A 113904-nucleotide genomic window follows, 5' to 3' on the forward strand; every position below is an offset into this window, starting at 1 on the left:
CCGCATTTCCTTGACCGATGAGACCGTATTCATGCCCCAACACTCGGGAGAGGCGATTCCGGTTAATCTTCGGTTAACTCGAGAACGCGATCACAGCCGAATTCGATGCCTTCGGACACGGCATTGAGGACGCCATTGTCCGGAAATGCATCCGGAGGTCCGGCTCGGCGGCGCACCCTGGCGGCGCGCGAAACGTCCGAGCAACTGGCCTGCAACAGAACGCCATTGGAGTCCGTCGACCCCCCACGACGTCAGGCGGTCGTCACCGCCCCCTACTGCTGCCCACCAGTCGAACAAGTGGAATGACCGACTTCGGTTCCGCAATTGTCAGCCGCTGCCACATTCAAGTTCTTCTTCCCCCGTACCGCTGCGTGCCGAAGCACGCCCTCATACTTGTTTCACCCTAGGAATGTGCCTGACGGCAAGTCAAGTACTTTCTTGGGCGACCGGTCGGTAACATTCCTGACCTGCACCGGAGCCCCGTGCCGACTTCGTCACAACCCCCATTTCGCCAGGCCATGTCAAGTTGTGCGCCACGAAAAAGCGCGAAACAGAAACGCTTCTGCCGCTACTTCCGGAAGCGGTTCCCGAAGTCCCCCGACAACCTCCCCGAACCCCCGCCCAATCGACGCACACCCCGCCCTCCCCCATGCGCCCCCACGCCGGTTCGTGCGCCCACCTCCCGCGCCCCCACCAACCCCGGCCCCGGCCCGAAGCCCCACGACCGCCCGATAATGACCTCGGTCGGGGCGACGGCCCGGCCGACCGCCCATGACGAGAGAGACGAGCGCCCCCGTGCCGACCGCCCCCGTGATCCGCAGCGACGCCCCCGGCTCCTTCGCCCGGGGCGTGTTCCACGAGCGCCACCCGAAGCTCGTCCAACAGGTCCTCGACGCGCTCCCTTACGGCCCCGCCCAGCGGGCGGCGGTCGAGCAGCTGCTCGCGGAGAGCACCACCGGCGTCCTGGAGCCGCTGGGCGAGGAGGCTCCGGACGCTGCACAGTGGCTGGAGTGGGGCGCGGACCTGTGGGGCAGGCCCTGGGGCGAGGCGCCGTTCCTGTGGGCGGAGAGCTACTTCTACCGCCGGCTGCTCGACGCCGTCGGCTACTTCCGGCCCGGCGCGTGGCGGGGCGTCGACCCGTTCGCGCCGTTCAAGCACGCCGAGCTGGCCGGGGCCGCGGTGGACGACGAACTCGCCGCGCTGAGCAAGCTCGACGGCCTACCCGAGGCGCGCCGGGCGCAGGCGCTGCTGTCGTCCGCCCTCTGGGGCAACCGCGCGGACCTGAGCTTCCGGATCACCGCGGAAGCCGACGGACAGACCGCGTCCGACCTGCTCGCCGACGACAGCACCACACTCTGGACGCAGCTGGAACGCGCGAGGGGCGGCCGGATCTGCGTCGTCGCGGACAACGCCGGCCGGGAACTACTGCCGGACCTCGTCCTGATCGACCACCTCCTGACCCGCGGCCTCGCGGCGCAGGTCGTCCTCCACGTGAAGCCGCAGCCGTACTACGTCTCGGACGCGACGACCGCCGACGTCCTCGCCTCGGTCGAGCGCCTGCGCACCGCGGAAGTCGGCGGCCGGCTATGGCGAGCGATGACCAACGACGCCCTCGTAGTCCGCACACACCCCTTCTTCTGCGCACCCCTGCCGTTCCACGACATGCCCGCCGACCTCCGAACCGAATTCACCGGCGCGGCCATGACGATCCTCAAGGGCGACCTCAACTACCGCCGCCTGGTCGGCGACCGCCTCCACCCGCCGACAACCCCCTTCGCCGACAAGACCGGCCACTTCCCGACCCCCGTCGCAGCCCTGCGCACCCTGAAGTCCGACGTGATCGTCGGCCTCGACGCCGACACCGTCACCCAGCTCGACAGCAGCGAACCCGCATGGCGCACCAACGGCCGCCACGCCGTCATCCAGGTCGCGACACACCAATAACGACGCCTGCCCACACGCCGAGAAAAGGCAAAAGCCCCAGGTCACGGCGAGTGAGTCCTGGGGCTTCTACAGAGCCGCCTGCGGGATTCGAACCCGCGACCTACGCATTACGAGACCATGAGGGTTCATGTTGCGTGGTGCCGCCCCGTGCCGTCTCGTGACGTTTTGCCTGATCAGAGCACGTGCGGCTGGTTGACCTGTGTTACCCCGTACTACACCGTCCAAAGGCGTCCGTCCACCGGCGGTCCACCGGGAGGGTCTCCTAGCGGCGATGAAGGTCGGCCCGCAGGGCTTGTCAGCTCCCTACAAGCACCCCCTGGATGATGCTGCCGCCGAACGGATCACTCCGGTCGCCGGCACGCCCAGCGTATCCGCATGCTTCGGCCGATCCCAGCGGCCGACGAAGCCGTGGCGCTGACAGCGAGCACCCTACGCGCACGTCAGTGGGCTGACCACGTTCGCCAGAAGGTCCCACCAACGGGATGGCGACTCTGCCGCGTACCAGTCCTCTGTGCGCCACCGGTTCTCGACCCGAGTGCAAACAAGTCGTGTCTTGGCCCGCGAGGCCATGACATGCAGGACCCGGAGTTCTTCGGCCAGCCGAGCGTCGTCGGAGGTCGAACGGAAGTCCGGGATATGCCCTTCTTCGAGGCCCACGATGTACACGACGTCGAACTCCTGGCCCTTGCCGGCGTGTCCCGTCAGGAGATGTAGCCCTGGGGTGACCGGGGCCTCCGAGTCCTGCACGGCCCTGCAGGTTGCGACAGCCTGCGCGACTGTCGCTCCCGCCTCGAGCTGTTCTCGCAGCGATGCGATTGCACCGCTCAGGTGGTCGCTTGCCTCGGCGGCGTCGATCGGCAGGTCTGCTTGGCAAAGCTCAGCCAACCGTTGAAGCTGGGCCTCGGGCTCGATCCGTCGCGCGGTGGCTTCGCCCACGTGGCGCTGGAGCAGGCCGACGATCTCCGGCTGGTGCGTGTCCAGCTGCCAGTTCTGGTAGCCGATCCCGTCGGCTTCGAGGGCGGTGATCAGCTCGTTCAACCGCGTGGTCCGGCGAGCGACGACCCCGATGGTCAGGTCCGGCTGAGCCTCAAGCTGCTGGCGGATCGCGGGGACCAGCGCGCTGGCCTCCTCGTCGGGATCCTCGCTGATCACCACCTCGACCTTGGCGTCGTCCCCCCACTTCTCGGGACTGGCGCATTGGAGGCGAGTGGTGCCGAGCTCCCCGGCGAGCGCGTTTACGGCGGCCAGGACGGCCGGGCTGGACCGGTAGGACACGTTGAGCTCCACAGCCTCCTGGACGACGGCGTGGATTGCCTCGAAGACGAGGTCCGGCTCGGCGCCAGCGAAGGCATAGATGCCCTGTGCCGGGTCGCCTGCGTAGGTCGTCCGCCCGGCGCCGATCGCTTGGACCATGCCGAACTGGAGGAGGCTCAGGTCTTGAACCTCGTCCACGAGCACCACGGCGAAGTGCTCGTGGTAGAGCTGGGCCACTCGGGGGTCGGCGAGGAGGCGGGCCCCGTAGCGAATGAGATCGTTGTAGTCGATAAGCCCTGCTTCGCGCAGCACCGATTCGTATCGGAGTGCCTCGGCGTTGCCAGCTGCTGCAAGGCGGCGGAGGACCTCGTCGTCGTCCCAGAGCCCCACCTTGGCCTGGGATAGCGCGAGGTCGGCGGCTTCGCTGTTCCTGTAGGTGATCCCTGCTGCCTCGCGATGGCGGTTGACTCGCACCTTCTCGGGGAACGCCTGCTGGGGATCAAGGCCGAGGACCTTGCCGTGCGCCCGGAGAATCCGGCCGGCCAGTCCGTGAAAGTTGCTCACGGTGACCGAGGCGCTCTCCCGCGCGGACATCACTTGCCGTAGGCGTGCGTTGAGATTGTCCCGGGCCTTGTTGGAGAAGGTAAGCGCGAGGATCTTGCGCGGGGAGGCGATGTGGCCAGCCCTGATGAGGCCGGCGGCACGGTCCGCGAGGGCATAGGTCTTCCCGCATCCTGCGGGAGCTACCACGAGAAGGTCGGCGGGCCCAAGCTCGCGCAGCTTCTGGCGCGGGTCAACGGACGGATTCAACCCGCCACCGCCCGAAGGTGGTCGCACAGCTCGGTCATGCGCTCTGCATCAGTAAGGGTGAGTCCTGCCGTAACCGCAGCAGCCGCCTGGACCTTCCTCCTCTTGTGGCCACAGAAGGCAATCAGGTCTGCCTCCGTGACGTCGTCCACGCTTTGGGCGTTGCTCGCCGCGACGATCGCGGCCTCGTAGAAGTCCGGGCTCTTGAGGAGCTGCTTGAGCAGCTTCTCCCGCCCGAGCGCCTTCGCGTACATGGCTTCGAGGTCGGGGCTGCAGACCAGGATGCCGCTGGCTTCCAACGCCGCCGGGTCAGCTCCGATGACCTTCGCCCATTCGTCCCGCTTGTCTTCGTCAGTGACCCCGTAGATAGGCAGGTCGAAGCCCGTGGGGCCGAGCACCTTGTACGCAGGACCGAAGGAGCTTCCGCCGCCAAGCTCGATGACGGCTACACCGACTCGGTCGAGCGATAGGCCGATAAGGTCCGCGACAGCCTCGCAGATGATCTTGTCGCTCGATCCTTCGACGAAGAGCAGCCGACGTGCTGTCAGGGCGTCGATGATGCTGGGGATCCAGTGCTTGGCAGACTGAGCGCCGCCCGTAGCAAACGCATCGACGGGAAGCTGCCGGGGACTCCGGTCGGCGCCGAACGCCACGATGTCCTTGGGGTCCATCTGGCCGACGAGGGCGGCTGAGTGGGAGACCACAAGCCGCTGCCCGGCGCCCTTGCGGAATGATCGCGCTACTGCCCTTTGGGCGCTGGTGTGCAGGTGTGTCTCGGGCTCATCGATCGCGACGATTCGGGCTGCCCGCTGGGACATGCCCAGAAGTGCGAGCACAGAGAGGGCTCGCACGCCGTCGGACTGCTCGGCCAGGGGAGCCAGGTGATCTCCGTCCTGGATCGCGACCGTCATCCCCGCGAGGGGGGAGCCGATCAGATCGCCGGCTGTCGAGATGTGGACCTGGTCGGCCTTCACGGGCTTCGGCAGCGCCTCGGAGAGCGTGGTTGCAAGCTCGGCGCCGAACGCACCTACTGCTGCTGCCCGTTGGACTGCCTCTCTCAGCTGCTTGGCGGCCTGCTCGATGGCTGCGGAGTCGCGGCCCAGATCGAGGCTGCCAAGCAGTTCCTGCATCGTTCCGCCGGCACCAGCCAGCTCTCGCGCCAGCGAGCGAGCGGCAGGAACGTAGGCCCACCCAATGGCGTCGAACTGTGCCCGCGAGGGCCCGCGCCCGTGTCCGGCGTCGACGAAGAATCGACGGACTTCCTTGGTCTCCTCGGCGTCATCGCCTTCGGAGTCAACGAGGTTGAGGTCCGCCTCGATCGCGATCTTGACCGTGTTCGAGGCGCCGACGATCACCTCGTCCGGAAACGCCGCGAGGTCGTCGGGTTCGAGGTTCGAGAGTTCGACCTCCAACCTCAGCTGCTTGGTTGCATCAGTGAAGTCGCGGACGTTGACCGCGGCCATCAGCTGGGCGCGGGTCATGCCGAGGCACATGTGTACGGCGCGGAGGACGCTCGACTTGCCGGAGTCGTTGGGGCCGACCAGCACCATGTGGTTGCGTACATGGATCTCACCGTCGGGCAGTCGACGGTAGTTCTCCCACGCGATCCTGACGATCCGCAACTTGTACCTCATTGTCCGAGAAAGCCGCCTAGGTAGCGATCTTCCCAGTTATCGCCACTTGATCACCACCTCATTCTGGAGACTTTCCGGGCTGCTCGTCCGCGGGCCGCCTGGTCTGCCAGCCGAGGGCGGAATATCCAGGTCAGCTCGTCGATTGGTCTCCTCGTACGGTCATGCGAAGGGGGCTGGGTGAGCGATCTGAAGGTGTTCCGGCTCGGGGCGGACGGCCGGGACGTGGAGCTGCGCAGCTCGACGGTTGCGCTGGAGGTGCAGTTGCAGCGCCGGGTGGAGGCGAGCATGGAGGCGATGCTTGGCATCCGCTTCCTGGCGTCGGAGTACTCGACCGGTCCGTGGCACCGGGGCCGGGTGGACTCGCTGGGCCTGGACGAGAACGGCGTGCCGGTCGTGATCGAGTTCAAGAAGGGCAACGACAGCGGGGTCGTCTCGCAGGCCGTCTCCTATCTCACCTGGTTGAAGAGCAGCCACCACGAGTTCGAGGCCCTCGTCAGGGAGAAGCTGAGTCCGGAGGCGGCCGACTCGATCGACTGGCGTGCTCCCCGGGCGCTGTGCATCGCGGCCGGCTTTTCGCACCACGACCGGGTGGCCGTCGGCGACCTGGGGCGGCAGTGGCCGATCGAGCTGGTCCGCTACCGGATCTTCGACGGCGGGCTGCTGAGCCTTCAGCTGGTCGAGCCGGTCTCCGCCACCGTCAACCCGGCGGCCGGGCGCAGATCGACCACGCCTTCGGTGCCGGCGGCTGCCGCCGAGGCGGCCGAGCTGCCGGTCGTCGGCGACGTACCGGAGTGTCTCCGGGATCTGTACGGCGAGCTGGACGAGGTGCTCACCGCGTCGGGCGAGGTGGAGACCGTCGTCCTCAAGCACTACATCGCTTACCGGCGGCTGCAGAACGTGGCCAGCGTGATCTTCCGGCCGTCCGCCTCGCACCGGGTGATCCTGGCATACCTGCGGTTGGACCCGGACACGGTGGAGCTGGAGGAGGGCTTCACGCGCGACATGCGCGGGATCGGGCACCTGGGCACCGGGGACCTGGAGGTGCGGATCGCCTCGGCGGCCGACCTCAAGAAGGCGGGACCGCTGATCGAGCGGGCGGTTCAGGCGGCCTGACCAAACGACGAGGGCGGCTGGAGGTTCATGCTCCAGCCGCCCTCGTGCGTCTGCGGGCCGGTCGGTGCCGGCTGTTCGGGGCTCTCACGGTCACGCCTCCGGTCCGGCAAGGACGAAGTCGTCCTGCGTCAGTTCGGCGCGCAGGCGCTGCTCGGCCACGTCCGCGTAGTGCGGGGAGAGTTCGGCGCCGACGAAGCGCCGGCCTTCGCGCAGGGCGGCGACGCCGGTGGAGCCGCTGCCGGTGAAGGGGTCGAGGACGACACCGTCCTCGGGGCAGATCTGGACGAGCTGCTGCATGATCTCCAGCGGCTTCTGGGTGATGTGGACCCGGTCCTTGCGGGGCTGGCTGGCGATGAAGTGGCCGGGCAGGTAGATCGCGCGGCTGTTGTCGAGGGTGCCCTTGACGCCCCAGGTGATGAACTCCGCGGACTGCTTGAAGCCGCCCTTGCGCGGTCGGCTGGCGGGCTTGATCCACGGGATGGTGCCCTGCCACGTCCACCCGGCCATCTGCAGTGCGTCGCTGGTCGTCGGCTCCTGCCTCCAGTCCGAGAAGACCATCGCGACCGAGTGCTCGGTACTCGCCCGGTACGCCTCGGTCAGCAGCTCGGTCAGCCACGAGCGGTAGGAGCGCTGATCGCGGTTCTCGCCGGGGAAGGTCTTCAGGTCGTGCGCGGAGTTGGACGTCACGTACTTGGCGCGGGCGTCGCGGCTGGTGCGCTCGGAGGAGGTCCGCCCGCCCGAGTTGTACGGCGGGTCGGTGATGACGGCGTTCACCGACTCGTCGGGAAGGGACTTGAGGACGGTCAGGGCGTCGCCTCGGTGGAGGATGTAGTTGCTCATGGGGGCCTCTCTCAGGGCAGGGGTGGACCCGCTCCCGGCGGTGCCCGGCGGCTGCCGCCGGGAGCGGGGATGAGCGGGACGGTAGCCGCGATTCCCGGCCGGACCTAACGGCGGCGCGAGGGGAGTCGTGGCTGGTGAAAGCCCTGTTTGGTCCGGCCGGACTTCGGGTCTACTGTCTCGCCATGCCAACCGGGCAGGAGGCCAACTCGGCCCGGGACGGCTCGTGTTGATCCGTGTTGTCCCGTCCAGCGGGGCACCCTGCGGGTCTGCGATCCCCTTCGCACTCTTCGAGGAGACCTCGTGTTCCGGCTGAGATTACGAGCGCGGCTGGCTGCCGCGCATGACCCGACACCGGCGTCCCGGAGCTACCAACTCCCCTGACCCGGGCCCGCCCTGAGCGGCGGATTCACTACCGGCGCGGTGCCGGCGACTTCTTTGCACGAGAGGCCGGCACCGCGTCTCCTACGAACCTCCGAGGAGCCGCTGCGATGCAGCATGCCCTGGCACAGCCCTGCCTTGATCCACCACTTCCTGCCGTCGTCCGCTTCGCAGAGCGGCGGCGACGATGAGGAAGACTGCGGGTAGCTTCCTCAGCCTCGTCGCGGTCGGCCCGCTGGTTCTGGCCCTGCCGATCGTGGTCGCCGCCGCCGGGAGCGCTTCCGCCACCTGTGTCCCTGGCGGTGATTCACAGCCTGTGGATACAGCCGCCGTCGCTCAGCAGGTGAAGGCGATCCTGAACGGATCGAGCCCGCTCAGCGCTCCGGGCGTCGCGGGGCTGGACAAGCCGGCCGAGCAGATCCCCAACGCCCAGGCCATCCAGGCCACCGGTATCGCGATGCACATCCCCGTCCGCGGGCAGGTCGTCGCGCTGGCGACCGCGCTCCAGGAGAGCGGTCTGCGGAACATCAACTACGGCGACCGCGACAGCCTGGGCCTCTTCCAGCAGCGACCGTCGCAGGGCTGGGGCACACCGGAGCAGATCATGCAGCCGGTGTACGCCTCGACGAAGTTCTACGAGGGCCTCCAGCAGGTCTCCGGCTGGCAGTCGATGACGATCACCCAGGCCGCCCAGGCGGTACAGCGAAGCGGCTACCCGGACGCCTACGCCAAGTGGGAGCCGTTGGCGACGGCGTTGCAGCAGGCCATCGCACCGCTGCTGGCCAACCCCGGCAACGGCTCGAGCCCGTCACCGTCGCCGACCGCGAGCCCGTCCCCGGCCACCCCGTCTCCCACCGCCCCTTCGGCGGGCGGCGGTTGCTCGACCGCGGGCGGCGACGGCAGCGGCTTCGGGACGATCCCGCCCGGCACCCTCCCCGAGGGCTACGCGATCCCGGCCGACGCACCGCCCCAGGTGCAGACCGCGATCCGTTGGGCGCTCGGCCAGCTCGGCACGCCCTACCAGTGGGGCGGCTCGTGCACCGACTCCCACGGAGCCGACCCGATGGGCCGGTGCGACTGCTCCTCGCTCATGCAGATGGCCTACAAGGCCGCCGGGATCACCTTGACCCGGACGACCTACACGCAGGTCACCGAGGGCACCGCCGTCTCCGCCGGCGCCCTGAAGCCCGGCGACCTGCTGTTCACCCGGGGTACCGCCCTGCGGCCCGAGCACGTCGGGATGTTCATCGGCGGCGGGCTCGTCGTGCACGCCCCCAAGACCGGTGACGTGGTCAAGGTCTCGACCCTCGCCTCCTGGCAGCCGGACATCCTCGCTGCCCGCCGAGTCCTCTGACCGGCGCTTTCTCCCCTTCTTCCCCTTTCTCTTCGGTGCACCTTCGCGTGCCCGCATTCCCCTGGAGTTCTCATGTCCTACCTCGCCGATGCGGTCACCCAGCTCGCCTACGACCCGGGCATCCAGCCCAACGAGGGCGGCCTGCCCGGCCTCTCGGTACTCAAGCAGGTGATGGGCTCGCTGAACCTGTTCGGCATCATCGCGGTGGTCGGCGCGCTTGCGGTCAGCGCGGGTGTGTGGGCCTGGGGCCACCACTCGGGCGGCCACCAGGCCGAGGCCAACGGCAAGAAGGGCGTACTCGTCAGTGCAGGTGCCGCGCTGCTGCTGGGCGCGGCAAACGGTGTGGTGGCCTTCTTCTCCGCACTGGGCAGCCAGGTCAAGTGATCATGCAGAAACGTTCTCTCTCGTCTGCTTCCCGCAGCGGGAAGTCCGGCGGCGCCCTCGTGCGCCGCCGGGCGCTGCTGGGCACCGTGGTCCTGGTGGCGCTCGTCGCCCTGGCCGGCCTGTTCTCCTACCTCACCCGCGACAACCGGGAACCGTCCAACCACTCTTCCGCACAGCCGACTTCGCCCGCTACCACCTTCGCACCGGCTTCGCCGTCGGCCCTGCCGAGCGGCCCGTCGGCAGCTCTGCCCTCGCCGCCGGACACCCGTGACCCGATCGCATTCGGGAAGGCAGCGGCGGTGGCCCTGTGGTCGTACGACACCCGCGCGTACTCCCAGCCCGAGCTGGTGGCCGCGCTCCACCGGTGGCTGACGACCGAGGGACAGTACGTCGACGCCGACTCGGTCGAGCGCCAGGTGCCCTCGCCGATGCTGTGGGGGCGGATGGCCGACTCCGGCCAGTTCGCCACCGCGACCGCGGCCGAGGCGCACTTCCCCGACAGCTTCACCCGCGCGCTGCAGGCCGATCCGGGGGCGATCACCCAGGCGTACGTCTACGCCGTCACCGTCTCCGGCAAGCAGTCGATCGCGTGGAGCGGCTCGCCCCAGGGCGGCGCCGAGGACCGCTCGGCCACCCTCGCGGTGCAGTGCCGCCCCGACCGTCCCTGCGCTCTGGTCGGCGTAATGCCGTCCGTCGCGCCCTGACACCACGAAGGAGGTGCCCTTCGTGGGCGTCTGCGACATACCCCTGATGAGCCAAGTCTGCACCGTGGTCGACGCGGTCAGCTTCGCCTCCAACCCCGGCAAGTCCATCACCGACGGCATCGGCGCGTGGATCGCCAAGAGCATGGGCGAACTGGCTGCCAGCGCCACCGACCTCGCCGCTCGCGCGGTCGACCAGACCACCGCCATCGACCTGAGCGCCCCGTGGTTCAGGGACAACTACCAGCTCATCCTGCCGATCGGGCTGATCCTCACGGTGGGCACGTTCTGCGCCCAGCTGATCCTGGCCGCCTGGCGGCGGGACGAACGCGCCCTCGCCCAGGCCGCCTGGGGCACCATGACCGGCGTCCTCTTCTCCTTCTGCGCGATCAGCTTCACCGCCGTGGCCGTCACCACGGTGGACGCCCTGTCCGCCGGCCTGTTCAAAGCCGCGAACACATCGGTGGACGACGCAGTCAGGCGCCTGGTCAAGGTGTCCGAGCTGGGAGCGATGTTCCCCCTCGGCTGGGCGATCCCAGCACTGGTCGCGGTCGGCTGCGCCATCGGGGCGTTCCTGTACTGGGGCGTCATGGTCGCCCGCAAGGTCGGCGTCCTGGTCCTGGTCGCGCTCGCCGCGTTCGCAGGGGCCGGCGGCGGCTGGGAGGTGGCCAAGCGCTGGCGGCGCGGCTGGATCGAGGCGACCGCCACCCTGGTGGTCAGCAAACTGCTGATGACCGTGGTCTTCCTGGTGGGCGTCTCGGCAATCGGCAAGACGGACGCCAAGGACGGCCTCGGCGCGTTGTCCGACGCCATGGCCGGAATCGTGATCATGGTGCTGGTGCTGCTCTGCCCCTACGCCGTCTACAAGTTCGTCCACTGGGCAACCGACGGCGGCGGCCACGACGACCTCCACCGCACCGGCGTCGCCGGGATGGCCGTCGCGGCAGGAGCTGCGAAGACCGCAGGCAGCCTCGCGATGCAGATGGGCACCGGCACCCCCATGCCGCAGGGGCCGAGCCAGGTCCCCGGCATGGACGGGGGCGGTGCCGGCGGCATCGACCCGACCGGGCGCATCAGCAAGGAAGGCATCGACGCCGGCCCCGCCCAACAGCCGACAACCTTCCGCTTCGGCGAGGACCCGAGCGCGCCCGGCGACCGCGGACGGGCCCTGGTCACCCGGCCCGGCATCCCTGCCCTGGTCACCCGCCCGTCCTCCGAGGGCGGCGGCGGACAGCCGCAGGCCGAAGGCGGCGGAGAGCAGGCAGCCTCGGCCACTCCGGGCACCGGGGGCTTCTTCACCGCCGGCACCGTCGCCCCGCCGGGCACGGGTTCGCCCGCACCCTCGGCCCCAGCCACGCCTTCGCCGTCAGCCCCGGCTCCGGCTCCGGCTCCGGAAGGCCCGGCGGCGGCCGTACCGCCTTCCACCGGGACCTCCGCGCCGGACCCGGTCAGGTTCATCTACCCGAACCAGCCGCCCGCGTCCGGCTCCTGACCGGACCACCACCCGGGGTGGGCCGCGTCCTGCGGCCCACCCCGGCCCCACCGCCCTTTCCCTCTGCTGAAGGAGTCCGGCCATGAAGTCCAGAAGAGCGCCGCGCCCCCGCCCGCCGCCCGCACGCTCACCCCCCTCTGGAACCTCGATGTCCTCAATCCCGAAGCCCGACGCTCCCGCGTCGGTCAAGTTCCCGCACCGCAGCCGCCGTGGAATCCTCCTCGGCCTCAGCGCCTCGCAGCTGATCACCGTCTCGGCCACCGGCCTGCTCCTGCTCGCCGTCCTCGTCACGCGCGGCGTCGTCGGCGCGCTCCAGCTCATACCCCTGTGGGCCGGTGTCGCCGCCTTCGTCCTCATCCGCTACCGGGGCCGCACCCTGGCCGACTGGGCACCGATCGCCGTCCGGTACGCGCTCCGCCGCTTCCGGGGCCAGCTGATCTGGCTCGCCCGCCCCTCCCGACGGCCGGTCCGCGAAGGACTGCTGCACCTGCCCGGCAGCGCGGCCAGCCTGCGCGTACTCACCGCCCCTGACCGCCGCTACGGAGCCGTCCACGACCCGCACGCCGGTACCCTCACCGCCGTCGTGAAGGTCAGCAGCCGCGCGTACGCCCTGCTCGACCCCGGCACCCAGAACGCCAACGTCAACGGCTGGGGCCGCTCTCTGGCCGCGTTGGCCCGCACCGGCCACGTCGCCCGAATCCAGGTGATCGAGCGGACCGTCCCCGACTCCGGCGACGCCCTGCGCCGGTACTGGGAGGAGCACGGCAAGCCCGACGCCCCGCTGGCCGGAGCCCTCTACGACGAACTGATCCGCGGCGCGGGCCCGGCCGCCGCCCCCCACGAGTCCTACGTCGCCATCGCGCTGGACTTCAAGGCCGCCCGGCGGCTGATCAACCAGGCCGGCGGCGGCCTGATGGGAGGCTTCAGCGTCCTCGCGCAGCTGACCTCGGCGTTCGAGCAGTCCGCCCGGACCGCCGGGCTCAACCCGAACGGCTGGCTGTCCGCCACCGAGATCGCCGCCGTCGCCCGCACCGCCTACGACCCCAAGGCCCTTGCGGCACTGGACCGCTGGTCCGAGGACGGGCGCCCGGCGGCCGACCCGGCAGCGGCCGGTCCGGTGGTCGTGGTGGAGAAGGCCGACCACATCTCGACCGACTCCGCCCACCACACCACCTACTGGGTGGAGAACTGGCCCCGTACCGAGACCAGCCCCGGGTTCCTGCACCAGGTGATGTTCGCCCCCGGCGTGCGCCGCACCGTCTCCCTCGCCTACGAGCCGAAGGACCTGGATGCCGCGATGCGCGACGTCCAGCGCAAGAAGGCCAGCGTGATCGCCGACTCGGCCGAGCGCGCCCGCAAGGGCCAGGTCGCCTCCGAGGCCGACTCGGTCGAGTACCAGGACATCCAGGCCCGCGAGCGGCAGCTGATCGCCGGCCACGCCGACGTCGCCCTGACCGGCCTGCTGACCGTCTCGGCCGACACCGAGGAGCAGTTGCGCTCCGCGTGCGCGGTGGTCGAGACGGCCGCCGTCGGTGCCCAGCTCGACCTGCGCCCGCTCACCTGGCAGCAGGCCGAGGCGTTCACCGCCTCCGCCCTGCCTTTCGCCCTCGCCGCCTGATGCCGGCCACCCCTTCGCCGAAAGAGCACCCCGATGCCGGCCACCACCGCCACCGCGCAGGACTTCGTCCCGTACGCGACCGCCGCGATCGACTTCCACCGCGCGCTGAACGTCCCCGCAGGTCCGCTCGTCGCCTCCCGCGCCGAGCTGGACTCCCTCCACGAGCACCTGGTCGCGCTGCACGGCCTCCTCGACGCGCATGCCCAGCGCGGCTCCCCGCTGGTGCCGGTCGAGGGCGACCACCTCAAGGCCACCCGCACCCGGCTGTGGCAGGCCGCCGAGCACCTCCACGCCGCCTACCACTCCTCCCCCCGGCCGGGCAGCGGCGAGGTCCCCGACGCCGAAGCCTGCCGGGCCCGCCGCCCCGAAGGTGCCCCGGAGCTGAGCATCTGCCGCCGCCACCAGGAGGCCGCCCAGCTGGTCCGCCGCCGCACCACCCCCGCCGATCTGCACTCGCCCTTCACCGGCCTCGTCCGCCACTGACCCCGGAATCCGTGATCATGCCCAGGAACCGCGCCACCGCCAGCCCCCTGTTCGTCCCCCGCAAGACCTCCCGCGCCCAACAGCGCGCAGCCCGTGCCGAGTTCGCCGAGGCCCGTACCAAGGCCCGCCGCGCCGAAGCCCCCTCCGAACGCCGGGAGTTCGAGGGCGTCGACCCCGAACTGCAGGCCACCTACCCCGTATCCGGCCGGCCCGGACGCGCCTCGGCACGCGGCGGAAAGCTCCGCCTGCCCAAGCACCGGATGACCACCGCCGTCGCGGGCGGCGCGTATCCGTTCCTCGCCGAGGCCGGACTCGGCTCCGAGGGGATCTTCATCGGCCGGGACCTCCACGCCGAGGGCAGCTTCTGCTACGACCCGTTCGCCCTGTACAACTCCGGCCGAATAGAGGGGTTCACGAACCCCAACGCGGTGCTGTGCGGCGTGATCGGCATGGGCAAGTCCGCCCTCGCCAAGTCGATCGCCACCCGGGCCATCGCCCACGGGTACAAGATCTACATCCCGTCCGACCCGAAGGGCGAGTGGTCGGCTCTCGCCGACGCTCTCGGCGGTCAGACCATCGCGCTCGGCCCCGGCCTGCCCGGGAAGTTGAACCCATTGGACGCGCCCGCCCGGCCTGCCGGAGTGAGCGAGGAGGACTGGACCAGTGAGGTCCGCAAGCGGCGCCTCCTGCTGCTGGCGAGCCTCGCGGCCACCGTGCTCAAGCGTGATCTGCTGCCGATGGAGCACACCGGGCTCGACGTCGCGCTCGACCTGGTCGTCGCCGAGGCCGAGGCGGCGGGCAGTGTGCCGCTGCTGGGCGATATCGCCCATGCCCTCGGCCGCCCCGAGCGTCTGGACGCCGCGCTCGGCGACGATGCCGGCGGCCTCGGCCGGTCTGTCGACGACCTGGCGCACGCATTGCGCCGCCTCGTCCATGGCGACCTCAGCGGCATGTTCGACGCGCCGTCGACCGTCAGCTTCGACCCGGACGCGCCGATGCTGTCGATCGACCTGTCGCGCCTGGGTTCCAGCGGCGACGACACGGCGCTGGTGCTGGCGATGACGTGCGCGAGCGCATGGATGGAGTCCGCGCTGGCCGATCCCGACGGTGGCCGCAGGTGGGTGATCTACGACGAGGCGTGGCGGATCATGCGGCACGTCGGCCTCTTGGAGCGCATGCAGCAGCAGTGGAAGCTCAGCCGCGGCTTGGGCATCGCCAACCTGCTGATCCTGCACCGGCTTTCCGATCTGCTGTCCGCGGGTGACGCGGGATCGCGCGGCCGGGTTCTGGCCGAGGGCCTGCTCGCGGACTGCAGCACCCGGATCATCTACCGGCAGGAGCCGGACCAGATCGCGGCGTCCATGGTCCTGCTCGGCCTGACCGGCGTCGAAGCCCAGGCCATCGCCGCTCTGCCCCGTGGGCGTGGCCTGTGGAAGGTGGCGGGCCTCAGCTTCATCGTGCAGCACCTCCTCCATCAGCGCGAGCGCCGTCTCTACGACACCGACTTCCGCATGACCGCCTAGGCCAACTACCTATCATATAAACCGAGTTGAGGACCAGTGTCGCACACCGGACGCCCGCGCATCGTCTATACCGACCACTCCGAGCTGACGGAGGAGGACTTCACCGCCTTCGAGTCCCTGATGGCCGCCCAGCGCATCGCCAGGGGCAGCGGCCACGACGCCAACTGGGATCTGATCCTCACCGAGGAGGGCTCGGACAGGAACGGGTGGTTGCACACCACCGGTGTCTTCCGCCCGGCTCCGGAGGGCCGGCTCACCCGTCCCGTGCCTCTGGGCTACGTCGAGATGGAGTTCAGCCGGGACGGGAAGGCCCTGCCTGACACCCCGGCCGGGGCCGACCGACAGCGGACCACCGTCGCCCTCGCCCGCAGCACCGGCGGACGCCATGGTGCCGGGGCCGAGGCGGCCCCCGCTGCCCCGGCCACCGCACCGGCAGTGCGCCGCACCCGCTGACCGTTCGCGCCCTCTGCGGCCACGGCGCCGCAGGTAACGATTCCAACCGCCAACCGACTTGGGCAGGGACTTCACCATCATGAGCAACCTGAGCTACTGGGTGTACGAGGGGAGCCGTCGCAGGCCCGGCGAGCTGGCGAGCGATCCGGCCCATCTTCCCGACAACGCTTCGCCGCTCTACCGCCCGTCCTCTTCCCGGGTGCAGGCGTCTTCGCCGGAGAGCCTCGACCGCGCCACCCGCCGTCTGGCTGACGCCGACGAGGCGGAGTTCCCGAGCCTGTTCGGCCAACTCGTCAGCAGCAGCTTCGGCGCGGTCGATCAGCTCCACGAGCTGCTCAGCACCGCCGCGGATTGGTGCCGGGACCACGACGCGCGTCAGTACGGGGCCGAGTTGGAAACTCTGGCGGACCGAGTCGCTGACCTCGGCGAGGAGCTGCACCTCGTCAACGACAGCCTCGGCCGTGAACTTGCCTCCCGGAGCAACCGGCTGGCCGCCGCTGTCAGCCGGTCCCCCTCGCGTCCGCCTCTGCCCGCTCCCACCTCAGTGGCTCAGGCCGCAGCACGGGAGGGCGCGCGAGGGCCGGCCCCGATGCCCCAGAGCCAGCCACCGATCGCTGCGGCCTCGCCCGGACGCCGCCGTTCGCCCTGACCGGCGCTACCACCGGATCACGGCCCCGCCAAACCGGCGGATCTCCGCATCCTCGTCCTCGTCCCCTCACCTCCCGCCGGCCCCGGCGCTCCGCCAGGCCGCCCTCTCGAAGGAGAGCCCGTGGATCCCGACTGCGTAACCGTGCTGTTCAGCGACACGGGCGGAGCCATCAACGCCCGCGTCTTCGGGCCCTTCACCCCGGACAGGCCCGGAGACACCGCTAACCGCCAGCGCTACGCCGACATCACCGTCCCGCTCGAACAGCGGGGACTCGACTGCACCGTGGACTTCGGCCTCGACGACTACATCGTCAACGCGGAACTTCCCGACGGCAGCCATCTGACGATCTCGCCGGAGCAGTCCGACTACCCGGACGACACTCCCCCGGGCTGGCTGGTGACGCGCTCGAACCCCGACGACCCCGACCTGTTCGAGATCGTCTACGACAGCCAGGTCGGCGGCCCGGCGCAGTTCAACGCGGGGAGCGTTCCGCACCTGCTGGCCGGGGTCGACGCCCGCCTCGACGAGTTGGGCGTCGCGACACGGGAGCAGGCGGCGGCGCTGCAGCAGCGCGCCGAGTCGCTACTGCACCGGGCCGGCTTCGTCCCCGTCGTCCGCTTCCGCGACAGCTACCACCGGCTGCCCGCTGCCATGGCTGATCCCGGCGAACGGCAGGCAGCGCTCGGCCGGGCTCTCGACCTCCTGCGCGACGAGGGGTACGGCTACGCCTTCCCCGCTGACCGGCGCCCTGTGGATCCGCGACCCACCGCAGCCCCGGGCAACCAGCCTGGGGTCTCGCTGCCCTCGGTCGGCCGGGCGATCGCCGAGGCAGGCCACACGCGGGAGGTCGTCGAGGCGCTCAGCGAGCTGACCGCCCCCGGCGACGGCGTCCTCGACCAGGTGATCGGTGTCCTCGACCAGACCGCCGATTGGTGGGAGGGCCTCGGCGGCGCCGCTGATCCGCACTACGCCGCGCGCCTGCGCTACATCTCCGAGCACGTCGGGGGCTACGTGCGGGAGGTCCGGGCGATGCGCGGCGACCTCGCCGACCGGCACGCCCCGTATCCCGGCCGCTCCCGGTCGGCACCCCCGCCCGTCTGCGCGACGGCCTCCGACGAGGCCAGGGTTGCCGCCGCCCTCGCCGCCTCCCCAATGGCAACCCGCACCCTCACGGGCCACCCCGCCGAGCCCGCCCTGGCTGCGGCTGCCGCCGCTGTGCGCCCGGCCGGGCCCCGCCGCTGACCCACCACCGCCCGGAAGGAGCACCACATGCCTCGTACCAGCAGACCGCGCCCCGTCAACCGACCACCGCCCGTGCCCCGAAGCGGAGTTCCCTCATGTCTGCCGATTCACCCGACCTCCTGCCCCACGTCGCCCTCGGCCGCCACCCCGATCACGGCATCGTCGCGGCCCTGCCCACGCAGTCGGCCGCCGCCCAGTGGTTCCTGGAGCGGCTCGAGTTCCAGCCCGTCCCCGGCCATCCGAGCCTGTACGCGCTGACCGACCAGCACCGCGAGCCGACCGAGCGGGCGGCCTGGGCCGCCAAGCTCCTCAACGGGGCCGGCTACCGCGTCGACACCGACCTGGCCCTCGCGCCCACGAACGCCACCGAAACAGCGCGGACGCGGATCGACGCGCCCCTCCAACCATCGGCCCACGAAGTGGACACGGGCCCTGACGTCGCCTTCGCAGAACACCCGCGGCTGGGCATCGTCGCCGCCGTCGGCGGCAACCAGCCGCTCAGTCCGGCCGTCTTCCTGGAGACCGACGGCTGGCGCCACCACCGCGAGCTGGACATCTACCTCGCCCCGCCGGCCGCCACCCGGGCGCAGTCCCTCGACGCGGTGGCCAGGACCACGGTGGCATTGCAGCGGGGCAACTACCAGGTGGCGATGCATCCGCAGCTCGCCGACTCCGTCGCCGCCCGCAGGGCCCCGGCCAGCGAGGCGTTCACCACACGCAGGTTCCGCGTCGACGAGGCCGCGCTCGCCAAGAGCCCGGCGGCCCGCTCGGTGACCACCGCGAAGGCCGCTGTTCCGTCGGGCCCGCCACCTACTGCAGCAGATCCGCGAGTTGCCTTCGCCCGTGCCCGCTGACCCCAGACCGCCCCCTAACCAGACGAAGGACCCGAGATGGCAGTGAAGAAGGTATGGAAGATCTCGCACTCGTGCGGGCACGAGCGCGAGCGTGACCTCGGTGACCGCCCGGCCGACCGCCGCGCCGGGTTCGCCGACTGGCTCGCCAAGCAGGACTGCACCGACTGCTGGCGGGCAGCGAAGGACGGAGACGAAACCGACAAGGCCGCCTGGCTGGAGGCGAAGCGCGCCGCCGAGCAGGCGGAGTCGGACGCCTGGTCCGAGCAGTACCGGATGCCGCCGCTGGAGGGCACCGACAAGGGCCGGGCCTGGGGCGTGCGCTGCCGCCACCAGCTCCTGGCCGCCGCCTACACGGTCCTCGTCCTGGAGGACGGCCTGTCCGAGACTGACTGGGAGCAGATCGAGGAGCGGGCCCGTACGGTCACACGCGCCGGCTGGTGGATCGACCAGCGCGCGTCCGAGCCCCGCGACCTGGAGGAATTGCTGGACGCAGCAGTGGACGCAGACCGACCGACCGAGAACCCCTTCGTGTGACGTGCCGGTGCCCTGCCCCGGCGCAGGGCACCGGCCACAGCACGGCATCGCAACGCCGACAGCAGGCTGCTCCGGCCGCCAGCTCCTACCACCGATCTCCGGCCGGGCCAAACCGCCGGATCTGCGGATCCTCTCCTTGCCAGCCCGCCCGCCGGGCCCCGCCGCCCGTCCGAGAGGGGACGCCGTGATCGCCCACCTGCAGCGCGCCACCACCACGGCCGCGCTGATTCCCGCCCTCTACGGGCACGATGACCCGCGCTACCGCTTGCGGCCCCGGCTGATCGATGCCGACTACCGCGGAGCAGGCAAACAGCTCCCCCTCTTCGGCGACCCGCAGGAAGTCCTCGGCGGCGGCGTCCTGGACGCCCCGGCCACCAGGATCGGCTCCCGGGCACCCGAGCGCCCGGTGTGGATGTGCTCCGTACGCTCCGACCCGCGCCACCCCGACCTGACCGACGCCCAATGGGCCGCCGTCGCCCGACGTCTGGTCACCGCGACCGGACTCGCCCCCGCAGACGACCCGAACGGCTGCCGGTGGGCCGCGATCCGAACCCTCGACCGCTCGGTGCACATCGTCGCCACCGTCGTCCGCGAGGACGGCAGCGTCCACAGCACCTACCGGGACGCCTTCCACGCGCAGGCCGAATGCCACCGCATCGCCGCCGACCTCGGCCACCTCAACCGGTCGGCGCCTTCCGTCACCACTGCCAAGGACTACCGCATGCCCACACCCGTGATCGCCATCAGCCTCGAACCGAGCGGCAGTGTCGTCGCCAAGGGCTCCAGCGACGACCTGTCCGCCGCCCTGCTCAAGCACGCAGGGTTCAAGCGGATCGAGGACTGGCACGGCCGCCGCCACCGGCTTCCCAGCTCCACCGCCCGTCCCGACAGCGCCGCCATCGCCACCCACGCGGCAGAGATGCTGCGCGCCGCCCGGTACGACGTCGACCTCGACCCCCAGCTCGACATCGAGCCGCTCAACACCGCGGGGCAGCAGCTCCTCCACCTCACCGACCAGCTCCGCGCCGCCACCGAGTTCGATGAACTCGCCGGCGTGCTCGACAACCTGCTCGACCCGGACGACGGAGCGCTCGTCCGCCTTCAGGAAGCCCTGGAGATCGCGTCCGAGCAGATCACTGACCTCGACCCCGAGCAGTACGCACTCTCGGACCGGTTCGGCGTCGCCTCCGACCAGCTCGTCGCTGCCCAGGCCGAACTGGCCGGGGCTGTCGACGAGGTGCAGCGCGCCAAGTCCCACACGGCAGGTGCCGCCGACCGTCGGGCGTCCGCCTCCTACTCAGCCGCAGTCCGCGCGGCCCGCGCCTCCTCGCCGGCCGTCGCCGCCCGCGGTGTGAACGCCACCGTGGCTACCGCAACCGCACCGCCGTCCGTTGCGGGGCCCCGGGCGCCGGTCCGCACGCGGTGACCATCCCCCTTACTTCACAGTGGAGTTGGCGCGATGCCTGAGCACTACCCGTCGATCGGTGAGGCGATCGGGGCCGCGATGCGGCACAACATCCGCCTCGCCCACGGACCGGATCCCGACCCGCCTCTCCGGGTCCGGTACTTCCCTCCGCCGACCGCCGACCCCTACTCGATGCCGGGCATGATCTCCCGGCTCGAAGTGACGGCCAGCCCGCAGGACGTCGCCGGGATCGTCGAGGAGGCGACCAGCGCCCTCGTCGGTCCGCTGCCGCAGCTCACCGAGCTGGTCGCCGCGTCCGCCGACTGGGCTAGGGCCCGGCTCGACTTCGACGCGCCGCACAGCAACCCCGCCTTCGAGGTGTGGACCCGACTGGCCTCCGCCCACCGGATGCTGTCCCAGGTCCAAGAGGATCTGGAGGCCGCTGTCGACGGCATCGCCTCGCTTCCCGAGGAAGTGAGCGCCTCCCGGAACCACGACTTCGTCCAGGTCCTGCGGACCCGGGAACTGCTGCACGACGTGATGGGGGCCGGCCGTCCCGCGAACGACCCCGAGGCGAAGCGGCAGCAGGCCGCCATCGCCGGATCGCCCAATTCCCCCGCCCCGTCCGGCGTCCGACCCACTGCACCGGCCGCAGCGCCTTCCCTCCACGTCGGCGGGCAGACTCCCGGCCGCACTCGCTGAGTCCTACCCGACTTCCGACCCCTTCCGAACAGGAAAGCTCCATGTACTCCGCGCTCACCCCCGCACCCGTGGTCACGTTCACGCGGGACTCCCAGGGCAACATCACTGCCGACGCCGACTTCAACCCCGGCCTGGTCGCCGAACTCCTCGCGCATGCCGGCTTCACCGGCGACGCCGACATCCCCTACGAATTCCCTTCCCTTCCCGCCGATCTGGGGCTCGAAGCGACACGCCAGGCGCTCGCCTACGCCAACCACATGCTCAGCGCAGCCCGGTACGTGACGACGATGCCGCCCGAGCTGAAGACGATCCACGGCCACGCCGAGCGGTTCACCTACCGGCTCAGCCCTACCGAGTCCCTCGAAGCCGATATCGAGGAGCTCTCCGACTCCCTGTACCGCTGCGAGGACGTTGCCGACATTGCGCGCATCGCCGACACGATCTTCAACGAGGGCGAGGGCGTCCTGGTCGCCGTCGAGAACTTCGCGCGGACCGCCGCGCACAAGCTGGCCGCCTTCGACACCGAGGAGGCCGGAGCCATCGCCGACCAGTTCCTCAGCATCTCCCGGCGGCTGGACACCATCACCTCGGTCTACGGCTTCATCGGCGAGAACCTCCTCGACCTCCACGACAATGTGTCCGCCGACCAGCCGTCCGCTGTCCCGCCTCCGGCCGCCACCAGCTGAAACGTTCCCTCTAGATCTGCAAGGAGCAGGCCCATGAACCGTACGAGAGCCGAGCGCGCACCGCCCCTGCCCGCTCGCACACACCAGGAACTCCCTTGCCTGCCCCGCGTACCAGCGCGCCGTCGACCACGTCCGGGTCCGACGCGCTCCTCTACCTCCTCTTCGGCGTCCTCGGCGCCGCCCTGGCTTTCGGCTCCCTCGCCTGGGTGACCGGCAACCTCGCCAACTACTTCGTTGGCAGCGGCCCGTGGGCCCCGTTCCGGGCCACCGACGCCCTGCTCCACCCCGACGTGCTGTGGCCGCACCTGAGCGCCACCGCACTGCTGGTCGGCGCCCGAGTCATCCCCGGCCTGCTCACCATCGTCCTGACGATCACGGGCCTGGTGCTGTGGATGCGCTGGCGCGGCGGCGCGAAGACCGGACTCGCCCGCAAGGCCGACCTCGCCCCGCTGCTGGACAAGGAAGTCACCGCGAAGGCCCGCAGCCTGCGCCCGAGCCTGAACGACCGGGAGTGTAAAAGAGGTCGAGCCGAACGACCGGGGCATCCTGGTCGGCACGCTCTCCCCCGGCAAGGCCGAGGTCCGTGCTTCCTGGGAGGACGTCCTCGTCGCGATCATGGCGCCGCGCTCCGGTAAGACCTCCGGACTGGCGATCCCGGCGATTCTCGCCGCACCCGGTCCTGTTCTGCTCACCTCGAACAAGGCGGCGAACGACGCCTACACCACCACGGTGGACGCCCGGTCGAAGGTGGGCACCGTCTGGACGCTCGATCCGCAGCAGATCGCCCATCACCCCCGCGAGATGTGGTGGGACATCTTGGCGGACGCCCGCGACCTCGCCGGCGCGAAGCGACTCGCTGGGCATTTCGTCACCGCGTCCGTGGACGAGTCCAGCGGCTCGGACTTCTGGTCGACCGCGGCGAGCAACACGCTCGGCGCCCTCTTCCTCGCCGCCTCCAGCCACCGCCGGCCGATCACCGATGTCCTTGCCTGGCTGGCCTCTCCGGCCGACCGCACCCCGGTCGACCTTCTCGCCGATGCCGGCCACCACGCCGTCTCCGCCCAGCTCCAGGGCACTGTCTCCGGCGCGACGGAGACCAGGGACGGCATCTACGAAACGGCCAGGCAGTACGCCAGCTGCCTGCTGGCCCCGGAGATCGCCGCGTGGGTCACCCCGACGCCTGGCCTGCCGGAGTTCAAGCCGTTCGACTTCGCCACCTCCCGCGACACCTTGTACTTGCTGAGCAAGGACGGCGGGGGCAGCGCCAGCGCGATCATCGCGGCGGCGGCCGACGCGGTGATGCGGGCGGCCGTGATCGTCGCAGAGCGCTCCGGCGGACGCCTCGACCCGCCCGCGCTGTGCGTCCTCGACGAGGCCGCCAACGTCTGCCGCATCAGCGACCTCCCGGACCTCTACTCCCACCTTGGCAGCCGGGGCGTCATCCCGATGACCATCCTGCAGAGCTACCGGCAGGGCCAGCGCTGCTGGGGAGAAGCCGGCATGGACGCCCTCTGGTCCGCCGCCACCGTCAAGGTGATCGGCAGCGGCATCGACGACGCCGACTTCGCGGACAAGCTGTCCCGACAGATCGGCGAGCACGACGTCCAGACCACCTCGGTGTCGACGAGCGACGGCGGCAAGTCCACCTCCGTGTCGATGCGCACCGAGCGCATCCTGCCGCCAGACGCCATCCGCGCCCTGCCCAAGGGCAAGATCCTGCTGTTCGCCACCGGCATGCGGGTGGCGATGCTCGACCTCAAGCCCTGGTACAAGGAACGCTCCGCCAAGGAGATCGGCCCGGCTTCCTCGCGCGCCACCAAGGCCATCACCGAGCGCGCCCTCGCCAAGGCCACCGCTGACCGCGACAACTTCGGGCTGGCGTCGTGAGCACCCGGCGCACCACCAGCCGGTGGCCCGACCTCCTGTCCAAGAACACGGAGCCCGATCCTGCGTTCGCCGGGCCGAGTTGGCACCACGTGCGACGCGGCACATGGGTCTACCAGAACGCCCCTGGGGCTGCCCGTGTGCAAGCGGGCCTGCTGGACGACGGGAGCTGGTCCCTGGACCTGTGGTCAGCACAGAACCGGCTGCTCGCCCACGGCTCGGCCACCGCCGGCGAGGTCGGCGCACTCGCACCAGCACTCGCCGCCACCGCCGCCCGCTGGGCACCGCCGTCGGGCCGTGAAGCCTCGCAGCGCCGCTTCGCCGAAACCGCCGAAGCACTGCGCAACGGCAGCCGGTCCGCACCGGACGAGGCCGGGGTCCACGCGGCCACGGCCGCCTCGCCCAGCGGCGCCCTCCCCGGACGATCCCCTGCCCTGGCCGTTCCACCGCCGCCCGCGCGCCCGGCGCCACCACCCGCCGCCCGCCGCTGACCGCCCCCTCCCTCACCGAGGGTCCTACCCCGATGCCCGCCGGCACCACGCCGAGCTGGAGAACGGCGAGGCCGACGGCTGCTCCCCGGGGTCCTGCCGGTCCGGTGCTCCCGCAGTAGGCGACCTCGCGCTCGCTGCTAAACCCCCCTGTCGAGTCCTGGAGTTGACCATGTTCGAAAGCACTTCTTCGTCTCGTGTCCCCCGCTCCGAGCGGCTGGCCGGCTCTCCGGTCGTCCGTCGGGGCGGCCAGTGGTGGCTCGTCACCAGTACCGGGTCGATCCTGGCGACCGACCCGAGTTTCACCGGTGAACTGGACCGCTTCGCCGCCGCCATGGCCGCCGCCGACCGTGAGGTCGCCCGGATCCGGGACGAGCGGGCAGCCGCCCGGAAGGAGGGACCGTGATGGACGCCCTGCTCAAGGGCGAGCAGGCCGTCCTCGGTGCGGTCCTGCTCGACCCGGCCCAGCTCGACAGGCTGTCCTGGCTGACGCCGGCCGACTTCTACCGACCGGCCCACCAGGCCCTCTTCGCCGCGATGCGGACGATCAACGTCACGGAGCGGCCTACCCGGGAGGCGGACGGCACGGTGCCGATGTCCTGGCTGACGGGCACCGTCACCGAGGCCGGCCACCACGTGCGCGGGCTGAGCGCCTCGTACGCGCACACCCTGATCGCCGCGTGCCCGCGTCCGAAGAACGCGCCGGTCTACGGCCGGATGGTGCTCGAAGGTGCCATCCACCGGACGGTGACGGAGCACGCTGTTCGCCTCGAACACGTCGCCCGGGTCGATGCCGAGCAGCAGCAGGTCGACGGCGTGTTGCACCATGCCGACGTCCTGGCGGGTGTGCTCGGCGATCTCGCCCGCCGCTGGGGCACCGAGCCCCGGCCACTCGCTCCGGCACCCACCGCTGCGGGACTCGCGCAGGCGACGCCGTCGCCCGTCGCACCCGCGCAGGCCGAGGACGAGCAGTTCCTGCTGGCCGTCCTCGTCAGCCAGCCCGCGGCGATGGCCGAGGTCTACGACTGGCTGCGGCCTGGCGACTTCGCCGAGCCCGGCAACGGCCAGGTCTACCGGTGTCTGGGGGCCCTCCACCACCGGGGCGAGCCGATCGACGAGGTCACCGCCCTGTGGGAGGTCCAGCGGCGCGGCCTGCTGACCGACGGGACCCTCTCGCACGAGCAGCTCGACAGCGTCTTCGGCGGGCCGGGAGCAGGCTCGGCCGAGTGGCTGGGCGACCGGGTCATCCGCTCCTCAGTCGTCCGCACCGCCGCCGGGGCCGCCACCACGATCAGGTCCTTGGCCGAGAACGAGGCCATGGCTCCCGGCCGTCTCATCGGCCAGGCCCTGCATGCCCTCGGCCCGCTCGACGAGGTGCGCGCCCGCTGGCGCACGGCCAACGGGTGCCCTTCCCCAGGCACCGATAAGGCCGGCCCGGCGGAACCTTCCGATCCTGCGGCCCGGGTGCACGCGGCGCTGGCCCGCAGCTCCCCACGGCCAGCGACCGCGAAGGCCGGCCCGGCGACAGCTCCCCTTGCCCGGTCGGGCACCGCACCACACCGCCGCACTTCTCCCTCCTTCCACCCGCGGAGCACCCCGTGAACAGCCCTATGTCGGAGACCCTGCTGCTACACGCCACAGCAACGGCACTCGACGCCCAGCGTGACAAGTTGCCCAAGGTGCACGCCCCGTTCCGCCTGCCCGACCCCATCGCTGTGGGCCGCCAGATCACGGAACTCGGCGGCTCCATCGTCGAGATGGGCGACGAGTACCTGTTCCGCGCAGAGGTGTCCGCACCACAGGAGCACACCGTGCTCGCGGCCGAGGCGTTCGCCAACGCGATCGGCAGCGTCGCCCAGGCGGCCTCCGCCCTCGGCACGGTCGCCCAGCAGCTCGCCTTCGTCGCCCACACGGCCGGCAAGCGCGGTGAGCCTGCGTACGAGGACGCCCACACGATCGCCGGCGAGACCGTCGAGTTCGCCGTCGAGACGGCACGCGACGACCTCGCCGAGGCGGCCAAGACTCTTCGAACGGCGGCCTCTGTCATCTCCCCGCCGTCGGTCCAGCTCAGGCAGGCCGCCCTCGCCCGCTCTCCGGCTCCCTCGACCTCCGGGGTGCCGCCGACCGCGACCACTGCAGCCCCGGCCTCCGCCCCGGCCGTCCACCAGGCAGCCCCCGTCGCGGCCTCGGCCACCATACGAGGCCGGCGATGACGGTCTCGATACCGCAGTTCCCGCCCGGGCCGCTGATCGGGAGTCTGTGCAGCGGGTACGGCGGGCTCGACCTCGGCGTCCAGAGCGTGCTCGGCGGCCAGCTCGCCTGGCACACCGAGATCGAGCCCGGCCCGTCCGCGATCCTGGCCAGGCACTGGCCCGGCGTGCCGAACCTCGGTGATGTCACGGCGGTGGACTGGGCGAACGTTCCGCGGGTCGGGGTCCTCACAGCCGGTTTCCCCTGTCAAAGACGTCTCGGTCGCGGGCCGTCGAGTCGGCCTCAACTCACAGACCCGATCAGGGCTTTGGCTGCACGTTGCCCGCGCGGTCGAAGTCCTCCGCCCCTGCCTCCTGGTGGCCGAGAATGTACGAGGACTCCTCACCTCCCCAGGTTCCGCTGGCGACCTGGAACCCTGCCCGTGGTGTTTGGGAGACGACGCAACTCTCCCTCCTCTGCGGGCACTTGGCGCCGTACTCGGCACCCTGGCCCAGCTCCGGTACGACGCGCGGTGGCTCGTTCTTCGCGCCTCCGACGTCGGAGCCCCCCACCACCGGGCCCGGGTCTTCCTCACTGCCTGGCCCGCCGACCACGGTGCTGAAGACGCCGACCAGCAACATCGCCAAGAACGGCGGCAGTCAGCACCCGGCCAAGCGCAAGAGCGGCGGCCACGGCCCGAACTTGGCCGACGAGGTGGAGTGGCTTCTGCCGACGCCGAAGGCCAGCGACGGGATCAAGGGGTCGCCGAACCAGCGGCACGGGAACGGGGACCTGACCCTTCCTTCGGCAGCGGCCTCCTTGCTGCCGACACCGAGGGCCTCCGACACGGGCACCCCGGGGCGGCGGCCTGGGAAGGGCTGGCGACCGCCGCTGTCGGCGGTGGTCCTGCCGCTCTGGGCGAACCCACCGTCGGAGCAGACCGTGGACGGTGGGGACAGTACGCCTCCGCCATCGCCCGATGGGAGACCCTCACCCGCCCCGCGCCGCCGGCCACCGACGAAGGCGGACGGTTGCGGGCCGAGTTCGTGGAGTGGATGCAAGGGCTTCCGGCTGGCTGGGTGACCGCCACCCCAGGGCTCGGCCGACCGGCACAGCTCACCGCTCTCGGCAATGGCGTTGTCCCGCAACAGGCTGCCAGGGCTTTGGAGTTGCTGGTGCCACCGATGTCCCACTGCCCGATGTGCCGGGTCCGGTAGGGGGCTTCTACCTGCTTTTCCCGGCCGTACCAAATCGCGGATTCTCCGGACTCTTCTCCCGGCAGCCGCACGAACCGAGAGGGCTGCCATGCCTGCGCATGCCCCGGCCCGCCGGGCACCCGCCCGCGCGCCGCCGACCGCACGACCGAAGGACTCCCCCTTGAGCACCACCCCCGTCGTCTCCGGCCGAGCCCAGGACAGCAGCTACCGGGCTGTCCTGGGCGCCCCGGACGTCGCCCGCCTCCTCGCAGGCACCCTGATCGGACGGCTGCCCACCGGCATGGCCCCGGTCGCGATCCTGCTGCTTGTGCGAGCCGAGCACGGCTCGCTCGCCCTGGCCGGACTGCTCGGTGCGCTGTACGGCCTGGCCGCCGCGATCGGCCAGCCGATGCTCGGCCGCCTGGTCGACCGCTACGGCCAGACCGTGGTCCTCTGCACCGCAGCCCCGGCCGCGAGCGCGGCCTTCCTGCTGCTTCCGTGCACCGGCCCGACCCGCCACCCGGCGCTCGGCGCGCTGACCGTCCTGGTGGCCGGCCTCGCGACTCCGCCACTGGAGGCCAGTCTTCGGGCGCTGTGGCCGCACGTCCTTCCCGATCCTGACCGCCAGCGCGCCGCGCTGGCGCTCGACAGCAGCACGCAGGGCCTGGTGTTCGTGGTTGGCCCACTGCTGGCAACCGCCTTCGCGGCCGGGGCCGGAGCCCCTACTGCACTGGCGGCGACCGCGGCGCTCGGCCTGCTCGGCACCGGCCTGGTGATCACGAGTAAGCCCTCCGCCAAGTGGAGGCCGGACACCACGGCCGAGCGGGCAGACCGTTTGGGGCCGCTTCGGGTGCCGGGTCTGCGGGTCCTGTTCGCCGCTCTCACCGGGACCGGCGTCGCCCTGGGAGCGGTGAACGTGCTCGCCCTCGCCTCCGCCGAGCGCCACCACGCCGGATGGCTGTCCGGAGTGATGCCCGCCGCGCTGTCCGTCGGCAGCATGCTCGGCGGCCTGGCCTACGGCCGCCGCGCCTGGCCCGGCGCCCCGGCCCGGCACCTGGTGGCCGCCTCGCTCGGCTTCGCCGCCGGGTGGATGGTGCTGCTGCCGGACCCGGCGCCCGCCATCGCCGCACTCGGCGCCGTCCTGCCCGGCACCTTTCTCGCCCCGCTGCTGACCGCAAGCTTTCTGACCGTCGACCGCCTCGCTCCCGACAACGAATCGACCGAGGCGTTCGCCTGGCTCATCGCCTGCATCGGCGTCGGCCAAGCCGCCGGCACCGCTCTCGCTTCCCTCGCCAGCACCGGCGGACCGCTGCTCGTCGCCCTCGTGCCGCTCGCCGGGGCCAGCGCCGCTCGGTGGCTACTCCGCCGCTTCAACCACCTGCTCTCAGCCTAACCGTCCCCCTCCAGCTGAAAGAATCACCGTGAACACCACCACCGCAGCCGCAACGTCCCTTCCCACCATGCACGTTGTGTGGGACTGGAACGGCACGGTCAAGGATGACCTCGACGACCACGTCGACGCGCTGAACGCGACGCTTCCCGCCCTCGGCGGTGATCTCGTCGACCGGGATACCTATCGGGCCAAGCACACCGTGCCGATCCCGAACTTCTACGCCCGGCTGCTCGGCCGCGAGATCACCGAACAGGAGTGGCTGGACAGCGACGGCGCGTTCCTGGAGCACCTTCGCGCGCAGCCCGTCCGGGTCCGCGACGGTGCCGTCGAGCTGATGACGGCGCTACACGAGGCCGGCCACACCCAGTCGCTGCTGTCGCTGTGCCCGCACGACACCTTGCTGAGCGAGGTGGACGAGGCCGGGATCGGGCACTTCTTCGACCGCGTCGACGGGCGCACCGGTGCGTCCGGAGGCACGAAGGCGGCCCCGCTGGCCGCCCACCTCGACGCTCTCGGCCTCGCCCGCCAGGGCCACCGGGTGCTGCTGGTCGGCGACGCCCTGGACGACGCGGACGCCGCCCACGCCAACGGCGCGCACGCGGTCCTCCACACCGGCGGCCTCCACCACCCCGCCAAGCTCGCCGCCGCTGGCCACCCCCTGGCGGACACCCTCGCTGACGCCGTCGCCCTCGGGTCGCAGCTCATCGCCCGGACCGCCCAACCGGTCTGCTTCTAGCACGAATTGGCGGCCGTACCAAACCGCCGAATCCGCGGATCCTCTTCCCACCCGCACCCCTGGAGCACGCCCTTGACCCGCCACAGAAGACCCTCTTCGGCTTCCCCCGCGTCCCCTGCCCGCCCGAACCACCTGGATGTGCCATGTCCGACGCCCCGACCACGGGCTCCCCCGAGCCCGAGCCGATCCGCATCCCCGACGAGGACCTCGACGACCTCGCCAGCACCCTCGCACGGACCATCGCCGAGGTCCGCCAGCACGGCGTCCTCCTCGACCGCCTCGGCGCCGAGCCCGACCTGAGCACCGCACTCGGCGACGATGAGCCGGAGGCGGGCTCTGCCGAGGCCGAAGCCGACGGACCGGCGTCAGTGTTCATCCTGGCCATGGGCGGCGCGGAGTACGCCGCCGAGCTGGCCGCCCTCGGCAACTGGGTCACCCACGTGCTCCTGCCGACCTACGGCCGGGAGATCGGCTCGACCCGACCGTGGTGTTCGCGCTGGTACGAGCACCAGGAGGCCGTCGCCCGACTCCACGGGCTCTGGCTCGCGTGGCAGCAGCTGACCGACACCGAGGCCGGCCTCACGGGCCCGTCGACCTGGCACCGTGACCATCTCGACCACACGCTTCTCCAGCTCCGGGCCCCGGACGGCCCGTTCGGAGCGTGCACCACCAGCCCGGCCCGGCCCAACCACCGTGTCCTGGCGTCGCCCGACCAGCTGGGGCTCGCCGCATGAAGACCACTGACTTCCGGCTCGACGGCCTGGAGCCCGCCGACGACTTCAGCGCCGACCTCTACGACTGCACCTGGGTGGGCGACTTCAAGACGATCTCCCAGCACGACGCGGGCGAGCGCAGCTTCATCATCGCCTTCGACGCCTCGGCGACGTGGGGCTACCCCAACATGCCCAACATCGTCTCCTTCGACATCATCCGTGACAGCAGCCAGGCCGCCTTCGGCATGCGCCGCGCCGAGCACGCCACCTTCGCGTTCGCGCAGAACTGGCTCGTCAACCGCGGCTGCCCGCCGGACGCACTCGCACCGACCATCGTTGCTCCCACCCCGGCCGACGATCTCTCGGTCCGGGTCGAGGACCGCATCCGGCGCTCGGGCGAGCGCCTTGAGGTCGTCGGCTACCAGGTCATCGACGGATCCGATGTCGAGGGCTGGAGCATCGCCGTCGACCGCCAGGACAAGGACCTGCCCGTCCGGCTGTTCCTGGAGACGCTCCAGCCTGACCAGTTCACCTACACGGTGCGCGAAGGGGCGTTCGCCGACCACGCCGCCGCCGACAACTGGCTGGAGAAGCGCTCCAGCCCACTGCCCGAGGCGCCCGAGTACCGCCTCGACGCGGAGGCCCTGCGGACCAACGCAGCGCTCTCCCGCTCCGCTCCACTCTGCCCGACCGGCCCCGCCCCGGCCGCGCCTGCTGCCCCCGTCAACCCCCCGCAGTCCCTCGGAAGGTCACTGTGAGCCGCGCCAAGTTCGCCTTCGCCGCGCACCCCGACGCCATCGCCGACCTGCGCCAACTTCTTGAACCCATACGGGACCAGGCCCTGCTGCACCTCCAGGACATGGTCCACGGCGAGCGCGTCGCCAGCCGCCTCGACGGACGCCTGGAGGGCTGCCACAAGGTCGTCCTCGGGGCTGGTGGCGACTGGGCCACCCACCGCTTGGTCGTGCAGTTCCGTGAGGCACCGCCCACCTCCAAGCACGCCCGCGAGGTCTACCTCGTCGCCGCCGGCCCGCGCCTCGACTACGCGGTCTACCGCTCAGCACAGAACCGGCTGGGTCGCACCGGTCTCACCGTCGCGCCCGGCATGAACCCGGCCCAGGAGGCCAGCGTCCGGGCGGCGCAGGAGGCGCGGGTCCAGGCGGCCCGTGCGCGCTCCGCACGCCCCCCGCAGAACCGCGGCCCCGCCGGCACCGCATACACGACCGCCTCGCCCGGCTTCGCCCCCACCACCTCTGCCCGGAAGGCCCGATGATGACCACCGACAGCACGCCCACCCGCTCCGACCTCGCCGGTTGGCTCACCGACGCCGCCCAGGACGTCGCCGGAATCCTCACCGCCGAGTACTCCACCCCGGCCACCCGCTCCTACCTCCACCCGGTCCTCGGGCCGCTCGCCGCCGGGCCCCGCGTAGTCGAAGAACTGAACTTCCGGTTGGAGGACCTGCTCGACGAACCGCTGCCGGCCACCCCCGTCGGCCTGTTCGCCCTCGCCTCCTACGCCTCCGCCCTAGGCTGGCTGACCGAGTCTCTCGCAGAGCTCACCACGGCCGTGGACGCGATCTGCACCCGCGCCGGCATCCCTGTGCTGGAGCCCGGAACGGAGGCCGTCCTCGATCTGAGCGAGGACGAGGAGGGCTTCGACTACTCCTTCAGCGCGCTGGAGCTGGCCGCGATCCGCACCGCTGCCGACGCCGCCGGGATGACGCCCAGCGCCTACGTCGAGGTTCTCGCCGACGCCCTGCGGGCCGCCGCCACGATCACCGACGCCTGCATGGAGATCAGCAGTGGCCTGATCGAGGACGCTCAGTACATCGTCGACGAGGCCACCAGCGACGTACGGATCAGCGACGGCCCCGGCAGCCTCCCCACCCTGGTCCGCTCCCTGCTCGCCCGCATGGAGGCGGCCGAGTGAACCCCCACGACCCGCTCAAGAAGCCCGGCGCCCACATCGTCTTCGACCGGCTCGGTGCCGAAGACCCCCAGGCTCTGGCCGCAGGGCACCCGCACGAGAGCCCGATCGCCCACCTCGCCCAGATGATCGCCACCACCTCCCGCGACGTCGACGACCTCCACCGCGACCTCACCACCCGTGCCCAGCTCGTGGTCGAGCGCCTGGAGCCGATCGCCCGCGGTGACCACGCCGCCATGCGCGGCACCAACGGCGTCATCCAATCCACCGGTTTCCAGGTCGAGTTGCTCGCCGCTCGACGAGGCGCGGCCTATCAGCAGCTCACCCGCGCGATTTACGCCTACGAGCGATGCGCCGAAGCCGGACCACCGTCGACGGCGCCAGAACGGAAGCGAGTGCGGGACAACGCACCCGTCACGCCCAGCCAGTCGCCGGCCAACGGATCGACCGATCTCTGTGCAGCAGCCCGCCCCGACCCGGAGGGCTTCGAGCGGGAGGCGCTGCGGGACGTCGAACGCGGCGACCTCTGTCTCAGCACCAGCCCCGTCCACGGCGACAAGTACATCAACTACACCAACGGCGGCGGTGCACCCGTCCACCTCGAAACGGTGGAGAACCTGATCGTTGCCGGCCTGATCGCCGCCGACACCAGTACTGCCTCGTATCGGCCGGGCCAACGGCTCTCTCTGACGCAGCGAGGCGAGACAGCACTCGAAGCACTCGATGCCGCGCGTACCTCCGACCGCCGACGGATGCACGCCGCGCTTCTGCGCAGCGCTGCCTCCGACCCGAGTAGCGGGCCCACGCCGGGCACGGCCCCAAACGTGCCGGCGGCCCCTCCTGCCCGCACCCGTTGACCTGGAGAAACGATCATGCCCATTCAGTCCGCCACTGCCACCATCCCGGGTGCCGATCCGCAGCGCGTCGAAGGCGCCCTGCGCCAGCTCGCCCCGAAGTGGACCACGGGAATCGTCCACACCATCGCCAAGTACGGCCCGGAGATGCGGGTTCGCGACCTCGCGCCGTACTTCCCGTCGGTCGGTGCCCCGTTCATGAGCAAGCGGCTGGCCACCATGCACGAGGCCGGCCTTCTCCGGCGGGACGCCGAGTTCGACCGGACCGCGCCCTACCGCCTCAGCCAGCGGGCACTCACCCTCGGCCCCGTGTACCGGTCCTTGGTGCAGTGGTCGTCGGAGCACGTCGACCGGAGCTCACAGGGGAGGTCCGAGCGGATCGAGGACGCGCTGAGTCGCCTGCAGCCGCGCCACACCACCACGGTCGTCCAACTGCTGGCCGAGCACGGCAGCCTGCGCTTCACCCATCTCGCCGAGGCCGCCGACGTCTACGAGGCGCTGCTCGTTCCCCGGCTCGCCCGGCTCCAGGAGGACGGCCTAGTCACGCGGACCGGCACCCGACACGGCGACCCGTACACCCTCACCGAGGCCGGACAGGCACTCGGGCCGGTCTACGCCTCCGTCCAGCGCTGGGAGGAGCGCCACACGGTGGCACCTACTGGTCCGGTGCCGACCGCTGTTCGCACCCTCGCCGGTCCGGCTCTCGGCAGCGACGGCTTCCGCACCGCAGCGGCGCTCCGCCGAAGCGCGGTGCCGGCCGCGCTGTTCAGCCACTCCGCCCAGCCCCAGCCCCGCACCGCCACCCCGTCCGCCGCCAGCCCGTCCCGCAGCCGGTGATCGCCGTGATCCACCGGCGCAGACATGCCCGCCACGTCTGCCATGGGCCCGGCCGCCGTAGGGCCGACTCGTTCGGCGGCCGGGCCCGCTCCCCGCCAGTGCAAGGAACCACCGGTGCGCTCCACAGTCCCTCTACTTGTCCAGCCGCTTCGACTTGCCGGTCCCGGCGACCCTCTGCTGGCCGTCACCCCGCTGGCAGATGTCCACGGTTGGTCCCGCGACCACGCGCCTGACGGGGCCGCCCGTCTCACCAGCCCGTGCCGAACCGCCGTCCTCACCGGCGAAGGGCCCACCGGCCAGCCCGGGGCCTGGACCGTACGCGGGTACGCCAGTCCCGGCTCCGAACCCCTGTGGCGGGCCAGCTTCGGCCCCGGCACCCCCGCCGAGATCACCGCCGCGTTCGTCACCGTCCTCGCCGACGGCCTGCGAACCCGGCACCGCGACTACCTGCGCGGAGGCCGGCAGTACCACCCCGACACCCCTGCCTCCGTCCTGGCCGACCGCGGCTGGCGGCCTGACCAAGCTCCCAAGGGGTTCCACGACCAGGTCGCGCCGGACCACACCGCCGTCTACCGGCACCGCGTCGGATACCAGTCCCACGACGTCGAGGTCGCCGGCCTTGCCCCGCCGTCGTGGAGCATGCTCGCCGGCGATCCGAAACACCCGTCGTGGCGCGCGGACTTCACGATCGGCGTGCCGTTCTACCCGCTCGTGCACGCGGCCCGCGCCTTCAGCGACACGGCGCCCGTGCAGCGGCTCGTCGGCGACATACCGACCCGCCACCTGGCCCTCGTGACCGTACGGCGCCCTTCCCGGAGCACCCCCACCCGCCCGATGCCGCCGGCCTGGCCCGGTCCTTCCACACCGCCCGCTTCCCGGCCCGCGCCCGCAGCGCGGCGCCGCTGACCCCAGGGGCCCCTTCCATGCCGAACATCACCGCCCCGGCGCGCGAGTACCAGATCGCGCCCCGCTTCCTCGCCGACTCCACCCACACCGGCGACCCCGGCCTGGTCCCCCTGCTCGACGCGGGCTGGACCCTGAGCCGCGACGACCTGGGCAACGTCTTCGTCGCCTCGCCCGACCACACCATCCGCACCGGGTTCCTCCCCGAAAGCGAGCGCGGCGACCTGTGGATGATCAACGCCCACCCCGACGCCTTTGCACCGCCCGACTGGCAGGTCACTCTCGACCTGTCCGCCCCACCCGAGATCGTCGGCGAATTCACCACTGCCCTGGCCTCTGCCTACTCTGCGGCGCCGAACTCCGTGCGGGAAGGTGCCGGCGGCGGCTTCGACGTGACGGACCGTCTCCTCGGCGAGAACGGCTGGCGTCTGGAGGCCGAGCGGGCGACGGCCGTCTTCCGCTCGCCCGACGGGCTCGTGGCACTCCACCGGCGGCTCGGCTACCTGGACCCCGAGGCCGAGATGGCCGGCGACACCGAGCGCTGGCTGTTCGAAGTCGGTCCGCCCAGCCACCGCTGGTACGCCACCGCCACCACCAACCTCCCCGACCACCTCCTGGACACCCTCACCACCGCTGTCACCAACCCGGCCCCGGTCCAGCGGTACCTGCGCAAGCAGGAACTGGCGAGCCTGCCCTCGCAGGCAACCGCTACGCCGACCGCGCCGAGCCCGCTGGAGGTCGCGCGCATCCGAGCGGCCACCGCCCGCTCCACCCCCGCACCGAGCGCGAACGCCTCGGTGCTCGCCTACTCCACCACGACCCGGCCCGCGGCACTCCCGGTGCCCGCGCTCGCCGGCCGTGCCCGCTGACCCGGCGCGAGGACCCGACATGCCCAACACGCCCGAGCAGCCGCGCCACTACCGGATTGCCCCGCGCTACCTCGCGAACTCGGACTCCGACGGCTCCGAAGCCGTCCAGCCGCTGCTCGACGCCGGGTGGGCTCGCAGCCGTGATCAGGAGGGGAACACCTTCGTCGCCTCACCGGACCTGCGTGCCCGCCTGGCACACCTTCCAGAGGCCGACGGCCCGCTGTTGTGGAAGATCAGTGCGGGCCCGGACGCCTTCGCGCCGCCGGAGTGGCTGGTCACCTTCGACCACCAGGCCCCGCCCGAGGTCGTCGCGGACTTCACCACCGCATTCGCCGACGCCTACGCCAGCGGCCCCAGCGCCTACCTCGACCACGGCGGACGAACCGTCGGCGTCGAGACGTGCCTGGGGCTCCTCGCCGACGAGTGGAGCTTGGACCCGACCACCCCGTTCCTCACCTACCGGTCGCCGGACCGCTTCGTCCGGCTCCACGTCCGGGACAAGCCCCTGGAGCACGAAGCCGAGATGACCAGCGCCACCGAACGGTGGCTGTTCGAGGCCGGGGCGCCCGGCCAGGTCTGGTACGCCACGGCCTCCTCCCGCCTGCCCGAGCACCTCCTCCAGGCGCTGACCACCGCCGTCAGCGACCCGGCGCCGGTCCACCGGTCCATGCGGCGCATCGACCTGGAGCGCCTCGCTGCCGGGGCCACCGCAACGCCGGCCACACCGACCCCGCTGGAGTTCGCGCGCATCAGCGCCGCCACCTCCCGCTCGACCTCCGCCTCCTCCACCAGCCGGACCCCACCGACCCCGCCTCCCGCTCCAGTCGGTGCGGGCACCGCCGCAACTCCCCGAAGGAGCCGACCTTGAGCAAGCCCCTGCACGGCCAACCCCTCAGCCCCGCCGAGGCCACCCTCCTGCGCTACCTCACGCAGGGCTACACCATCGCCGAAGTCGCTCGGCGCCAGGGAACCCACGCCGCGACCCTTCACAGCCGCGCCGCCAGAGCCCGCCGGAAGCTGGGCGCCCGTACCAACGACCACGCCGTCCAGCTCTACGCCGCACAGCAGGCCGCCCATGCCGCCACCTCACTCGCTCCCACCGAGCAGGCCCCACTGGAGAACACCGTGTCCGACCCGACCGCCCTCGACCATGCCGATGCCCTGATCGAGAAAGCCTGGGCCCGGCCGATCGCCGAACTGGAGAAGGCATCGGTCCGCCAGCCCGTCGAGGACCCCCTGCTCCGAGCCGTCATGCACACCAGGAGCCACCTTGCCGTGGTCTCCAACTCCGCCGCCGTGCACCAGGACCGCCTCCACGCGCTCACGCGGCCCGGCCACGTGCCGGCCTTCTACGACCTCGACCGGATCACCTCTGCGGCCAGCTCGCTGCGGACCGCGTACGCCGAGAGCAACACCGCCCTGAGTGCGATCATCCACCTCGTCGAAGCCCGCGAGTACGCGCTCAAGGCCGACGGTGGCCCGGACGCCGAGCGGGTCCGGGCCGCGACCGCCCGCACCGCGCCCTCCCGGCCGCTGGGACTGCCCGCCGACCGGCCCGGCCCGCAGGCACCCGCCGCTCGTGCGCCGGCTCCCGCGGCTCACCGTTAGGACCCGAGGTCAGTCCTCGGCCCGGTCGCGGTGGGTGCTGGGGTCGGCGGCACCCACCGCGCGAGCCAGCTCCTCCACAGTCAGCTCGACCCGCTGGCCGTCCCGCAGCCGGGCTCGGACCGTCTGGTCGTTCGACCGCCCGGCTCGGTCCGCCGTGGGCACAGCCCACTGGCCGTCAGCGATCATCACGAGGTCGCCCATCGTCCACGGCCGTCCCGCGCTGCGGATCTTGTTCTCCAGTGCCGCCATGTCGCGGCCTCTGCTCGGCTCCACTGCCGTTCTCCCCCTCTGGGCCCGTGTACGGCCGCGCGCCGTAACTCTCCTTCAGCACCCGGCACCCGCGATCCATTCCCGCCGCTTCGCCCACGGCAGACCGAACTGATCCCGGAAATGACTACGAACTTCGGCATGGTGAATGTCAAAGTTCTCATGTCGCCGAAACCGCAGGTCAACGAAGGGACCAGCCCCCGTGAACGCGCCCAGCAACCTCCTGCCCGCCACCGTCCGCCCCGCCGTCGAGGACCGTTCCTGGCTCGCCTCCGACCACTGCGCGGAGCCCGTGCTCGCGCTTCTCGTCGGGCTCGGCTGGCCGACCGTCGACACCCCGGAGGCGAACGTGCACTGCACCAGCCCGGACGGGCGCGTCTACGTCGGCTGGCTGCCCGAAGACCCGGGGGCCTGGCAGCGGGGCATCGTTTGGCGCGTCCAGGTCCGCCCGGCCGACGCCGAGCCGTGGACCCAGGAGTTCGGCATCCATACCCCGGCCGAGGCCGTCGCCGGGTTCCTCACCGCACTCATCGCCACCCACGCCCGCTGACCTCCCCCACTCGTATCGTCCAACCAGCCCCAGGAGAAGCCGCGTTGACTTTCGTTCGAAGCATCGAGTCCGCTCTCACCGACAAACTGCCCGCCAGCGAGAGCCCGGTCGCCGGACGCGCGATCTACCAGACTCTCCGGCAGCGCGGCCTCGCCTTCGAGCCTGTCCACACCGGTGGGGGCTACTTCGCCCTGTCCCTGCTCGTACCCGGCGGCGAACTCCTGATCACCGACGACGACGGCCAGATCGCGCGCCCCGCCGAGGACCACCACGCCTGGCTCGCCTGCTTCTACCCAGCGGCGACATCGCTCTTCGACCCCGACGAGGACGACGTCGTGGACGTCTACGTCGGCGATGGCAGCCTCTCCTTCGAGGACGACTGCAGTGCCTGCGCCGACTCGGTCGCCCGCTGGCTCGCCGACCACCAGGCCAGCGCCACGTCCGGGCCGCTCGCCGTCGGTCTCGACACCACGGCCGACGTCACCAGCGCCTCCCTCGTCCTGGCCAGCTGAGCCACACCACCAGCAAGACACTGCACCGCCCGGATGCCCGGCCCACGCCGGGCATCCGCCCAGCCGCCGGATCCTCCCTCGGCCGTCACCAGCAGCTCCCGTCTTCGGGCATACCGCAACCACCGAAAGGGCCTCCGCGTGAAGCTCAGCATCGACGTCACCCGAATCCCCGGACCAGCCATCGCCGCCCTCGGCACGCTCAATGCCTTCTCTGTCCAGCCGGACTCCACCGCGTTCATCCTCAGCCTTGCCCTGACCACGAGCGGTCTGCTGCTGACCTTCGACGACGTCCACGAGCTGGGCCTGCGGCGCGACCGGAAGGTCGTCGCGCACCTCGCCAAGGCGTCCGACGGTGCCCGCGTCCGCCAGATCGGCAACGCGCTGAACCTGCCTGACCGCACGGTCGCCAGATCGCTCGACCGCCTGACCGCCGACGGCCTCGTGGTCCAGGAGGCCGAGGGCGAGTCCCTGCCGATGCGCTCCTACCGGCTCGCCGACTGAATCGACCAGGACCTCCCCGGTCCCACACCAACTGCCAAGGAGCGAGCAACGCACACCCACCACGCCGACTTCCACCCGGTGGTGGTCACCACGACCACCGAGCACCGCGCGAGCCGCCTCATCATCCCCAGCGCCAGCCTGCGGATCGTCCGGGCCGACCAGGTCCGCGCCGGAGACCTGATCGTCTCCGCCTTCGACCCTGCCGAGCCCGCACGGCTTCCACGGAGCAGCTACTTCGCCTCCGGCCCCTACCGTGCCCGGCCAAGCCCGTACGACCCGACGTGCGGCTGCGGCGTCTGCGGTCTCCCCGAGGTCCACGGCCCGGACGGCACCGTCGTCCTCACCACCGGCCACCCGTGGGACACCTGCGACCCGTGGCCCGCCGACGACCTCGTCCTGATCCAGCCCCGCCGCCGTCTGGCTGCTGCCCACCGAACCGCACCACCGACCAAGAGGACCTGATGGCCGCCCACCGCGCACCGCTGACCAACCACCACCCCGACAACTCCGTCTGTCCGCCGGAGCACAGGCACACCAGCTCGGGCAAGCCGCTGCATCCCGACTGCCCCGGCCGCAGCTACTCCCAGGCCATCTGCACGTGCGGCGCCTGGGAGTTCAAGGGCTCCGCCAAGGGCTACGTCAACGAATCCCGCAAGCGGCACCTCGCCACCCACACCCCGCCCGCCCCGACCGGACCGGCCGTCCTGCGCGGCCTGCTCCGGCTCGTCCTCCCGTGACCGCCACCAGCTCACCCACGCCCACCGTCGCCCCTCGATCTGCCTGGAGACCCGCCATGCCCCAGTACTTCACCGTCCGCGACCTGCTCGCCCAGCTCCAGAACCTCGACCCGAACCTGCGGATCCGCCTCGCCGTGAACCCCGACTTCCCGTTCGCCCACTACGTCGGCACCGACGTCGTCGTCCACGACGGCATCGCCTACATCGGCGAGGACGGCCAGGACGGCTACCTCCCGCACGCCGTCAGCAACCACCTCGCCTGGGCCTGACCACCCCCGACCAGCACCGAGCCAGGAGGACCGCATCACCTCTCGCAACGTCCCCAGAACCGCCCACCCGCTCGACAGTCTCGCCCTCCGGCCGATGCCGGCCGGAGTCCGCGGCGCCCTCGTCCGCAGCGCACCCACCAACCCCAGCCACCCGATCGGCGTCCTGTGGCTGCCCGCCGATGCTCCCCGTCTTCCCCTCGGCCGGATCAGCCTGCGGTGGGAGGAGGCCAGCTGCGCGGGCTGGGACGTCACCGCCCGCCTCGGCCTGGCCACCACCGAGGTCCACCTCGGCTCCTGGCACGCCGCCCCCGACGACTGGCCGCACCTCGTTCGCCCCACCGTCCGCGAGGTCACCGGCCTGTGCTCGGCCCTCGCCGTCGCCACCGCCGCTCTCAACCTCTCCAACCGGCTCGCCGAACTCTGACCGGCCCCCGTAGCAGGCCGCCCCGCCACCGGCAGGGCGGCCTTGCCGTACGCCCGCCCATCCCGCGTACCCTCGTCACCGGAACACCGAGGAGGAACACCATGGCCGACGACCAGCAGCTCTGGGGCTACGCCGAGGTCGCCGCGCACCTCGGGATCAGTGTCGGAGCCGCCCGCAGCCGCAAGAGCCGAGGGGCCCTGCCCTCACCCGACGACGAGAGCGTCCCGGACCGCCCGCGCTGGAAGCCCGCGACCTTCGCCGCCTGGAAACCGCGGGGCCAGGGCTACCGCAGCGACCTGGCCGCCGAGACCGCCGACCCGGCTGCCAGCTAACCCGTCAAGCTCTACGCTCTCCACCCATGAGCGCCTCTTCGATGCCTTCCCCGCCGTTCCCGTCTCCGGACTCCGCCGTGCTGCAGCTGGTCGTCGCCAACGCGGTCGCCTCGGTGCAGACGGGCGAGGCCACCATCGAGGAGGCGATCCTGCACGCCGCCGTGCGCGGCTGGTACGAAGGCCACATCCAGGGGGAGGACGAGTGCCCTGGCTGTGACTTCCGGGGAGAACTGCCCAAGTCGACCCACCGCAGCTGACAACGGCTGCGGCCCGGTCTGGAAGGACCACTCAACCTCATGACCGACCGCCCGTCCCGACCTCGGCCGTACGCCCTTGTGGCGTACGGCCTCCTCGCCGTTCTGGGTTCTGCCACCGCGATCGTCGCGGCGTTCTCCGCCTCCTACGCGATGTGCGCCCTCGGCCTGGCCGTCCTGGGCGGAGCCGCCCTCGCCGCGTACTGGACTGCGCGAGCCGGTGACGCCAGGACCGACCAGCTCGTCCTCGAGCGGCTCCGACGGGAGCCCGTCCTCGATGCCGACGCTCTGGCCGTCGAGCTTGCCCTGCGCCCGGCCGCCGTCCGGCTCAGCTTCCACCGGCTGAGCCGAAACGGCAGCCTGCCCATGTCCGACAGCACGCCCGACATCGAGCGCTGATCGCCTCCGCTGCGAAAGGGGACCGCCACCGGCCTGGTGGCGGTCCCCTTCGCTCTGCCCTACTCGACGTAGAGCCCTGCAAACGTGCCGTCGAACCCGAGGGCGATCTGCCCCTGGGCGAGGGTGGGGTAGTACGTCCAGCTCGGGTCCGTGAGCATCGCGTCGAAGTCCTTGCGGGTGATCTCGGGTTCCAGCCACTGGTGGCCGCAGCGGCAGCGGACCCAGACGTTGCGGCGGTGGTTGATGAGCAGCCAGTCGCGCCGAGCCCGGCAGCCGGAGCAGACCACCGGCATGCCGCGCAGGGCCAGCTCGTGGGGGCACTGCGCTCCGCGGATCGCGTCTGGCCCGCTGGGCGGCGCTGTCTCGTACTCCAGTTGAAGCAGGGGGTCGCCGGCCGCCGGCTGAACGACGGTCGCGGCCGGGACGGTGCTGGCGGGCTGTTCGGCGGTTCTGGGCACGGGCTGGCTCTCCGTTCGCAGTACAGGTTCTTCCCTAACACCCGGTGGAAGTGGGTGTCGAGGGGTTTCTGGGTGCCGGCCCGGCGGACGAAGGGTGTCCGCCGGGCCAGCTGGTCAGCGCCGGGGGGCCGGACGTCGGGGGTCAGCGGCCGGGCGGGCGGGCGCAGGCTTAGCCGCGCAGGTGTTCGAGCGGCCGGCTACCGGCCGTTCCTGGCTGGCACCGGTCTTCGGCTTGTCGGAGGAGCTGGGGATCGAGGGCAGGTCGGCGATGCGTCGGATTCGCCAGACCAGCACGTCGTCGGTGTTGCGAGCGGTGTCGAGTTCCCGCCAGGAGCTGGCTTCCTCCAGCAGGGCCTTCGGATCGTGGCCGACCTTCTCGGCTTCGGCGAGGGTTGCGGCAAGAGCGTCGTACCGGCGGTCTGTGCCAGTGCGACTCTCCGGTTCGCCAAGGGCGGCTCGGATGGTGGCTTCGTGACGACGCCGTTCGGGCTCAGGCAATGCCTGGCCCTTCTCGCGCATCGCCCGCATGGGGGTGGTGGCGGTCTGCTGGTAGGCGGCGCGGAGGTGGTCGGCGGCCTGACGGGAGGCTGCTGCCTGCTGGGCGTGCCCTCGGGCGGAGTGCCAGCGGGCAGCGGCCAGCGTGAGCAGGACGAGGGTGGAGAGCACCATGGCGGTGGCACCGCCGTCCTCTCCACGACCCAGCGCCCCGCCGGCGTGGACTATTCCGCGGGCGGCCGAGCGCAGGGCCCTGATGTCGGCGTTCTCCGCTCGGACGTGGGAGCGGGTGGCTCGCTCGAACGTCCGAGCGGCGTCCCGCAGTGCGGCGCGGCTGGCGGCCGGGGAGGTCTGGGCGAGTGCGTCGAGGAGTTCTCCGGCGCCGACGAGCTGGGCGGCGGCCTCGTCGTCGTCTTCGTTGAGGACAGCCGTGGCGCGCTCGGCGATGCCGGCGGCGTCCCGCCTGCTCCGGGCGGGTGCTGACGGGCCGTTGCGGCTGGTGCGCGAACGCGGTGGCTCGCCGTGGGTGGGGCCGTCGGTCAGGCGGCGGCGGATCCGCGGCAGCGAGAGGTCGGGGCCGAGCTTGGATCCGGAGAACCAGATCGGCTCCGCGCTGGCGTTCCGGTCGCCAGGGAGGGCGACGTTGTAGCCGAGGACGTCGCCGGACGGCGCGTGGCGGAGCTTCACGCGAAGGCCCGCCTCGTGCAGGCGGGTGAAGAACTCGTCTTCGGTGGCGGCTCCGGCGACGGCCTGGCGTACGGCTTCGCGGAGGGTTTCGCGAGGGGTCTCGGTGCGGCCGGTGCGCTCGGCCTTCCACCGTTCCTGGCTGGTGGGGGTCTGGGCGGCGGTGCCGTCGCCGGGGGTGAGCTGACGCAGGCCGTAGTCCTTCTCTATAAGGCGGGCCTCGGCCTGAGCTTTGGGCCGGTCGAAGCTGAGGTTTGCGAGGCGGCCGTCCTGGCGCACCAGGGTGGCGGCGATGTGGATGTGGTCGGGTGCATGGCGGACAGCGACCCAGCGGCACGCGGCGGTGTCGCCTTCTGGGGCGATGCCGGTGGCGTGGACGATGCGGCGGGCGATGGCGGCCCACTCGGCGTCGTCGAGGTGGCGGTCCTCGGGGGCGGTGCGGAGGGAGCAGTGCCAGATCTTCTTGGCTGGTGCGCGGTCGCCGAGGGCCTTCACCGGCTGGTCGAGCTGATCGGCGAGTTTGGCGACCTGGTGTCGTTCGGGGTTGGGGCCCGGGTCGGGTGCGAAGTCGTTCCAGGAGGCGACGAGGTGCTGATCGGTGTGCTCGTTGGCCTTGCCGGGGCCGAAGAGGTAGTTGACGAGGGGGAAACTGCGGTCGGTGCCGATGCGGATCTTGGGGATCACCGGCGGACCATCCAGGCCACCGCCTCGTCGACTGCGTCGATGGAGGCTCCGACACGGGCCAGCAGCTGCCGAAGGCCGGCACCCGGCTGGCCGCCGGCGTTGACGTAGTGGGCGAGTTGGTTCAGGTTGTTGCCGACCGCGCCGAGCTGGCGGTTGGACTCCATGAGTTCCTGGATGCCGCGCCGGTAGTCGGCGACGGCGGCGGTCGGGTCGTTGCTGGTGGCGGCGGCGATGACGGCGGCGGCCGTGTAGCCGCCGGGGGCGAGTTCGGCTTGCTGGGCTGCTTGCTGAAGGAGCGCCCACTCGGCGTCGCTGAATCGGGGGCAGACACGGTTGGTGCGCGGCACGCTCTGGCGAGAGCGTCGGCGGGCGGTCTCGGAGCTCGCTACGTGCAGCGGTTCCTCCTCTTCTATGGTCGGCACCCCTGGGCCGACTCCCTGCTCGGTGGCAGGCCCCCCTGGGTCTGCCACCGAGCAGGGAGCCTCCGCCCCGTTCGGGGCGGAGGCGGGGTAAGGACTCCTTACCCCATAACTTGCTCCGCCAGGAGCCTGATCACGGTCACTGGCCGGTGCCGGGGTGGTGCCGTCCTGGTCGGGGGCGGTCACCGGCTCGCCTCCGTGTCTCGCTGCTGGACGTCGCGGACGAGGTCCTCGATCCAGTCGATGGCCAAGACGGGATGGTGGAGGGTCCAGGGGCGGGAGTGCCGGCGACGTTGGACAGTCCGGGTGCCGTCCGTGCCGGTTTCTACGCGGTGGAGGTGACCGCGCTGGTGCAGGACGGTCAGCCAGGAGTCCACCTCGGTCCAGGTGGTGGGGGTGGTGCGCATGGCTGGGGCTCCGGTTCGGTGGACGGTTCTGTGTCGGGGTGGGGGGTGACCGGCCGGGGTGATTCGTCGGTCACCCCGGCCGGTCAGTCGCGGTCAGTCCCGGTTGGCGGCGGCGAGCTGGTTCTGGCGCTGCTGCTCGCGGAGCTGGGCCATCAGCTGGGTCAGCGTGTCGCTGGACAGCGTGCGGTTGGAGCCGCGTATCGCCTGGGCGACTATCTGGCGGGTCAGCCGGTTGTTCGCCTCTTGCACAGCCTTGTTCGCGATCTCCAGCAGCTCCTCGGTGTCCCGGTCGTCCGAGCGGTCAGCGACCGTCCGGTCTGTGACCGGTGTCGTGGTGACCGGGCTGACCTCCGGGTTGGTGGCGTCGGTCACCGTGACCGGCCCGGCCACGGTCAGCTCCGACCGGACCGCCCGGTCAGTGACCGGCGAGCCGGTGACCGCGCTGACCGACCGGCCGCCGTCCCGCGCTGACCGACCGGCCGCCGTCCGGCTGACCGCCCAGGTCAACCGCCTCGGTCACCGTGACCGGCCCGGCCACGGTCAGCTCCGACTGGACCGCCAGGTCAGTGACCGGCGAGCCGGTGACCGCGCTGACCGACCGGCCGAGGTGGCCGGTGGCCGCCAGGGCGTTGTCCGCGATTCCGGTCAGTTCGGTCACCGGCTCGGTCGGTGCGGCGACGGCATCGGTCTGACCGAGGTCACCCTCGGCATTTCGGTGGGTTCGGCCCGGTCGGCCGGACGGGCTGACCGGTCCGCGGGCGAGGAGGATGTAGAGGTGGACGGCCCCGGCCAGGGCGAGCGGCGCGATGGTGGACAGCACGGCGACCACCGAGTCGCCCAGCCGCAGGCCGGTAGCGGTGCTCTGCTGGTTCAGCCTGACCGCGTGCAGCGCGTTCGCCCACAGGCTCGTCCCGGTGGCTGCTCCGAAGAGCAGCCACACGTAGGCGCGGGCACGCAGCGGAGCGTCGCGCATGACCAGCAGCGCCCGGATGCTGTAGGCGATGAAACCGTCGACGATGATCGGGAAGACGTAGGTCAGGAAGCCTCGGACGTGGACGGCCGACGCCATCTGTTGCAGCGCGTCGTAGGACAGCGCGCACCCGGCGGCGCCCAGGGCGATGACGACGGTCCGGTCCCAGCCCGTGACGTGCGCGGTGGTGGGGGTGGCGGCGGCGGTGCTCATGCCGCCGTCCCGAAGTCGTCGGCCCGCAGGCTGGTGCCGGCCGCTGCCGCGCTGCCGCCACGTGCCTCCTGCTGGAGTTCCCGGTTGCGGATCTTGCGGCTGGTCTCGCGGTACAACTTCAGAGCGTGGTCCTCGCTGATCTTCAGCAGCATCGCCAGGCGCTCGACGCTGACGCCCTGCCGGTATCCGGCTAGGACGACTGCCCGGCGCTCGGCCGAGGTGAGGTGGATGTCCCGACCGGCGATGGTGGCGTTGACCCTGCCGTAGTCGAGGCGCTTGGCGATCTTCTCGTGCAGGGTCTCGCGCTCTTCCTCGGTCAGTCCGCCCCGGATCCCGTGGGTTTCTCCGCCTTCGAGGGCGGCGTCGAGGCAGGCGAGGCGGACCGGGCACTGGCCGCACAGCGACAGCGCGGTGGCGATCTTGGCGGTCTCGTCCGGCCCGGGGAAGAACACGTCGGGGTCGACGGGGTTGTACTCGCTCGGGTGGCAGACGGCCTGGTCCTGCCAGGTGTGGTCGCCGAGCGAGCGGTAGCGCTCGGGAGTGGTCGTGGTGGTCATGCGGGGTTGCTCCGATCGCTCTCCGCGCGCAGGTCGGCGTCGGCGGAGAGGTGCACTGGGTCGGTGAAGGGCGAGGCGGCGCGCTCGGGGGCGCGGCCGGGGTGGCGGGCTCAGGCGGCGCGCTGGAGGCGTCTGCGGTCGACCGGCTCGAACTCGACCCGGGTGGTCATCTCGGCGAGCCGGGAGGTGACCCGGTCGCCGAGGTACGCCTTGAGGTCCCTGATCCGCAGGTTCGTCGTGATCAGGGTCGGGAGCATCGCGTTGTACCGGCGGTTGACCAGCCGGTACGTCTGCTCTTCGACGAACTCGCTCGTCTTGGCTGCCCCGAGGTCGTCGAGGATCAGCAGCGGCACTCGGCTGTAGGCGGCGAGCACCCGCTCGGCGTCGGTGTCGGAGCTGGGCCGCAGCCCGGCGTACAGGTCGGCGGCGGTGGTGGCGCGCCAGCGCACGCCGATGCCGGCTTCGACCAGCACCCGGACCGCGCCGTACGCCTGGTGCGTCTTGCCCGCGCCGGTCACCCCGGCCAGCAGGAGGCTGGGGCCGGTGGTGACCTGGCGGCGTGCACCGGCGCTGGGCGCGACGGCCTGGGTGGCCACCTGCCGGGTCCAGGCCAGGACAAGCGGGTGGTCGGCCACCGCGTCGCGGTACCGCAGCGGCATCCCGGCGGACAGTGCCTGCTCAGGCGAGAACGGCTCCGGCTCGTCCGGGACGGCGTCGACCGTGGCGCGGTCGATGCCCCGGGCGGCGAGGATCCGGGCCATCCGGTCGAGGACCGACGGGCCGTCGGCGAGGGTCTGCGGGTCGCGGTAGGTGCGCATCACAGCTCCTCGGCGTAGGCGGCGTGGGCGTCGACCGGGTTGGTCCACGCCTGGTGAGCGGGCAGGTTAGGCCGGGATCCCGGCCGGGCCAAACCGGCGTTTCGTGCGTTCATGGCGTCGTTCACCAGGCTCGGCAGCCGGGACGGGTGGCCCTGGATCTCGGCAAACCGCCGCAGCCCGGCCCGCACGTGATCGGGGTCGATGCCCTCGTCCAGCAGGGTCTTGACGACCTTGCCGAGGTGGCCGAGCACGCTGCCCGGCGGACGCTGGGGGCAGGAGGCCACGTACTCGCCGACGAGCTGGTTGGCCGAGACGGTGTCGGCCCCGGGCGCTGGCCGCCCCGTAGGTGAAGACGATCCAGGATCCAAGATCCTGGATCCAGGCGCCGAGGGCTCCGGGAGGTTTCGGGGAGACTTCGGCGAATTCTTGACCGCAGCGCCCTGACCTGCAGATTTTCTGGCGGGCCGAGTGTGATCCGGCTCGTTGCCGAGCAGGGTGTCGGGAAGGGCGTCAGGGACGGACTGCGCGGGCACGGGAGCTGCCGGGAGGTGCTCTGCGGGCTGCGCGAGGGCTCCCCGGGTGTTCGCCGAGTTATCGGCGAGGTCTCGGGGAGGATTCAGCACGGCCGACGCGAGGACGAGCTGACCGTCGGTCGAGGAGGTGCGCTTGGTGCAGGGGCCCTTGCACGGGCCGCACCGCTCCGGCGCGCAGTGCGGGCAGGCGGGGAGACGGCTGAGGGACGGCTTGTCGATCTTCTGGTGGCGGTCCCACGTGATGTAGTGGAGGTACCGCTTGCCGTCGCAGCCGGTGTACCGGTGGATCAGGCCCGACCGCTCCATCTGCATGAGGTGGTCCTCGACATCGACGGGGGCCTGGTCGGCGCGCACGACCCAGAGCTTGCCGTAGATGATGGCGGCGTGGTCCTTGTGGCGACCACGGTCGTCGCACTCGGTGGCCAGGCCGAAGAAGGTGCGCTCGGCGTAGATGGTCAGCTCGGCGAGCGTCTCGGAGGTGTAAGCCTCCGGCTTGACCGGTCGGATCCGCGACATATCAGCGGCTCCGGCGGGTGGCGTCGAGGTCGCCGACGACGAGTTGCCCGGTGGCGAGGTCCAGGGTGTGCGGCCGGGTCCAGTCGGCGTCCGGCCAGGTGCGCAGGACCCACCTGGCGGCGATGTTGGCCTTGGTGCGGGTCAGCGTGATCCGCGTCCCGGCCGAGTCTGCGGCCCGAGCGTGGGGGTGCGGCCACTGCCGCTCGGGGTGGGCGAGACTGACCTGCAGGATGGTGGCCCCGGGGATCAGGTCTGCGAGCTGGACGGCGAGGCGGCGGTGGCGGTCAGCGGCGTCTGGGCAGGCGAGGGTTCCGCTCGGCATGGCAAGCATGCGATACTCCGTTGTTCGTAGGAGCGCGCGGCGGTATCTCGTGCAAAGAAGTCCCGCCGCTGCGTGGTAGTGAATCGGCCCCTTCGGGGTGCCGGCCCGGCGCTTGGGAGTTGGTAGCTCCCGGGCGCCGGTTCTCGTTGGCGAGACGTGTCAGGGACCGTGCGCTCGCATTGGCCCCACCCCCTCGCTGGTCTGTCTCTTCCCCGGGTCGCTGCCCGGCGGCGGACGACGAACATACGTAGACACCTGTGGCAAGTCCACCCGGTAACCCGCTACGGGGCACACAGGGTTCGCGACGGCTGGTAGCGGGGGCTGATGCCCCCACGGCCAGTCGACACCGACTGGGTACCGGACCCCGCGGCACGTTGCGCAAATGGCCACGACGCCGCACGATAGGGGTCTTCCAGGGACTGGCACCACGGAGAGTCGGGCTCCGACCACCAGGTGCGATACAGGAACGTACGTTACTTGCGCGGATGTATCAAGCCTGGATTAGAGTGGTCTCACACACCGCCCCGGTCGCCGCCCAGCAGGAGTTCATGTGCCCCCACGTCAGTTCGACGGCAGTCGCATCCGCACTGTCCGGCGGGGCATGGAGCTCGGCCAGAAGGAGCTGGGAGACGCGGTGGGCGTCAGTGCCCCCACTGTCGCGCGGTGGGAGACCGGCCAGGACTTCCCCAAGGGGGAGAAGCTCCCCGGGATTGCGGCGGCCCTGGGGCAGCCGCTCGATGTCCTCTTCCCCCACGACGGTCCACCGGACCTGCAGCTACTGAGATGCGACGCCGGCCTCAGCGTGACGCAGGCCGCCGAAGCCATCAACGCGAGCCGGGCACCGGTGAGTAACGCCGAGGCTGGTCGGCGCAGGCTCAGCGATGCCTACGTGCAGCCGCTCGCAGCGGCGTACGGGGTGACCGAGGAGGAGCTGCTGGAGGCGCAGGACTGCTCGTTCGGCGTGCCCCCGAAGACTTCTCGCGGCAGCCAGGAGTCCGCACCCCGCACGGTCGGGGAAAAGATCAACTACCTTTTGCAATACGGGTATGCGGGCCAGCAGGCACCTTCCGACGAGGAGATCGCGCGGGCCGTCAATGATCACGCGGGCGTGACGGTCGTCACGACCAACGACATCGCGGGCCTTCGCGCGGGTGCCACCACCGATGCCTCCGACGTAGTGCGCTCGGGCCTTGCCGAGGCGCTCCAGGTCGACTCCGCCGTCTTCCAGGACGACGCCGTCCTCGTCCCGGCGGCACGCGAGTTCCTGGAATCGCTCCGCTTCCTCGGCACGATCCACGAAGGGCAGATCCTCGGGCTGGCTGCCCGCGGCAACAGCGAGGGCCTGTCAGCCGAGATGATGGCCGCCATCAACGCCCTCGTTGGGGAACTGAGACACAAGCTGCCAGAGGCGCCGGACGGGGAGTGACGGCGTCGCCAATTCGTCTTCGCCGGCCTACTCCCGGAGTGGGTTCCGCTCCACAGGCGTCGGTGCATGGCTGCTGCCGACGGGCGACCGCGCTTCAAGCGGGCCGGAACGAACTGTCACCGCCAGGCCATGCTGGCAACACCGAAAGGGGCTGAGTCCCCGCCCCTTATCGGGGGCGGGGACTCAGCCCCTTTCGGTGTTCATGTCCTCGGGGCTCCAAGGTCGCGCCCTTGCTACACCGAGGTATCGACTCCGGCCTGTTACGCGGCGAGGTCCACACCGAGCAGCTCGGAGAGAGTGGCCACCGTCTGCTTCGGGTCCTGGTTGTGAACCCCCGCGAGCCCAAGCTGCTCTGCTGCCCCAACATACGCCTCGGTGTCATCGACGAAGATGCACTGCTCGGCCGGCAGATCCATGAGCTTGAGCGTGGCCTCGAAGAGCGCCGGGTCGGGCTTGCGCATCAGATGGTTCTCGGAGATCACCACGACGTCGTACAGGCGCTCAAGGTCGTAACCGTCGTACAGGTCCCACGGAGCGAGACCCACGCTGTTGGACAGGATGCCCACCTTGATGCCGGCTCGCCGTGCTGCGGCAGCCGCGTTGATCAGCAGGGGCTCAGGGCGAAGGTCACCGAAGATCCTGCCCATCAAGTTGTCGGGGGACACGCCCAGCATCTTGCCGGCGAACTCGTTCCACTCAGTCTGGCTCACCGCGCCGCGCTCCAGGTCGCTGGTGATCCGGACGCCAGTCTCGTCCTTGTACAGAGCCGTGAGACAGGCACCCTGCGGGAGCCCCTCGCGCTGCTCGAACGCCAGCACTGCGGGCAGGAGCGGGGTGGTGAGCACGCCTCCAAAGTCGAGGATGAGGCCGGTGCGGTTGGACATGCGGAAACTCCATTGCTGAGATTTCGTACGCGCATCCAGATCGGACGGCGTCACGCACCCAGCCGCACAGAGAGCGGCAACAGTGGCTGTGCGTCACAGCCCCGGGTGCGCTTACGGGACAGGCAAGACCCTATGAGTCCACATCACCCACGGTACCAGCCCAGTCCATAAAACGGATGGTGCTGAATCTCACTTGCCAAATGACCATTCAAGATCGCCATTGCGATTGTTCCACACGGACCGGGCGGCATAGCGTCCGAGAATTGGCACACGAGGCTGATTACAGGCTATCTACCGGTTCGCCTTCCATCGCTGCGGAGTGCACAAGAAGATCTCGCGCCTGCTCTGCGGTGGTTCCCGAGTAGACCGCACTGACTCGCGCTAGCCACGCCGCCTCACTGTCGGTATCGACGAACGGCTTCTCTCTCAGAGGGGCGGTGGCCCTCTGGCTGGGCGGGGCGGTCTCAGCAGCGAGGAGCGCGGCCTTAACCCAGTACGCCTCTGCTGCTGGCTCGGGGTCGGGGCGCGAAGCGGTGAAATCCTCCGCCGCGAACATCAGATCTCGCGGCGCGTAATAGCGCAGCTTTTCGCAGGCGTCAGCAATATCCTGGGTCCATCTGTCGAGCCGGACATCATTGGGGACGCGAATTTGCACGAGCTCCGAAAGGCGCCGCCCGGGTGGGTACAGACTCGTCCCCGGAAAAGCCTCCACCAGGTCGAACCAGATGGGATAAATCCTGTAGAGAGTGCGCCAATTGTTCCACTGGGCCGCCGCCGCACGAGTTGTGGGAATACTCGCGCCTACAGCAACGATCAGGAACAGCAGGTCCATCCACAGCGACGTGGCGTCTACGAGCAGCTGCACCATGGAGGGGCCTATAGGGAAGGCCACCGCAGACCAAAGGATGGCGATACGGGCCAACGTATGAGCCAGCCCCATCCACATCGAGATGCCCATCAAGCTCAGCCCGATACGCATACTCGCGCACTCGGCCTGGCGCGCTGCCCGCGTCCACTGATATCCGCAGATAGCAGTCGTGACAAGCGGGAAGAAATAGAAAACGGTCATGTAGACCGCGACACCCCACTGTCCGGCGTGGTCGATGAGGAAATTCTCACTCGGCCTGCGACGGTCCACCACGGTGAAAAAGAGAACCGTGAGCAGAATGACGCCTACCGCGCCGGCCTTGTAGGACGCGCGGGCGATCCAGCGGGAGACGGCCACGTGACGGGGCACGACCGCCGCCGAGCTCTTCCCGTAGCTGGTGGCGACGTAGGTCAGGGCCGCGATGATCGCTGCCGTGCTGGCGAAGTGTCTGAGTAGGGCGCTCAGATCCACCACGGGAACATGATCCATCGCATTCATTACTGCTGGCGTATAGAGCCACAGGGCTACGGCGAATCCGGCATACCCGCCCCAGAGCGCCCTGCGGTGGGAGTCACCGTAGCGAACAGCGGGAAATCTCCACACTACGATGACAGTCATCACTGCCGCAGTCAGGTATTGAAAGTAATGGAACATCTAACCAATGACTATCTGCGCAGGCCGCGCGCTTTGTCACCCTGAAAGGCGACCACTACGACCTTAATTACCGGTAGGGAGAATGTTTGCTCGACGGAAGTCGTCGGGAAATTTCACGTCTATAAGAGCCATCCAACTACGATTAGCGTCGGCGCCTTGGCGGAGCCACCGGGTGCACAAGCGAGGACTCCAGCAGGCTGACCATGTCGTCCCCGGTGAAAGCTTGGCGCCGAGCCAGACGCTTTATCAACGATGCCGAAATCTCGGCCTGCTTTTCCTCGAGGCTGCCAAAGTCCACACGCCCCTGAACCAGAGCCAATGGAAAACGCTTCAGGACCTCTTGGCGGACTCGCTTGGGGACGTACCGCTCGATCTCGGCAGGCGTCAGCGAGGTCCCATGATCCAGCCATTCATGCGCAAGCTCATGGAGAATTACATGCTCGGTGTTATTTCGACTTGAACGACGGCGATAGAGAATGACCGTGAACTCTGGCGTTTTTACCCTAAGACCGCAAGCTGTACCCAAGCCTCCGTCAGGGTCATCCAGCGGCAATAGCCGAATCTGGCGACCCAACGCGGTCTCCATGTTCCGCACCAATGCCTCGGCACTGAAAGGAGTAGGAATAGGAAGATCGGCGAGCAGCCTCTCACACTGCTTGACAAGGACACGCTGCGACGGATCCCCACGCCAATGCATACTCGCTCCAGTTCACTGCCAGCCCCACCCTGATGCTCCTACGCAAGGCGCTAGCAGCCGGGAGCCATTACTTTCCGTGTGCGACAGCCTCCCGCACATCTCATCCACAAACGATCGTACAAGGCGGAATATGTGGTACGCGCGGGCAGGCATGTAGCGAATGTCACCCACAGGCGATAGCGCCACTACCCATATACCAAGATCGAATCTTGACCCTTCGGCGCCTTAATTGATCTTTGTACTGCACATAGCACGGCCCGGTCCGGCCCCAACCGCTGGCGGCACGCACACCACGGCCCCGGCCCTGACGGCCAGGTCCTCGCCAGCGCCAGGAGGACGCGCTCGATCCGGTGATCAGGACCGCCAGTCAGCCCTCCCGGCTGGGGCCCGCTGCCGGTGTAGGGTTTCAGACTGCGCTGGTGCGGACTCCGCCGTGGTCGGAACGCATCGAGGTAGTCGGCTCATCTTGGAGGACAGGTGCCAGCGATCCAGCGAATCACCTCCCGCAACGCCCGGTTCCAGCTGTGGGAGGCGCTGCTCACCAACCGGAAGAAGCGCAACCAGCTCGGCGAGTTCCTGGTCCAGGGTGTTCGGCCGATCTCGCTGGCCGTGGAGTACGGCTGGCCGATCCACGCGCTGCTCTACGACGAGCGGCGGAAGTTGTCGAGCTGGGCGCAGGAGTTGCTGCGGACGACCCGGGCTGAGCGGATCGTGATGGCGCCCGAGCTGCTGGCGGAGCTGGGCGAGAAGACCGAGGGCGTGCCCGAGGTGATCGCGGTGGTCGGATTGCCGGCGGACGACCTCGGCCGGATCGAGGTCGGAGGGGACTTCCTCGGGGTCCTCTTCGACCGGCCGACCACGCCGGGCAACATCGGGAGCATCATTCGGTCGGCTGACGCCTTCGGCGCGCACGGGATGATCGTTTCGGGTCACGCAGCCGACGTCTACGATCCGAAGGCCGTGCGGGCAACCACGGGCAGCCTGTTCTCGCTGCCGTCCGTCCGCGTGCCGGGGCCGAACGAGGTGATGGCCTGGGTGGAGCAGCAGCGAGCCGCCGGTCGCCCCCTGGTCCTGGTGGGCACGGACGAGAAGGGCGACGCCGATGTCTTCGACTTCGACCTGACTCAGCCGGTGCTGCTGCTGGTGGGCAACGAGACGACCGGGCTGTCCAGCGCGTGGCGGGAGCTGTGCGACTTCACGGTGAACATCCCGATGACGGGGGCGGCCAGTTCACTGAACGCCTCGAACGCTACGACCGCGGTCCTGTACGAGGCTGCCCGGCAGCGGATCGCGGCCGGGCAGCGTTCGCGCTGATCTCAGCTCAGGTCCAGGTGCCGCCCGCGATGGCGCGGCGGTAGACCTCCTGGTACTTCGCGGCGACCACGTGGTGGCCCCAGCGGTCGACCGCGGTGGCGCGGAGGTACTCCGGGGCCGGAAGGCCGGCCAGAATCTTGGCGGCCTCCTCCGCAGTCGGTGTCTGCTCAACCGGTAGGGCGATGCCGACGTGCGGAGCGATCTCGCCCAAGCAGCCGTTGTCGGTGGCGATGACCGGGGTGCCACTGACGGCGGCCTCGGCGACGACGGTGGCCCCGGGCTCGATCCACTCGCCTCCGAAGGGGCCGCCAAACGGCTGCGAGAGGGCAAGCAGGGCCGCCGCACCGGCGAGCAGGCTGGTGCGGCGGCTACCTCCGACCTCTCCGATGTACTCCGTGCCGGGGTAGTCGGCGAGGATGCCGTGAAGGTAATCCGGCTCCCATGCCGGTCCGGCGAGTTTCAGCGGGAGGCCGGCGGCTTGGGCGAAGGCGGCGGCATCCCGCGCGCCCTTGTGGACGGAGACCCGGCCGAGGAACAGCAGGAAGTCGTCCTTCTTCTCCCGGTAGGTGTAGCGGTCGGGGTTGACCGGCAGCCGGATGATCGGCGCGTCCGCAGACCCGGCGGCTCGGCGCTGGGCGTGGGAGAGGTAGACGCCGTTTACCCGGTGCTCGGGCACACCGTTGAGGTGGTGGGTGCGGACTGCGGGCCAGTCGGGTTCGGCGGGCAGCAGTTGGCCGTTGGTGTGGTCGTGCACCACGTCCGGGTCGAACGCGCGCAGCGCTTCCAGGGTGGTGTCGTAGGTGGTGGCGTTCGATACGGTCACGCCCGACCGGGGGGCGGTGCCGGGGGCGCCGACGAGGAGGATCTCGCACCCGGCGGCCAGGAGTCCGTCGATGAGGGTGGCGACCACCCACTGGATGCCGCCGTAGCCCTGTGGCGGGACGGAGATCCACTGGGTGGTGTCCTGCCCGTACCGGTGGGGCGGGTTGAGCATGGCGATCTTCACGAGTGACTCCGGGCCGGTTCGAGGAGTTCGCGGCCGATGCCGGTCAGCACGGCGGCGGTGTACAGGAGGGCGAGCACGGCGGGTCGCGTACCGGGGCCGCCGGAGCGGTTGCGTCTCCACTCCTTGTGCAGGCCGGCGCGCGCGGTGCGGCGGCGGACTTCGCTGCGGCCCTGCCAGTAGGCGCGGCGCAGGAGGTAGCCGGGGCGGAGACGGTGGGCGGGGATCAGGTGGCGGACCTGGGTGTCGTGGAGGACTGCGGTGGTCGCGCCAAGGGCGGTGAGCCGGCGTACGAGCGTGGTGTCTTCGGCGGAGGCCAGGTTGTTGCCTACGCGGCCCAGGCGGCTGTCGAAGTCCAGCCCGAGCAGGCGGGCGTGGTCGCGGTCGAGGGCGAAGCAGCCGCCCCAGATGCTGGCGGGCAGGTCGGGGTGGTGGGAGCCGAGGTAGTGCAGTTGCCCGGCGGTGAGCCACCACGGGGTTCGGCGTCCCTGGAGGTCGGCGGTGATCCGGGTGCCGGCCACGTGCGCTCCGTCGGCGAGCGTGGATCGCAGGTGCTCGATGGCGGCGGTGGTGGGGACGATGTCGTCGTCCACGAATACGACGTGCCGGGTGGGGGCCTCTTTCAGGGCGAGGTTGCGGCTGTAGGACAGGCCGATGGTGGCCCCGTTGAAGAAGACGGTGCGTCGCCGGTCGGCAGTCTGGGCGAGTCGCCGTTGGGTGGTGGCGTCCGCGGCGGTGTCCACGACGACCACGAGGTGGTCGTCCGGGCCGAGGAGACCGGGCAGCCGGTCGAGGGCGGCCGGGAGCAGGCCCAGCCGGTTGCTGCACACCGCCACGGTGAGGGGGACAGTCACCGGGCCACCGCCGGGCGGCGCCGGGCCGGGGCGCTGTCGGTGAGCAGGGTGGCCAGGTCGGCGAGGTCGCGGGCGTGCAGGCTGTGGTCTGCGGCGGGGTGCCGGCGGACCTCCAGGCGTTCGGCCCGCACCTCCCGGTAGGCGGCGACCAGCGTCGGGTCGGTGCCGGGCGGGGCGCTCCAGCCGGTGGGCGGGGTGACGAGAGCGGCGTGGGCGCCGAGGCGCTGGGCGGGGGCGGCGTCGTGGTCGGGCCGGTCGCCGACCATGAGGGTGGTGGCCGGGTTCCAGCCGAGCTGTTCGATGGCCCAGCCGAGGAGGCCGGGGTCGGGCTTGGCGATGCCCACGGTGGTGTCGAGGGCGACGAGTGCCAGGTGCTCGGTGGTGCCGCTGGCGCGTAGGACCTCCTCGCACTCGGGGGGCTGGTTGGCGACCACGCACACCGGCCGGTGTTCGGCGAGGGCGGCGAAGGCGGCGACGGCTCCGGGGACCAGCTGCGCGAGGTCGGCCCAGCGGTGGCGGACGCTGGTCCAGGCGTGCGTGCCGGCCGGGCTGTAGAGGCCGGGGTTGGCGGTGGCGCTGGCCCGCTGGAGGTAGAAGCGGCGCATCTCGGCGGTGAAGTGCTCGATGGTCAGGGTCGGGTTGGCTTCGCCGGCCAGCTCCAGGACGCCTTGGAGCCAGGCGAGTTCGAAGGGCTCGTCGTAGTAGAGGACGCCGCCGACGTCGGTGGCGATGGTCTCGACGGCCGGGGCGGCGGCGGTCTCGGCGGGCTTGGTCACGGGGCGTCCGTCCGGGAGGTGGCGGTGGCGTACCACTCGGGCTGGGTGTCGGGGCCGGTTTCGAGGGTGAGCGTGCTGCGCGGGGTAACGGGGCCGTGGCCCTTGGCCCAGGTGGCGGTGGCGTCGAGGCCGGCGGCCAGCGGGGTGTCCTCCCAGCCGCCGAGCAGCATCCGGGCGAGTTCGCTGCTGGTGTAGGCGGCGTGGACCTCCTCGCGGGTGTCCAGGTGGCGGATTGGGTGGTCGGGGACGCCCATCGCCTCGCGGACCGCGTGGGCCATCTCCAGGACGGTGCAGGGCTGCTGGCTGCCGACGTTGATCACCCGGTTCCAGTGCCGGGGGGTCTCGGCGGCGTCGAGGAAGCAGCCGACGATGTCGTGTACGTAGGTGAAGGAGCGGCGCTGGCTGCCGTCGCCGTACACGGTGATCGGCTCGCCGCGCATGATCTGGTTGAGGAAGATCGCCACCGCGTTGCGCAGGGGGTCGCCCATGTTCTGCCGCTCGCCGTAGACGTTGTGCATCCGCAGCGCCGTGAACGGCAGGCCCTGCATCTGTGCGGTGATGGCGAGTTCGCGCTCGATGGTGAGCTTGGCGTTGCCGTAGCTGTCGACGGGCTGCGGGTGGTCGTCCTCGCACATCGGGACGCGGCCGGTGCCGTAGACGGCGACGGAGGAGGCGTAGGAGAAGTACCGGACCTTGGTGCGCAGGGCGGCGTTGATCAGGTGGGTGCTGCCGAGGACGTTGACCTCGTAGTTGTGGGCCTTGACTGCGTGGCTGATGCCCTCGGCGGCGAACGCGGCCAGGTGGAAGACGCTGTCGAAGGCGTGGTCGGCGAAGAGGTCGTCCACCACGGCGCGGTCGGCGATCGACCCGGTGACGAGGGTCGCACCGGCGGGGACGTTCTCCTTCTTGCCGCCGTCGAGGTTGTCCAGGACGACGACCTCGTGTCCGGCGGCCAGGAGCCGGTCGGCGAGGTGGGAGCCGATGAATCCGGCTCCGCCGGTGACCAGGTGCAGGGCCATGCTGTTCTCCGATCTGGTTGGGAGGGTCAGGAGTTGAGGAGTGCGTGTACCCGGGCGATGTCCGCCGTGGCGAGCGCTACCGCGGCGGGGAGCCGGGTGGCGAGGTGGTCGCGGAGCTTCTCGGTGTCCAGGCGGGCGAGATGCTCGGCGGCGGCAGGGTCGGCGGTGAACTCGGCGATGTCACGGTGGACGTCGCCGGCCGGGACGGCGGGACCGTACGTGTCGGCGAGGACGCCGTGGAACTTCGGGCTGTGGCCGAGAGCGACGGCGGGGGTGCCGCTGGACAGGGCACCGATCGAGGCGTGCAGGCGCTCGGAGATCACCAGTTCCGCACCGCCGAGGACGGCCTTGTAGTCGCTGGCTCCGGTGCCGTCGGCGTCCAGGACGTGCACCGGCACACCGGGCAGGCGGGCTGCGATCTGCCGGGCCAGGAGGCGGTCGTCGTTGTGCTCGCGGGAGTCGTGGCAGTGCGGGACGAGGACCAGGGGCCGGCAGCGTAGGCGCCACAGGGTGTCGGCGAGGCGGGTCAGCGCGTCGAGGTGCTCGGCGTCGGTGATCGGGCTGTAGCGGGTGACGCCCCGGCTCAGCGCCAGGCACACGTACTCCTGCCCGGTGTCGAAGCCGGCGTCACTGAGTAACTGCTGGGCGCGGTCCGGCGCGGAGGGCTGGAGGAGGAAAGCGGGGTCGGCGGAGAGCTGGACCTTGTCGGCGGGCAGGCCGAGCTGCTCGGTGAGGTAGGACAGGGTGGTGCTCTCGCGGACGGTCAGCAGGTCGAGCCGCTGGGCGGTGGCGGTGAACGCGGCCTGTTCGGCGGGGTCGGTGAGCGGGCCGACGGACTGGCCGACCATCGCGGTGGGGATGCCGAGCTGCTGGGCCCGGTCGAGCACGGCGAGGTAGGAGGTGGAAACGCCGTAGTCGGAGGTGTGCAGGTCGCCGCCGGTAGCGAGGACCAGGTCCGCGTGCTGGAGCAGGCGCGAGGCGCGCTCACGTCGGTGCGGCTCGGTTTCGACCGGTCGCAGGGTTGCCCAGGAGCGGGAGAGGACGAACGGGTCCGCGGTGCAGTCGGCTCCGCTGCCGGCCAGGGCCTCGGCGTCCAGGTCGGGGGTCTGGGTGAGGACGGTGATCGTGGTGTCCGGCGTGGGGGCCAGCGCGGTGGCCAGGGAACGGGCGAGGGCCTCGACTCCTCGGCTCTCGCAGCTGGTGATGCCGGTGAGCAGGATGTTGGGCACGGAGGTCCTTCCTGGGCTATTGGGTGAAGGCGAGGAGCTGGCCGAGAACGCGCCGGTAGTTGAAGCCGCGGCGGAGTTCGTCCTGGATGCGGCCCAGCCGCCGGCGGTTGGCGGGGGCGTCGCGCAGCAGCCGCGCGAGGCACCCGGCAGGGTCCTCGCCGAGGAGGAACGGGGTGATGTCCTCGCCGTAGAGGCTGGTGGTGTAGGCGAGTTCGGGCGGCAGGGCGGGCATGCTGCCGGCCGCGACGGTCTCGAACATGCGGGGGGTGAGCAGGTGCTGGTGGGCGAGCAGGGGGCGGGCCAGGACCGGGGTGATCTCGGCCTTCGCCATCTGGGTGAGGACCTGGCCGAACGGGACGGGGCCGGTGACCTTGACGCCGCGCTCGGCCAGCCAGCCGGGCCGGTTGGCGGTGGCGGTGAGGTGCTCGGGGTGGGGGTCGCCGGACCACCAGCGGCCGGCCACCCGCAGGCGGGTCAGCGGCGGCCTCGCCAACCGGGTGGCCTCCACGAGCTGGGCGAGGGCGTCCCAGCGCCACCAGTTCGCGCCGACGTACTGGAGGTCGTAGGTCGCGGCCGGTGCCCGCTCCGGTCGGTGCGTCGGCTTGGGCATCCCGAAGTAGGGGAAGAACTGCGCGCCGTCCGGGAGTTCGCCGAGGCGCGGCTGGAGGATCAGGTCGCTCAGTTGGTGGTAGAGCTGCTGCCACTGCTGGTGGCCGTAGGCTCCGGCGGAGTCGTCGGCGCCGAGGACGGTGTGCTCGCCCCAGTGCGCGTCCGGGTCCAGGACGATCCGGCGTTCGCGCGGGAAGCGCTCGCACAGCTCCAGCCGCTTCTCGTCCAGGAACTGGCGGCCCTCGAAGACCAGGACCAGGTGGGTGCCCCAGGCGAGGTCGTCGACGATCGGCAGGAGGCCGGGGACCTGGTCGTCCAGGCGGCACAGCGGCCCGGCCAGGGCGACTTCGCAGTCCAGCGCTGGGGCGGCGCGCACGTACTCGGCGACCATGTGCGCCGATCCGGCCTGCCAGTGGAAGTCTCCGGCGAACAGCACCCTCACCGCGCGACCCCGGCAGCGCGCAGGCGGCGGTGGGCGCGGCGGCGGCGCGCGATGGTCGGGGCGAGCCCCAGCAGCCACCACGCGGCGGCGGCTGTCTCCGCCCACCCGCGGACCGGGGTGGTGTTGCCACCGACCGAGCGGCCGGCCAGGTCCTGGCGCAACCACCGCCCGGCCAGGGAGAGGATCGCGGGCCATGTCCAGGTGATGTCGGTGAGCAGGAAGTAGTAGCGGTTGCGGCGCATCTGCACCCGCCGGTAGGTGCTCGCTCCAGTGCTTCCGCCGCCGTAGTGCTGGATGCCCAGGTCCAGGTTGAGGGCGACTCGCCAGTTCGCCCAGCGGGCCCGGCGGCACAGGTCGGTCTCGTCGTAGTAGGTGTGGAAGACCCGGTCGAACAGGCCGAGGGTGCGCAGGACCGTGGCGCGGACGAAGAAGGCCGAGCCCTGGACGTATGCGTGCTCCAGGGTGGCGGGGGCACGGCCGTGCGCGGGGCCGGCCGGGGAGGGTCGGTTCGGGCGGTCGCCCACGAAGCCGTCAACCTCGCCCAGCTTCAGCGCGTGGGTCGACCACTCGTTGTGCTCGTCCAGGGCGACGGTGTCGCCGTCGGCGGCGGTGTAGGTGTACTGCATGGGGCCGCAGATGCCGTAGGTGGGCCACTGCTCCATGAAGGCGGTCAGCTGCCGGACGAGGTCTGCCGGGGTGCGGGTGTCGGGGTTGACGAGGAACACGTAGTCGGCGCCGGCGGTCAGGGCGGCGCGCATGCCGACGTTGTTGGCGCGGGCGAAGCCCAGGTTCGCGTCGTTCTCGATGATCCGCACCGTGGGGAAGTCGTCGCGGACCAGCACGGTGCTGCCGTCGGTGGAGGCGTTGTCGACGTACCAGACGGTGAGGTCGAGGTCGGAGGTGTCGCTGGCGAGGAGGGTGGACAGGCAGGCGGGCAGCCAGCGCGCCTCGTTGGTGCCGACCGTGATGGTGGCGACCTTCGGGCGGCGGGTGGGTGCGGGGCTGGTCACGGTGCCTCCGTGGTGTCGGGGACGAACTCGATGACGAGGCTGCGGCGGGGCCGCGCGGTGGGGTTGGGACGCGAGGCGTGGACGGCCCGCACGTCGTGCACGGCCACGTCGCCGGCCAGTGCGCCGACCGTCTGGACGGGCCCGGCCTCGCGGGCCCGGTCGACGTCGGCGTCGTCGGCCAGCAGGTGGCTGCCGGGAACGAACTCCAGCGCCCCGTTGGAGGCGTCCGAATCGTCCAGGAACAGGCTCAGGTTGATGGCGTGGCCGGGTTCGGCGTCGGTGCGGTCGCGGTGCCAGGGGACGGCGGCGGCCACGTGCGGCATCTTGACGATCATGGCGATGACCCGGGCCCGCGCTGGACAGCCCAGGATGCTCTCGGCGAGGTGGTGCAGCGGGCCGGTGGCGAACAGCCCGGCCGCGAGTGGGGCGCCCGGCTGCTGCTCAAGGTTGTGGACGCGGTAGAGCACCGGCGTGCACTCTCCATCGCGGGTGAAGGACCAGAAGTCCTCGCCGCGGTGGCCACCCTCGAACGCGGCCACCAGGGCGTCGGCCTCGGTACGCAGCCGCTCCAGCAGCGGGCCGGTGACAACGGCCGGGACGACGGTGTACCCGTCTGCCCAGAGCTCGCCAAGGTCGGCGGCGGTCGGGGCGTTCACCGGGTGGCCCCGGCGGCGAGCTGCTGGGTGAACCAGGCGACGGTGGCGGCCAGGCCGTCCTCGATCGCCGTGCGCGGCGCCCACCCGAACACCTCACGGGCCACGGTGGTGTCCGGCCTGCGGCGGACCGGGTCGTCCTCGGGCAGGTCGGTGAACTCGACCTCCGCGGCGGAGCCGGTGAGGTCGAGGACCAGGTGGGCGAGGGCCAAGACCGTGCGCTCGTCCTCGGTGCCGAGGTTGACCGGGCCGGGGTGGTCACTCGCGGCGACCGCGAGCAGCCCGGCGACCGTGTCCTCGACGTAGCACAGGGAGCGGCTCTGGCCGCCGTCCCCGGCGACCTGGAGGGGCTGCCCAGCGAGTGCCCGGGTGACGAAGGCCGGCACCGCGCGGCCGTCGTCGGCCCGCATCCGGGGGCCGAAGGTGTTGAAGATCCGCACGATCGCGGTGTTGGTGCCGAACTCGCGGCGGTACGCCGCGGTGGCGGCCTCCGCGAAGCGCTTGGCTTCGTCGTAGACGCTGCGCGGGCCGATCGGGTTGACGTTGCCCCAGTACCCCTCGGTCTGCGGGTGCTGGTGCGGGTCGCCGTACACCTCCGACGTCGAGGCCAGGACGAACCGGGCGCCGCGTTCCTTCGCCAGCTCCAGCGCGTTCAACGTGCCGACGGAGCCGACGGAAAGGGTCGGGATGGGGTGGCGCAGGTAGTCCGCCGGGGACGCCGGCGAGGCGAGGTGGAACACCACGTCCACCGGGACCGCGACGGCGAGCTTGTCGTTGACGTCCTGCTCGACCAGCTCGAAGTACGGGGAGGTGACCAGGTGCGCGATGTTGTCGCGGCTGCCGGTCAGGAAGTTGTCCACGCAGACCACGGCGAAGTCGTCGCGGATCAGCGCGTCACACAGGTGGGAGCCGATGAATCCGGCTCCGCCGGTCACGACAGCGGTCCTTCGGGGCATGGGGCTCCTCCAGGGGCGGGCACGCCGGACCCGCCCGGCGGCACGAGGGCACGGCGGACTGGAGCGGCGTACAAGGTGAGCAGATGCGGGCGCGACCGGCTTGCCGCGCCCAGTGCGATCGGTGCGAGCGGTCCGTCGGCGTGACGTCGTCTCGCTGCGCGGCCGGGTCAGCAACAGGTCTCTGAGGTGGTCCCCGGCCGCCCCCGGGTGTCCGGCCGTTGTCTTTCCAGCCGGACACCCTTCGGGGGGAGCACTAGCTAACCCCCGATCAACTCCCTCTGAACAGACGAGGCTTGTCGTCTTCCTGTCGTCTTCTGACCCCAGCCGCCCCAGATGTAGCATCAGCACACAGTGGCGAACCGGCTACAATCCGGTGAACACATCGGAGGGTTGGGGATGGGCCGAGCTGCCGGCTTACGCACACCAATACGGCTGGTTCACCCGCTGAGCGTCGTCCGCGACGAGCGCGGCTGGACCTACCAGGACGTCGTGGACATCGTCGCCAAGCCCACCCGCCGGTCGGCGGACCGGCGCAAGGCGTGGAAGTGGGAGCACTGGGGCGTCGAGCCGGATGCCGAGAGCCAGGCCGCCCTCGCCGAGGCGGTCGGCATACCGCTGAGTGAGGTGCACCGGCTCGGCTGGCCCGGCTGGCTGCCGGACGGCGGCCCGGTCCAGACCGGTTTCCCCTGGACGAGGGCGGGGACGCTCCAGGCGTTGGACGACACCCTGGAGCACGCCATGCCCGACCGACGCGGGTTCATGAAGCTCGGCGGCCAGGCCCTGATCGTGCTGGCCGGCCAGTGGCTCACCCGAGACCCCGAACCGGTGGCCGCAGCGCTCGCCGGAGGCCGCGTAGACAAGCAGCTCGTCGCAGACCTGGAGAGCGGCCTTCCCCGGCTCCGACGCCTGGAGGCCCGCCTCGGCGGCCCTCGGGCCCGCCATCTCCTGGACGCCGAACTCGACACCGTCACCGGCATCCTCAAGGAAGCTTCCTACACCGACCGGGTCGGCCAGCGGCTGCTCCGCCTCAGCGCCGAACTCGCCCGCCTCGCCGGCTGGTCCTCCTTCGACGCCGGACTCCACACCGCGGCCCAGCGGTACTGGACCAGCGGCCTACGAGCCGCCCACACCGCCAACGACCGCGCACTGGGCGCCAACATCGTCAAGTCGCTCAGCCTCCAGTGCTACGACCACGGCCTGTTCGCCGACTCCCTCACGCTCGCGGAAGCCGCCGTTGAAGGTGCGGGCGCCGTCACCCCCCGCACCCTGGCCATGCTGCTGCTGCGGCAGGCCCGCGCGGCGGCGGCCTGCGGAGACAGCGCCGAGTGCGACCGCCTGCTGTCCGCCGCCGAGACCCAGATGGACCGCGCCGCAGCCGGTGACGAGGACCCCGCCTGGACCAGCTACTTCGACACGGCGGAGTTCCACGCCCAGACCGCCACCTGCCACGCCGACCTGGGCCGCCCGACCCTCGCCCAGAACAACTACGCCACCGCGCTGGCCCTCATGCCGGCCGCCAAGCGACGCGACCTGGCCACCTACACCATCCAGAACGCCCGGACCCACACCGCCCTCGGCGACGCCGACCACGCGGTCCACCTTCTGGAAACGGCCATCCCGATGATCACCGCCGCACCGTCCCAGCGGAACGCGGCCCGCGCCGCAGCGGCCCGTGCCGAACTCCCACTCACCGTAAAGGACCCGAAAGTCCAGCGACTCGACCAACTGCTCGCCACACTGGTCGCATGACCGACTTCTCGGACCAGCGCGTCGCACTCGTCTCCGGCGGCAACCGCGGCCTCGGCTTCGCCGTCGCCGCCCAACTCGCCTCACAGGGCATCCACGTCGTCATGGGCGTGCGCGATCGCCTGGCCGGCCGCGACGCCGAGACGGCCCTGGGCCGCAAGGGCCTGATGGTGCACTCCCACGTCCTCGACGTCACCGACCCCGCGAGCGTTGCCCGGGCCGTCGCCGATGTCGCCGCCCCGTTCGGCCGCCTGGACATCTTGGTCAACAACGCCGCCGTCGCCATCGACCGCCAACAGCCAGCCGCAGCGCCCGACTTCGAGAAGATCCGCGCCACCCTCGACACCAACCTGCTCGGCGCCTGGCGCCTCAGCGCCGCCGCCATCGGCGAGATGCGGAAGAACAACTTCGGCCGGATCGTCAACATCACCAGCCACCTCGGCTCCCAGAACAACATGGGCACCGGCAACGTGAGTTACCGCGTCTCCAAGGCCGGCCTCAACGCCCTCACCCAGATCCTCGCCGCCGAACTCGACGGTACCGGCATCCTCGTCAACGCAGCAGCCCCCGGCCGGATGAACACCCGCATGGCCTACGAGGAGACGGACCGCACCCCCGAGGAAGCCGCAGACACACCCGTCTGGCTCGCCACCCTCCCCGACGACGGCCCCACCGGCGGCCTCTTCTACGAACGCCAGCCCCTGACGTGGTGAACCTCGGGCCCGAGCGCACCGGCCCTGCTCACCCGTACCCGGCAGATCACCAAGTGCGCCGGTGCACCCCCAGCGACCGTCGCATCACGGCCACCAGGTGCTTCTGCGCCCGATCAAGCCCGTCCGCATAGTCCTGGAATTCCGATTGGCCAAGCTGCGGGCCGGCCGGTCCGGCGTCCCGCTGGACACGTTCCAGGAACGACGCAAAGGACCGGCCGAAGCGGTCCGCCTCGACCGCCACCGGCGCAGGGGCAAGCAGGCCCACTCGCACCAGAGCCACGTCCCACCCGGCAAGATCGTCACTCCACGCAGAGCCCTGATCGGGGGCCTGCCTGATCGCCGCCATCAACCGGGCATATCTGCTCAGGAGTTCCTGGTAGGCAGCCAGCTGCTGGTCGGCCGCACTGCGGTGCCCTCGACGCCCTCGATCAAGCCAACTGTGGGCGAGTACTCCGAGGATCACCGCTCCCGCTCCGGCGAGAGTCGTGATCACCACGTCCGATAACCCCACTGCGCTCCTCCCGTACATGCGATTGCCCGCAGGACCTGACGGTCACGCCAGACCCTCGGGCAGCTCGCCCCTGATAGAGCACGTGCCGGCGCAGGTGCTTCGGCTCCTGGTACCCACCGTCACGCCTGTTGAAGCGAGCTGATCAGTTGCTCGGCTTCGGCCCACGCTGGTGCCACCCGCGGATCGTCCGGGTGGGCATGTGGCCCGGCGATCTTTGCCAGGACGAAGAGGCGCATCACCATGCCGTCCCGGCTCTCAAGGTCTGCCCGGCGCTCGCGGCGAACGCGATCCGCGAGCGCCGGGACGGCCAAGGAGGCGGCCAGCAGCGACGCCGAGTCGAGGCCACTCGGTGCCATCCCCCAGTCCTCCCAGTCGAACAGGCAGAACTCGGGGCCGGTGACGTTCGCCCAGTTGAGATCCGAGTGGGCCGGACACCAACGGTCCACTCGGGTGTTCACTGCTTCCGGGAAGGCGGACCGGATAGTGTCGTCGACCAGCTCCTGGGTGATCTGTTCGGTGTCCGGAGTCGCTATCCGCGTGGTGCGGTGGTCTGCCAATGCGGCCAGCGAGGCGTTCAGCGAGCTCCACCACCTGTCGGACAACTTCGGGTCGGTGACCGCGACCGCCGGCCCGACCGGGCTGCCCGGCAAGAGTGAGGTCTCATCCGCCTGCCAGACCGCCTCGCCTTCCAGGTCCTGCCATGCTGCCGCCCTGACCCAGCGAGGCATCGCAACTCCGGCCAGCTTCGCTGCGGCCCGAGGCCCGTCCAGTCCTTGTTCCTGGGCGCGCGCCCAGGGGCGGCGTTCCACCCGGACCCAGGTCGAGCGGTCTGTACGGGCTCCGATCGTGCGACGCTTCCGCAGCAGTGTGGCCCGGTTGAGGCTGGTGCCGAGCCGTTGTTCCGCTTGATGCAGAACGTGCTCGATGGGTTGCTCCCGAAGGTCCATGTCTAGCTGGGGCTGGTGCTGACTCCCGGCCACCCGAGAACGCCGGTCAGCTCCTGGGCTTGGTCCGCGAGGAGCGGTGCCAGTTCCGGGTAGTACCCCCGGTCTACTGCCTGGAGCATCTCTGCGAGAGCGATCAGCTGACCGATACGTCCGGCGGGCGTTTCCAGGATCTCGGCGAACTCACTCCGAACGCGGTTCGCAACCCCCGGTACGAGGAGGCTGCTCACCCACAGGACCGCGGGGTCGTAGCCGACCGGCACAAGGCCCCATCGCTCCCAGTCGAGGATCTCGAGCGGCTCCGCAGTCAGGTTGGCCCACTGGAGGTCACCGTGGCCGGCGATCCGCTCGACTTCGGCGGGGGCCGGGATGCCCAGGTACTTCGGGAAGACCTCCTCGATCCACGTCTGGCGGAGAGTGATCTTCGCAGTGGGTGCTTCCGCGATACCCGCCAGGGCGTTCCGCAGCACGGTCCACCAGCCATCATCCAGGCCGGGGTCGCTGCGGAGGTCCGGGGTCGATGAGACCGCAGGACCTACCAGGTCGAAGACGTCGGCCTGGTAGAACCAGCTGGCCTCCGTCCAGTCCAGGGTGTCGTGGAGTCGGGGACGTGGGACGGTTGCGGGGACGAGCTGTTCAGCGCCGAGGGCACCCTGGCCGGTCGGCCGGGGCGCCCGGCGGCGGCTGCTCCTGGAGACCCGGAGCCAGACGTCCTCGGCCTGGCGACCGACCGTGGCTCCGGAGGTACCGAAGACCTGCGGTCCGGTGCACACCAGGCCGAGGAATCCGGCGGCCTTCGTGTGCGCTGCCGTCAGGTCGTGCCGGGTGTCGTCATCCGGCTGAAAGGACATCGAGCACCGTCCTGAGTCGTGCGTCGGGGATCGGCTGGGCGAGAGCGTCCCGGGCATCCTCCCAGTGCTGGAGGGTGCTGGTCGAGGTGAGGACGACGTCCAGAGCGGGGCAGGCCCCGATGAGCTGGAACGCCGCAGTGTGCGGGGTCGATCCCGGCTGGATGAGGTTCACCAGTTCGGGTGTCATCAGGCCCGGCAGTTCACCACCGTGCAGGGGCGCGGACGCGAACGTCGCGATCCCGGCGTCGCGCGCGTCGATGAGCGGTCCGGCTCCGTCGAGTGCCTGTGTGATCGGCTCGGCCATGACGAGGCTCACCGGCAGCTGTACGCCAGCGAGGTGGTGGTTCGCAGACCCGGCTGCTTCGCCGGCCAGCGCGATCAGTTCGGAGATAGTGAACGCCTGGCGGGTGAAGCCGGCCCAGGTGGCGACGCCGTAACCCCCGATGCGACCAGCCTGTGCGAATTCCTCCAGCACGGCGAACGCGGCACGGAGGTTGTGCTGCAGTTGTTGCCGGTCGTGGTCGGACCGTTCGGGGTTGTGGACGAAGACGATGTCGGCACGACCGAGGACGGCGAGCGACTCCTCGGTCTGGGCGCGGACGTCCTCGGGGGCGATGCTGTGGCGGCCGTCCGGGTGGAACCCGGTCTTCGTCGTCACCTTGGCAGTCGGGTGCTCGGCGAGCACCGGGGCCACATCATGGTGTGCCCGGCCGTGAGCGTAGTTGGGGGCGGTGTCGATCCACTTCGCCCCGGCTGTGAGGGCGGTGCGCGCCGCTTCGCCGACGGCGCGCACCCGGTAGGTCCCCAGGCCGAGATCCGGGCTCACCGGCCGACCCCGACGACGGCGAGGGCCTGGCCCTGGACGAGGACGGTCAGGACGCCGGCCACGTCCTTGACCTCCAGGTCGGCGATGTCGGCGAGGGCCCCGATGCTGACCGTGTCTCCGGTCAGCAGGGCTTGCAGGACGGGCGCGGCGCGCTCGGAGAAGTCCCACGCGGTTCCGGCTGCGGACAGGGTGACGGTCCCGGCGGCCGGGTTGCTGGCGAGGTCGGCGCGCGGGGCGGTGATCCGCACCGTGATTTCCCTGTCCGCGGGGAGGGACTCCACGTAGGGCAGGGATGCGGCCGGTCGGCCGAAGTGGGTGGTACCGGAGGACCAACCCCAGCGGTCGATCAGGTCGGGGTCTGACAGCGCGGTGAGCACTGCGGTCCGCAGGTCGGCCAGGTAGGCGGCCTTCTCGTCCGCTGCGGCGTGGAACGGGACGTCCTTCCGCACGGCGGGGCTCTCGTGCAGCTCGTCCACCAGCCAGCCGAGGAGCGTGGCGCCGGTCTGGGCGACCAGTCCGAAGGTGAGGTGCAGCGACTCGCTGCCCTGGTCGGCGGTGACGCTGTGCCACCAGCCGCGCGGCAGGTACAGGACGTCGCCCGGGTGGAGGACGAAGTCCGCGACCGGCTCGCCCTCGGGTTCCTCCGGGGAGTCCACGTCGCGGAAGGTCGGGGCCTGCCGGGTCGGCTCCCACAGCCGCCAGCGCTTCGCCCCGTACTGCTGGACGACGACCACGTCGTGGTCGTCCCAGTGCCGGCCGAAGCCCTCCTGCTCGGTCCAGGAGGCGTAGAGGTTGGTCTGCACGGGCGTGCCGATGAAGCGCTCCAGCGCTTCGGCGGCGGTGCGGATCGGCGGGTGGATCTCGTCGATCGCGTCCACCACGAGCGAGGCGCCCTCGGCGAGCCTGGCGTGGAGCTGGGCCGGGTGCAGCCGATTCCAGGTCGCCCCGCGCCGGTTGGTGGCGGGGGTCGAGTACCGGCCGACGGGGACGGTCTCACCGTCCTGCGAGAGCCGCAGTCGGGGCGGGTCGATGCGGTGGGTGGCGAGGATGGTGTTGAGGTCGTCCCAGGACAAGAGGGGAGCGGTGTCGGCGCTCCCGGCGGGGATCACGGCGTAGGAGCGGTGGAGCGCCTGGGTGAGGAACTGGTCCCCACCCAGGCGCACCGCCCACGAGGCGGTCTCATGCATCGTGGGCGGTCTCTCAGGTGTCGTTCTGGTCGGACTTGCCGCCCGTGTTGTCGGACGGCACGTCGGCCCGGGAACGCGCGGCCCGGATGCCACGGACGGCGACCAGCAGGCCGCCCTCCTCCTCCGGCTGGACCGCAGGTGCGGTGCTCTCCATCGGATCTCCTCTCCCCTTGGCGCTGCTCGGTCCTCCGGGAAGCCGGACGAAGTCGCAGCGGGTGAGCGGCCAAGTCTTCCGAGTAGCGACCGACAGGGCCATGGCGTCTGCCTGTCACCTGGCGAGCGAATTCGCACACGGGTGCCATCGGGGTGTCATCTTCGCCACGATCACGGCCCCGACCTGCCGCAACTTGGCCCGGGCGCTGCCACGGGGTGGCCAGCGGGCACCGGTTCTGGGCAGGATGCCGGGCATGGACATCTTGGTGGTCGGTGGGGGCTGGTTTCTGGGCAAGGCTGTGGTCGAGGAGGCGCTGGGGCGTGGCTGGAGTGTGACGACGTTCAACCGGGGGCGGTCGGGAGTTGCTCTGCCCGGCGTACGGCAGGTGCTGGGAGACCGGACGTCGGTCGAGGACTTGACCCGGCTGGCTGCGCAGGGTCCGTGGGACGCGGTGATCGACACCTCGGCCGGCGAGCAGCCGCCGAAGGTGGTGCTCGCGGGTGCACGGGCGCTGGAGAGCACCACCGACCGCTACGTCTACGTCTCGACGGTCTCGGTGTACGCGGGGTGGCCGGACCACCCGCTCAAGGTCGGTGACCCGTTGATGGACGGGCCCGCCGATGCCGGGAGCGACTACGGCCGGAACCCGGAGGGCTGGCTGGGCCCCGATCTCCACTACGGGCGTCAGAAGGCCGGCGGCGAGCGGGCCGTGGTCGAGACCTTCGGCGCCGACCGGTCCTGGCTGCTTCGCCCTGGCGTGATCCTGGGCCCGGGTGAGTACGTCGGCCGCCTCCCGTGGTGGCTCCGGCGGGCCGAGCAAGGCGGCGAGATCCTGGCCCCCGGCAGCGCGGGCAAGACCATTCAGCCGGTCGACGTGCGCGATGTCGCGCGCTTCGCCGTCGACGCCACTGAGCGACCCGGCGGCGGCGTCCACAACGTGACCGCGCCGATCGGGCGGGACACAATGGGCAGCTTCCTCCAGGCGTGCCTGGACGTAACGGGCAACCGGGGTCAACTGCGCTGGGTGCCGGACGGGGTGCTGCTGGAGCACGGGGTGCGGCAGTGGACGGAGCTGCCGTTGTGGCGGACCAACGAGGGCGTCTGGCTGGTTGACTCCGAACCCGCCTACGCGGCCGGCTTCACCTGCCGCCCTCTGGAAGAGACGGTGCGGGACACCTGGGAGTGGCTCCGGGCTGGCAACTCACCGGTACCGCACCCCCGCGCGTCCGCCCACGGCATCGTCCCGGGTCGGGAACGGGAGATCCTGGCTGCCGTCGGCTCACCGCGCTGACCGCAGTGGGGCGGACCGGCACGCTGCCGGTCCGCCCCACCCCTGCCGAACTGCGGTGCTTATTCGATAGCCAGTCGTGCGACGCTGCCACCGACGATCTGCCTCGGGGCGGCGACCCGGGTGTACTCCTCCAGCGCTTCCTTGAGCGCGATGGCGCCAGGTGAGGTCCTGACGGGCTCCGTGGTGAGCAGTCGGCCGACGTGGACGACTCGCTCGACCAGCCCTGCGGCGCGACGCTCGGGAGCGAGCGATGTGATGGGCTTCAAGACCTCCGCGGCTTCGTCCAGTTCGTTGCCGAGGATCAACGCCGCCGCAAGGTCCGCCCGCGCCTCCGCCTCGATCCGGGGCATCCGCTGCGCCTCGGGCAACGCGGCCTGAAGCTCCAGCACACGCCGGGCGTGCTGTTGGGCACCCGCGCCGTCCCGCAGGAGCAGGAACGTGGTGCCGTGCGAGCGCGAGATCCGCTCCGGGCCGTGGAGGAACTCCCCGGCGACCTCGTCGTGGAGATCGTCCACCTCTCCGGGGTCGAGGTCGAGTGCACGCTCGACCGCAGTCGTCGCTCGTTGCCGGTCACCGAGGTGACCGTAGGCCCTGGCCTCGATGGCGGCGATGCGGGTCCGGCCGGCCGCACCGACCCCGGTGAAGGAGTTGGCTTGGCGGATGAAGCGGATCGCCTCGCTCGGGCGTCCCTCCCAGTAGGCGAGCATGCCGAGTGTGCCGGCCGCGAACGCGGCCAGGGGGTTGAAGCGGGTGGCTTCCGCGTACATGCCGGCGGACCGGGCAAGCCGGGTGGCTTCGCCCAGGGAGCCGAGGTCGAATGCCGTCATGGCGAGCAAGGCCGTCGTCTGGCCGATCGCGATCAGCAGCAGCTGGCGCTGCTCGGGAATATGGGTGCGGTCCAGGAGCTCCTCGGCATCTGCCCGGAGCTGCCGGGCTTCGCGGAGCACGTCGAACGGCGGCCGGTTGTTGTAGGTGCGGGCGAGTCGGCGCACGTCTTCCTGGACCTGTTCTATGGACAGGTCGGAGAGGAAGGCGGACGCAACGGAAGCGGCGTGGTCGGATGCTTCACGTGCGGTCATCGCGAGTTCTCTTTCAAGGTCTTGCCGGGATAGTGCAGTTGGATCTCCCTCGCGGGGTGGAGCGAGGAGTTCGGCGATCGGCCTGTCGTCGAACAGGTGCTGGATCGTCTGCAAGAACACCCCTGTCGGCCGGCTGACCGTCCCCGCGACCCAGCGCCGGAACGTCGCCTCCGACATGTCCAGGTTGCGAAACCGCGGGTCCTTGAGGTTGCGCGCCAGCTCGTTTCCGGCAGCCCTGAATTCCCTTTGAAAGTCCGGGAATTCCCATCCCTCCTTCTCGATCAGGGCACCCAGTAGCGTCTTGTTCGCCATTTCGCAGCCTCCGCCCCCGTGGTCTCAACCTGGCCCGGCCGCGACCTGCGCGGGGAGAGCCTGGTTCTAGCAATACCCGACAAGAAGCCTCTCCACAGCGCGATCTGACGAGATGACGTCTCGATGACGTGTTGCTGACATCGCTATCCGACAGATGCCACCCGGCTGTCGTGGCGCTGCTCTGACCAAAACGAGACAGTGAGTCGCCGATCACTGAACCGCAGTCCGCGAGGTGATCCAGTCAACTCCCGTCTGCCTGCTCGACCGAGGGTGCATCCGGCTTTCTGCCGCCTGTCCTGCCCACGTCTTCGGTTCACCGGCCGGTCGGGGACGGCACTCGACAGACCACGAAGGGGGAACAGGTCATGCCATCAGCGCCTACAGCTGCCGATCAGCTCGTGCAACACCCCGCCGGTCACGACGGTGAACTACGCGCGGCGGTAGAGGAGCTGCGACAAGGGCAGTGGTGGTCGACACGCACGCTTCTGGCCAGCTCTTGGGGCAACCCCGGTTTGTGGGCGTCGCGCACCCAGGTCCTTGGGGTGATGGCCGGCCACAACGACGTCCTGCGCCACTGGGGCTCCGAAGAGCCCGCCGCGTTCGGTCTGACGACGCTGCACGCCCGTGTTGCTGTCGACCAGGCTCTGCTGGCAGGCCAGCGGCAGCCGGACTCGCGGGACGCCGTGGCGCTCGAAGGTGGTGCTCGGCAGTGGTGCTGGCTGGCAGCTTCGGTACTCGGGGGCGATCCCGTGCCGTGGCTCGGGCTGCTCACCCTCGCGCAGCTGGACCTCCAGCAGGCGCGGTTCGAACACAAGGTTTCGGCTCCGGACCAGATGCTCCCGCCCGGTCCGTGGGGGCTGTTCGACCAGGCCCGCCGGACCGACCCGTGGGGTCGGGAAGCGTTCCACCGGATGCTCCGCTTCTGGCTGGCCCGTAATGAGGTTGGCCCGGCGACCGAGTTCCTGGCCACCTACCTGCCCAGCGCACCGGGCGGTTCCGCCCTCCACGCGCTGCCGCTGTACCTGTACGTCGACCGCTACCGCCGCGCGGAGCGCAAGGAAGCGGTCCAGCTGCAATGGACGGACGACGAGACGGTCCGCGACACGGTGCTACGTGCCTTCGGGCACTGGCGGGCCGCGCTCGCGCAGGGCAGCCGGTGGCCGGTGACGGACGAGAGCCACCTCGCCCACGCCCTCTGGGCGAGCCGCCAACGCCAGGAGGCCGCCGAGGTCTTCTCCGAGATGGACCCGTTCATCTCCTTGCAGCCCTGGCAGAACCTGGCAGACCGACCGGGTGACCTACTGCGGCAGGCGATGAACCAGTCCTACGCCATGGCCGGCTGACCGCCACCGACCGCCTTCCGCCTGGCGCCGCGCCGGGCCCGATATCCGACTTCCCCTGGAGGTTTCGCCATGTCCTGGCACCCGCCCACCGCGTCCGGACCCGAGGACCAACATCTTCGCGCTCTCGGCTACGAGCCCGAACTCGTCCGCCGGATGGGCCCGTTCGGCAACTTCGCGGTCAGCTTTTCCGTGATCAGCGTGCTCAGCGGCTGCATGACCCTGTTCGGGTTCGGGCTGGTGACGGGCGGCCCGGCCGTGATGATGTGGGGCTGGGTCGCCGTCGGCCTGGCCGTCCTGCTGGTCGGCGCGGCGCTCGCCGAGGTCACCAGCGCCTACCCCACCTCCGGTGGCCTCTACTACATGGCCCAGCGGCTCGGCGGTCCGCGGTGGGGCTGGACGACCGGCTGGTTGAACCTGCTCGGGCTGCTGGGCGGGATCGCCGGCATCGACTACGGCGCCGCCAGCTTCATCGCCGCGTTCGCCGGGCTGCAGTGGGGGGTCGCCCCGACGCCGGGCCTGATCCTGGCGATCTTCGCGGGTGTCCTGGTGCTGCACGCCCTGCTGAACGTCGTCGGGGTCCGCGTCGTGAGCCTGCTCAACGCCGTTTCGGTGTGGTGGCACTTGCTGGGCGTCGCGCTGATCGTGGGCGTGCTCACCGTCGTCCCCTCCCATCACCAGTCCGTGGGCTGGGTGTTCACGCACTTCGAGAACGGCACCGGCTGGACGAGCCCCATCTATGTCTCGGCGATCGGCCTGCTGCTGGGCGGCTATACGTTCTGCGGCTACGACGCCTCCGCGCACCTGTCGGAGGAGACCAAGGACGCCAGGGTCGCCGCGCCGCGCGGCATCGTCCGCTCGATCTGGGTCTCCCTGCTGGCGGGCACGGTGTTGTTGGCCGGTTTGTTGTTCGCCGTCCAGGACTACGCCGGCGCGTCTGCCGCCGCCGTGCCGCCCGCACAGATCTTCCAGGACGCGGTCGGGGCGACCGGTGCGAAGCTGCTGCTGCTCGTCGTGATCGGGGCCCAGTTGTTCTGCGGCAGCGCGGAGACCACCGCCGCGTCGCGGATGATCTATGCCTTCTCGCGGGACGGTGCGCTGCCCGGCTCGGCGACGTGGCGTCGGGTCTCGGCCGGCGGCGTGCCCGTGCCCGCGGTGTGGCTGGCGGTGTCGATCGCCTTCATCCTGGCTGTCCCGTCGCTCTGGTCTCCGGTCGCCTACGGCGCGGTGACGGCCGTGAACGTCATCGGGATGAGCCCCTCCTACATCATCCCCGTCTACCTCAGGCTGCGGCAGGGCGACAGGTTCGCCCCCGGGCCGTGGAACCTGGGCCGGTGGAGCAGGCCGATCGGGATCGCCGCCGTGGTGTGGGTGGTAATCCTGACGATGCTGGTGTGCCTGCCGCAGCGCGCCCCCGTGACCGTCGAGACGTTCAACTACGCGCCCATCACCCTGGCCGTGGTCCTCGTGCTGGCGTGGGTGTGGTGGAAGCTGGCCGGCCAAAAGTTCTCTGTCCCGGTGGTGGCCGACCCGCACCTGGCCCGGGTCGAGGCGCAGATCGTATGAGGGCGACGATGCGGGCCGCCCGCTCCCGCGCGGCCAAGTCCCCGACCACGGCGGCGCTCTCGCCGACTGGGCCGCTGGAGCAGTTGGTGTCCGCCTTCGGCCTGGAAACGGTGCTGCTGGCGACGGTCGACGCGCAGGGCCGGCTGAAGGGCAAGGAGTACGACGCCGCCCAGCTGGTGGAGCGGCTGCGGTCGGGGGCGTTGTCACCGGAGATGTGCGCGTACGTGCTCGGCACCGACCTGGGCATGACCCCGGCGCAGACCGGTCCGTTCTCCTGGCAGTCCGGGTTCGGCGACGTCGCTCTGCTGCCGGACACCCGGCGGGCCCGGGTGCTGCCGTGGCTGCAGGGCACCGCGCTGGTGCTCGCCGAGCCGATCAGCGGCGGGTGGCCGCACCCGCTGGCTCCGGGCACGGTGCTGGCCGAGCAGCTGCACCGGCTCGCCGGGCTCGGCGTGGTGCCGGCGGTGGGGATCGAGACAGAGTTCGTGCTCTACGAGGGCATCGCCCGGGACGCGGCGGCCTCCGACTGGAGGGGCCTTCGCCCCGCAGTGCGGGACAACCGTGACTACGGCCTCGACCAGCCGCCTGCGGTGCGGGAGTTCGGCCGCAGGCTCCGCCAGGTCCTGGCCTCCGCCGGTATGCCGGTCGAGGCCGTCAAGGGCGAAGGTGCGCCCGGTCAGGTCGAGGTGACCTTCCCGTACGGGGAGGCGGTGGCGGCGTGCGAGCAGCACGTGCTGTTCAAGCACGCCGCCCGGACGGTCGCGGACGAAGCCGGTCTGACGGCGTCGTTCATGGCGGCCCCGTCCACCGGGGTCGGCAGCGGCCTGCACCTGCACGTGTCGCTGGCCGACTTCGACGGCCGGACGGTGCTGGCCGCCGACCCGCAGGACGGGACCGATCTGTCGGAGCTGGGCGGGCAGGCGGTGGCCGGCCTGCTGGCTGTGCTGCCCGAGGTCGCCCCGCTGTGGGCGCCGTACGTGAACAGCTACAAGCGGCTCAGCGACCACTCCTTCGCGCCGGCCCGCCTCGCCTGGGGCCGGGACAACCGGACGTGCGCGGTGCGGGTGGTCGGCCACGGCCGCAGCCTGCGGCTGGAGGTGCGCCTGCCGGGTGCGGACGCCAGTCCGATGCTGGCCCTGGCGGCGGTGTTCGCCGGAATCCGGCACGGCATCGAGGCCGGCCTCAAGCCCCCGCCCGCCGTAAGCGGCGACGCCTACGAGCAGCGCGATGCGCCGCTGGTGCCGCAGTCGCTGGCAGAGGCAGTCGGCGCGTTCGAGGCCAGCGCCCTGGCCGGTGAGCTGCTGCAGGAACCGGTGGTCGCACATCTGGCCCGGATCGCCCGCATGGACCTGGACCACCACGCCCGTGTGGTCACCGACGCCGAGGTCGAGCGCGGTCTCGCCCAGGCATGAGCCCCGGGCCGGTCGCGGGTCGAATCCCCCTCCCCGCGCCCGGTCCGGACCCAACCCCCACACCACGCTTCCTCGTTGGAGAACACCATGGACACCACCACCCGACCCGAGACCGTGGTCGGAACCAACCCGCGGCCGGCCGTGCCCGGCCTGCTGGCGGCCGTGCACCTGGTCGACGTCGTCGCCCCCGGCATGGAGGGCCTGGCCCGGTGGCTGGCCGAGGCCGGCGCCGACGTCACCGGCAGCGTCCCCGAGGCCGCCAGGAACAGCCCTGTCGTCGCCGCGCTCGAAGCGGCGGGCGTGCGGGTGCACGTCGGCTTCGACGCCGGGCACGTGCACACCGACCGCACGGCTGTGGTCTGGTCGGGCGTCGTCGCCGGACCACACACCGAGCTGGACCGCGCCCAGGTGCTGCGGCTGCCGGTCATCGGACGTGCCGTCGCGCTCAAGGCCCTCTCGGTTCAGGCCGGTGCCGGGGCGGTGGCCGTGGCGGGCAGCCACAGCACCGCGACCGCTGCAGCGGCCCTGGCGCACGTCCTCGACGATGGGCGGACGGGCTGGGTGCTGACCGCCCCGGCCCGCGACGGTGCCGCCGGGCACGCGGGGGACGGCGGCCGGGTCGTGGTGGACCTGTGCCCGGACGCCGGCACCCACGAGGCTGCTCCGCCTGGTGCCTGGCAGCACCGCCCCGCCCCGCACTTCCTGCACACCGAGCCGAAGTTCGCCGCCGCGCTGATCCTCGCCACCAGTGCCACCGCCCCGCACTTCGACGACAACGTCGCCGGCCTCGACGCCGCCGAAAGGCTCGCCCGCAGTGCAACCGTCGTCGTCCTGCCGACCTGGGACACCAGCACGGCGAACCTGCGCGAACGCCTCGGCGACCGCCCCGTGCCCGGCCAGCAGGTGGTCACCGTCGGCACCGACCCCGACTCCACCGTCTGGATCATGACACCGCGCTGGACCGGCCAGGACTTCCGCGTCGTCCTGCGCTACCAGAACACGGACCACGCCTTCGTCCTCCCGGTGGCCGGACGCCACCACGCGCTCGCGGTGTGCGCGGCCGTCGCCACCGCCCTGGTGCTCGGCGAGGACCCGCAGGCCGTCGCCGAGCGCGCCGCCTCATTCCGCGGAGTGGAGCGCTCGCTCGCCACCCTCGGATCGCACCGCCGCGTCACGGTGGTCGACTCCCGGGCCCGGCACCCGCGCGAGGTCGCCCAGGACGTGGAGGCCGCCCGCATGCTCACCGAGGGCTCCCTGCTCGTCGTCCTGGAGCCGGACGGCATCGCCCGGACCAGCGCGCACGCGGCCGAACTCGGTGCCGCGCTCGTCGGCGTGGACCACGCGCTGCTGCTGCCGGTCAGCACTCCGCTAGTCCACCACGCCGTGCCCGACCCGCTGGACGTCGTCGAGCAGGCCGCCCGTCACAAGCTCGGCGACGGCAAGGTCCAGCGGGCCCGCTCCGGCCCGTGCGAGCCCGGCCCCGAGCAGCTCATCGGCGAGCTGGCCGCCGAGGGCGACCTGATCCTGGTCATCGGCACCGGACAGGCCGAGCGTCTCGGGGCCCGGTTGCTGCTCCACCTGGCGGCGCCCGGTGCACCGATCCCGCACCACCTGTGAACCGTCCGAACGGCCCTGTTGGAGACGCCGTGCCTATCGCCTCTTTGCCCGTCCTCGCCGCAGCCGAGCGTCGGCTGATCGTCCTGGCCTCCGCCGGAGCCAGCTTCGAGCAGATCTCCGCCGACCCCGAGACACGGCTGGCCCCGGACGGGGTCCGCAGTGCGATCGAGGCGGTCCTCGTCACGACCGGCACCCGCACCGTGCTCCAGCTCGCGGGCTGGGCCACCGCTCACCGGATCGTCAGCCACCCCGTGCACCCCAGCGGTGCCCTGACCATCAAGCCCTCCCTCGCCCCGCGCCTGTCGCAGATCCTGTGCGGTTGGGCGGGCGGTCGGAGCACCCCGGAGCTGACCGCGGATTTCGGGATCTCCTCGACGACGATGCGCAGCTACACCAAGACCCTCCTCACCGCGTTGAACGTCGACTCCCAGCCCCAGGCTGTCGTGGTCGGGGTGCTCGCCGAGCTGGTGCTGCTGAGCGATATCGACCCCGCGTGGCCGGCCGAACCGCTCGCCCGCACCGCCGGGACGAGGAGCGCGGCGCCGTGAGCGCCCGGCAGAGACCCGGGCGGATCGCGCTCGCCGTGTTGTGCTTCCTGCTCGGCATGATCGTCGGCGGCTGCACCGTCTACCTGCTGGCGCACTTCTCCACCCTCGGTCAGCCGGTCTACCTCGGCATCTTCGCCGCAGCCGCCCTGACCACCCTCGGCGTCGCCGACCGCCTGGTCAACCACCGCACGCCGCCCCCGAACGACCCCGGCCGCACCGGCACCCGCCACCCCGGCTGAGCAGCACGACCCGCACCACCCATGGCGGCCGTTCGGGCCAGGGCCGCACTCCTTCGACCACAGAGACCAGATGACCACACCACCCACCCACCACACCATCGCCCTCGGGCGTGCCCCCGGCCGTCGCGACGGCGGACCAGAGCGACTGCGCTACATCGAGGCGCCGGAGCCGTTCGAGCCGGACGGCTTGCAATCCGTGTTCCTCGCCGGGGCGACCATCGGCTGCCCGGACTGGCAGCTGGAGGCGGTCGACATGCTGGCGAGCGCCGGCTTCGACGGCACCGTCCTCAACCCGCGCCCCTCCCGCAACCCGGCCGCCGACCCCTACGCCGCGTGGGCCCCGTTCGGCTGGCAGGACACCAACATCCGCCGGACCAGCGTCGTCCTGTTCTGGAACCCGCTCGGCCATGTGCGCGTGCACGACTGCTACGAGGCTGGCGTCTTCTCCCAGTACGCCGGGACGGTGGTCGTCGGGTGCGATCCGGCCGACCCGGTCCAGAAGGCCAACCGCGTCCTGCTGGCGAACCTCATGCCGTGGCTACCCATTGCTGATTCCCTCGCCGGCACCGTGACCGCCGCCCTCGCCGCGCTCGCCACCCCGGCCGCCGTCCGCGGCTGACCACCACTTCTTCCGCTCACGTCAGGACGACCATGCTCCGCGCCCCTGCTCCGTTCCGGATCGAGGACCTCGCCCTCCTCGGCAACACGCGCTCCGCCGCCCTGGTCCGCCCGGATGGCGCCATCAACTGGGCCTGTATGCCTGACTTCGACTCCCCGGCGGTGTTCGCCGCGATGCTCGGAGGGGAGGAGTACGGCTTCTGGCGCGTCGGCCCGGCCGTCTACGACGGCTCCCCGCCGCCGCCGGCCGACCGCCGCCAGTACCTGGGCGACACCATGGTCCTGCGCCAGGAGTGGGACACCGACACCGGCGTCCTCGCGGTCACCGACTTCATGCCCGGCCCCGACGTCACCGACGACGCCGAACCGCAGATCATCCGGATCGTCGAGTGCGTCAGCGGCGTGGTGCGCGTCGCCTCCGTCTTCCGGCCCCGTACCGATTACGGCGCCACGCTGCCGACCATCCAGCGCTTCAACCACGGCACCCCGCGCCTGTCGGCGACCACCTACCCGCACTCGTACTGGCTCGACGGCCCGTCCCACACCGTCAACCGCGACGGGGTGTGCCGGGCCGACGTCACCCTCCACGCCCACCAGAGCATCGTGCTCTCCCTGACCTGGAAGCCCTCCAACAGGCCCGCGCCCATCCCGCCGGACGCCTTCGCCGAGCTGGACGCGACCGTGGAGTCGTGGGAGCAGTGGGCACGGGGGTGCACCTACCGGGGCCCGTACCGCGAGGCCGTGGTGCGCTCCGCCCTCGCCATCAAGGCCATGTGCCACCCGGGCGGTGGCGTGATCGCAGCGCCCACCACTTCCCTGCCCGAGCAGCTCGGCGGCGAACGGCAGTGGGACTACCGGTTCGTGTGGCTGCGCGACAGCGCGCTGGCCGTCGCCGCCCTGATCCGGCTCGGACAGCTGGAGGAGGCCCGGCGCTGGCGGCAGTGGCTCCTCGCCACGGTCACCCCCGAACGCCTCCAGCCGATTTACCGCCTCAACGGCGACGCCGACCTGGACGAGGAGGTCCTGGGCCACCTGCCCGGGTACGAGGAGTCGCAGCCCGTGCGCATCGGCAACGGCGCCGCCGGCCAGCTCCAGCTCGATGTGTTCGGTGAACTCGCCGACACACTGCTGCTCGCCGAGGACGCGGGCCTGCCGCCCTCACCGCAGGTCGACGCCCTGCTCCTGGCGCTCGTTGCCCAGGTGGAGCTGCGCTGGCGGCAGCCGGACGAAGGCATCTGGGAAATCCGGGGCGAAGCACGCCACTTCACCCACTCCAAGGTCATGTGCTGGGTCGCCGTGGATCGGACCCTGCGGCTGCTGGAGCGCCGCCCCGGCGCCGACCCCGCCGTCCTGGTCCACCTCGCCGCGCTGCGTGAGGAGATCCACCACGACGTCTGCACCCGCGGCATCGACGTCGAACACGAGGTGTTCACCCAGTACTACGCCGGCCAGACCCTCGACGCCTCCCTGCTGCTGATCCCCCAGACCGGCTTCCTCCCCGCCGACGACAAGCGGGTCATCGCCACCACCGAGGCCATCCGGCGCGACCTCACCGAGCACGGGCTGGTGCTGCGCTACGCCACCCACGAGGCGCCCGGCGCCAACGTGGACGGCCTCGCCGGCCACGAGGGCGCCTTCCTCGCCTGCTCGTTCTGGCTCGCCGAGAACCTCGCCGCCATCGGCCGCACCGACGAGGCCCGCGAACTGTTCGACCGGCTCCTCGCCCTGCGCAGCGACCTCGGCCTGCTCGCCGAGGAGTATGACCCCCTCGCCCAGCGTCAACTCGGGAACTACCCGCAGGCGTTCTCGCACTGGAGCATGGTCGACGCCGCCGTCCGTCTCGCCCCCAGGTCCCGGGCCCGGCGGGGCGCACCGCCCCGCCCCCGGGCATCTGTCGAGCAGGCGGCACCGGCCGCCGTGGTCGCGTAGTGGGCGGGGGCGAGGTGCGCAACACCGTCGACAGCTCCTCGGTCGCCACCGCCGTCCAGGCCGGGACCATCACCGGTGGCGTGCACCTCCACCCCGGCCCGCCTTCACTGCCGGTTCCGGTGCCGCGCCAACTCGCGCCCGTCCCTGCCGTGTTCACCGACCGGGAGGAGGCCCTGCGGTCCCTGGACGCCGTCCTCGGCCGGGCCCCCGCCGACGGAACGGCACCCGTCGTGGTGATCACCGGCCCGGACGGCGTCGGCAAACGCGCCCTCGCCACGAAGCTGGGCCACCAGATCGCCGACCGATACCCGGACGGCCAGCTGGTGACCCGGCTGCGCGCGCACTCACCGGGCGGCCCCGCCACGGCCGCCGAGACCGCGCGGTCACTGCTGCGCTCACTCGGCCTCGGCGACCACGCCCCGCTGCCCTGGACCGAACAGGACCTGCTCGGCCTGTGGCGCAGCGAGACCGCCCGCCGCCGCGTGCTGGTGGTGCTGGAGGACGCAGCCGACGCCGGTCAGGTGCTGCCGCTGATTCCGGCGGCGCCGGGCTGCCTGCTCGTGGTCACCAGCCGCGACCCGCTGCCCGCGCTGCTGGCCCACGGCGCCGTCCACCACCGCCTCGAACCGCTGGCGGCCGAGCACGGCCTGCGGCTGCTGTCGCGGATCGTCGGCGAGGAACGCACCGGGCGCGACCCGCAGGGGGCGGCGGCCCTCGTCGGGTTCCACGGCGGGATGCCGCTGGCCATCGCGCTCGCCGCCGCCGACCTCGTCCTCCAGCCCGACCTGCCGCTACGCGTCGGCCTACCCGCGCCCTCCCCATCAGGGGCAACCCGATCGGACAACCCCGTGCGCCACGCCGTCGACACCGCCCTCGCCCACCTGTCACCACAGGAGGCCGGGTTCCTGCAGCGGCTCGCCCTGGTCCCGGCCCCCGATCTCGACCTGGCCTCCGGTGCCGCCGCGACCGGCACCACCCGCGACCAGGCCCGCGTGCTCCTCACCGAGCTGGCCGCCCGGGGCCTGCTCGACACCGCCCACCGTGTCGCCGTCCGCGGTGACCTCTACACGGTCCGCCCCGCCGTCCGCAGCGCCGCCATCGGCGTCGGCGCACCTGCGAGGCTGGCCGCCGACGACGCCTGCACCGGCTACCTCACGCACCTGCTCCAGGCCGCCCGCGCCTGCGCCCAGCTCCTCACCCCGCACCACCGCGTCCTGCCCCGTCCGTCCCTGGGGCGCCCCGTCGAGCCGGTCCGCTTCACCAACCGGCACGAGGCCCTCGCCTGGCTGGAGGCCATCGCCCCAGCCGTCGGCGCCGCCATGATCACCGCCGTCGACCGCTGCGACCCGGCGATCGCCTGCGCCCTCGCCTCCGACCTGTGGCCCCTCTTCCACTACCACCGCGACGTCTCGATGTGGATCATCGTGTACGAGGCCGGACTGCGTGCCGCGCTCCGCTGGGGCGACCCGATGGCGATCCGCGAGATGTCCTCCACCCTCGCCCTCGGCCTGGTCGCGGCCGAACGCCACTCGGAGGCCGCCACCCACTACTCACGGGCTGCCGCGCTGGCCCACGTTGCGGGCGACCGCGCCGGCGTCGCCCAGTACACCTCCGGCATCGGGGCAGCCCTCCACGACGCCGAACTGTACGACGAGGCCCAGTCGTTCCTCGGAGAAGCCCTCAGCCTCTACAACGACCTCGACGACCGCCGGGGCGCGGGACTCGCCGGGATGCTCCTCGCCTCCGCAGCCGCTCGCCAAGGCCATGTCGACTTCGCCCTCCCGATTCTGCGCATGGCCCGTACCGATCTCACCAGCCTCCAGCCACCGGACCCGCTCAACGCCGCGAGGGCACTGGCCTACCTCGGCGAGGGCTACTCCCTCGCCGGCCAGCACGATCTCGCCGCCGCCACGCTTGTCCAAGCCCGGCGCGAGTTCGCCGACCTCGGCCACCGCCACTGGATCGCCCGCACTGCCGAGTTCCTCGGGCAGGCCGCCGAACGCTCCGGACAGTCGGACGTCGCCCTCGGCTGGTACACCGCCAGCCACGACCAGTACATGCGTCTCTCCAGCATCAGGGACGTTAAGCGTCTCAACGACCGCATCGCGGCGGTGCCTGTCTCGTGACCGCTCTCGCGACTATCAGTCCCGCTGCTGTCGCCCGTCATCTGGTTGCCCCGGGTGCTAAGCGCGAGCCGCAGCTCGCGGCTGGGTGGGGGGCTACCGATCAACGGCGATGTCAGGGTTTCGTTTCCTAGGCCCGCCGATCCCTCCGTCCCTTCCGAAGGAGCCCCGCTTGCCGCCGTCTGCCGACGCCATCGCCGCCGTCACCCGCGCCTACCTCGACCGCCACCCCGCCGAGCGCGCGAAGCTCGAACCGTTGCTCGCGGTGCTGGCCACCGAACCGCAGCCGACCAGCCGCACGACCCTGCCCGCGCACGTCACGTGCAGTGCAATCGTCATCAACCGCGACCGGCAGGTCCTGCACATCCACCACAGGGCCACCGGGCTGACGCTCTGCCCCGGCGGACACGGCGAGGAAGCCGACACCAGCCTGCTGGCCACCGCGCTACGGGAGGTCGCCGAGGAGGCCGGCATCCCGCCCGGCGCGCTGTGCCTGGTCCCGGAGCTCCTCGATCGGCCCGTCGACATCGACGTCAACGACATCGACCCGAACCCCGAGCGTGGCGGGGTACAGCTGTCCGGCGGCCAGTGGCAGAAGGTCGCCCTGGCCCGTACCCGCCTGCGCCTGACCACCCCCGACCAGGACAACCGGCTGCCGGCGCTGGTCGTCGTCGACGAGCCCACCTCCGCCCTCGACCCGCAGGCCGAAGTCGCCGCGTTCGAGCAGATCCGCCACCTCACTGACCTCGGCGTCACCGTCGTCCTGATCACCCACCGCCTGGGCGCCACCGCCAAGGCCGACCACATCTTCGTCCTGGACCACGGCCGGCTCGTGGAAGAGGGCAGCCACTCAGACCTCATGGCCCGCCAGCCCGCGACCCACTACCGCGAGGCGTACCTGCTCCAGGCCCGCCAGTACGACACCACCGTTCCCGGCCAGACGCGCGGCCGGGACGGCGCCGACACCCACTGATCCCGACCCGGGTGTCGGCCGAGCCCAGCCAGCACCCGTTCGACGGGCCGGCCGACACCCGGCCCGCCTCCGTCACGCCCTGGAAGGAAGAACGTGCGTCTCGCAAATCTGAACGCCTACAAGGTCCGCCCCGGAGAGGAGGACTCCGTCAGGAGCCGAGCCCGCGTAGCCACGATCCAGGAGATGGCGCCCGACGTCCTGACCATCCAGGAGGTCCTGGTCGACACCGTCGACCAGGAGGGCTGGGACGACGCAGCCGAAGAGATCCTGCGCCGACTGGCGGCCGACTGCGGCCTGGCCTGCTCCGTCCCCGACGGCCCCGCCGAAGTCGCGATGGCCCACAACGTCCACCAGCCCTGGTACACCGCCATCCTGTGGAACCCGGACACCGTCGCCCCCATACGCGGCAGCTTCCGAGCCATCGGAGCGCCGGACTTCTGGCACGGCATCACCACCCTGGGCCTGGACGTCGGCGCGAGGGAGCCCCTGACGGTGGCGAGCTACCACGGCGACCCGTTCCGGCCCGACGCCCGCTACAACGAGGCGCTGCGGCTCAAGGGCTTCTACCGGCGCACCAGCGGGGTGAAGTCCGGGGTACTCCTTGGCGACTTCAACAGCATCTCCGCCGCCTCCTCACCCACCGGCGGCTACTACGACACCGAGCCGTACACCCGGCAGGACCATGACGACCTGGAGTACCAGTGCGTCCCGGAGACGATCGGCGGGAGCAACCTCGCCGACCGCAGGCCGAGCGCCGCCCTGCTCCGGCGCGGCTTCATGGCCGACGCAGCCGCGTATCTCGGCGCGCCGTGGCAGCCCACGGTGGGCTACTGGCGGGACGGCGAAGGCGACCCCGACCCGTGGGGGGAGCGCAGGATCGACCTCATCCTCCCCACCCGACCCGTCGCCCCGGCCCTGACCGGCTACGGCGTCCACGTGAGCGAGGCCAGCGCCATAGCCTCCGACCACCGCCCCGTCTGGATCGACCTCGACCCCTCGAACATCACCACCGAGGGGGCTGCGTGAGGAAGTTCATGACCGAGGCACGCTGCTGGGGCCGGCCCGGTGACCTGGACGAAGTCTGGGTGCGCCCGCATGTCCTGTGGCTGCCCCAGGACCAGCGCCAGGTCCTCACCTACTTCGAGCGGCTGTAGCCGCAGGGTCTCTACCCCTACCGGCCGCCGCTGGCCGAACCGTCAGGATCCGGGCTCCAGCGACCACCGTGGCGGCCCACCAACTAGCCGTCGGGATTCAGCATCACACTGGCACCGGCGCGCGGCACCGGCCCCCGTCTAGAGGTGGAACATGTACTCCGGCTCAGTGCGGCGCATCCGCAGCTCGGCGCCTGCGGCCCGGCGGGCACCCGCGTAGGTGAGGGCCCAGCCGTCCCGGTGTACGACGGCTCCTTCGTCGTCGCGCTCCGCCCGCAGCCACAGCCACCCGATCGGCACGCTCCGCCCCGCCGCGAACGGCGGCACGAACGCCAGCACCGGCCTCCCCTCCAGCAAGCCGCTCAAGGTCTTGACGCCGTCCTTCACATGCGAGGCGGCCATGAGGTCAGCTCGGGCCGACTCTCGCTGTTGCTGGCGGAAGCCCCGACCGAAGTGAAAGACCAGCCAGCCCAGCCCCAGAGCTCCGACCGCAGCCACCACGGTCAGTTCATCGCTCATGCTTTCCCCCATGGGATCGTCCCAGTGGCGGCCAGTTTCGCACGGGCACCCGAGCGCCCGGCGCCTTATACTCCGCTGCTCGCGTCTCCCTAAGCGCAGAGACCGTGCCCTTCCCCGGTGCCGACCGGTGGCCGGACGGGGCCGACACCGCCCACACCGAGCAGCTTCAGCAGGTCGGACGTCACCACCCTGTAGGCGTTGCCCAGCCGCAGGACCGTGACCGGGTACTGCCCGGTCTTCGCCAGCCCGTAGCCGGTGGAGCGCCCGATACAGAGGGCGCGGTTCGCCGTGTCGAGGTCGATGGCCACCGGAAGGGCGAGCAGTTCGTCGACGGTCATGCCGCCAGAAGAAGGTGCAGCCATGACGCTCTCCTAGTAGTGCTTCGTGCTGTCGTGACGCGATTTGTTGTATCACGGAGTTGCGGCAGCACTTTTGTGGCCCTTAAAGTGCACCCATGACCTCAGACTCTTGGTCGACGCAGTTCACCGCCCAGGTCGTACGCTCCATGCGCCAAGCCCGCACGGATGCCCGCCTCACGATGCCGGCCGTCGCCGAACGCTGCGCCGAACGCGGCCTACCGGAGATCACCGACCAAACGATCAAGAACCTGGAATCAGGGCGCCGGACGAGCATCACGCTCACCGACTTCCTCGCCTTGGCGGACTCGCTCGGCGTGCCTCCGGTGGCCCTCCTCTTTCCCCTCGGCACGGCCGAGACGGTGGAGGTGCTCCCTGGTCGGGAGGTCTCGACGTGGGACGCACTCGCGTGGTTCACCGGGGAGACGCCGATCACGGAACCGGCCCCGCCCGGTAGCCCCCGGGACTTGCTGGACACCTTCCGGGAGCACGGCGACCTCGTAGCAGCGGCTAGAGCGTCCGCAGCGTTGGCCACGGATCGCCGCCGGACCGCCAACACCACACCGGCCCCGGATCGCAGAGTCGCCCTGCTGGAGCTGGCCGCCGGTTATGAGGAGTACGCAGAAGCCGACCGCAAGGAGCTTGCCTCCTTCCGGATGCGGATGCGTGAGCGGGGTCTCGTCCCTCCCGCCCTCCCCGACAGCCTCATCGGCGTCGACCAGACCGCGGACGAAGGACGTATAGAGGACAGAGAGTGAAGAACGGCACGATCTCCCGCCGGTGCCGCTGCACCAACCCCGGCACCGGCAAGGAGTATGGGGCGTCGTGCCCCAAGCTCAAGTCGAACCGCCGCCACGGCGTCTGGACGGTCTTCCAGGAACTGGAACCCGACCAGGAAGGCCGACGCCGCCGCTTCCGGCGCGGAGGCTTCGAGACCTCGACCAAGGCCCAGGAGGAACTGGACAAGGTCCGCGCCCTCCTCTCCATCCCGGACGAGGACGACGCCTGGGCCCAACTCCAGATGAGCGACCTCCTCGAGAGCTGCCTCAAGGAGAAGGCGCCGCTCCCGGACTACGACGAAGTCCGCCGTCGGGTCGCCACCGGCCAGCCGCTCAACACCAAGATCACCGTCGGTGAATGGCTTGCCATCTGGCTGGACGGCCGCAAGCGGCTCAGCCGGGGTGGCTGGAAGCGCTACGACTGCGATATCCGCAACCACCTCGAACCCCACCTGGGCCGCCACCGGCTCGACAAGCTCCGGGTGCAGCACATCAGCAAGATGTTCGACGACGTCAACGAGGCGAACATCGAGATCCAGGAGCAGAACGAGCAACGGCGCGCGGTCAAGGCCGAGTTGGACGCGACCCCGTGGAAGGGTGCGGAGAACCGGGCACGCCGTAAGTGGCTCAAGGCCCAGCTGGACCAGATGCCGCCGTTCCGCCGCATCACGGGGCTGAACACCCAGCCTCATATCCGGGACACCCTGCGCGCCGCCCTCAACGTCGCCATCGCCCAGCAGCAGATGCCGCCCTTCAACCCGGCCGCACACGTCGAGCTGCTGCCTGGCACCAAGCCCAAGGCTCTCGTCTGGACCGCCGAGCGAATCGCCCGGTGGAAGGAGACGGGCGAGAAGCCGAGTCCCGTCATGGTCTGGACCCCGGACCAGACCGCGATCTTCCTCGACTTCATCGCCGAGCACCGCTTCTACCTCTACTACCGCACCATCGCGTTCCGAGGCACTCGTCGCGGCGAGACCTGCGGCCTTCGCTGGGAAGACCGCAACAAGGCCGCGAAGGCCATCGCCATCGCCACCCAGCTCATCCAGGACGGCTGGGAGGTCTACGAAGGCGCCCCGAAGACCGCCTCCGGCGTTCGCTGGCTCGCGCTCGACGACGAAACCGACCAGCACCTCGACCTGCAGTGGGAGCGCCAGCAGCAGGAGAAACTCGAATGGGGTGACGCCTGGCAGGACACGGGCCGGGTCTTCACCAACGAGGACGGCTCGATCATCCACCCGGGCAAGATGTCCGACCTGTTCGAGCGCCTGGTTGCCGCCGCCGGCCTGCCGCCGATCCGTCTCCACGACCTTCGCCACGTCGCGGCCACGCTCATGCTCGCCGCCGGGGTCGACATCAAGGTCGTCTCCGAGACCCTCGGTCACTCGGACACCCGAATCACCCGCGACACCTACCAGACCGTCCTCGACGACCTGGCGAAGGACGCAGCAGAGAAGGTCGCCCAGCTCGTCCCCCACGGCCGCCGCCCGCTGTCAGTCGTGGAGGACGACGGCACCTTGAAGCCGCGCCGTCTCCCGTCGCTGGCTCCCCCTCGGAAGCCGACGGAGCCCACCGCGCCGAGTAGCACGGACGAGCGCTCGGCGTAGACAACGAACGGCAGGGCCCCGGTCACAAAGGAGTGACCGGGGGCCCTGCCGTTCTCCCCGTTTCTACTCCGTCGCACCAAGTTGGCTACCGAGGCCACCGCGACGCCGCTCCTCTGCTCGTCGAGCAAGCTCGTCCAGCTGTTCCTGCGTCATGCCTTCCTTCCACACCGGCAAGTGCACAGCCGAAAGCCATGATCCGACCGGGCGAGAGCCGTCCCCGAGAAAGGCGTACGGGCGAACCTGCGTCGGCACGTGCAACGTGCTGGTCATGACCTCTCGGATGCCGGCACCCACTGTGAGGATGTCCGCCGGCCACACGGCGTTCGACTGCGGGGCAAGCCTGCCGGACGAGCCGACCAGAGGATCTCCGGTCGGGAACTGGTAGGCCGCAGGTACGTCGAAGCCGAACTCTAGGTCAACTCCCACAGTGTCGGCGTCGAAGGGCACGGCCCCGGCGTTGGTGACCCGGATGCCGAGGTAGCGTCCGAGCTCCGGCCCGTTGAGGATTTTGGTGCGCAACAGCGCCTCGACCGGCATCTGAGTCATACCGTTCCGGGCATCGACGAGGAGCCCCAGAAGCTCGACCTTGGCCACCGGAGTGGTCAGCGCGATCACGATCTGCTGCACCTGGTCATCGGTCAGCACCAGTCCAGCGTCCTCCCCCCGCTGGCTCGTCTGGGCCTTCTTCCAGACCAGCAACTCCTCGATCGTGTAGAGCTCGGGATGATCGTCCACCCACTTGTGGTGCTTGTAGCACAGCAGCAGGAGGTTCTCCTCCTCGTTGACCGGGCCGAAACCGGGAACGAAGCGCGGGCCGCCCGGGCTCTCCGCCCGGATGTGAGCGATCTGCGAGTTCGTGCTAAGCCGACCCCGGTGTTCCTCGATGAGCGGCTCGGCGCAGGTCATCTGGTAGGCACAGCGCAGAGCCCGACCGTAGAGGAGTTTGCACAGTCGAGGGGTCGGGCTGAAGGTGCTCATGGCCACGATCGTATGCGTCGGCTCAGACACTAGTCGAGCCGCCGCACACAACACGCTAATACGATCAAATTCGTTATGACAAAGCCGAGTTCAACCTCCGCTGTCAGTAGGGTCGTCAAGAATCAGCAGGTGCCCCTCGAACCAGCAGACGAGCCAGAAGCCCTCGCCCTCGCCCTGTACATGCATCTGTCGAAGAGCCGCTTCGGCTTCACCGGCCTAACCGGGACGCAGGCGACTCTGCGCATCTCCGAGGCCGTGTCGAACTGGGCGGTGGCCTCTGGCTGGAGACCACGCTGGGAGGCCCCGATTCGCTACATCGATCCGCCGCAGGAGCGAAACGGTGGATGTCGCACCTACTGGTCGCCGCCTTGGACGGCCTACCTGGACATGCTCCTTTTCCGTGACGACGGTCCTCCGATCGCCGTGGAGATCGACCGTGTTGACGACAGCACTGCGGTAGACAAGCTCCGAGACGAAGCCCTTCGCGGGCGTCCCTCGCTGTGGGTCCGCTGGCACGGAGCACCCCGTGCCCAACTCCCCGCCGGCGTCGCCCGCCTGCACCTACCGACCAGGTCCAGCCGCACACCCATCCGATACTCCCTGGCACCGATCAGCGGGAATCCGGCCATCACTCTCGGCAGCCCCGTCACGCCCGAGGCCCGAGCGGACGCTCAGCACCGGGACCAGCAGCGAATTGCGGAAGAGAGGCGTGTCGCCGCCCTTCCCCGACCCCGGGGCCCAATCTGGTAGTCGAGGACAACCCGACCGCCGGCTGTAAGGAGCATGCAGTCCCTCAACGAATGCGTTGCGCGAGCCTGCGGACCAGGCTTCCGGGGCGCAATCCGTCTTCAACCCGCAGGAGAAAGGAGACCGGTGAGCCAGCGAGGGCGTCCTGGCGCTGCTTGCTGATCTGCCTGGTGTAGCCGAAGAGGCCGAACGCTACCCCGACTGCGGAGGCGTACGGCAGTCCGCCGCCGACGTAGCCGCCTGCGGTGCCCAGCACGGCGGGTGCCTGGGTCTGGACGTTGATCACACCTGTGGTGGCTTCGAGTTTGAGACTCTTCATGGCTGCCCGCAGCTCACGCAGCGGGGCCTCGAACTCCTTCCTCTTGACCCTCCCGAGGTACGCCGCGAGGACCTCACGGTTCTCGATTCCGGCGATCTCCTCCTGGATTTTGCCGGCGACGGTGTCGACCTTGGTCATGAAGGCGTCGAACTCCGTCGCGTGCTTCTGCCGAAGCTCGATGACCTTCTCGACGGGTACGGTCGCCATGTCGGTTGGCAGCACCATCTGGACGGCCAGTTCCCCGAGCACCGCCGTCACTGGTTGGTCGGCCTGCGGCGGTCGGCCGCGCAGGAGCACTCGGGCGATGTGCTCGGTGGTCCACTCCTCGTTCGCCGCGTGAGCCGCGATCTGGTCGGTCGTGGGCAGGAGGCGGTTCCGGCGGGCCAGTTCGTCGGTGAGGGCGCACTTGTAGACCCAGGCGAGCATGGGGTCCATCGAGATCCAGGTGCCCAGCGGGTTGCTGCCCTCATACGTCGGCCGATCCGTATTGATCGCCAGCCCTTCCTGGATCAGTGCCTCCCGCAGGTTGGGAGACACCTCCTTCCAGTACAGGTGAGCGACGTGCCCCGGCGGCCGACCGTCATGGTGGTGGCTGTGGGTGCGCGCCAGCGTCTGGGAAACATAGGCGTTGGTACGACGTAGTGCTGGCGGGACCGCGAGGCTGCGGCCCCACTCGTCAACCTGGTAGTACCTCCGGAGCACGCCGGCGTGCTCCTGGATCACCTCCAGGAAGGGCGCTTCGACGGCCGCCGGCGCGCTGCCAGGCGACACGGGGACGAAGAAGTCGAGCTGCTCCGCGAGCGCTCGTGCCGAATCGGTGTCGCGAACCGGATATCCGTCTGGGACCACTCGGGCAATCTGCGGCCAGTACAGAGCCGCTGTCTTCATCCAGGCGTCGTCCTGGACGTGCACGTACGGGTAGTACAACCCGATCTGCTGCATGGCCTCGCGCCTCCCCAAGGCGATCCCGTTCAGACGTCTACACCGCTCATCATCCCCGAGGCCGGCACCGGTCCGCTTGTCGGGTTGCTACATGCCGCCTCATGAGCCCGTTGCCACCGGGGTCAGGCCCGTGTCCACCGCCGTGCACGCTCGCTGCACGGTTGTCCACCGAATGTCCACCGGGAGTGATCATGGAGGGCCATCCGCTCACGCGCACCCGACATCAAAGGTCACGGGAAGGCAAAAGGCCCAGGTCACGGGCTATGTGACCTGGGCCTTCTCGGAGCCGCCTATGGGATTCGAACCCATGACCTACGCATTACGAGTGCGTTGCTCTGGCCAACTGAGCTAAGGCGGCACCGCTGCCGAAGTCTCGGCAACGCGGGCCAGTCTACACAGGTTCGCGGGTGATCCGTAACGCGGTGGGGAGGGGCCGGGGGTCAGGCGGAGGAGACGGCGAGCTTGGCGGCGAAGCCGGCGAAGAGGGCGGCGACGCTGCCGGTGAGGGTGGCGGAGAGGCGCTTGCGGCGGCGGAAGGCGGTGGCGAGCGAGGTGCCCGCGAAGATCAGCACGGAGAGGTAGAGGACGCTGAAGCTCTGCAGGATCCCGCCGAGGAGGGTGAAGGAGAGCACCGGGCTGCCGTAGGAGGGGTCGACGAACTGGGTGAAGAAGGAGAGCAGGAAGAGGATCGCCTTGGGATTCAGCAGGCTGATCACCAGGGCGCGGCGGAACGGGCGCTCGGTGGACCCCGGGGCCTCGGTGGTGCCGTCGGCCGCCTCGTCGAGGGCCTGGTGCTCACGCCACAGGCCGCGGGCGGCGCGCAGCATGCCGATGCCTATCCAGAGCAGGTAGGCGGCGCCGCCGAACTTCACCACGGCGAAGACGGCCGGGTTGGCCTTCAGCAGGGAGGCGGCGCCGAGCGAGGTCAGGCTGATGAGGGTGAAGTCGCCGGCGAAGACACCGGCGGCGGCCCGGTACCCGGTGCGGACGCCCTTGCGGGCGGCGACCGAGAGCACGTAGAGGGAGTTGGGGCCGGGGAGGAGGACGATGACGAGGGCGCCGAGGACGTACGTCGTCAGGTCGTTGACTCCGAGCACGGTGGGCTCCGGGAAGGGCGAGGAGGGGAGGGGGCGCCCATCGTAACGGGCGCTCCCTCACTGCCCACAGGTCTTGCCGTTCTCCGGCGGCTCGCCGCCCAGCAGGAAACGGTTGACCGCGCCGTCGAGGCAGTTGTCGTGCCGGCCGTACGCGGTGTGGCCGTCGCCGTCGTAGGTCAGCAGCCGTCCGGACTCCAGCTGTCCGGCCAGCGCCTGCGCCCACGCGTAGGGGGTGGCCGGGTCCCGGGTGGTGCCGACGACCACGATCGGGGCGGCTCCGGCGGCCCGGACGGTGTGCGGTGTGCCGGTCGGTCGGACCGGCCAGTAGGTGCAGGTCAGCGCCATCCAGGCCATGTCGCGGCCGAACCTCGGCGAGGTCCGCTCGAAGTCCGGCACCGCGCGGGCGGCGTCGTCCGGGCCGGCGAACGGCGCGGGCAGGTCGAGGCAGTTCACCGCCATGTTGGCGAACATCAGGTTGGGGTACGAGCCGTCCACCTCCCGCCCGTAGTAGGCGTCGGAGAGCTTGAGCAGACCGGTGCCGTCGCCCGCCCTGGCGTCGGCGAGCGCGGTGCGCAGCCGGGGCCAGAGGAAGTCCGCGTACATGGCCTGGATGACGCCGGTGGTCGCCTGTGCCTCGCTGAGCCGGCGGGCGCCGTCGGTGGTCGTCAGCGGGTGGGCGTCGACCGCGGCGAAGAGGGCGGTGAGCTGCTCGCCGGCCTGCTGCTCGGTCCGGCCGAGCGGGCAGTCCTCGCGTTCGGCGCAGTCCCGGGCGAAGGCCGCCCAGGCGGTCTCGAAGCCGCCCGCCTGGGTGCGGTTGCCGGCCAGGGAGTCGAGCGAGGGGTCCATCGCGCCGTCGAGCACCATCCGGCCGGTGCGGCCGGGGAAGAGGCCCGCGTAGGTGGCTCCGAGGAAGGTGCCGTAGGACTTGCCGACGTAGTGGAGCCGTTCCTCGCCGAGCAGCGCGCGCAGCACGTCCATGTCGCGTGCGGCCTCGACGGTGCTCAGGTGGCCGAGCCGGTCGCCGGACCGCTGCCGGCAGCCCTCCGCGAACTCCTTGGCGGCGGCCACCAGGGCGTCGACCTCGGCCTGGTCGTCGGGGGTGATGTCGGCGGCGGTGTAGGCGTCCATCCGCTCGCCGCCGAGGCAGGTGACGGGCGAACTGCGGCCGACCCCGCGCGGGTCGAGGCCGACCAGGTCGTAGCGGGCGCGGACCCCGGCGTCGTAGCTGCGGGCCACGCCCTCGACGTACTCGACGGCCGAGCCGCCGGGGCCGCCCGGATTGAGCAGCAGCGAGCCGAGCCGCTCGCCGGGGGCGGCCGGATCGCCGGCCCCGGCCGGTGCGGCGGCGGGGGCGCGGACGGCGGCCAGGGTGAGGTCGCCGTCGGCGGGGCGGTCGTAGTCCAGCGGCACCCGGAAGGTGGTGCACTCGTAGCCGTCGTCGCAGGGTGTCCAGTCGAGCTGCTGCGCGTAGTAGGGAGCGAGCGCGGGCGGCACGGCGGCGGGCAGCGGCTCCAGCGGTGTGACGGCCGACGCGCCCCCGGCCGCCCCGGCGAGGCCCACCGGGCCGGCGCCGGGCGAAACGGCGCCGGAGGGAGCACCACCGGGCGACGCGCTGCCGGAAGAGGAGGCGGAGGCGGCGGAGGAGGGAGAAGGACCGCCACCGGCCGAGCAACCACCCGCCACCAGACCGGCCACCGCCGCCAGCGCGACCGTAGCCACCACACTCGTACGGCGCCCCCGCGACACCCGAGCCCGCGATGACCCGTCCTGCCGTCCGTCGGCCCGCATCTGGGATCCCCTCAGCCGTCCACGCCCGCCGGCAGCCGCGCTGCCACCCGGGGGTACCGGAAGCGTAGTGCCCGCGCCGGGCCTGGTCAGGACGCCTTGCCGAGCGTCTCGCCGAGGTACTGGGCCGCCTGCCGGACCAACCGCAGCCGGATCCGGTCCGCCGAGTAGTCGGTCGCGTTGTCGGAGATCCGCACCTCGGCGCGGGCGGCGGCGCCGGTGCCGCCGCGCAGGGCCGACTGGAGCTTGCGGGCGGCGTCCAGCCCGGCGGTGTCGGCCTTCCCGGCGGCGAGCAGCAGCCTCGGGGTCCCGGCGGCGGGCGCCTCGGCGCCGGTCCGGGCGAGCGCGGCGGGGTCGTACCGGCCGGAGACGGCGGCCGCCGCGCCGTACAGGTCGGGGCGGGCGAGGCCGGCCGCGGCCGCGCAGGGCGCGCCGTCCCCGACCCCGAGCGTGCCCCAGCCGGCCGGGCCGGGCGGCAGGGTGCGGAAGGTGGCCGCGATGGTGGTGCGCAGCGCCGCGTCGTCGGCGACAGCCATCGGAGCGGCGGCGACCAGCTCGCAGGGGTGCGCGGTGCCGTTCGGCGCCTCGGGGGCGACCAGGATGAACGGCTTGGACCTGGCGCTCTGCACGGCGGAGGAGAGGCCCTCGAAGACGTCCGGGACCTCGGTGTCCGCGGTCTTCCGGGGGGTGGCGGCGTGCATCACGACGACCGGGAAGCGGGCGTTCGGGTCCTTCGCGTACTGGGCGGGCAGCCAGACCCGGACGTTGCGCGGATGGCCGTCGGGGCCGGGGACGGCCGACTGGAGCAGTTCGCCGCCGCCCGGGTGGCCGACGCTGTCGAACCGGCTGACCACCGGCAGCGGGGAGGGCGTCGGCGTACTGGCCGAGGTGGCGGCGTCGACGGCCTCGACCGGCGGCGCGGCGGGTCGGACGCCGCCCGGCCCCTCGGCCCCGCCGCCGAACCCGTTGCCGGCCCCGCTCCCGTCGAACCGGTCGGCGGCCGAACCGGTCCGCCCGCCGGCCCCGCCGTCGATGTCCCCGAACGCGCCCAGTGCCGTCAGCAGCGTCAGCACGGTGACGCAGATCCCGCAGACCATCGCCCCGGCCGCCCGCACCAGCATCGGCCACTGGTCCCCGCTCAGTTCGTACGTCTCGGCGACCCGTAGGTCCCGCCAGCGCACGAGCGCGCCGCGGGCCAACCAGACCCCTCCCCCGGCGACGGCGAGCAGGGGAACGAGCAGAAGCGAACGGACCATGGGACGCACCACCTCGGAGGAGGGCCGGACGGGCGGTCGGGCCCGGCACCGTACGGGACGCGACGGCCCCGGCGGGGCGCAGTCGGCCCCCAGCGTGCAGGGCGAGCGGGACCTCGTACGAGGGTGCGCCCGGCGCGTATCGCTCGTTCACTCGAAAGTGGGACGCGGCAGTGGGGCGGGAAGCCGTACCGGCCCCGACGCGGGAAGCCCTACCGACCCCGGCCCGGCGGCGGTCAGCCCGCGCGCAGGGCCACCGTCATCGCCTCGACGGCCAGCAGCGGATCGACGTTGCGGTCCAGCGCCACCCGGCAGGCGAGGATCGCCTCGATCCGGCGCAGGGTGGACTCCGGCGGACCGGCCTGGGCGACCCGGTCGAGCGCCTGCCGCTGGTCCTCGTTGGCGAGCGTGCCGGTCGAGCCGAGCTGGATCGCCAGCACGTCCCGGTAGAAGCCGAGCAGGTCCAGCAGGGCGACGCCGAGGGTCTCGCGGCGGGTACGGGTGGCCCGGCTCTTCTGCCGCTTCTCGAGTTCCTTGACCGCGCCGGCCATGCCGCGCGGCGCCTTTCCGCCCTCGGCCGCGCCGTACACGGCCTTGAGGTCGTCGGTCTCCTTGCTGTCCTGGGTGTCGGCGAGCGCCTCGGCATCGGCCTTGGCGGTGTCGACCAGGCGCTGGGCGGCGGCCAGGCAGCCGCCGATGTCGCCGACCTCCAGCGGGATCCGCAGCACCTCGGTGCGCCGCGACCGGGCCTGGTCGTCGACGGCCAGCCGGCGCGAACGCTCGATGTCGCCCTGACCGGCCAGCGCGGCCAGCCGGGCGGTGTGCGGATCGACGCCGTCGCGCCGCACCAGCATGTCGGCGACCGCCTCGGCGGCCGGGGTGCGCAGCACCAGCAGCCGGCAGCGGGAGCGGATGGTCGGCAGCACGTCCTGCACGGAGGGGGCGCAGAGCAGCCAGACGGTGCGCGGGGAGGGCTCCTCCACGCCCTTGAGCAGCGCGTTGGCGGCGGCCTCGGTGAGCCGGTGGGCGGCGTCGACCAGGATCACCGACCAGCGGCCGCCGGTGGGGTAGCTGGAGGCGCGCAGCACGAGGTCGCGCATGTCGCCGACGCCGATGGACAGGCCGTCGGTGCGGACGTACTTCACGTCGGCGTGGCTGCCCGCGAGAACGGTGTGGCAGCCGTCGCAGAAGCCGCAGCCGGGGGTACCGCCGAGCGCGAGGTCGGGGCTGGTGCACTGGAGCGCGGCGGCGAAGGCCCGCGCGGCGGTGGTCTGGCCGGCCCCGGGAGGTCCGGTGAACAGCCACGCGTGCGTCATCAGCGAGGCGTTCGCGCCGGACACCGGCTCAGTGCCCCGCCCGGCGCCGACGATCGCCCCGGCCGCCCGGGCGGCACCGGTCAGCTGCTCGACCACCCGCTCCTGGCCCACCAGGTCGTCCCAGACGGCCACTGCTGCTCCCACGCTCGGTACGGACCTGCCGCCCCGCCCACAGCGGCGACGGCGGGAGCCGGAGGCCGCCGGACGGACCCGCCCGGCCTTCGTCTCCCGCTTCCCGCCGTCGAGCATACGTGCCCGGTACGACGTCGCCCGGTGCCTCCGGACCCGCCCCACCGGCACCGGCACCGGGACTACCGGCACCGGGACTACCGGCACCGGGCCGGGCCTACCGCGTTCCGGCTGTTCCCGCTCTGTTCCGGCCGGTCAGCTCCGACGGCCCCAGCGCCGGCCCTTGCCCTTGCCGTCGTCCTGGCCACCGTCACGCCGCCCGTCACCGGTGCCCGGACCGGCCTGGCCTGCCTGGCCCGTCGGAGCGGACTGACCGCCCTGGCCCCAGCTGGACCACTCCTCGCGGGTGCCGAGCAGGGTGTCGGTGAGACTCGGCAGGTCGTCGAGCGGGGTCTCCTCCGCCCAGTCCGGCCGGGGCCTCGCTTCGGCGGCGGGCGGCTGCTGCGGGTCGACCACCGGCAGCTCGCGGGTGCTGTCCACCGGACGGTCCGCCGACGCCGGACGGGGTCCGCTGCCCGGTCGGGCGTCCCGCCAAAGGCCCGGCGGAACCTCGCCCGGCGGAACCTGTCCCGACGGCACCGGTCCTGACGGAACCGGTCCTGACGGAACCGGTCCTGACGGAACCGGTCCTGACGGAACCTGCCCCGACGGCAGCTGTCCCCCGGGACGCCCCGGCTCGATCCTCGGCAGCACCGCAGTCCGGTCGGCCTCGTCCGCCGGGATCCGCGGCAGCACGGTCGTCTCGTCCGCCGGGATCCGCGGCAGCACCGTCGTCTCGTCCGCCGGAACGACCGGCAGCACCGCGGTCTCCGCGACGTCCGCGACATCCGCCGCCTCGCCGGGCCGCCCGACGGCGCCCCCGCCCAGCACCGGAAGCTCCCTGGTCGAGTCGCTGCCGTCCCGCCGGTCCGACGGCCCGGAGTCCTTCACGACCCGCAGCTCGGTGGTCACCGCGTCGTCCGGGCCCGCCCCGGCGGCACCCGGAACGTCCCCGCCCCGGCCCGTGCGCTCCGCACGCTCCGCCGCCTCGGCGGCCGCCGCAGCGGCAGCGGCCAGCGCGGCCGCCTGCGCCAGCCGGGCCTCCTCGGCCCGCTGCAGCGCCTCCTCCGCCCGACGCCGCTGCTCCTCCCGGGCCAGCTCGCGCTGACGCTGGAGCTCCGCCCGGGCGGCCGCCTCCTCGGCGAGCCGCTTGCGCTCGGCCTCCTCGACGGCCCGGCGCGCCTCTTCCTCGGCCCGCCGCTTCGCCTCTTCCTCGGCCCGCTTGCGGGCTTCCTCCTCCGCCCGGAGGCGGGCTTCCTCGGCGGCCTTGCGCGCGGCCTCGGCGGCGACCCGCTCGGCCTCCTCCTTCGCCAGCCGCTCCTTCTCCGCCTGCTCGGCCCTGAGCTGCGCCAGCACCTCCTGGCGCTTGCGCTCGGCGGCCTCCTCCTCGGCGCGCTTGCGGGCCTCCTCCTCGGCCCGGCGCCGGGCCTCCTCGGCGGCCTTGCGCTCCTGCTCGGCGCGGGCGGCCTTCTCCTGCTCGGAGAGCGGCAGCTCGCGGTCGAGCCGGTGGCGGATGGAGGTGGTGACCAGGCCGGGGGCCTGGCTGCCGTCGACGACCAGGTAGCGCGCCGGGTCGGCGGCGGCGAGCGCCAGGAAGCCGGAGCGCACCCGCTGGTGGAACTCGGTCGGCTCGGACTCCAGCCGGTCCAGCGCCTCGGTGAACCGCTCCCGGGCCCGGGTCGGGTCGACGTCCAGGACGACGGTCAGGTCGGGCATCAGCCCGCCGGTCGCCCAGCGGGAGATCCGGGCCACCTCGGTGGCGGCCAGGTCGCGGCCCGCGCCCTGGTAGGCGATCGAGGAGTCCATGTACCGGTCGGTGATGACCACCGCGCCGCGGGCCAGCGCCGGGCGGATCACGTTCTCGACGTGCTCGGCCCGGTCGGCCGCGTAGATCAGCGCCTCGGCGCGGTGCGAGAGGCCGGTGTTGCCGACGTCCAGGACGAGGCTGCGCAGCCGCTGCCCGATCGGGCTGCCGCCGGGCTCACGGGTGAGCACGACCTCGTGGCCCTTGCCCCGGATCCACTCGGCGAGCGCTTGGGCCTGGGTGGACTTGCCGGCGCCGTCGCCGCCCTCCAGGGCGATGAAGAAGCCGGTGCCCGCCCGGTGCGGGGCCGGACCGGTGGCACCGCGCACGGAGTCGACCAGGTCCCGGCCGAACGGCACGGTGCCGCGCCGGTCGTCGGTGCGCAGCAGCACGACGGCCGCCAGGACGAGGGTGAGCAGTCCGGCGGTGCCGACGGCCAGCGCCGCGCCGCCGTGGATGAAGGTGAACGAGCCGGGCTCGACGGCGCCGTACTGGACGTCCCCGTAGGCGGCGGCGATCAGCGGCAGGCCGACCAGCGCGGTGCCGACCACGACCCGCAGCACCGCGTAGAGGTGCTCGGTGACCTTGGGCAGCCGGGCCTCCTCGACCTCCAGGGCGAGCAGGCTGCGGCCGGTGGAGATCACCACGCCGGCGGCCAGCGCGGCCAGCACGGTGAGCAGCAGCAGGAGCACGAAGTCCAGCACCAGACCGGCCAGGACCAGCGCGATGCCCTCGGTGAGCAGCGCCAGGGCGAGCAGCCGGCGGCGGGAGAGCGTGGGCAGCACGGCCCGGGTGATCCGGATGCCCAGCGCGGGGACGCCGGTCGCGGCCAGCACCAGCAGGCCGTAGCCGATCGGCCCGGCGCGGTGCTCGACGGCGGTCAGCAGGGCCAGCGCGGCAACGCCGGCCATCGTCGCGTACCCGGCGGAGACCGCGAAGGTGAAGTACGGGGCGGCGCCGGTGCGGCCCTTGGCCAGGGCGGGGCCGGGGGTGGCATCGGTCGGGGCGCGCAGCCCCCGCAGCGGCGAGGACGGCGGCACCCGGACGGGACCGCCGGGCAGCTCCTGGACGTACACCCGGGCGGCCGAGACGGCGAACAGGGCGGCCGCGCCCAAGGCGGCGAAGGTGGTCTGGTGGGCGCGCAGCCAGTCCGAGCCGATCGCCGCGAAGACGTTGTTCAGCAGGGTGAGCACGACGAGCGCGCCGGCACCGAGCGGCAGCGCGGCCCACCCGGTGCGGTGGTCCAGGGTCCGGACGGTGGCCAGGTTGGCGGCGGACGGCCGCCGCTCGCCGGCCGGGGCGTAAGGGTCGACGGGCGGCAGCAGGGCCGGGACGGCCGCGGCCTTGGCGATCGCCCAGACCCGCTCGGCGGCGCCGGTCAGGAACACGGTGGCGAGCAGCGCCCAGGTCGCGGCGCCGGAGGGCTCGGGGCCGGAGCCCAGCCAGACGATCCACCACGGGGCGACGCCGATCAGCACGACCCGCAGCACATCGGGGCCGAACAGCGTCCAGCGCCGGTCGAGCTTCCCGGTGAGCAGCCCGTGCACCGGACCGAGCAGCGCGGCGCCGACCAGCCCGGTGGCGGCCAACCGGGTGGCGAGGACGGCGGCGACCGCGAAGGCGAGGCTGCGCGGCAGGTCGCCGAACTGCCGGCCGAGCACGGCGGCGACCACGGTGAGCATCAGCAGCACCAGCAGGCCGAGCCGGTCCGCGGTGCCGCCGATCAGCTGGGTGGTCCACAGGCGCCGGTAGGGGCGCAGCCGCAGCAGCGCCCGGATCCGCTCGCCGGCGGTCCCGGCAGGCGCGACCTCGGGCAGGTCCGGCGTACCGCCCGGTCCGGCCGCCGCGGCGCTGGGGGTGGGCTGCTCCTCGCTCGTCATACGGTCAGCGTAGCGGTCGGGGCATGGCGCAAAAGAGGGGAGCACGGCTCCGGACGGGCGCCGCCACCGGGTTGTGACAGACCGCGTACGCCCCTGTCACGCCCCGCCCGCGAACGGGACGGGCCCGCGCCGCCGGAGCGGACGCGGGCCCGGGTGCCACCGACCGGGGATCAGCCCTCGTCGATGGCGGTGGACTTGCTCGCGGCGGTGCTGCTCGCCGCGGTCTTGGTGGCCGCCGTCTTGGCCGCCGCCGTCTTGGTGGCGGCCTTCTTCACGGTGGTGGTCTTCTTCGCCGCCGTCTTGGCCGCCGTCGTGGTCTTCTTGGCCGCGGTCTTCGTCGCGGTCTTCTTGGCCGCGGCCTTCTTCGCCGGAGCCTTCTTCGCCGTCTTCTTCACCGGCCCGCGCGCCCGCTTCTCGGCGAGCAGCTCGTAGCCGCGCTCGGGCGTGATGGTCTCGACCTCGTCGTCCTTGCGGAGCGTCGCATTGGTCTCGCCGTCGGTCACGTACGGGCCGAACCGGCCGTCCTTGACCACCACCGGACGCTCACTGACCGGGTCGGTGCCCAGCTCCTTGAGCGGCGGCGCGGCGGCGGCCCGGCCGCGCTGCTTGGGCTGGGCGTAGATCGCCAGCGCCTCCTCCAGCGTGACCGTGAACAGCTGCTCCTCGTCGGTGAGCGAACGGGAGTCGGTGCCGCGCTTGAGGTACGGGCCGTAGCGGCCGTTCTGCGCGGTGATCTCCACGCCCTCCTGGTCGACGCCGACCACGCGCGGCAGCGAGAGCAGCTTCAGCGCCTCGTCCAGGGTGACGGTGTCCGGCGACATCGTCTTGAACAGCGAGGCGGTCCGCGGCTTGACCGCGTTCTTGCCCGTCTTGGGGGTGCCCTCGGGCAGGATCTCGGTGACGTACGGGCCGTAGCGGCCGTCCTTGGCGACCAGCATGTTGCCGGAAACCGGGTCCGGGCCGAGCTCGAAGTCGCCGCTGGGCCTGGCCAGCAGCTCCTCGGCGAGCTCGACGGTCAGCTCGTCCGGCGGCAGCTCGTCCGGGATGTCGGCGCGCTGGCCGGGCTCGCCCTCGACCTCGGAGGCACGCTCCACGTAGGGGCCGTAGCGGCCGACCCGCAGGGTGATGTCGTCGCTGATCCGGAACGAGCTGATCTCCCGGGCGTCGATCGCGCCGAGGTCGGTGACCAGTTCCTTCAGACCGCCGAGGTGGTCGCCGTCGCCGTTGCCGGCCTCGGCGGCGCCGCCCGCGATCAGGCCCTCGCCGGCGCCCTCGCCGAAGTAGAAGCGCTTCAGCCACGGCACGGACTTCGCCTCACCGGCGGCGATCCGGTCGAGGTCGTCCTCCATCCTCGCGGTGAAGTCGTAGTCGACCAGCCGACCGAAGTGCTTCTCCAGCAGGTTGACCACGGCGAAGGAGAGGAACGACGGCACCAGCGCCGTCCCCTTCTTGAAGACGTACCGACGGCCGATGATGGTGTCGATGATCGAGGCGTAGGTGGAGGGACGGCCGATCTCCCGGTCCTCCAGCTCCTTGACCAGCGAGGCCTCGGTGTAGCGGGCCGGGGGCTTGGTCGCGTGGCCCTCGGCGGTGAGCTGCTCGGCGGCCAGCGGGTCGCCCTCGGTGACCTGCGGCAGCCGGCGCTCGCGGTCGTCCAGCTCGGCGTTCGGGTCGTCGGCGCCCTCGACGTAGGCCTTGAGGAAGCCGTGGAAGGTGATGATCTTGCCGGAGGCGGAGAACTCGGCGTCCCGGCCGTCGGCGGCCCGGCCGCCCACCTTCACGGTGACCGACTGGCCGACCGCGTCCTTCATCTGGGAGGCGACGGTGCGCATCCAGATCAGCTCGTACAGCCTGAAGTCGTCGCCGGCCAGGCCGGTCTCGGCCGGGGTGCGGAAGCGGTCGCCGGACGGGCGGACGGCCTCGTGCGCCTCCTGGGCGTTCTTCACCTTGGAGGCGTAGGTGCGGGGCGCGTCCGGCAGGTAGTCGGCGCCGTACAGCTGGGTGACCTGCGTCCGGGCGGCGTTGATCGCGGTCTCCGACAGCGTGGTGGAGTCGGTACGCATGTAGGTGATGAAGCCGTTCTCGTACAGCTTCTGGGCCACCTGCATGGTCCGCTTGGCACCGAAGCCCAGCTTGCGGCTGGCCTCCTGCTGGAGCGTGGTGGTGCGGAACGGCGCGTACGGCGAGCGGCGGTACGGCTTGGACTCGACGCCGCGCACCGAGAACGCGGTCTGCTCCAGGGCGGCGGCCAGCGCGCGGGCGGCCTGCTCGTCCAGGTGCAGGGTGTTGGCGCTGCCCGCCTTGAGCCGGCCGTCCTGGCCGAAGTCGCGGCCGCTGGCGATCCGCTTGCCGTCGACGGAGGACAGCCGGGCGCCGAAGTTCTCCGGGTTGGCGGCGTCGGCCGCGGTGCGGCCGGTGCCGAAGGTGCCGACCAGGTCCCAGTACGAGGCCGAGCGGAACGCGATCCGCTCCCGCTCGCGCTCGACGACCAGCCGGGTCGCCACGGACTGCACGCGGCCCGCCGACAGCTTCGGCATGACCTTCTTCCAGAGCACCGGCGAGACCTCGAAGCCGTACAGGCGGTCGAGGATGCGGCGGGTCTCCTGGGCGTCGACCAGACGCTGGTTCAGCTCGCGCGGGTTGGCCACGGCCTCCTGGATGGCGGCCTTGGTGATCTCGTGGAACACCATCCGGTGCACCGGCACCTTGGGCTTGAGCACCTGCTGGAGGTGCCACGCGATGGCCTCGCCCTCGCGGTCCTCATCGGTGGCGAGGAAGAGCTCGTCGGACTCCGCCAGGAGCGACTTCAGCTTGCTGACCTGGGACTTCTTGTCCGCGTTCACCACGTAGATCGGGGCGAAGTCGTGGTCGACGTCCACCCCGAGGCGGCGCACCTCGCCGGTGTACTTGTCCGGGACCTCGGCGGCCGTGCTCGGGAGGTCGCGAATGTGCCCGACGCTCGCCTCGACGATGTAGCCGGGGCCAAGGTAGCCCTTGATCGTCTTCGCCTTGGCCGGCGACTCGACAATGACGAGTCGCTGTCCGTGCGCGGTCTCGCTGCTCGGGGACACCTTCGCTCTTCTCTCCCGGTCGTTATGTGAGCTGGTCGGCGCTGGCAGCACGGGCTGCGCTCCGCCCGACCCCTCCACCGACCCGGGGCTGCCGCTGTACGACGACCCCACCAGCGGAGTGTGACCGTACCCCGGCCACCCTTGTCAAACGGACGGTTCCCGCGATTTCACCGGCAAGGCCGACCGACGCCACTCGAACGGTAACCCGACGACGACGGATCGCGCCCTGCGGAGGGGGGCTTCGGCGGGTTTCGAAGGATGGAATGACGGATTTCAAAATCTGTCAACGGAATACGGGTGCGCCCGGGCGCCGTGGATGGTAGGCGGCGGCGACCGGGACCGGGCCTCGGTCGCGGCGCGGGGCCCGGCGGCTAGGCCGCGGCGAGGAGCAGGACCGCTCCGGCGGCCAGGCAGCCGAGGCCGAGCGCCGTCCACAGCAGGTCGGCGACCAGCGGCCGGGGACCGGCCTCCTCCGCCGCCAGCACCGCGTGGCCGGGGCGGTGCGGATCGTAGGCGATACGTACCGAACCGCCCGGTACCAGGTGGGCCGGGCGGCGCAGCGGGGTGTGGCCCCGGGGCCGGGTCAGCACCAGCTCGCCGGCCTCGACGCCCGGCGCGCCCCCGGTCCGGCCGGCCGGGACCGGGCGGGTGGCGAAGGAGAGCAGGGGCGCGCTGTCGAGCGCCCCGTGGACGTCGGACTCGGGGACCACGGTGGCGACGGCCGGCAGTCCCCGGCGCCGGATCCGGTGGCGCAAGCGCGCTTCGGCGGCGCACCAGAGCAGGAGTGCGCCGCCGAAGAGGGCGAGTATCACGCCACCCGCCGTCGCCGTCGTCGTTTCCACCCCGGCCGCCCCCAGTCCTGTCCACAGCCTGTGGACAGAGCCTCACAGTCCTGGACGAACGAGGGGGAGATGTTCGGCGACCGCCCGGCGAACCAGGGGAAACAGTGGGGTGAACCGGGTGCCGTCGGCGAACGCCGAGGACCGGGCGTCGGGGCATGCCGACGCCCGGGCCCGGGCGCGTCCCGTCCGTCCCCGTCCGTCCCCGTCCTTCGCGTCCGTCCCGTCCCGTCCTGGGTGCCCGCGGTCAGGACGCGGGCTGGATGAACCCCTGCTCGGTGAGCAGCCGCAGCGACTCCGGCACCCGGTCGCGCAGCACCACCCGGTCCTCGCCCAGCAGTTGCGCGATCGCGTCGACGATCTCGCCCGCCGACAGCGTCCCGTCGCACACCCCGACGAAGCCCGCGCCCACCGTGTCCACCTTGGTGGCACGCCGCATCCCGCGGTTGTGGCGCAGGACCACGTGCTCCGGGTCCTCCGCCCCCGGGGCACCCACCTGCTCCTGGACCACCTCGTCGGCCAGCACGTACCGCGCCGCCAGCAGGCCCGCGTCGTCGTGGGTACGCAGGAAGTCCTGCCGGTCGAACCACTCCTCGATGTGCGGGCCGAGCGGCTGCTCGACCGGGTGCGGCCACTCCTCCACCCGGACGGTCGGACGCTCGGCACCGCCCGCACGCAGGGTGATCCAGCCAAATCCGATGCCTTCGACCCGGCCGGCCTCGAAGGCGTCCAGCCACTCCCCGTACCGGGCCTGGTAATCGCCGCCGGCGCCGCGGTGGTCACCGCCGTCGCGCAGCCACAGCTCCGCGTACTGGGCCACGTCCTGCACCTCGCGCTGGACGATCCAGGCGTCCAGCCCGGTCCCGGCCACCCAGCCGGCCAGCCGGTCCTGCCAGTCCTCGCCCTTGACGTGCTGCCAGTTGGCCAGCAGCTGGCAGTGCCCGCCCGGCTCCAGGTGGTCGGCGGCCGAGCGGACCAGGCTGCGGCACAGGTCGTCGCCGGCCATCCCGCCGTCCCGGTAGGTGAACCGCCCACCCGGCGAGATCACGAACGGCGGATTGGAGACGATCAGGTCGAACCGCCGCTCCCCCACCGGCTCGAAGAGGCTGCCGGCGACGGTCTCCGTATTGTCGAAACCGGACAGCGCCAGGGTCAGCTCGGTGAAGCGCAGTGCCCGCTCGTTGAGGTCGGTGGCGGTCACCCGCTGGGCGTGCCGGGCGGCGTGCAGCGCCTGCACGCCCGAGCCGGAACCGAGGTCCAGCACCGAGCGGACCGGTCGGCGCACCGTGATGTTGGCCAGGGTGGTGGACGCGCCGCCCACCCCGAGCACGAGGTCCTTGCGGGCCACGCCGTGCGCGGTCTCCCCGGAGCCGATCCCACCCGCTCCGCCGACCGCACAGCCCAGGTCGGAGACCACCCAGGCGTCCGAACTCGGCAGCCCGGACACCTCGTTCGCATAGGGCCGGACATCCACGGTGGCGCGCACCGAGTCACCGTCCGGGCGCAGCCAGCCGTCGGCCAGGCAGTCCTCCACCGGCAGCGCGGCGGCGGCCGCCCGGTAGGGCACGGGCTGCTGCAGCAGGAAGAGCCGCACCAGCGTCTCCAGCGGGCTGCCGCCGCGGGTCGCCCGCAGCGCGGGCACCGCCTCACTGCGGGCCAGCGCCGCGTACCCGGTGGGCCCGAGCAGGTCCAGGCAGCCGTCGGCGGTGTACGAGGCGGCGAGCAGCGCCTCGCGCAGTTTGGCGAGGCGGGTCGGGTCGAGAACGGGGCTACTGATCCCCCCGCCATTGTCCCCCGCCCGCCCGGCTGTCCCGTCCCCAACACCTACTCCCCCAACACCGCCGTCCCCAGCACAACCGCCCCCTCGGCCGATGGCCGAGGGGGGTGGGTCGGGCGGGCCCGTCGGGACCGGACGGTCGTGCGGAAGCCGGTGGGTCGAAGCGGGATCAGCTCGCCGAGACGGTGGGCGCCGGAGTCGACGGCGCCTGGGTACCGGGGGCATCGGTCGCCGCCGGGCTCGCACCGCCCGCCGTCCCGTCCGCAGGTGCGCCCGTGGCCCCGTCCGACGCTCCGCCGGTCGCCGGAGACGTCGGAGCGGCCGCGGCCGAACCCGGCTTGCACCCCTCCTGCTTGGCCATCGCCGAACCCAGGTCACCGCGCTGGAGCTTGCCCTGCGCCTGGGTGGAGAGCGAGGCCAGCTGCTGCACTTGGTCGGCCACGCTTCGCAGCCCGTCGGCGAACTTCGCCTGGTCGGCGTTGGGGAGCGCGTCCAGCTTCTTCTGGACCTCCAGGTAGCCGTCGGCCGCCTTGGTGAGCTCGGTGACGGTGTCCTTCTGCAGGCTCGCGCCGTCGTCGACCTTGGGCGCACCGGCGCCGTCGATGGCGGCGGCGATGTCCTGGTTGGTCTTCGCCAGTCGGCCGATGTCCGCCGAGAGGCGCTTCTGGAGGTCGGCCGGGGCCTCGCCGGTCTTCACCTGGCCGGTGTCCGCCAGAGCGGTCTGCGCCTGGGCGATCGGGTCCTTGGCCGCGCCGCACACGTTCGCCGCCCAGGACTCCAGCTGCTTGCTGTTGTCGTCGCCGCAGCCGACGGCGCCGAACGCGAGCAGCGCCCCGAGCGCGGGTACGGCCAGCAGTCGCTTGTTCACCGGGAGAGCCCTTTCGGTTTCGGTCGTCGAACTGCGAACCTACACGGCCGCCGCTCGACCCCCGATTCCCGTTCGGACCCGCTCTTCCGCTCCGGTCCGCTCACCCGTCCGCCGGGCACCCGCCCGTCGCGCTCAGACGGCGAGCGCGTCCGCCGAGACCGGCCAGCTCATCCGGATCAGACCGCCGCCGGCGCCGCTGGTGACCTCCAGGTCCTCGACCAGGCCGGTGAGCACAGCGAGGCCCAGGGTGTCCTCGTCCGGGTCGCCGCCGTCCGCCGCGGTGGTCGGGACGGTGTCGAGGCCCGCTTCGTCCTCGACCTCGATGAGGAAACGCTTCTCCTGGTCGACCAGCGCGACGCGCACCGCGCCGGTCACGCCACCGCGACGGTGCAGGCCGACCGCGCGCGAGCACGCCTCGCCGACGGCGAGGCGCACCTCGTCGAGCACCGACTCGTCGACCCCCGCCCGTCTGGCCACTGCCGCGGCCACCAGCCGGGCCGTCCGCACGTGCTCGGGAAGCGCGCTGAATCGAAGTTCGACGGTTGCCATCTCTTCCCCCTCGGGGTGTTCCGACCGAGGCCGGACATACGGCCCCGGTCGCTGCGGGCCGGCAACAGCCGACCCGGGGACGACCGGACGGACCGGGGCCACGCGGCCCCGGCGCCCGGACGCATGAGGATCGGACGGGCCGGTCACGGAGGACCGGCCCGGTCCGGTCGATCGGGTCGACTGATCAGTCGGTCGCCTGGACCGCGTCCTCGACCGAGGTGTGGATCGGGAACACCTTGGTCAGACCGGTGATCCGGAAGATCTTCAGAATGCGCTCCTGGTTGCACACCAGGCGCAGCGAGCCCTCGTGGGCACGCACCCGCTTCAGCCCGCCCACCAGCACACCGAGGCCGGTGGAGTCCAGGAAGTCCACGCCCTCCATGTCGACGACGAGGTGGTAGCTGCCGTCGTTGACGAGCTCGACCAGCTGCTCGCGCAGCTTGGGGGCGGTGTACACATCGATCTCGCCGCCAACCTCGACGACCGTGCGGTCGCCGACTGTACGGGTCGACAGGGACAGGTCCACGGAACCTCCAGCACCTTGCCTTGCTACGTCATTGCGATCCTCGGCCGGACGGCCGTCACCGCATGGTCGCGAACCCCGGGCACACCCAGCGAATGCGTGGCAAGCCTCGGCGCTGCGACCCCCGGCCGTACGGCCGTCAGGGCCACATTCAACCACCTGCGACCATGACCGCACGATGGCTTAGGACGATTCTCCGTCACGCCGGTGACACACTGGGTCCTCATGCCGCCGCGTCACAGCCTGCCCGAGGCACTGCTCATGACCCTGTCCACCGCCCGGGGGCGGGCGGACCGGCTCACCCATACGGAGCACCTTCCCGCCCGGCCCGCCCGTTATGCGCCGTGGCCCGACTGGATCCGGCCCGAGATCGCCTCGGCCGCCCAGGACATGGGAGTCCGGCAGCCCTGGGCCCACCAGGCGGAGGCAATGAATCTGGCCAAATCCGGTCAATCTGTGGTGATCGCCACAGGAACCGCCTCGGGCAAGTCGCTCGGCTACCTGGCGCCGGTGCTGTCCGACCTGCTGGACGGCACCGAGGCACGCAACGGCCGGGGCGCGACCGCGCTCTACCTCGCCCCCACCAAGGCACTCGCCGCCGACCAGCGCCGCCGGGCCGCGGAACTCGCCCCGCCCCGCGTCCGGGCCGCCCTCTACGACGGCGACACCCCGCCCGAGGAACGCGAGTGGGTCCGCCAGTACGCCTCCTACGTCCTCACCAATCCGGACATGCTGCACCGGGGCATCCTGCCCGCGCACGCCCGCTGGTCCTCCTTCCTCAAGACGCTTCGCTACGTCGTGATCGACGAGTGCCACAGCTACCGCGGCGTGTTCGGCTCGCACGTGGCCCAGGTGCTGCGCCGGCTGCGGCGGATCTGTGCCCGCTACGGCTCCTCTCCCGTCTTCCTGCTCGCCTCCGCCACCACCGCCGACCCGGCCGTCACCGCCCGCCGGCTGACCGGCCTGCCCGCCGCCGCGGTCACCGACGACGCCTCCCCGCGCGGCCCGATGGTCTTCGGGCTGTGGGAACCGCCCCTCACCGAGAACGTCGGCGAGCAGGGTGCGCCGGTCCGCCGGACCGCCACCGCCGAGGCCGCCCACCTGCTCACCGACCTGGTCGAGCGGGAGACCCGCACCGTTGTCTTCGTCCGCTCCCGGCGGGCCGCCGAACTCGTCGCACTCCAGGCCCAGGACCAGCTGGGCCGCCCGCTCGCCGACCGGGTCGCCGCCTACCGCGGCGGCTACCTCGCCGACGAGCGCCGGACCCTGGAACGCGACCTGCACTCCGGCCGGCTGCTCGGCCTCGCCTCCACCTCCGCCCTCGAACTCGGGGTCGACATCTCCGGTCTGGACGCCGTCCTGATGGCCGGATACCCGGGCACCCGGGCCTCGCTCTGGCAGCAGGCCGGCCGGGCCGGACGGGAGGCCCAGGGCGCGCTCGCCGTCCTGATCGCCCGGGACGACCCGCTGGACACCTATCTGGTGCACCACCCGGAGGCGCTGTTCGCCACCCCGGTCGAGGCCACCGTGCTCGACCCGGACAACCCGCACGTACTCGCCCCGCACCTGTGCGCCGCCGCCGCCGAGCTGCCGCTCACCGACAGCGACCTGGAGCTGTTCGGCCCCTCGGCCGCTCCGCTGCTCCCGGTCCTGGAGCGCCGCGGGCTGCTCCGCCGGCGCGGCGAGGCCTGGTACTGGACCCGCCGCGAGCGGGCCGCCGACGCCGTCGACCTGCGAGGCAGCGGCGGCAGCCCGGTGCAGATCGTCGAGGCGCCGACCGGCCGACTGCTCGGCACCGTGGACGCCTCCGCCGCCCACACCACCGTGCACACCGGGGCCGTCCACCTCCACCGGGGCCGTACCTACCTCGTCCGGGACTTCGACCTGGAGAACTCGGTCGCCCTGGTCGAGCCCGCCGACCCGCCCTACACGACCTCCGCCAGGGACATCACCTCCATCTCCGTCCTCTCCACCGACACCACCGTCGACTGGGGCGAGGGCCGGCTCTGCTTCGGTTCGGTGGAGGTGGTCAACCAGGTGGTCGGCTACCTCCGCAAGCGGATCTCCACCGGGGAGATCATGGGCGAGAGCAAGCTCGACCTGCCACCCCGCACCCTGCGCACCCGGGCCGTCTGGTGGTCCGTCACCGAGGACCAGCTGATCGACGCGGATATCCCGCCCGACCAACTGCCCGGCGCCGCCCATGCCGCCGAGCACGCCTCGATCGGCCTGCTCCCGCTCTTCGCCACCTGCGACCGCTGGGACATCGGCGGTGTCTCGGTGCCGCTGCACCCCGACACCGGGCTGCCCACCGTCTTCGTCTACGACGGCCACCCCGGTGGGGCCGGCTTCGCCGAACGCGGCTTCCGGCGGGCCGTGCAGTGGCTGACCGCCACCCGGGAGGCGATCGCCGCCTGCGAGTGCGAGCGCGGCTGCCCGTCCTGCGTCCAGTCGCCCAAGTGCGGCAACGGGAACGACCCGCTCGACAAGGCGGCCGCCGTCCGGCTGCTGGACATCCTGCTCGCCGGCGCTCCCAGTGCGGCGGGGACGGCGGCGGGGGATGCGGAGGTCGAGAAGGTGGACCCGGAAACCGCTGGGACGGCCGAGGCAGCCGAGGAGGCCGAGGAGGCCGGCGGATCCACCGACCGGCCGGAAGACCGACCGGCCGACTGACCGGCCGATCGACCCACCGCGACCGGTCCGACGGGCGGGCACCCGCCCGGGGGCTCACGGGCCGCCTCCAGCCGGACCGGCCTCGCCCAGGGCAACCCGCGCATCCTCGTCCGTCGGCGGGACCGCGGCCCGAAGCGGTCCGGCGCGGGCCCGGGCCCGCGCCGGACCGACCGGCAGCCGCACCGGCAGCCCCGTGACCGGCACCTCCGCCACCACCTCCACGGCGTCCGCCGGGAGGTCGGTCGCGCAGGAGACCACGGCGGCCGCCTGCGCCGCCGCCACGGCCCTCGCCCGGGCGCAGCCTCCGTCCGCGTCCACCAGCAGCCGGTCGGCCGCCGCCAGCGCGGCCAGGTCCGCGGCGGACTCCGCGCGGTGGCGGGCCCCGACCACCACGCCCAATGAGAGCGCGGCGGTGAACGCCACACAGCCGAGCAGGACACCCGCCAGCAGCCAGACCGTCGCCGAGCCGGTGTCCGACCGCCGCCCACGAGCCCTCACCCCGGCCACGGACCACCACCTCCCTCCGCTCCTTGCAGGGTGTCCTCCCTGGCCGCGACCGCCGTGGCACTCACCCGCACCGCGAGCACCTCCGCGAACCGCCCCGGCGCCCCGTACGGCGCGTCCACGGTGACCCGGACGGTGTCGGGCGCCAGGTCGACCAGGACCGCCGCCCCGGGTGGCGCGGCCGCCCGCGCCACCCCGGCGGCGTCGGCCTCCCCACGCGCGGCCGCCCTGGCTCCCACTCGTGCCGCGTCGACACAGCGGAGTTGGGCGGCTGCCGCGAGGACGGCCCAGACCAGCAGCGCGGCCAGCAGCACCAGCACCGGCAGCGCGACGGCGGTCTCGGCGGTGACGAACCCGGCATCGCCGCGCCGTCGCCCCCTCGTCCACCTCGTCCACCTCGGCGGCCTGGGCGGCCTGGGCTCCACGGGCGGCCCCGACGACGGGTCAGGTCGCATGGAGCGCCCGGTCCAGGGCGGCGTGCAGCGCGTCCATCACCGCCGCACTGGTCGCCACCTTGTAGAGCGCGGCCGCCACGGCGCACGCCCCGAGCGTGCCGACCGCGTACTCCGACGTGGTCATTCCCGCGTCCGGACGGCCGAGCCCGATCCGGCCCCGACGCCGAACCGCACGCCGGACCATGAGCCGGACCACGATCCGGGCCGAGTGCCGGTTCCGAACCACCGGCCTCCCGGGCGGGCGCCCCATGCCCGGGCCGACGCCCGCCGTCTTCCTCCCCGCGCCCGCCACGACCACGGGACCGATCGCCACGTCCATGAGTTTCCTCCTTGCTTCGAATCCGACAAGAGAGCGCCGCACGGGCGGCCGCGCCGACCGATCGACAGACCGTCCGGCACACGGTCGATGCGTCACATCGACTGCGAGAAACGCGTGGTGAGCCCCACCACCACCGGGGCGACACCGATCAGGACGAACGCCGGGAGGAAGCACAGCCCGAGCGGTGCTGTCGCGAGCACTCCCGCCCGCCGGACCCGGGCGTG

At 71.6% G+C, this 113904-nt stretch carries 115 protein-coding genes, 1 tRNA gene and 2 pseudogenes (1 of these 118 cut by a window edge); 65 read left to right on the plus strand and 53 right to left on the minus strand.

Annotation, left to right across the window (positions count from 1 at the left end):
• Nucleotides 1-795 precede the first annotated feature (795 nt).
• The gene (locus ADK60_RS31655) at nt 796-1944 is read left to right on the plus strand and encodes a damage-control phosphatase ARMT1 family protein (RefSeq protein WP_502687468.1); all 1149 of its coding nucleotides are present in this window, start codon (nt 796-798) and stop codon (nt 1942-1944) included.
• A 429-nt stretch (nt 1945-2373) separates the two neighbouring features.
• Here ADK60_RS31655 and ADK60_RS31660 read toward each other — a convergent pair whose 3' ends face one another.
• Both ADK60_RS31660 and ADK60_RS31665 read right to left on the minus strand, forming a co-directional pair.
• Nucleotides 2374-4008 carry a UvrD-helicase domain-containing protein gene (locus ADK60_RS31660; RefSeq protein WP_053650442.1) on the minus strand — a complete coding sequence of 545 codons (1635 nt, stop codon included), beginning with the start codon at nt 4006-4008 and terminating at the stop codon, nt 2374-2376.
• Entirely contained in the window at nt 4005-5639 is a 1635-nt protein-coding gene (locus ADK60_RS31665; protein WP_053650443.1) for an ATP-dependent nuclease, read from the minus strand. The genes ADK60_RS31660 and ADK60_RS31665 overlap by 4 nt, the downstream gene beginning before the upstream one ends.
• A gap of 177 nt (nt 5640-5816) precedes the next feature.
• Here ADK60_RS31665 and ADK60_RS31670 point away from each other — a divergent pair, with 177 nt between their 5' ends.
• Nucleotides 5817-6752, plus strand: a complete 936-nt coding sequence (locus ADK60_RS31670) for a DUF5655 domain-containing protein (RefSeq protein WP_053650444.1) — start codon at nt 5817-5819, stop codon at nt 6750-6752.
• Between the two features lie 90 nt (nt 6753-6842).
• Here the strand turns inward: ADK60_RS31670 and ADK60_RS31675 are convergent, their stop codons facing one another.
• On the minus strand, nt 6843-7592 hold the full coding sequence (locus tag ADK60_RS31675; RefSeq protein ID WP_053650445.1) for a DNA-methyltransferase: 750 nt from the start codon (nt 7590-7592) through the stop codon (nt 6843-6845).
• A 565-nt stretch (nt 7593-8157) separates the two neighbouring features.
• On the opposite strand from ADK60_RS31675, the gene ADK60_RS31680 reads away from it, so the two are divergent.
• From ADK60_RS31680 to ADK60_RS42570, 34 genes and pseudogenes are all read left to right on the plus strand, one after another.
• Nucleotides 8158-9324, plus strand: coding sequence for a C40 family peptidase (locus tag ADK60_RS31680; RefSeq protein ID WP_053650446.1), 1167 nt, complete (start codon nt 8158-8160; stop codon nt 9322-9324).
• A 72-nt stretch (nt 9325-9396) separates the two neighbouring features.
• Nucleotides 9397-9708 (plus strand): DUF6112 family protein, encoded by a 312-nt coding sequence (locus ADK60_RS31685; protein WP_035800273.1) that lies wholly within the window; start codon nt 9397-9399, stop codon nt 9706-9708.
• A 2-nt stretch (nt 9709-9710) separates the two neighbouring features.
• A complete protein-coding gene (locus ADK60_RS31690; RefSeq protein WP_053650447.1) occupies nt 9711-10412 on the plus strand; it encodes a hypothetical protein in 702 nt (233 codons plus the stop codon).
• A gap of 22 nt (nt 10413-10434) precedes the next feature.
• The gene (locus ADK60_RS31695; RefSeq protein ID WP_053650448.1) at nt 10435-11901 is read left to right on the plus strand and encodes an SCO6881 family protein; all 1467 of its coding nucleotides are present in this window, start codon (nt 10435-10437) and stop codon (nt 11899-11901) included.
• Nucleotides 11902-12049: 148 nt separating this feature from the next.
• Nucleotides 12050-13519, plus strand: coding sequence for a PrgI family protein (locus tag ADK60_RS31700; RefSeq protein WP_035800265.1), 1470 nt, complete (start codon nt 12050-12052; stop codon nt 13517-13519).
• Nucleotides 13520-13552: 33 nt separating this feature from the next.
• Nucleotides 13553-14002: a DUF6238 family protein gene (locus ADK60_RS31705; RefSeq protein WP_053650449.1), complete on the plus strand. Its 450-nt coding sequence runs from the start codon at nt 13553-13555 to the stop codon at nt 14000-14002.
• A 17-nt stretch (nt 14003-14019) separates the two neighbouring features.
• Nucleotides 14020-15525: a putative type IV secretion/conjugal transfer ATPase gene (locus ADK60_RS31710; RefSeq protein ID WP_053650450.1), complete on the plus strand. Its 1506-nt coding sequence runs from the start codon at nt 14020-14022 to the stop codon at nt 15523-15525.
• Nucleotides 15526-15561: 36 nt separating this feature from the next.
• Complete coding sequence (locus tag ADK60_RS31715) at nt 15562-15978, plus strand: hypothetical protein (RefSeq protein WP_053650451.1); 417 nt, start codon at nt 15562-15564, stop codon at nt 15976-15978.
• A gap of 79 nt (nt 15979-16057) precedes the next feature.
• Nucleotides 16058-16627 carry a hypothetical protein gene (locus ADK60_RS31720; protein ID WP_159400676.1) on the plus strand — a complete coding sequence of 190 codons (570 nt, stop codon included), beginning with the start codon at nt 16058-16060 and terminating at the stop codon, nt 16625-16627.
• A gap of 120 nt (nt 16628-16747) precedes the next feature.
• Nucleotides 16748-17869 carry a hypothetical protein gene (locus tag ADK60_RS31725; RefSeq protein WP_053650453.1) on the plus strand — a complete coding sequence of 374 codons (1122 nt, stop codon included), beginning with the start codon at nt 16748-16750 and terminating at the stop codon, nt 17867-17869.
• Between the two features lie 95 nt (nt 17870-17964).
• Nucleotides 17965-18723 (plus strand): hypothetical protein, encoded by a 759-nt coding sequence (locus ADK60_RS31730; protein ID WP_053650454.1) that lies wholly within the window; start codon nt 17965-17967, stop codon nt 18721-18723.
• A gap of 36 nt (nt 18724-18759) precedes the next feature.
• On the plus strand, nt 18760-19257 hold the full coding sequence (locus ADK60_RS31735) for a hypothetical protein (RefSeq protein ID WP_053650455.1): 498 nt from the start codon (nt 18760-18762) through the stop codon (nt 19255-19257).
• Between the two features lie 184 nt (nt 19258-19441).
• On the plus strand, nt 19442-20683 hold the full coding sequence (locus tag ADK60_RS47150) for a hypothetical protein (protein ID WP_234371379.1): 1242 nt from the start codon (nt 19442-19444) through the stop codon (nt 20681-20683).
• 33 nt (nt 20684-20716) lie between these two features.
• Nucleotides 20717-21364 (plus strand): hypothetical protein, encoded by a 648-nt coding sequence (locus ADK60_RS31745; protein ID WP_053650456.1) that lies wholly within the window; start codon nt 20717-20719, stop codon nt 21362-21364.
• Between the two features lie 41 nt (nt 21365-21405).
• Nucleotides 21406-22050 (plus strand): hypothetical protein, encoded by a 645-nt coding sequence (locus ADK60_RS31750; protein WP_053650457.1) that lies wholly within the window; start codon nt 21406-21408, stop codon nt 22048-22050.
• Between the two features lie 95 nt (nt 22051-22145).
• Nucleotides 22146-23937, plus strand: a pseudogene (locus ADK60_RS31760) (type IV secretory system conjugative DNA transfer family protein).
• Nucleotides 23938-24074: 137 nt separating this feature from the next.
• On the plus strand, nt 24075-24425 hold the full coding sequence (locus ADK60_RS31765) for a hypothetical protein (protein ID WP_053650459.1): 351 nt from the start codon (nt 24075-24077) through the stop codon (nt 24423-24425).
• Nucleotides 24426-24594: 169 nt separating this feature from the next.
• Nucleotides 24595-24828, plus strand: coding sequence for a hypothetical protein (locus ADK60_RS31770; RefSeq protein ID WP_053650460.1), 234 nt, complete (start codon nt 24595-24597; stop codon nt 24826-24828).
• Nucleotides 24828-26024 (plus strand): DnaB-like helicase N-terminal domain-containing protein, encoded by a 1197-nt coding sequence (locus ADK60_RS31775; RefSeq protein ID WP_053650461.1) that lies wholly within the window; start codon nt 24828-24830, stop codon nt 26022-26024. The genes ADK60_RS31770 and ADK60_RS31775 overlap by 1 nt, the downstream gene beginning before the upstream one ends.
• Nucleotides 26021-26635 carry a hypothetical protein gene (locus ADK60_RS31780; protein ID WP_159400677.1) on the plus strand — a complete coding sequence of 205 codons (615 nt, stop codon included), beginning with the start codon at nt 26021-26023 and terminating at the stop codon, nt 26633-26635. The genes ADK60_RS31775 and ADK60_RS31780 overlap by 4 nt, the downstream gene beginning before the upstream one ends.
• Nucleotides 26632-26868, plus strand: a pseudogene (locus ADK60_RS47905) (DNA cytosine methyltransferase); the annotation flags it as partial. The gene ADK60_RS31780 and the pseudogene ADK60_RS47905, both read left to right, overlap by 4 nt.
• Complete coding sequence (locus tag ADK60_RS42565) at nt 26816-27829, plus strand: DNA cytosine methyltransferase (protein ID WP_286185316.1); 1014 nt, start codon at nt 26816-26818, stop codon at nt 27827-27829. The pseudogene ADK60_RS47905 and the gene ADK60_RS42565, both read left to right, overlap by 53 nt.
• Before the next feature lie 160 nt (nt 27830-27989).
• Nucleotides 27990-29201, plus strand: a complete 1212-nt coding sequence (locus tag ADK60_RS31790) for an MFS transporter (protein WP_053650463.1) — start codon at nt 27990-27992, stop codon at nt 29199-29201.
• 67 nt (nt 29202-29268) lie between these two features.
• Nucleotides 29269-29937 (plus strand): HAD family hydrolase, encoded by a 669-nt coding sequence (locus ADK60_RS31795; RefSeq protein WP_063783320.1) that lies wholly within the window; start codon nt 29269-29271, stop codon nt 29935-29937.
• Nucleotides 29938-30080: 143 nt separating this feature from the next.
• Nucleotides 30081-30671, plus strand: coding sequence for a DUF4913 domain-containing protein (locus ADK60_RS31800; RefSeq protein WP_053650465.1), 591 nt, complete (start codon nt 30081-30083; stop codon nt 30669-30671).
• Nucleotides 30668-31408, plus strand: a complete 741-nt coding sequence (locus ADK60_RS31805; RefSeq protein ID WP_053650466.1) for a hypothetical protein — start codon at nt 30668-30670, stop codon at nt 31406-31408. Before ADK60_RS31800 ends, ADK60_RS31805 begins: the two co-directional genes overlap by 4 nt.
• Nucleotides 31405-31923 (plus strand): hypothetical protein, encoded by a 519-nt coding sequence (locus ADK60_RS31810; RefSeq protein WP_053650467.1) that lies wholly within the window; start codon nt 31405-31407, stop codon nt 31921-31923. The genes ADK60_RS31805 and ADK60_RS31810 overlap by 4 nt, the downstream gene beginning before the upstream one ends.
• Nucleotides 31923-32582 (plus strand): hypothetical protein, encoded by a 660-nt coding sequence (locus tag ADK60_RS31815; protein ID WP_053650468.1) that lies wholly within the window; start codon nt 31923-31925, stop codon nt 32580-32582. Before ADK60_RS31810 ends, ADK60_RS31815 begins: the two co-directional genes overlap by 1 nt.
• The gene (locus tag ADK60_RS31820; protein ID WP_053650469.1) at nt 32579-33436 is read left to right on the plus strand and encodes a hypothetical protein; all 858 of its coding nucleotides are present in this window, start codon (nt 32579-32581) and stop codon (nt 33434-33436) included. The genes ADK60_RS31815 and ADK60_RS31820 overlap by 4 nt, the downstream gene beginning before the upstream one ends.
• A 15-nt stretch (nt 33437-33451) precedes the next feature.
• Nucleotides 33452-34270, plus strand: coding sequence for a winged helix-turn-helix transcriptional regulator (locus ADK60_RS31825; protein ID WP_063783321.1), 819 nt, complete (start codon nt 33452-33454; stop codon nt 34268-34270).
• A 114-nt stretch (nt 34271-34384) separates the two neighbouring features.
• A complete protein-coding gene (locus ADK60_RS31830) occupies nt 34385-35176 on the plus strand; it encodes an SPDY domain-containing protein (protein WP_053650470.1) in 792 nt (263 codons plus the stop codon).
• 17 nt (nt 35177-35193) lie between these two features.
• Nucleotides 35194-36042, plus strand: a complete 849-nt coding sequence (locus tag ADK60_RS31835) for an SPDY domain-containing protein (RefSeq protein ID WP_053650471.1) — start codon at nt 35194-35196, stop codon at nt 36040-36042.
• Nucleotides 36043-36061: 19 nt separating this feature from the next.
• Nucleotides 36062-36910: an SPDY domain-containing protein gene (locus ADK60_RS31840; protein ID WP_053650472.1), complete on the plus strand. Its 849-nt coding sequence runs from the start codon at nt 36062-36064 to the stop codon at nt 36908-36910.
• Nucleotides 36907-37650 (plus strand): helix-turn-helix domain-containing protein, encoded by a 744-nt coding sequence (locus ADK60_RS42570; RefSeq protein WP_079008849.1) that lies wholly within the window; start codon nt 36907-36909, stop codon nt 37648-37650. Before ADK60_RS31840 ends, ADK60_RS42570 begins: the two co-directional genes overlap by 4 nt.
• Nucleotides 37651-37659: 9 nt before the next feature.
• Here the strand turns inward: ADK60_RS42570 and ADK60_RS31850 are convergent, their stop codons facing one another.
• Nucleotides 37660-37923 (minus strand): hypothetical protein, encoded by a 264-nt coding sequence (locus tag ADK60_RS31850; RefSeq protein WP_232246581.1) that lies wholly within the window; start codon nt 37921-37923, stop codon nt 37660-37662.
• A gap of 196 nt (nt 37924-38119) precedes the next feature.
• Here ADK60_RS31850 and ADK60_RS31855 point away from each other — a divergent pair, with 196 nt between their 5' ends.
• From ADK60_RS31855 to ADK60_RS31900, 10 genes are all read left to right on the plus strand, one after another.
• Entirely contained in the window at nt 38120-38467 is a 348-nt protein-coding gene (locus tag ADK60_RS31855) for an SPDY domain-containing protein (RefSeq protein WP_053650473.1), read from the plus strand.
• Between the two features lie 44 nt (nt 38468-38511).
• Nucleotides 38512-38979 carry a hypothetical protein gene (locus ADK60_RS31860; protein WP_053650474.1) on the plus strand — a complete coding sequence of 156 codons (468 nt, stop codon included), beginning with the start codon at nt 38512-38514 and terminating at the stop codon, nt 38977-38979.
• Nucleotides 38980-39117: 138 nt separating this feature from the next.
• Nucleotides 39118-39480 carry a helix-turn-helix domain-containing protein gene (locus ADK60_RS31865; protein ID WP_053650475.1) on the plus strand — a complete coding sequence of 121 codons (363 nt, stop codon included), beginning with the start codon at nt 39118-39120 and terminating at the stop codon, nt 39478-39480.
• Between the two features lie 78 nt (nt 39481-39558).
• Nucleotides 39559-39942 carry a hypothetical protein gene (locus ADK60_RS31870; protein ID WP_053650476.1) on the plus strand — a complete coding sequence of 128 codons (384 nt, stop codon included), beginning with the start codon at nt 39559-39561 and terminating at the stop codon, nt 39940-39942.
• Nucleotides 39942-40217: a hypothetical protein gene (locus ADK60_RS31875; protein ID WP_053650477.1), complete on the plus strand. Its 276-nt coding sequence runs from the start codon at nt 39942-39944 to the stop codon at nt 40215-40217. The genes ADK60_RS31870 and ADK60_RS31875 overlap by 1 nt, the downstream gene beginning before the upstream one ends.
• Nucleotides 40218-40273: 56 nt before the next feature.
• A complete protein-coding gene (locus ADK60_RS31880; RefSeq protein ID WP_035800215.1) occupies nt 40274-40486 on the plus strand; it encodes a hypothetical protein in 213 nt (70 codons plus the stop codon).
• 94 nt (nt 40487-40580) lie between these two features.
• Nucleotides 40581-40910, plus strand: coding sequence for a hypothetical protein (locus ADK60_RS31885; protein WP_053650478.1), 330 nt, complete (start codon nt 40581-40583; stop codon nt 40908-40910).
• Nucleotides 40911-41011: 101 nt separating this feature from the next.
• Complete coding sequence (locus tag ADK60_RS31890; protein WP_053650479.1) at nt 41012-41242, plus strand: MarR family transcriptional regulator; 231 nt, start codon at nt 41012-41014, stop codon at nt 41240-41242.
• Between the two features lie 26 nt (nt 41243-41268).
• Nucleotides 41269-41499, plus strand: a complete 231-nt coding sequence (locus ADK60_RS31895) for a hypothetical protein (protein WP_053650480.1) — start codon at nt 41269-41271, stop codon at nt 41497-41499.
• A gap of 39 nt (nt 41500-41538) precedes the next feature.
• Nucleotides 41539-41895: a hypothetical protein gene (locus ADK60_RS31900; protein ID WP_053650481.1), complete on the plus strand. Its 357-nt coding sequence runs from the start codon at nt 41539-41541 to the stop codon at nt 41893-41895.
• A 59-nt stretch (nt 41896-41954) separates the two neighbouring features.
• Here the strand turns inward: ADK60_RS31900 and ADK60_RS31905 are convergent, their stop codons facing one another.
• From ADK60_RS31905 to ADK60_RS31945, 10 genes are all read right to left on the minus strand, one after another.
• Nucleotides 41955-42353 (minus strand): hypothetical protein, encoded by a 399-nt coding sequence (locus ADK60_RS31905; RefSeq protein WP_053650482.1) that lies wholly within the window; start codon nt 42351-42353, stop codon nt 41955-41957.
• A 114-nt stretch (nt 42354-42467) separates the two neighbouring features.
• Nucleotides 42468-44216 carry a relaxase/mobilization nuclease domain-containing protein gene (locus tag ADK60_RS31910; RefSeq protein ID WP_053650483.1) on the minus strand — a complete coding sequence of 583 codons (1749 nt, stop codon included), beginning with the start codon at nt 44214-44216 and terminating at the stop codon, nt 42468-42470.
• On the minus strand, nt 44213-44638 hold the full coding sequence (locus ADK60_RS31915) for a MobC family plasmid mobilization relaxosome protein (RefSeq protein WP_234371380.1): 426 nt from the start codon (nt 44636-44638) through the stop codon (nt 44213-44215). The genes ADK60_RS31910 and ADK60_RS31915 overlap by 4 nt, the downstream gene beginning before the upstream one ends.
• Before the next feature lie 179 nt (nt 44639-44817).
• On the minus strand, nt 44818-45042 hold the full coding sequence (locus ADK60_RS31920) for a hypothetical protein (protein WP_035800201.1): 225 nt from the start codon (nt 45040-45042) through the stop codon (nt 44818-44820).
• A gap of 93 nt (nt 45043-45135) precedes the next feature.
• Nucleotides 45136-45432: a hypothetical protein gene (locus ADK60_RS42575; RefSeq protein ID WP_159400678.1), complete on the minus strand. Its 297-nt coding sequence runs from the start codon at nt 45430-45432 to the stop codon at nt 45136-45138.
• A 25-nt stretch (nt 45433-45457) separates the two neighbouring features.
• A complete protein-coding gene (locus ADK60_RS31925) occupies nt 45458-46225 on the minus strand; it encodes a DUF2637 domain-containing protein (protein WP_079008853.1) in 768 nt (255 codons plus the stop codon).
• Nucleotides 46222-46782 carry a WhiB family transcriptional regulator gene (locus tag ADK60_RS31930; RefSeq protein WP_035800198.1) on the minus strand — a complete coding sequence of 187 codons (561 nt, stop codon included), beginning with the start codon at nt 46780-46782 and terminating at the stop codon, nt 46222-46224. The genes ADK60_RS31925 and ADK60_RS31930 overlap by 4 nt, the downstream gene beginning before the upstream one ends.
• Nucleotides 46783-46892: 110 nt before the next feature.
• On the minus strand, nt 46893-47600 hold the full coding sequence (locus ADK60_RS31935) for an ATP-binding protein (RefSeq protein WP_035800196.1): 708 nt from the start codon (nt 47598-47600) through the stop codon (nt 46893-46895).
• On the minus strand, nt 47600-48649 hold the full coding sequence (locus ADK60_RS31940; protein WP_035800195.1) for a RodZ family helix-turn-helix domain-containing protein: 1050 nt from the start codon (nt 48647-48649) through the stop codon (nt 47600-47602). Before ADK60_RS31940 ends, ADK60_RS31935 begins: the two co-directional genes overlap by 1 nt.
• Before the next feature lies 1 nt (nt 48650).
• The gene (locus ADK60_RS31945; RefSeq protein ID WP_353651780.1) at nt 48651-48971 is read right to left on the minus strand and encodes a transcriptional regulator; all 321 of its coding nucleotides are present in this window, start codon (nt 48969-48971) and stop codon (nt 48651-48653) included.
• A gap of 550 nt (nt 48972-49521) precedes the next feature.
• Between ADK60_RS31945 and ADK60_RS31950 the strand changes: the two genes are divergently transcribed.
• Entirely contained in the window at nt 49522-50397 is an 876-nt protein-coding gene (locus ADK60_RS31950; RefSeq protein WP_035800190.1) for a helix-turn-helix domain-containing protein, read from the plus strand.
• A gap of 260 nt (nt 50398-50657) precedes the next feature.
• Here ADK60_RS31950 and ADK60_RS31955 read toward each other — a convergent pair whose 3' ends face one another.
• The 3 genes from ADK60_RS31955 to ADK60_RS42580 all read right to left on the minus strand — a co-directional run bounded on the left by ADK60_RS31955 (nt 50658) and on the right by ADK60_RS42580 (nt 53389).
• Nucleotides 50658-51281 carry an HAD-IA family hydrolase gene (locus tag ADK60_RS31955; protein WP_053650485.1) on the minus strand — a complete coding sequence of 208 codons (624 nt, stop codon included), beginning with the start codon at nt 51279-51281 and terminating at the stop codon, nt 50658-50660.
• A gap of 280 nt (nt 51282-51561) precedes the next feature.
• The gene (locus ADK60_RS31960) at nt 51562-52803 is read right to left on the minus strand and encodes an MAB_1171c family putative transporter (protein ID WP_035800188.1); all 1242 of its coding nucleotides are present in this window, start codon (nt 52801-52803) and stop codon (nt 51562-51564) included.
• Nucleotides 52804-52945: 142 nt separating this feature from the next.
• Entirely contained in the window at nt 52946-53389 is a 444-nt protein-coding gene (locus ADK60_RS42580) for a hypothetical protein (protein WP_232246579.1), read from the minus strand.
• Nucleotides 53390-53977: 588 nt separating this feature from the next.
• Between ADK60_RS42580 and ADK60_RS31970 the strand changes: the two genes are divergently transcribed.
• Entirely contained in the window at nt 53978-54814 is an 837-nt protein-coding gene (locus ADK60_RS31970) for an RNA methyltransferase (RefSeq protein WP_053650487.1), read from the plus strand.
• A gap of 7 nt (nt 54815-54821) precedes the next feature.
• On the opposite strand, the gene ADK60_RS31975 is transcribed toward ADK60_RS31970, so the two are convergent.
• The 9 genes from ADK60_RS31975 to ADK60_RS32015 are packed head-to-tail and all read right to left on the minus strand — an operon-like array spanning nt 54822 to nt 63365.
• Entirely contained in the window at nt 54822-55820 is a 999-nt protein-coding gene (locus ADK60_RS31975) for a glycosyltransferase family protein (RefSeq protein ID WP_053650488.1), read from the minus strand.
• On the minus strand, nt 55817-56671 hold the full coding sequence (locus ADK60_RS31980) for a glycosyltransferase family 2 protein (protein ID WP_053650489.1): 855 nt from the start codon (nt 56669-56671) through the stop codon (nt 55817-55819). Before ADK60_RS31980 ends, ADK60_RS31975 begins: the two co-directional genes overlap by 4 nt.
• The gene (locus ADK60_RS31985) at nt 56668-57447 is read right to left on the minus strand and encodes an HAD family hydrolase (protein ID WP_053650490.1); all 780 of its coding nucleotides are present in this window, start codon (nt 57445-57447) and stop codon (nt 56668-56670) included. The genes ADK60_RS31980 and ADK60_RS31985 overlap by 4 nt, the downstream gene beginning before the upstream one ends.
• Nucleotides 57444-58466 (minus strand): NAD-dependent epimerase/dehydratase family protein, encoded by a 1023-nt coding sequence (locus tag ADK60_RS31990; RefSeq protein ID WP_053650491.1) that lies wholly within the window; start codon nt 58464-58466, stop codon nt 57444-57446. Before ADK60_RS31990 ends, ADK60_RS31985 begins: the two co-directional genes overlap by 4 nt.
• Before the next feature lie 26 nt (nt 58467-58492).
• Nucleotides 58493-59695, minus strand: coding sequence for a polysaccharide pyruvyl transferase family protein (locus ADK60_RS31995; protein WP_053650492.1), 1203 nt, complete (start codon nt 59693-59695; stop codon nt 58493-58495).
• Between the two features lie 16 nt (nt 59696-59711).
• Nucleotides 59712-60746 carry a glycosyltransferase family protein gene (locus ADK60_RS32000; protein WP_199839801.1) on the minus strand — a complete coding sequence of 345 codons (1035 nt, stop codon included), beginning with the start codon at nt 60744-60746 and terminating at the stop codon, nt 59712-59714.
• The gene (locus ADK60_RS32005) at nt 60743-61756 is read right to left on the minus strand and encodes a glycosyltransferase (protein WP_053650493.1); all 1014 of its coding nucleotides are present in this window, start codon (nt 61754-61756) and stop codon (nt 60743-60745) included. Before ADK60_RS32005 ends, ADK60_RS32000 begins: the two co-directional genes overlap by 4 nt.
• Nucleotides 61753-62412, minus strand: coding sequence for a phytanoyl-CoA dioxygenase family protein (locus ADK60_RS32010; RefSeq protein WP_053650494.1), 660 nt, complete (start codon nt 62410-62412; stop codon nt 61753-61755). Before ADK60_RS32010 ends, ADK60_RS32005 begins: the two co-directional genes overlap by 4 nt.
• Complete coding sequence (locus tag ADK60_RS32015; RefSeq protein WP_053650495.1) at nt 62409-63365, minus strand: NAD-dependent epimerase/dehydratase family protein; 957 nt, start codon at nt 63363-63365, stop codon at nt 62409-62411. Before ADK60_RS32015 ends, ADK60_RS32010 begins: the two co-directional genes overlap by 4 nt.
• A 396-nt stretch (nt 63366-63761) precedes the next feature.
• On the opposite strand from ADK60_RS32015, the gene ADK60_RS32020 reads away from it, so the two are divergent.
• Both ADK60_RS32020 and ADK60_RS32025 read left to right on the plus strand, forming a co-directional pair.
• On the plus strand, nt 63762-65114 hold the full coding sequence (locus ADK60_RS32020) for an NsdA family TPR-like regulatory protein (RefSeq protein WP_053650496.1): 1353 nt from the start codon (nt 63762-63764) through the stop codon (nt 65112-65114).
• Complete coding sequence (locus tag ADK60_RS32025; protein WP_053650497.1) at nt 65111-65824, plus strand: SDR family NAD(P)-dependent oxidoreductase; 714 nt, start codon at nt 65111-65113, stop codon at nt 65822-65824. The genes ADK60_RS32020 and ADK60_RS32025 overlap by 4 nt, the downstream gene beginning before the upstream one ends.
• A gap of 46 nt (nt 65825-65870) precedes the next feature.
• Here the strand turns inward: ADK60_RS32025 and ADK60_RS45240 are convergent, their stop codons facing one another.
• The 6 genes from ADK60_RS45240 to ADK60_RS45980 form a co-directional block, all read right to left on the minus strand.
• Complete coding sequence (locus ADK60_RS45240; RefSeq protein WP_159400679.1) at nt 65871-66170, minus strand: hypothetical protein; 300 nt, start codon at nt 66168-66170, stop codon at nt 65871-65873.
• 284 nt (nt 66171-66454) lie between these two features.
• Nucleotides 66455-67282, minus strand: a complete 828-nt coding sequence (locus ADK60_RS32035) for a hypothetical protein (RefSeq protein ID WP_053650552.1) — start codon at nt 67280-67282, stop codon at nt 66455-66457.
• 2 nt (nt 67283-67284) lie between these two features.
• On the minus strand, nt 67285-68130 hold the full coding sequence (locus ADK60_RS32040; protein WP_053650499.1) for a hypothetical protein: 846 nt from the start codon (nt 68128-68130) through the stop codon (nt 67285-67287).
• Nucleotides 68111-68923 carry an aldo/keto reductase gene (locus ADK60_RS32045; protein WP_234371384.1) on the minus strand — a complete coding sequence of 271 codons (813 nt, stop codon included), beginning with the start codon at nt 68921-68923 and terminating at the stop codon, nt 68111-68113. Before ADK60_RS32045 ends, ADK60_RS32040 begins: the two co-directional genes overlap by 20 nt.
• A 29-nt stretch (nt 68924-68952) precedes the next feature.
• Nucleotides 68953-70143, minus strand: a complete 1191-nt coding sequence (locus ADK60_RS32050) for a cupin domain-containing protein (RefSeq protein ID WP_053650501.1) — start codon at nt 70141-70143, stop codon at nt 68953-68955.
• Nucleotides 70144-70156: 13 nt separating this feature from the next.
• Nucleotides 70157-70297, minus strand: coding sequence for a hypothetical protein (locus tag ADK60_RS45980; protein WP_199839802.1), 141 nt, complete (start codon nt 70295-70297; stop codon nt 70157-70159).
• Between the two features lie 253 nt (nt 70298-70550).
• Between ADK60_RS45980 and ADK60_RS32055 the strand changes: the two genes are divergently transcribed.
• Nucleotides 70551-71588 (plus strand): NAD-dependent epimerase/dehydratase family protein, encoded by a 1038-nt coding sequence (locus tag ADK60_RS32055; RefSeq protein WP_199839803.1) that lies wholly within the window; start codon nt 70551-70553, stop codon nt 71586-71588.
• A 59-nt stretch (nt 71589-71647) separates the two neighbouring features.
• Here ADK60_RS32055 and ADK60_RS32060 read toward each other — a convergent pair whose 3' ends face one another.
• Complete coding sequence (locus ADK60_RS32060) at nt 71648-72979, minus strand: NsdA family TPR-like regulatory protein (RefSeq protein ID WP_053650502.1); 1332 nt, start codon at nt 72977-72979, stop codon at nt 71648-71650.
• Between the two features lie 545 nt (nt 72980-73524).
• Between ADK60_RS32060 and ADK60_RS32065 the strand changes: the two genes are divergently transcribed.
• The 11 genes from ADK60_RS32065 (at nt 73525) to ADK60_RS32115 (ending at nt 86370) form a co-directional block, all read left to right on the plus strand.
• Nucleotides 73525-74322: a hypothetical protein gene (locus ADK60_RS32065; protein WP_159400680.1), complete on the plus strand. Its 798-nt coding sequence runs from the start codon at nt 73525-73527 to the stop codon at nt 74320-74322.
• A 69-nt stretch (nt 74323-74391) separates the two neighbouring features.
• Complete coding sequence (locus ADK60_RS32070; protein WP_053650504.1) at nt 74392-75885, plus strand: amino acid permease; 1494 nt, start codon at nt 74392-74394, stop codon at nt 75883-75885.
• A complete protein-coding gene (locus tag ADK60_RS32075; protein WP_053650505.1) occupies nt 75882-77297 on the plus strand; it encodes a glutamine synthetase family protein in 1416 nt (471 codons plus the stop codon). The genes ADK60_RS32070 and ADK60_RS32075 overlap by 4 nt, the downstream gene beginning before the upstream one ends.
• Nucleotides 77298-77384: 87 nt before the next feature.
• Nucleotides 77385-78914 carry a Mur ligase domain-containing protein gene (locus ADK60_RS32080; protein ID WP_053650506.1) on the plus strand — a complete coding sequence of 510 codons (1530 nt, stop codon included), beginning with the start codon at nt 77385-77387 and terminating at the stop codon, nt 78912-78914.
• Between the two features lie 29 nt (nt 78915-78943).
• Nucleotides 78944-79462: a LuxR C-terminal-related transcriptional regulator gene (locus tag ADK60_RS32085; protein ID WP_159400681.1), complete on the plus strand. Its 519-nt coding sequence runs from the start codon at nt 78944-78946 to the stop codon at nt 79460-79462.
• Nucleotides 79459-79701 (plus strand): hypothetical protein, encoded by a 243-nt coding sequence (locus ADK60_RS32090; RefSeq protein ID WP_053650508.1) that lies wholly within the window; start codon nt 79459-79461, stop codon nt 79699-79701. Before ADK60_RS32085 ends, ADK60_RS32090 begins: the two co-directional genes overlap by 4 nt.
• Before the next feature lie 70 nt (nt 79702-79771).
• On the plus strand, nt 79772-80320 hold the full coding sequence (locus ADK60_RS32095) for a TIR domain-containing protein (RefSeq protein WP_053650509.1): 549 nt from the start codon (nt 79772-79774) through the stop codon (nt 80318-80320).
• 32 nt (nt 80321-80352) lie between these two features.
• Entirely contained in the window at nt 80353-82248 is a 1896-nt protein-coding gene (locus ADK60_RS32100; RefSeq protein WP_063783325.1) for a glycoside hydrolase family 15 protein, read from the plus strand.
• Nucleotides 82249-82262: 14 nt separating this feature from the next.
• A complete protein-coding gene (locus ADK60_RS32105; protein WP_159400682.1) occupies nt 82263-84374 on the plus strand; it encodes a hypothetical protein in 2112 nt (703 codons plus the stop codon).
• Between the two features lie 169 nt (nt 84375-84543).
• Entirely contained in the window at nt 84544-85344 is an 801-nt protein-coding gene (locus ADK60_RS32110) for an NUDIX domain-containing protein (RefSeq protein WP_053650511.1), read from the plus strand.
• Nucleotides 85345-85437: 93 nt separating this feature from the next.
• Complete coding sequence (locus ADK60_RS32115) at nt 85438-86370, plus strand: endonuclease/exonuclease/phosphatase family protein (RefSeq protein ID WP_053650512.1); 933 nt, start codon at nt 85438-85440, stop codon at nt 86368-86370.
• A gap of 266 nt (nt 86371-86636) precedes the next feature.
• On the opposite strand, the gene ADK60_RS32120 is transcribed toward ADK60_RS32115, so the two are convergent.
• Nucleotides 86637-87014, minus strand: a complete 378-nt coding sequence (locus ADK60_RS32120) for a hypothetical protein (protein ID WP_159400683.1) — start codon at nt 87012-87014, stop codon at nt 86637-86639.
• 89 nt (nt 87015-87103) lie between these two features.
• Complete coding sequence (locus ADK60_RS32125) at nt 87104-87376, minus strand: hypothetical protein (protein WP_079008857.1); 273 nt, start codon at nt 87374-87376, stop codon at nt 87104-87106.
• A gap of 92 nt (nt 87377-87468) precedes the next feature.
• On the opposite strand from ADK60_RS32125, the gene ADK60_RS32130 reads away from it, so the two are divergent.
• The gene (locus ADK60_RS32130; RefSeq protein WP_053650515.1) at nt 87469-88128 is read left to right on the plus strand and encodes a helix-turn-helix domain-containing protein; all 660 of its coding nucleotides are present in this window, start codon (nt 87469-87471) and stop codon (nt 88126-88128) included.
• Nucleotides 88125-89753 carry a tyrosine-type recombinase/integrase gene (locus ADK60_RS32135; protein WP_053650516.1) on the plus strand — a complete coding sequence of 543 codons (1629 nt, stop codon included), beginning with the start codon at nt 88125-88127 and terminating at the stop codon, nt 89751-89753. The genes ADK60_RS32130 and ADK60_RS32135 overlap by 4 nt, the downstream gene beginning before the upstream one ends.
• 63 nt (nt 89754-89816) lie before the next feature.
• Here ADK60_RS32135 and ADK60_RS32140 read toward each other — a convergent pair whose 3' ends face one another.
• From ADK60_RS32140 to bldG, 14 genes are all read right to left on the minus strand, one after another.
• Nucleotides 89817-90731, minus strand: coding sequence for an HNH endonuclease signature motif containing protein (locus tag ADK60_RS32140; protein WP_053650517.1), 915 nt, complete (start codon nt 90729-90731; stop codon nt 89817-89819).
• Nucleotides 90732-91524: 793 nt separating this feature from the next.
• Complete coding sequence (locus tag ADK60_RS32145; protein WP_053650518.1) at nt 91525-92739, minus strand: DUF6236 family protein; 1215 nt, start codon at nt 92737-92739, stop codon at nt 91525-91527.
• Nucleotides 92740-93023: 284 nt separating this feature from the next.
• A tRNA-Thr gene (locus tag ADK60_RS32150) sits at nt 93024-93097 on the minus strand.
• Nucleotides 93098-93179: 82 nt separating this feature from the next.
• Nucleotides 93180-93836 carry a leucine efflux protein LeuE gene (gene leuE / locus ADK60_RS32155; protein WP_053650519.1) on the minus strand — a complete coding sequence of 219 codons (657 nt, stop codon included), beginning with the start codon at nt 93834-93836 and terminating at the stop codon, nt 93180-93182.
• A 57-nt stretch (nt 93837-93893) separates the two neighbouring features.
• Nucleotides 93894-95624 (minus strand): alpha/beta hydrolase, encoded by a 1731-nt coding sequence (locus ADK60_RS32160; RefSeq protein WP_063783326.1) that lies wholly within the window; start codon nt 95622-95624, stop codon nt 93894-93896.
• An 86-nt stretch (nt 95625-95710) separates the two neighbouring features.
• Nucleotides 95711-96877 (minus strand): alpha/beta hydrolase, encoded by a 1167-nt coding sequence (locus tag ADK60_RS32165; protein WP_053650521.1) that lies wholly within the window; start codon nt 96875-96877, stop codon nt 95711-95713.
• Between the two features lie 233 nt (nt 96878-97110).
• On the minus strand, nt 97111-98322 hold the full coding sequence (locus tag ADK60_RS32170) for a DNA polymerase III subunit delta' (protein WP_045939813.1): 1212 nt from the start codon (nt 98320-98322) through the stop codon (nt 97111-97113).
• 252 nt (nt 98323-98574) lie between these two features.
• Nucleotides 98575-102102: a dTMP kinase gene (gene tmk / locus ADK60_RS32175; RefSeq protein WP_063783327.1), complete on the minus strand. Its 3528-nt coding sequence runs from the start codon at nt 102100-102102 to the stop codon at nt 98575-98577.
• Between the two features lie 170 nt (nt 102103-102272).
• Nucleotides 102273-105173, minus strand: coding sequence for a type I DNA topoisomerase (gene topA / locus ADK60_RS32180; protein WP_053650522.1), 2901 nt, complete (start codon nt 105171-105173; stop codon nt 102273-102275).
• 371 nt (nt 105174-105544) lie between these two features.
• Nucleotides 105545-105985, minus strand: coding sequence for a DUF3592 domain-containing protein (locus ADK60_RS32185; protein ID WP_053650523.1), 441 nt, complete (start codon nt 105983-105985; stop codon nt 105545-105547).
• A gap of 274 nt (nt 105986-106259) precedes the next feature.
• Nucleotides 106260-107789: a DUF7059 domain-containing protein gene (locus ADK60_RS32190; protein WP_053650554.1), complete on the minus strand. Its 1530-nt coding sequence runs from the start codon at nt 107787-107789 to the stop codon at nt 106260-106262.
• Nucleotides 107790-107958: 169 nt separating this feature from the next.
• Nucleotides 107959-108657 carry a hypothetical protein gene (locus ADK60_RS32195; protein WP_053650524.1) on the minus strand — a complete coding sequence of 233 codons (699 nt, stop codon included), beginning with the start codon at nt 108655-108657 and terminating at the stop codon, nt 107959-107961.
• Between the two features lie 132 nt (nt 108658-108789).
• A complete protein-coding gene (locus ADK60_RS32200) occupies nt 108790-109206 on the minus strand; it encodes an ATP-binding protein (RefSeq protein ID WP_045939807.1) in 417 nt (138 codons plus the stop codon).
• A 184-nt stretch (nt 109207-109390) separates the two neighbouring features.
• Complete coding sequence (bldG, locus tag ADK60_RS32205) at nt 109391-109732, minus strand: anti-sigma factor antagonist BldG (RefSeq protein WP_030392670.1); 342 nt, start codon at nt 109730-109732, stop codon at nt 109391-109393.
• Nucleotides 109733-109954: 222 nt separating this feature from the next.
• Between bldG and ADK60_RS32210 the strand changes: the two genes are divergently transcribed.
• Nucleotides 109955-112402: a DEAD/DEAH box helicase gene (locus tag ADK60_RS32210; RefSeq protein WP_079008858.1), complete on the plus strand. Its 2448-nt coding sequence runs from the start codon at nt 109955-109957 to the stop codon at nt 112400-112402.
• A gap of 54 nt (nt 112403-112456) precedes the next feature.
• On the opposite strand, the gene ADK60_RS32215 is transcribed toward ADK60_RS32210, so the two are convergent.
• The 4 genes from ADK60_RS32215 to ADK60_RS42590 form a co-directional block, all read right to left on the minus strand.
• A complete protein-coding gene (locus ADK60_RS32215) occupies nt 112457-112909 on the minus strand; it encodes an Rv3654c family TadE-like protein (RefSeq protein ID WP_053650525.1) in 453 nt (150 codons plus the stop codon).
• On the minus strand, nt 112897-113331 hold the full coding sequence (locus tag ADK60_RS45245) for a TadE family type IV pilus minor pilin (RefSeq protein ID WP_053650526.1): 435 nt from the start codon (nt 113329-113331) through the stop codon (nt 112897-112899). Before ADK60_RS45245 ends, ADK60_RS32215 begins: the two co-directional genes overlap by 13 nt.
• 19 nt (nt 113332-113350) lie before the next feature.
• The gene (locus ADK60_RS48535) at nt 113351-113485 is read right to left on the minus strand and encodes a DUF4244 domain-containing protein (protein ID WP_234325951.1); all 135 of its coding nucleotides are present in this window, start codon (nt 113483-113485) and stop codon (nt 113351-113353) included.
• A gap of 287 nt (nt 113486-113772) precedes the next feature.
• A protein-coding gene (locus ADK60_RS42590; RefSeq protein WP_107094771.1) for a type II secretion system F family protein crosses the window boundary here: on the minus strand, nt 113773-113904 show its final stretch. Its footprint extends 693 nt past the window's final position; the window shows 132 of its 825 coding nt (coding positions 694-825); its start codon lies beyond the right edge, outside the window; the stop codon is at nt 113773-113775.

It is taken from the genome of Streptomyces sp. XY431, from assembly GCF_001279805.1.
Classification (GTDB): Bacteria; Actinomycetota; Actinomycetes; order Streptomycetales; family Streptomycetaceae; genus Kitasatospora; species Kitasatospora purpeofusca.

Coding starts and splice junctions, on each gene's coding strand:
- ADK60_RS31665 (WP_053650443.1), bottom strand. CDS start 5,639: ATGAGGTACAAGTTGCGGATCGTCAGGATCGCGTGGGAGAACTACCGT.
- ADK60_RS31675 (WP_053650445.1), bottom strand. CDS start 7,592: ATGAGCAACTACATCCTCCACCGAGGCGACGCCCTGACCGTCCTCAAG.
- ADK60_RS31680 (WP_053650446.1), top strand. CDS start 8,158: ATGAGGAAGACTGCGGGTAGCTTCCTCAGCCTCGTCGCGGTCGGCCCG.
- ADK60_RS31685 (WP_035800273.1), top strand. CDS start 9,397: ATGTCCTACCTCGCCGATGCGGTCACCCAGCTCGCCTACGACCCGGGC.
- ADK60_RS31690 (WP_053650447.1), top strand. CDS start 9,711: ATGCAGAAACGTTCTCTCTCGTCTGCTTCCCGCAGCGGGAAGTCCGGC.
- ADK60_RS31700 (WP_035800265.1), top strand. CDS start 12,050: ATGTCCTCAATCCCGAAGCCCGACGCTCCCGCGTCGGTCAAGTTCCCG.
- ADK60_RS31705 (WP_053650449.1), top strand. CDS start 13,553: ATGCCGGCCACCACCGCCACCGCGCAGGACTTCGTCCCGTACGCGACC.
- ADK60_RS31710 (WP_053650450.1), top strand. CDS start 14,020: ATGCCCAGGAACCGCGCCACCGCCAGCCCCCTGTTCGTCCCCCGCAAG.
- ADK60_RS31720 (WP_159400676.1), top strand. CDS start 16,058: ATGAGCAACCTGAGCTACTGGGTGTACGAGGGGAGCCGTCGCAGGCCC.
- ADK60_RS31730 (WP_053650454.1), top strand. CDS start 17,965: ATGTCTGCCGATTCACCCGACCTCCTGCCCCACGTCGCCCTCGGCCGC.
- ADK60_RS31735 (WP_053650455.1), top strand. CDS start 18,760: ATGGCAGTGAAGAAGGTATGGAAGATCTCGCACTCGTGCGGGCACGAG.
- ADK60_RS31745 (WP_053650456.1), top strand. CDS start 20,717: ATGCCTGAGCACTACCCGTCGATCGGTGAGGCGATCGGGGCCGCGATG.
- ADK60_RS31750 (WP_053650457.1), top strand. CDS start 21,406: ATGTACTCCGCGCTCACCCCCGCACCCGTGGTCACGTTCACGCGGGAC.
- ADK60_RS31770 (WP_053650460.1), top strand. CDS start 24,595: ATGTTCGAAAGCACTTCTTCGTCTCGTGTCCCCCGCTCCGAGCGGCTG.
- ADK60_RS31775 (WP_053650461.1), top strand. CDS start 24,828: ATGGACGCCCTGCTCAAGGGCGAGCAGGCCGTCCTCGGTGCGGTCCTG.
- ADK60_RS42565 (WP_286185316.1), top strand. CDS start 26,816: ATGTCACGGCGGTGGACTGGGCGAACGTTCCGCGGGTCGGGGTCCTCA.
- ADK60_RS31795 (WP_063783320.1), top strand. CDS start 29,269: ATGCACGTTGTGTGGGACTGGAACGGCACGGTCAAGGATGACCTCGAC.
- ADK60_RS31800 (WP_053650465.1), top strand. CDS start 30,081: ATGTCCGACGCCCCGACCACGGGCTCCCCCGAGCCCGAGCCGATCCGC.
- ADK60_RS31805 (WP_053650466.1), top strand. CDS start 30,668: ATGAAGACCACTGACTTCCGGCTCGACGGCCTGGAGCCCGCCGACGAC.
- ADK60_RS31815 (WP_053650468.1), top strand. CDS start 31,923: ATGACCACCGACAGCACGCCCACCCGCTCCGACCTCGCCGGTTGGCTC.
- ADK60_RS31825 (WP_063783321.1), top strand. CDS start 33,452: ATGCCCATTCAGTCCGCCACTGCCACCATCCCGGGTGCCGATCCGCAG.
- ADK60_RS31835 (WP_053650471.1), top strand. CDS start 35,194: ATGCCGAACATCACCGCCCCGGCGCGCGAGTACCAGATCGCGCCCCGC.
- ADK60_RS31840 (WP_053650472.1), top strand. CDS start 36,062: ATGCCCAACACGCCCGAGCAGCCGCGCCACTACCGGATTGCCCCGCGC.
- ADK60_RS31875 (WP_053650477.1), top strand. CDS start 39,942: ATGGCCGCCCACCGCGCACCGCTGACCAACCACCACCCCGACAACTCC.
- ADK60_RS31880 (WP_035800215.1), top strand. CDS start 40,274: ATGCCCCAGTACTTCACCGTCCGCGACCTGCTCGCCCAGCTCCAGAAC.
- ADK60_RS31885 (WP_053650478.1), top strand. CDS start 40,581: ATGCCGGCCGGAGTCCGCGGCGCCCTCGTCCGCAGCGCACCCACCAAC.
- ADK60_RS31890 (WP_053650479.1), top strand. CDS start 41,012: ATGGCCGACGACCAGCAGCTCTGGGGCTACGCCGAGGTCGCCGCGCAC.
- ADK60_RS31895 (WP_053650480.1), top strand. CDS start 41,269: ATGAGCGCCTCTTCGATGCCTTCCCCGCCGTTCCCGTCTCCGGACTCC.
- ADK60_RS31900 (WP_053650481.1), top strand. CDS start 41,539: ATGACCGACCGCCCGTCCCGACCTCGGCCGTACGCCCTTGTGGCGTAC.
- ADK60_RS31920 (WP_035800201.1), bottom strand. CDS start 45,042: ATGCGCACCACCCCCACCACCTGGACCGAGGTGGACTCCTGGCTGACC.
- ADK60_RS31925 (WP_079008853.1), bottom strand. CDS start 46,225: ATGAGCACCGCCGCCGCCACCCCCACCACCGCGCACGTCACGGGCTGG.
- ADK60_RS31930 (WP_035800198.1), bottom strand. CDS start 46,782: ATGACCACCACGACCACTCCCGAGCGCTACCGCTCGCTCGGCGACCAC.
- ADK60_RS31935 (WP_035800196.1), bottom strand. CDS start 47,600: ATGCGCACCTACCGCGACCCGCAGACCCTCGCCGACGGCCCGTCGGTC.
- ADK60_RS31940 (WP_035800195.1), bottom strand. CDS start 48,649: ATGTCGCGGATCCGACCGGTCAAGCCGGAGGCTTACACCTCCGAGACG.
- ADK60_RS31945 (WP_353651780.1), bottom strand. CDS start 48,971: ATGCCGAGCGGAACCCTCGCCTGCCCAGACGCCGCTGACCGCCACCGC.
- ADK60_RS31955 (WP_053650485.1), bottom strand. CDS start 51,281: ATGTCCAACCGCACCGGCCTCATCCTCGACTTTGGAGGCGTGCTCACC.
- ADK60_RS31960 (WP_035800188.1), bottom strand. CDS start 52,803: ATGTTCCATTACTTTCAATACCTGACTGCGGCAGTGATGACTGTCATC.
- ADK60_RS42580 (WP_232246579.1), bottom strand. CDS start 53,389: ATGGAGACCGCGTTGGGTCGCCAGATTCGGCTATTGCCGCTGGATGAC.
- ADK60_RS31990 (WP_053650491.1), bottom strand. CDS start 58,466: ATGGCCCTGCACCTGGTCACCGGCGGAGCCGGATTCATCGGCTCCCAC.
- ADK60_RS32015 (WP_053650495.1), bottom strand. CDS start 63,365: ATGCCCCGAAGGACCGCTGTCGTGACCGGCGGAGCCGGATTCATCGGC.
- ADK60_RS32020 (WP_053650496.1), top strand. CDS start 63,762: ATGGGCCGAGCTGCCGGCTTACGCACACCAATACGGCTGGTTCACCCG.
- ADK60_RS32025 (WP_053650497.1), top strand. CDS start 65,111: ATGACCGACTTCTCGGACCAGCGCGTCGCACTCGTCTCCGGCGGCAAC.
- ADK60_RS45240 (WP_159400679.1), bottom strand. CDS start 66,170: ATGGCGGCGATCAGGCAGGCCCCCGATCAGGGCTCTGCGTGGAGTGAC.
- ADK60_RS32035 (WP_053650552.1), bottom strand. CDS start 67,282: ATGGACCTTCGGGAGCAACCCATCGAGCACGTTCTGCATCAAGCGGAA.
- ADK60_RS32040 (WP_053650499.1), bottom strand. CDS start 68,130: ATGTCCTTTCAGCCGGATGACGACACCCGGCACGACCTGACGGCAGCG.
- ADK60_RS32050 (WP_053650501.1), bottom strand. CDS start 70,143: ATGCATGAGACCGCCTCGTGGGCGGTGCGCCTGGGTGGGGACCAGTTC.
- ADK60_RS45980 (WP_199839802.1), bottom strand. CDS start 70,297: ATGGAGAGCACCGCACCTGCGGTCCAGCCGGAGGAGGAGGGCGGCCTG.
- ADK60_RS32055 (WP_199839803.1), top strand. CDS start 70,551: ATGGACATCTTGGTGGTCGGTGGGGGCTGGTTTCTGGGCAAGGCTGTG.
- ADK60_RS32060 (WP_053650502.1), bottom strand. CDS start 72,979: ATGGCGAACAAGACGCTACTGGGTGCCCTGATCGAGAAGGAGGGATGG.
- ADK60_RS32065 (WP_159400680.1), top strand. CDS start 73,525: ATGGCCGGCCACAACGACGTCCTGCGCCACTGGGGCTCCGAAGAGCCC.
- ADK60_RS32070 (WP_053650504.1), top strand. CDS start 74,392: ATGTCCTGGCACCCGCCCACCGCGTCCGGACCCGAGGACCAACATCTT.
- ADK60_RS32075 (WP_053650505.1), top strand. CDS start 75,882: ATGAGGGCGACGATGCGGGCCGCCCGCTCCCGCGCGGCCAAGTCCCCG.
- ADK60_RS32080 (WP_053650506.1), top strand. CDS start 77,385: ATGGACACCACCACCCGACCCGAGACCGTGGTCGGAACCAACCCGCGG.
- ADK60_RS32095 (WP_053650509.1), top strand. CDS start 79,772: ATGACCACACCACCCACCCACCACACCATCGCCCTCGGGCGTGCCCCC.
- ADK60_RS32100 (WP_063783325.1), top strand. CDS start 80,353: ATGCTCCGCGCCCCTGCTCCGTTCCGGATCGAGGACCTCGCCCTCCTC.
- ADK60_RS32120 (WP_159400683.1), bottom strand. CDS start 87,014: ATGAGCGATGAACTGACCGTGGTGGCTGCGGTCGGAGCTCTGGGGCTG.
- ADK60_RS32125 (WP_079008857.1), bottom strand. CDS start 87,376: ATGGCTGCACCTTCTTCTGGCGGCATGACCGTCGACGAACTGCTCGCC.
- ADK60_RS32130 (WP_053650515.1), top strand. CDS start 87,469: ATGACCTCAGACTCTTGGTCGACGCAGTTCACCGCCCAGGTCGTACGC.
- ADK60_RS32140 (WP_053650517.1), bottom strand. CDS start 90,731: ATGAGCACCTTCAGCCCGACCCCTCGACTGTGCAAACTCCTCTACGGT.
- ADK60_RS32145 (WP_053650518.1), bottom strand. CDS start 92,739: ATGCAGCAGATCGGGTTGTACTACCCGTACGTGCACGTCCAGGACGAC.
- ADK60_RS32160 (WP_063783326.1), bottom strand. CDS start 95,624: ATGCGGGCCGACGGACGGCAGGACGGGTCATCGCGGGCTCGGGTGTCG.
- ADK60_RS32165 (WP_053650521.1), bottom strand. CDS start 96,877: ATGGTCCGTTCGCTTCTGCTCGTTCCCCTGCTCGCCGTCGCCGGGGGA.
- tmk (WP_063783327.1), bottom strand. CDS start 102,102: ATGACGAGCGAGGAGCAGCCCACCCCCAGCGCCGCGGCGGCCGGACCG.
- ADK60_RS32200 (WP_045939807.1), bottom strand. CDS start 109,206: ATGGCAACCGTCGAACTTCGATTCAGCGCGCTTCCCGAGCACGTGCGG.
- ADK60_RS32210 (WP_079008858.1), top strand. CDS start 109,955: ATGCCGCCGCGTCACAGCCTGCCCGAGGCACTGCTCATGACCCTGTCC.
- ADK60_RS48535 (WP_234325951.1), bottom strand. CDS start 113,485: ATGACCACGTCGGAGTACGCGGTCGGCACGCTCGGGGCGTGCGCCGTG.